Below are 112,540 nucleotides of genomic sequence, written 5' to 3'. Positions count from 1 at the left end.
CCCGCCATCTCTATGAGACCGAAGGCGAGCACCCACGGCCAGTGCTTCCAGGCCGCCGCGAGGGCGCCGCTGCGCAGAGCGAACGGCAGCAGCACGAGCCCGCCGAGCAGGGTGCGGCCGGCCACGACCGCGGGAGGCGAGAACGAGTGCACGGCCTCTTTGATGAACAGGTACGTGATGCCCCAGACGAAGGCCATCACGGCGAACAGGATCCAGCCCTTGCGGGTGAACCCTGCGTGGTGCGCGCTCACAGACGGCGGCGGCCTTCGAAGGCCCGCCCCAACGTCACCTCATCGGCGTATTCGAGGTCGCCGCCGACGGGCAGACCGGATGCCAGTCGCGACACCGTGATCGCCATGCTGGTCAGCAGCCGGCTGAGGTAGCTGGCGGTCGCCTCTCCCTCGAGGTTGGGGTTGGTCGCGAGGATGACCTCCTGCACCGTGCCGTCTGCGAGCCGGGTCATCAGCTGAGCGATGCGCAGGTCGTCGGGGCCGACGCCGGCGATCGGGCTGATCGCGCCGCCGAGCACGTGATAGAGACCGCGGAATTCGCGGGTGCGCTCGATCGCCGCGACGTCCTTCGCGTCCTCCACGACGCAGATGAGCTCGGGGTTGCGGCGCGGATCGCGGCAGATCGCACAGCGGTCGTGCTCGGACACGTTGCCGCAGACCTCGCAGAAGCGCACGCGCGCACGCACCTCGGTGAGCAGCTCGGAGAGCCGGGAGACGTCGAACGACGGCGTCTGAAGGATGTGGAACGCGATGCGCTGCGCGGACTTCGGGCCGATGCCGGGCAGGCGACCGAACTCGTCGATCAGCTCCTGAACGATTCCGTCGTACATCAGGAGAACCTCGATGGGGGCTGGTAGGGCTCTTCGCGGATGAACCTCGCGCCGAGCACCTGGCGGATGACGGCCTCGCCGCGGCGCTCGACGCCGTCGGAGGCCGGGGGGCGGGTGGCTGCGGGCGGCACCTCGCGGAGGGAAGGACGTGCTGCGGCCTGCTGGGGCCTGCCCGCGGGCGCGGCGCTGCGCGCGGCACCTGGTGCGGCGGGCGGTGCGGACGCGGACGCCGTGGGCGGGGTGCTCTGCCGGGGCGGCTCGTCGTACTCGGGGTCGTACGGCGGCTCGTCGTCGTACGGCGGGTACTCGTCGTCAGGTGGTGGCGGCGGGGCGTCGACGTCGCCATCGCGCGGCGGAAGCGGAGCGGATGCCGCGGCTTCGACCTCGGCGGGCTCTTCATCGACCGGGAACTGCGGCTGCGGCGCGATGGTCGCGACGGGTGCGCCCTGCCCCGCCGGGGCGCCGGAGGGAGCCGACGACGGGATAGGCGCGACGGCCCATTCCGTGACGGCGGCCGAGGCCGGTCGCGAGGTGGTCGAGGAAGAGGATCCGGATGCCCGCGCCGCGCCGTTCGCACGTGGCTGCGCCTGCGCAGAGGAGCTCGAACCCCCGTTCGCGGCGCCGAGATCCTGGGGTCCGCTCATCGGATTCGCCCATCCGGCGGCGGGCGCGTCATCGCCCGTCGGCGCGGGCGACGACGGTGCAGGACCGGGGCCGGAGGTCGAGGGCCCGCTCGGCGCAGGGCCGCCGGGCGCGGCAGCGCCCCCCGCTCCCCCAGGCGGCAGCGGCGCGGGCCGGTACTTCACCGTCACGCCCAGCTCCTGCTCGATCGCCGTGCGCAGGTGATCGGAGGTGCCCTTGCCCGGCGTGGTGCCCTTGAACTTCGGAACATCGCTCGGGCTCGAGAAGCCGAGCGTGAGCACATCGGTGGCGCTGTCGAAGGACAGCGGCTGGATGCCCGTGACGACGAGCCACGAGGCGCGGCTGATCGACTCGAGACGGGTGAGCACCGCGGGCCAGGCCGAGGAGATCTGCTCGAAGGTCACGGGTCCGCCCGGCGCCGGTGCGCTCGGCGCCTGCGAGGCCTGGCTTCGCTCCGGCTGGGCGCTTGCGGTCGGGGCCTGCTCGGGCGCCGAAGGCTGAGCGGTTGCAGGCGCACTGGCGGGCGTCGCGGTCGGTGCGGTCGGGCCCGTCGCTGCGGATGCCTCCGGCTGAGGCGGCCGCGCTGCGCTCGCCTCGTCCGCAGGGGCGCCGGAGGCGGACTGCGAGCCGGAGGCGGGCGGCGTCACGGCTGCGTGCGTGAGGTTCTCGACGATCACGGGCGACACCGCCGTGGGCTCGGCGGATGCAGCGGGCTCGGGAGCGGCGGGCTTCGTGGGGTCAGCGGGCGACGGCGTGGAGCCCGGGGCAGCAGCACCGGCGGCAGTGGCCTGGCCTGCAGCGGCCGGAGCGGGGGCGGCAGGAGCCGCTGCAGCAGGGGCCGGTGCAGCAGGGGCCGGTGCAGCAAGGGCCGGTGCCGCCGGAGCCTGTGCCGCCGGAGCCTGTGCGGCCGGGCGCTGCGCGGCTGTGCTCCGCGTCGATGCGCTGTGCGCGGGAGCGCCCTGGGGCGCTGCGGCACCGGCATCCCTCGGCGCCCCGGCGAGCACGCGTGCGACCATCAGCTCGAGGTGCAGGCGGGGCGAGGTCGCGCCGCTCATGTCGTCGAGCGCCTGACTGACCAGGTCGGCCGTGCGCGACAGGCGCACGGCGCCGAAGGCGGCGGCCTGCGCCTGCATGCGCTCCATCTCATCGGCAGGGATGCCGCGCAGCACAGCGGACGCGCCATCGCCGACGGCCTGGATGACGATGAGGTCGCGCAGCCGTTCGAGCAGGTCGTCGACGAACCGGCGCGGATCCTGCCCGGTCTGCACGACCCGGTCGACGGCGGGGAAGGCGGATGCCGCATCGCCCGCGGCGAGCGCGTCGACGATCTCGTCGAGCAGTGCGGCGTGCGTGTAGCCGAGCAGAGCAACGGCGCGCTCGTAGGTCACGTTGCCCTCGTCGGAACCCGCGATCAGCTGGTCGAGCAGCGAGAGCGTGTCGCGCGGCGATCCGCCGCCGGCGCGCACGACGAGAGCCAGCACGCCCTGCTCGACCTGCACGCCCTCTTCGGCGCACAGCTTCTCGACGTACTCGAGCATGGCCGCCGGCGGCACGAGACGGAACGGGTAGTGGTGCGTGCGCGAGCGGATCGTGCCCAGCACCTTCTCGGGCTCGGTCGTGGCGAAGATGAACTTCACGTGCGCTGGTGGCTCTTCGACCAGCTTCAGCAGCGCGTTGAAGCCCTGCGGCGTGACCATGTGCGCCTCATCGAGGATGAAGATCTTGAACCGGTCGCGGCTCGGAGCGAAGGTCGCGCGCTCGCGCAGGTCGCGCGCGTCATCGACGCCGTTGTGGCTCGCCGCGTCGATCTCGACCACGTCGAGCGATCCGCCGCCGGCGCGCGACAGCTCGACGCAGCTGGGGCACACGCCGCACGGGGTGTCTGTCGGCCCCTCGGCGCAGTTCAGGCAGCGCGCGAGAATGCGCGCCGACGTGGTCTTTCCGCAGCCGCGGGGCCCGGAGAACAGATAGGCGTGCCCGACACGGTCGCCGCGCAGCGCGGTCATCAGAGGATCGGTCACCTGGGACTGCCCGATCATCTCGCCGAACGTCTCGGGCCGGTAGCGGCGGTACAGGGCTGTCGTCACCAGAACAGCCTACGGCGTACCGCCGACACCAGCCCTCTCCGGGTCCTCCCCGCCACGGCCGCGCCGAGACGTGGGAGGGCTGCGGGATCAGTCCTCGTAGGCGTCGATGATCGGGATCGTCGTGGTGGTCACCGGCACCGACGCCGACAGGCGCGTGCCGTCGTCGCGACGGGCATCCGCGATGCCGCGCAGGGTCGGGCGGCCCGGGCGCCGCGGCCCCTGACCGGCGAGCAGTACGGCGGCCGGCTCCCCCACCGCCGCGCGATGCGCCGCGCCGCGCACGGTGAACTCCACCGGGTCGCCCTCGCGCACCTCGAGATGCAGGCGATCGCGGGTGATGGTGACCTGCAGCTGCGAGCCCCGCCACTGCAGCGGGTACGACAGCTCGGGCCAGTCGGAGGGCAGACGCGGGTCGAAGCTCAGCTCGCCGTCGTGGTCGCGCATGCCGCCGAAGCCGCTGACCAGTGCGGTCCAGACGCCACCGGTCGACGCCACGTGCACACCGTCGGCCGCGTTGTGGTGCAGGTCGCCCAGGTCGACGTACAGCGCCTGCTCGAAGTACTCGCGGGCGAGGTCCTGATAGCCGACCTCTGCCGCCATGATCGACTGCACGACAGCCGACAGCGTCGAGTCACCCGTCGTCAGCGGGTCGTAGTAGTCGAAGTCGGCCAGCTTCTCCTCGTCGGTGAAGTGGTTGCCCTGCAGGAAGAGTGCCAGCACCACGTCGGCCTGCTTGAGCACCTGGAACCGGTAGATGACCAGCGGGTGGTAGTGCAGCAGCAGCGGGCGCATCTCGGGCGGCGTGCCCTCGAGGTCCCACACCTCGCGCTCGAGGAAGAAGGCGTCCTGCGGGTGGATGCCCAGCGCCTCGCTGTACGGGATGTGGATGGCCTCGGCGGCTCGGGCCCAGGCATCCCGCTCCCCGTCGTCGAGACCCGTGCGGTCGACGAGAGCCGCGTACGCGGCCGGATCGTTCTCTGCCATGTCTCCGACGACCCGCGCCGCGAAGCGCAGGTTGTAGCGGGCCATGACGTTGGTGAACAGGTTGTCGTTCACCACGGTGGTGTACTCGTCGGGGCCCGTCACGCCGTGGATGTGGAAGGTCGAGTCGCCGTTCGTGCCGCGCCAGAAGCCGAGGGTCGCCCAGAGCCGGGCGGTCTCCACGGCGATGTCGGCGCCCTCGCGACGCAGGAAGTCCTCATCGCCGGTGGCGCGCACGTACTTGCCGAGCGCGAAGCTGACGTCGGCGTTGATGTGGTACTGCGCGGTACCGGCGGCGTAGTACGCCGATGCCTCTTCGCCGTTGATCGTGCGCCAGGGGAACAGCGCTCCCGCCTCGTTCAGCTGAGCCGCTCGGCGCCGTGCGGCCGGCAGCATCATGACCCGCGCGCGCAGCGCGTTCTTCGCCCACTGCGGCGACGTGTAGGTGAGGAACGGCAGCACGTAGATCTCGGTGTCCCAGAAGTAGTGCCCGCTGTACCCCGAACCGGTCAGGCCCTTCGCGGCGACACCGTGCCCGTCGGCACGCGAGGCCGCCTGCGCGAGCTGGAAGAGGCACCACCGGGTCGCCTGCTGCAGGTCGTCGTGTCCGGCGATGCGCACATCGGAGCGCTCCCAGAACGCCGCCAGCCAGTCGCGCTGCGCGGTGAACAGGGCATCCACCCCCTCGACCCCGACGCGGTCGAGCGAGCGACGGCAGCGGTCGACGAGCTCGCGCGGAGGCACGCCCCGCGACGTGTGGTAGCTGACCACCTTGCTGATGCGGATCGGCACGCCGGCCTTCGCCTGCACCCGGAACACGTTCTTCGCGATGTCGGGCTCGACGAGCGAACGCGCCGTGTAGTCGTTCTCGGTCTCGATGAGGTGGTCGGCGACGACGGCGACGGTCATGCCCGAGTCGGAGACGCGGTACGACAGCGCCGAGCGCATGCCGTCCTGCCAGTACTCCACCGGCTGCAGCACCCGCTCGGTGATCTTCTCGGCCTTGCGGGGATCGAAGCCCGCCTTGCCCGCTGCCTTGCCCGCCATCGGGTCGCCTGCGTAGATGCCTGCGCCGTCCTGACGGTTGAGCATCTGGCAGCTCACGGTGACCGGGGCGTCGGCGTTCTCGACGGTGAGCTCGAGACGCAGCACGGCGAGGTGGCGCTCCTCGAAGCTCACCATGCGCTCGTCGCGCATGCGCACGCGCTTGCCGGACGGCGTGACCCAGACGACGTTGCGCTCGAGCACGCCGGTGCGCATGTCGAGCGTGCGGGAGTACTGGTGCACCTCCATGTCGTCGAACGACAGCGGCTCGTCGTCGATGTACACGCGCATGACCTTGGCATCCGGCGCGTTCACGATCGTCTGCCCGACCTCGGCGAACCCGTATGCCTGCTCGGCGTGACGGATCGGCCAGGTCTCGTGCAGGCCGTTGATGAAGGTGCCGTGCTCGTGGGCGCCGCGCCCTTCGATGTGGTTGCCGCGCAGACCGAGGTAGCCGTTGCCGACGGTGAAGAAGGTCTCGGAGACCCCCTCTTCGTCGTAACGGGTCTCGATGAGACGCCAGGGGTCGACGGGGTAGCGGTCGCGGTCGAGCATGCTGTCTCCGAAGCGGGTGAGGGGAGGCGTTCGAGGGGTCAGTTCTGCGCGTCGCCGAGCAGGCGCGCAAGATCATCGACGATACCGGTCGCGCCGGCCTCGCGCAGCGCATCGGGCCCGGCGCCGCGATCGACGCCGATGACCGAGCCGTATCCGGCGGCGGCGGCCGAGGCGACGCCCGAGACGGCGTCTTCCACCGCGATGGACTGCGCGGGGTCGACACCCAGCATCCGCGCCCCCTCGAGGAACATGTCCGGGGCCGGCTTCGAGGCGAGGTGGTCGCGCTCGGCGACGAGTCCGTCGACGACGGCGTGGAAGAAGTCGCGGATGCCGGCGCTGCCGAGCACCTCCTCGGCGTTCTTCGAGCTCGACACGACGCCCATGGGCACGCCGGCGTCGCGCAGGCTCTCGATCAGGGCGAGGGACCCGGGGTAGGGCGCGATGCCCTCGCTGCGCAGCACCGAGATGAACGCGTCGTTCTTGCGGTTGCCGACACCGCAGATCGTCTCGGCCTCGGGAGGGTCGGTGACCTCTCCCCAGGGGATCTCGATGTTGCGGCTGCGCAGCAGGCTGGCGACGCCGTCGTAGCGCTTCTTGCCGTCGACGTAGGCGAAGTAATCGGCGTCGGTGTACGGGGGCTGGATGCCCCAGCGCGCGAACACCTCGTCGAACACCTTCTGCCAGGCGCGCATGTGCACCTCTGCAGTCGGGGTGAGCACCCCGTCGAGGTCGAAGAGGACGCCGGGGGCGCTGTGCAGGTCGGGGAGTGCGTCAGACATGGAACCTCCTGGATCGGACGTGCGCATCCAGCCTAGTGAGCGCGGGCGCCACGCGGAGAGGGTTGACGGGCGGGGGCGGGACGGGTCGTCCGACCCGCATCGGGTCAGATGACCGAGAGCGTCTGACGGGCGATCTCGAGCTCCTCGTCGGTGGGCACCACGAGCACCGCGACGGCGGAGCCGTCGGCGGAGATACGGCGGATGCCGGGGCCGCGCACGGCGTTGCGCTCCGGTTCCACCCGCACGCTCGCGAACCCGAGAGTGCTCACCGCGTCGGCGCGGATGTCGGCCACGTTCTCTCCGACCCCCGCGGTGAAGGAGATCACGTCGACTCCTCCGAGCTGCGCGATGTAGGCGCCGACGTAGGCGCGCAGCCGGTGGACGTACACGTCGTAGGCGAGAGCCGAGGCCTCGTCGCCCTTCGCGCGGCCGGCGAGAATGTCGCGCATGTCGTTGCTGCCCGCGAGCCCCTGCAGCCCGCTGCGCTTGTTGAGCAGCGCGTCGAGGTCGTCGATGCCCATGCCCGCCCGCCGCGCAAGATGCAGCAGGACAGCCGGGTCGATGTCGCCGGTGCGGGTGCCCATCACGAGTCCCTCGAGGGGCGTGAATCCCATGGACGTCTCGACCGAGCGGCCTCCCTCGATCGCCGTGATCGAGGCGCCGTTGCCCAGGTGCAGGACGATCTGCCGCAGGTCGGCGAGGTCTCGGCCGATGAACCGCGCCGCGGCCTCCGACACGTACTTGTGGCTCGTGCCGTGGAAGCCGTAGCGCCGGATGCGATGCTCGCCGGCGATGGCCGTGTCGAGCGCGTAGGTGTACGCGGCCGGTGCGAGCGTCTGGTGGAAGGCGGTGTCGAACACCGCGACATGCGGCACGTCGCGGAAGGCGGCCCGTGCCGCCCTGATGCCCGCGACGTTGGCCGGGTTGTGCAGCGGCGCGAGCACCGACAGATCTTCGATGTTGATCTCGACGAGCGGGGTGATGACGGTCGGCTCGAAGAAGCGAGCGCCGCCGTGCACCACGCGGTGCCCGACAGCCGCAGGCGGGTGCTCGTCGAGACTCGGCCCGTGCTCGGCGAACTGCGCGAGCATGACCGAGAACGCCTCGTCGTGATCGGCGACCGGACGCTGCTCCTCGAAGCGCTCGTCGAGCACGGTCGGCGCGGGCACGCTCGGCTCGGTGAGGGCGAACACCCGGTGGCTGACGATGCCGCCCGCGCCGATGCGCTCGATGAGGCCGCTGGCCAGCTCGCGCTCGCGCTCGACCTCGATGAGGCTGTACTTCAGCGACGACGAGCCGCTGTTGATGACCAGGACGACGCTCACGACTGCTCTCCCTGCGCCTGGATCGCCGTGATGGCGACGGTGTTGACGATGTCGTCGACCAGGGCTCCGCGCGACAGGTCGTTGATGGGCTTGCGCAGCCCCTGCAGCACGGGCCCGATGGCCACGGCGCCCGCCGAACGCTGCACGGCCTTGTACGTGTTGTTGCCCGTGTTCAGGTCGGGGAAGACGAACACCGTCGCGCGGCCCGCGACCTCGGAATCCGGCATCTTCGTCTTGGCGACCGCAGCATCCGCGGCTGCGTCGTACTGTATGGGGCCTTCCACGGGCAGCTGCGGCATGCGCTCGCGTACCAGCGCCGTCGCCTCGCGCACCTTCTCGACGTCTGCCCCCGAGCCCGATTCGCCGGTGGAGTACGAGAGCATCGCGACACGCGGCTCGATTCCGAATCGCCGTGCCGTCGCGGCGGAGGAGATCGCGATGTCGGCGAGCTGTGCGCTGGTCGGATCGGGGATGACCGCGCAGTCGCCGTAGACGAGCACGCGATCGGCGAGCGCCATGAGGAAGACGCTCGAGACCACGTCGACGCCCGGATTGGTCTTGATGATCTCGAAGGACGGACGGATGGTGTGCGCCGTGGTGTGCGTGGCTCCCGAGACCATCCCGTCGGCCAGGCCCAGGTGCACCATCATCGTGCCGAAGTACGACACGTCGGTGACCGTGTCGGCCGCCTGCCCGAGGGTGACGCCCTTGTGCGAGCGCAGCCGCGCGTACTCGGCGGCGAACCGCTCCACGAGCTCGGGGTCGGTGGGGCTGATGATCTGCGCCGAGGCGATGTCGAGCCCGAGCGCAGACGCGCGGGCCCGGATCTCGCTCTCGTCGCCGAGGATCGTGAGGTCGGCCACGCCGCGGGCGAGGACGATGGAGGCCGCTCGCAGGATGCGGTCGTCGTCGCCCTCCGGGAGCACGATGCGCTTCCGTGCGCCGCGTGCCCGCTCGATGAGCTGGTACTGGAACATCAGCGGGGTGACGACCGTGGAGCGGGCGAGGCCCATCTCGACCGTCAGCTCGGTGGTGTCGACATGAGCCTGGAACAGCGACAGCGCGGTCTGGTACCGCTGGGTCGACTCTGCGGTCATGCGGCCGCGGGCGCTCATGATGCGCACGGCCGTGTCGAAGGTGCCGAGATCGGTCGCGATGATCGGCACGGGCAGCTCGAAGCCGTCGATGAGCTGCAGCACGGGCTCAGGCAGCTCGAACGGTCCGTTGAGGACGATGCCCGCGAGTTCGGGAAAGGTGCCGGAGCTCGCGGCGAGCAGAGTGGCGAGCAGGGTCTCTGTGCGGTCGGCGGCGATGATGACCACGGCTCCCTCGACGAGACGCGGGAGCACGTTGACCATCGACATCCCGGCGATGACCACGCTGTACGCCTCGCGGTCGAGCAGCCGCTCGGCGCCGCGGACGAGACGGCCGTCGACGGCCCGCATGATCGTGCCCATCGACGGCGCGACCAGCGAGCGCTCCTCGGGGATCGCCCACACCGGCGTGCGGTCGCCGGCGACGCCCTCGACGATCTCCTTCGCGGCTGCGGGGTCGGCGCGGTTGACGATGACCGCGAAGAGCTCGGCCCGCTCGGCCGCGAGCTCGGAGAGCGCGAGGGCGGCGAGCTGCCGCACCTGCGCGGGGGTGCGCGCCGTCGTGGTTCCGAGCTGCTCGGCCTGGTTCTGGCTGTCGCGGCCCGAGAGCACGAGCAGCACCGGCACCCCGAGGTTGGCGGCGATGCGCGCGTTGTACCCCAGCTCGGCGGGACCGGCGACGTCCGTGTAGTCGCTGCCGACCACGACCACGGCGTCGCACTGCGCCTCGACGGCCTTGAAGCGCGCGACGATCGTGCCGAGCGCGCCCTCCGGGTCGCGGCGCACATCGTCGTACGTCACTCCGATGCAGTCGTCGTAGTCGAGGTGCACGCCGTCGTGCGCGAGCAGCAGCTCGAGCACGTGGTCGCGCTCGGATTCGCTGCGCGCGACCGGCCGGAAGACGCCGACCCGCGGCGAGACCCGCATCAGGGCGTCCAGCACGCCCAGCGCGATCGTGGACTTGCCGGTGTGCCCCTCGGCTGAGGTGATGTAGATGCTCTGCGCCACGCGCTCAGCCTAGTGAGCGTCTCCTGCGCCCGGCCTGGACGCCGACGGAGTGGGGCACGGGCCCGAGAGGGCGTCGACGACGGCCGCCGCGTCGTCGGCGAAACGGGCGTAATGCTCGCGGTCGGAATTGATCTGCACGCGGTTGATGGCGTGCGAGGGCTCGAGGCTCCGCCAGTCGGGCACGCGCCTCAGCCGCGTGAAGAACATCGCCGACGCGGTGGCGGGGTCCATGCGCTCGGCGGTGCTCCCCCACCACTCCTGCTGCTGGAACAGGCCGATGCTCGTCGTGCGGCTGCCGTCGGGGTTCGTCACGCCCGAGGTCTCCCAGTCGCCGTGGTCGATGTTGCGCAGCGAGCTCTCGCCCATCGCGGCCATCACGCCGATGATCTGCCCGTCGCGGGCGAACCCGAGCTCTCGGGCGGTGCGCACGATGACGGCCGCGTTCTCGAGCTGCTCGCCCCGCCATCCGCTGATCCCGAACGCGGGGTAGGCCTCGGGCCGGTCGAGGCAGTAGCCCTCGGGTCGGGGCGCGGTGATCAGGGCGAGGACGGCCAGCACACCGGATGCCAGGATCGCGGCCCCGACGGTGACCGCGGCGACCCTGAGTCCCCGCCGGCGGGTGCGGCGGCGCGAGGGACGGCGTCGACGGCGTGCGCTCATGGTCGTACGGGGGCGCGGCTCGCGCGGGGCGGGCGCCTGGCCCCCAGCGCCGCCACGCCGCCGCCGATGGCACCGAACAGATGCGCCTGCCATGAGACGCCGGCCGCGGCTCCGAAGATGCCCGTGAGCACGGTGGTGCCGTACAGGACGATGACGATGAGGGCGATCGCGGCGTACGCGATGCGGTGCGACACCCGCCCGGGTGCGAAGACGCGCAGCACCGTGTAGCCGAAGTACCCGAAGACCAGGACGGACGCGCCGACGGTGAGCGTGCCCGGCGCGTTGAGGAACCAGGTGCCGGCTCCGCCCACGACCGCGATGATCCCCGTCACGGCCCAGAACCGCCTGGCTCCCTCGACGGCGACGAGGCAGCCGAGCACGAGCAGGGGAAAGGAGTTGCTGATCAGATGGGCCCAGTTCGCATGCAGCAGGGGGCCGAGCACGAGCCCGGGAAAGCTGGTGGGGTCCCACGAGCGAAGGCCCCACCCGGTGAACGATCCGGGCAGCAGCGCGTCGAGCAGCTGGATCGCCCACATCAGGGCGAGCAGGGCGACGGGCGCGAGGAAGCGGCCGGCGGAGCGGGAGCGTGCGGCGGGAGCGGTCACGGGTCGATCCTCGCAGGGCATCCGGTGAGCGAGCCGAGATCCGGGTCGCCGCCCGGGAGAGCGCCTCCGCTCGGGAAAGGAAAAGACCCTCCGCGCACCCGACAGAGCCCGGTTACCCTTGCTACGTTTCCGTCCTGGGGGAATTGGCCTGGATGCCGTCACGCGGAGAGCCGTCGATCAGTCTACCCGACCCGGGAGAGCGCTTCGCACGCGACGGGTCGGGCGGGGGTCGCAGCGGGTTACGATCATCAGACGCACCGTCGCGTCGAGGGGACCCGCATGCACGAGAACGCACCGTCGATCACCGCTGAGCAGTTCGCCCAGCACACGTCCCGCATCGTCGCGTCGGTGTCGTCGGTGATCGACGGCAAGCCGGATGCCGTGCGCAGCGCTCTGGTCTGCCTGCTGGCCGAGGGGCATCTGCTCATCGAGGACGTGCCTGGTGTGGGCAAGACGATGCTCGCGCGAGCTCTGGCGGCGAGCGTCGACGCCACGGTGCGCCGCATCCAGTTCACCCCCGACCTGCTGCCGGGCGACGTGACGGGCGTCGCGGTGTACGACCCCGTCGAGCGGGAGTTCGAGTTCAAGCGAGGCGCGATCTTCGCGCACATCGTGATCGCAGACGAGATCAACCGCGCCTCGCCCAAGACCCAGTCCGCCCTGCTCGAGGCGATGGAGGAGCACCAGGTCACGGTCGACGGCTCGAGCCACCCCCTGCCTGAGCCGTTCCTCGTGGTCGCCACCCAGAACCCGCTCGAGATGGAGGGCACCTATCCCCTGCCCGAGGCGCAGCGCGATCGGTTCATGATGCGCATCTCGATGGGGTATCCGGATGCCGCCGCCGAGACGCTCATGCTGCGCCAGCGCGACACCGCCAATCCGCTTGCCGCGATCACTCCCGTCACCGACGCCGCGACCGTGCGCGCGCTGATCGCGTGGGCCCGCCGCGTGCACGTCGCCGAGTCGCTCGAGGAGTACGCCGTCGCCCTCGCGCAGGCCACCAGGCAGGACCCGAGCCTGCACCTCGGCGCGAGCCCGCGCGCCACGCTGCAGCTGGTGCGCGCGGCGAAGGTGATCGCGGCACTCGACGGCCGGGACTACGTGGTACCCGATGACCTGGCCGATCTCGTGATCCCGGTCTTCGCGCACCGCCTTCTCGCGGCCCGGGGCGTGCACCGCGCCGGTGCGCAGCCGGTCGAGGCGGCTCTGCGTCAGATCGTCTCGCGGGTTCCCGTGCCCTTCGCCGCGCGCGTCTGAGCACCATGCGCACGCGACCGCTGACAGCACGGGGAGCCGCCTGCCTGGTGCTCGGCGTGCTGCTGTGCGTGGCCGCGAACGTGCTCTCGGCCCGTCCTCTGCTCTACCTCGGCATGCTGCTGCTGGTGCTGCCGCTGATCTCGCTGCTGGTCGTGCGGGCGCCGCGGCGCCGTGGCGAGGTGTGGCGCCAGATCTCCACCGATCTGCTGTCGGTCGGCGAGACCTCGAAGGTCACGGTGCGCTTCGAGCTCTACGCCCCCGGCATCCCGCACGGGCACTGGCGAGACACCCTGCCCGACGCCGTGCGCGGCGAGGCGGGTGGCGAGTACCCCGGTGAGACGAGGCTGCTCCACTACGACCTCGAGGGCGTGCGCCGCGGCACCGCGACGCTGGGTCCGCTGCTGCTGCGCACGGTCGACCCGTTCGGGCTCGCGCAGCGCGTGCAGGCGTTCGGTGAGACCCGCATGATCACCGTGGTGCCGCAGGTCGTCGCGCTGTCGCCGCTGCCGACCAAGGTCGGAGCCGCCGGCGGTGCGGCGCAGACGAGGTCGACCAGGCTCGGCCAGGGCGCCGACAACCTCATCCCCCGCGCGTACATGTCCGGTGACTCCCGCCGGCGGATCCACTGGCGCGCCACGGCGCACCGCGGCTCGCTGATGGTGCGGCAGGAGGAGGAAGAGGCGAGCCCCGATGCCGTGGTCGTGCTCGACCGCGCGGCCTCCCGCTGGGCGCGCCCCGGCGACGCGCCCGATCCGGCCTTCGAAGCCGCCGTCTCACTGTGCGCCTCAGCCGCGCTGCGCTTCGTGCAGGACGGCTACAGCGTCGACGTGTTCGACAGTGCCGGCTCCCTTCTGGGCGCCCTGCGGGGGCACGAAGACGACCGCGACGGCCTGATGGTCGCGCTGGCGACCGTTATCCCCCGCGGCGAGCCGCGAGACCTCAGGGCGATCGTCGGCGGCACGCCCCCTGGCCCGCTGGTCGTCATCACCGGAGCGATCGACGCGGACGACGCCGCTCGACTCAGCACTGCGGGCGCGTCCGCCCCGATGCTGATCGCGGCCGGTGCGAGCCGGGATGCCCTGGCTCTCGCCTCCGACCACGGGTGGAGCGTGGCGTCGCTGACCGCTGCTTCCGACCCCGCCGAGGTGTGGGAGTCGGCGATGCCGCAGGCGAAGGCACCCCGTGACTGAGCGGCTGCGCACCGAGCGCCGCCCCGGCGTCGTCGGGCCGGCCGTGCTCGCCGCCGTGGCGAGCCTGTTGGCGATGTGGCCGTACACCGGCGTGATCATGCCGGGTCCGTGGACGTTCGTCGTGGTCGCGGTCATCGTCGCGGTGGCGGTCTCGGGGATGGCGGGGCGGATGCTGTTCGCGCGGCTGCGCGAGGGCATCCGGTCTCTGCTCACCCTGCTGGTGCAGCTGATCGCGCTGGCTCTCACCCTCACGAATCTGCTGGCCGGCGAGACGGCCGAGTTCGGTGCCGTGCCGACGTCGGCGAGCATAGAGCTGACCGGCCTGCGACTGCAGCGTGCGGTCGACGAGATCTCGAACGGCGTCGCACCGATCGACCCGACGGTCTCGATGACGACCGCGATGGGACTCGCGTTCACGCTGGTCGCCCTGCTCGTCGACCACCTGATCGCGCAGCGCCTGGTCGTGCTCACGGTGCTGTTCACCTCTGTCGTCGGCGCGGTGCCCATGCTGCTGACGTTCGGGTCGGTGAACCTCGTGTGGTTCGTGCTGCAGGCGATCATGATCCTGGTCGTGCTGCGCTTCGGCGCGCGGCACGATCGCGACGCCACTCGGCACTCCCCCTTCGTCGCCGCCGGCCTCATCGGCGCGGCCGCGATCGTAGCCACCGTGCTCGTGGCTCCGGCCCTGCCCCTCACCGAGCCCAGGGGCGGCGCCGGGCAGGCGATGACCGTGAGCGCCGACCTTCGGCTGGGCGACGATCTGCGCCGCCCGAATGAGACGGAGGCGCTGACCGTCGTCACCTCGGCATCCGCTCCGCCGTACCTGCGCATGGCCACCCTCTCGCGATTCGACGGCGAGATCTGGCGCCCCGACCGCTCCGATCGCAACCCCGTCGAGGAGGGCTTCGGCACCCGGCCGTGGAGCGATCCGATCGACACGGTCGAGCAGGAGGTGTCGATCAGGGTCGTGGGCATCTCGAGCTCGCGTCTGCCCGTGCCGTACGCAGCCGAGGAGATCAGCGGCCTGCCGGAGGGCTGGCAGGCGATGCCGCTCAACCGCACCGTGATCAGCCCGACGCGGGATGCCGCCGGGGCCGACTACACCGTGCAGACCGCGACCCCCGCGCCGAGCCTCGAGCAGATCCGCGCCACCAGCGCAGGAGGGGCGGAGCTCGTCGCCGCCCCCGCCGAGGGCCTCCCCGACATCATCGGCGATCTCGCCCGAGAGGTCACCGCCGACGCCGACACCGACTACGACCGGCTGCTGGCGCTTCAGGACTGGTTCCGCGCCGAGTTCACGTACTCGCTCGACGCGCCCGTCGAAGACGGCTTCGACGGCACGGGAGCCGATGCGGTGGCGACGTTCCTCGAGGTGCGCAGCGGCTACTGCATCCACTTCGCCGGGGCCTTCGCACTCATGGCCCAGTCGCTCGACATGCCGGTGCGGATCGTCGTCGGATACCTGCCCGGCACGTCGACCGACCAGACGCGAGGCGACGACCGGGTCTACTCGGTCACCAGCGACAAGCTGCACTCCTGGCCCGAGGTGTACTTCCGCGGCATCGGCTGGGTGCCGTTCGAGCCCACGGCGACGCTCGGCACGCCCACGGACTTCGTCTCCGAGGCAGGCTCGGGCGAGGGCGACGATCCGGATTCGCCGACGGCCTCGCCATCGCCCACCGCGGCTCCCTCGTCGTCATCGACCTCGGGCCCCGACCGCAGCGATGAGGACGCGGGTGCGGGTGGCGGCGGCGCACTGCCCCGACTCGACCCGACACCCGTGATCCTCGTCACCGTCGGCATCCTGCTGGTGCTGCTGCTGCCCGGGCTCGGCCGGGCACTGCTGCGGATGCGGCGCGTCAGCCGTGCCCGGCACGGCGACGCCATGGCCGCATGGCGTGAGGTGGCCGACACGATGGCCGACCTGCGGCTGCCGCTGCAGGCGTCCGAGACCGCGCGAACGCGTGCGCAGTCGCTCGCCACGGCGCACGGGGTCGACGCCGAGTCGCTGGGGATTCTGGTGGATGCCGTCGAGCGGCGGAGCTATTCGGGTCGCGAGACCGCGGAGCGGGATCTGAGTGCGCCGCTGCGCCCCGTCATCGCACAGCTCGAGGCGAGTGTCAGCGGGCGACGACGACTGGTCGCCTGGCTGCTGCCCGCGTCCCTCATCAGGCGGCGGTGACCCGCCGCTCTCCCGGACTCAGGCGCCGGCTGCGCTGTGGTCGCGGCAGGGCACGGTGCCGCAGTCCGCGCACACGACGAACTGACGACGGCACGACGCGTCGGGGCAGTTCGCCGTGCGGCTCGTCGCCGCGCCGCAGCCGGCGCACGTGCCGATGACCGCAGCGTGGTCGCTGAAATCGACCGATCCGCGCTTGTCGAACACGTACAGCGAGCCCTCCCACAGACCGTCGTCACCGTACTTCTCGCCGTAGCGCACGATGCCGCCGTCGAGCTGGTACACCTCGCCGAAGCCGCGCGACACCATCAGGCTCGACAGCACCTCGCAGCGGATGCCGCCCGTGCAGTAGGTCACGACAGGCTTGCCCTTGAGGTCGTCGTAGACGCCCTCGTCGAGCAGGCGCACGAAGTCGCGCGTGGTGTCGGTGTCTGGCACCACGGCGTTCCTGAACCGACCGATCTCGGCCTCGAGCGCATTGCGCCCGTCGAAGAACACGACGTCGTCGCCGCGTTCCGCGAGCAGGCGGTGCAGCTGCTCGGGGTCGAGACGCGCGCCGCCTCCGACGACTCCGTGCTCATCGACCCGCAGCTCGTCCGGCGCCCCGAACGATACGATCTCGTCACGCACCTTGACGCTCAGCTTCGGGAAGTCGGCGCTGAATCCGTCGGCGTCGATCGCGGTGCCTTCGCTCCACTTGATGTCGGCGTCCGTGAACGCCGGATGCTCGCGGAACCGGCGCAGCCACTTCTTCACCGCGGGCAGGTCGCCTCCGAGCGTGCCGTTGATGCCGTCCTTCGAGATGATGATCCGCCCGCGCAGCTTGAGGGACTCGGCGAGATCCCGCTGCCAGAGCCGGATCGCCTGAGGATCGGCCAGCGGCGCGAATGCGTAGAACAGCACGATCTTCGGAGTGGGCACCAGGAGATTCTACGTCTCACCGTGCTCGGGCCCTCAGGCGTCGCGGGGCCCTGGGGCAGCGACGTGCCACCCGACAGCGGAAACGCCGTGAGCCCCGCACTTCGTGCGGGGCTCACGGCGTTTGGCGGTGACGGCGGGATTCGAACCCGCGGTTGCTTGCACAACACACGCTTTCCAAGCGTGCTCCTTCGGCCGCTCGGACACGTCACCAGGGAACAACCTGTCCATCCTATCCGATCGCGCGCATCGCATCGGACCAGGATCGGGCTCAGTCGAACCGCACTCCGTACATCGTCGTGTCGGGGCCGGAGTCGAGCCGGTGCATGCCGAGGCGCTCGTAGAACGCACCCGCGCCGGTGTTCGTCGGGTTCATGCCCAGGTGCAGACCGCGTACGCCCCGGGCCCTCAACTCGGCGAACAGGGTCTCGATGAGGCGCCGGCCGAGGCCCTGCCCCTGTGTCTCGGGCAGCAGATCGATGTGCAGGTGCGCGGGATACTCGGCCGCGTGCTTCTCGCTGCCGGGCGCGCGGCGGCTGGCATAGCCGATGATGCCGTCCTGGCGGGTCGGCTCGGCCGCACCCGAGAGCGGGTACAGGCCCTGCTTCGAGGGCCACCACTCTTCGCGGAACCACCGCTCGAAGGCATCCGTGTCGTCCGTCGCGACGACGTAGCCGATCGTCCGCCCGTCGGCCGACTCGACCACCCACGCGAGATCCGGATGCCGCACGGCATACGGTGCGGCGAAGACGTCGCCCCACAGCCGGTCGTCGGTGAAGATTCCGGTCGCGTCGCCCCCGGCATCCGCCGTCTTCACGCAGATGTCGTAGAGGGCGTCGCGATCGGCGTCACGATACGGGCGGATCTGCGTCACGAGGGCTCCTCTGTGCGGGTTCGGGGGTCGGCAACCAGCCTAGTGACGCCCACGAGAGCACGAATGCGCCGACGATCAGGGCAGCCGATGCTCCCACGAGCGCACCGCCCAGCGTGTCGGTGATCCAGTGCACGGCGAGCAGAGTGCGCGACAGCGCCATAGCGACCACCCAGAGGACCCCGGCGATCGCCATCCAGACGCGGGGGAACACGAGCCAGAGAACCACGGCGATAGTCGCCGCGTTCGACGTATGCCCTGAGGGGAATGAGCCGAAGTCCGAGGTCACGAGCATGTCATCGGGTCGCGCTCTGGCGAAGATCTCCTTCAGAAGCTGGGTGAGGCCGGCGCTCACCACGAAGGACAGAGCCGCGAACACGGCCCCGCGCCATCGACCCAGCAGCACGAGCAGCAGCACGATCAGCAGCGGCACGAGAGCGATCGCGACCCAGCCTCCGCCGATCCAGTTCAGCGCGTACGCCGCCGACAGCATCCAGTCCTGGCGCACCTGCGACATCAGGTGGTTCCAGAACGCGTCGAGTCCGATGGTCGCACCTCGGGGCAGCAGCACCACGAGCACGCCCAGCAGCGCGGCGAGGGTCAGCATCGCGCTTCCGGCGATCAGCAGCTTCCGTCTCGTCATCGTCCCATTGTGCCCCTGCGACCAGGCAACCCCGGGATATCGGCGTCGGTCCCTGGCGCGCCGACGCCCTCCCGAACCGCGATTCGGGAGGGCGTCGATGGTTCGGGCGGGATCAGCCCTTCGTCGCGCCGGCCAGCAGGCCGCGCACGAAGAAGCGCTGCAGGGCGAAGAACACGATCAGCGGAACGATGATCGAGATGAAGGTTCCCGCCGACTGCAGGAACCAGCGGTTGCCCCAGGTGCCCGACAGCGAGTTGAGGGCCTGGGTGATCGGCAGCGCTCCCGGAGAGGCGAAGATCGTCGCGACCAGCAGGTCGTTCCACACCCAGAGGAACTGGAAGATCGCGAACGAGGCGATCGCCGGCATCGCCAGCGGCAGGATGATCCGGAAGAACACCTGTCCGTGACCGGCGCCGTCGACCCGTGCTGCCTCGACGATGTCGCCAGGGATCTCGGCGATGAAGTTGTGCAGCATGAACGTCGCGAGCGGCAGCGCAAAGATCGCGTGCGCGATCCATACCCTCGCGAAGCTGAACTCGACATCGTTGAGTGTGAGACCGGGGAAGACAGCCACGTCGTTGATCGTGAGGCCCTCCGAGAACAGGCTGAGCAGCGGCACCAGGGCCATCTGCAGCGGCACGATCTGCAGGGCGAACACGAACACGAACAGCATGTTGCGGCCCTTGAAGTCGATCCACGCGAAGGCGTACGCGGCGAGCGCCGCGATCACGATCGGGAAGACCGTGGCCGGGATCGTGATGGCGAGCGAGTTCACGAACGCCGTCGCGAGGGTCGTCGACGTGCCGCCGGCGTTGAGGGCCTCGACGTAGTTCGCGAAGGTGAACTCGGGGTTGGTGAAGGCCGTCCACCAGCCTGTGGACTGGGTGTCGGCACCAGGCCGGAACGACGTGACGAACAGCCCGAAGGTGGGGATGGTCCAGAACACCGCGATGATCGCGGCGGCGATCGTGGCGCCCTTCGAGGTCAGCTTCTTGTGGGCGATGGCCTCGTTGCGCCTAGTGTCGCGGGCGACCTGGCGCTTGGTGCGCGTGTCGCGGACGATGGCTTCGGTGGCGCTCATCAGCGGATCTCCCTCTGCTTCGACAGTGAACGGGCGTTGTAGATGATCAGGGGCAGCACGAACAGGAACAGCACCACGGCGAGCGCCGATGAGTGACCGTAGCTCTGGAAGCGCTGCTGCTGGTTGACCATCTCGAAGCCGAGAACGGTGGTGTCGTCGCGGCCGCCGGTCATCACCGCGACGATGTCGTAGACCTTCAGCGAAGCGATCGTGATCGTCGTCAGGACGACGATCAGCGACGACCGGATGCCCGGCACGGTGACGTTCCAGAACCGCTGCCAGGCGTTCGTGCCGTCGAGCTCCGCCGCCTCGAGCTGCTCGGTGGGCACTGCCTTGATCGCGGCCGAGAGGATGACCATCGCGAAGCCCGTCTGCGTCCAGATGAAGACGATCAGCAGCATGAAGGTGTTGATCAGCGGCTTGACGGCGAGCCAGTTCACCGGGTCGCCGCCGAACATCGTCACCATGGCGTTGAGCAGGCCCAGCTGGTCGCCCTGCCGGTAGTCGTACATGAACTTCCAGATGATGCCGGCGCCGACGAACGAGATCGCGACGGGCATGAACACGAGCACCTTGAGCAGCTTCTCACCGCGCGCGCGGTCGATGAAGACGGCGTAGGCGAGACCGAACGCGACCGAGATCGTGGGGGCGAGCAGCGCCCAGATCAGGGTGTTGATCACCGACCAGGTGCCGACCGGGTTGGTGAAGACCCACACGTAGTTCTCGAGGCCGACGAACTCGTCGCCGGTCTTGTTGAAGAACGACTTGATGAAGGTCGAGATGGCCGGGTAGATCAGGCCTAGCAGGAGCATGATCGCGGCGGGCGCCATGAACAGCACGAGCTGGAAGAGGTAGCCGGCGCCCTGGCGCGAGCGGTAGTCGGCGAAGAAGAGAAGCGCACCCGAGAGAAGCGCGATCGCGACGACGTAGAGCACGGCGTTCGAGTACGGGCGCAGCAGCATGAGCGCCAGCACCGGGATGACGAGGCATGCGACCAGTCGCATGATGAAGTAGCCCCGACCGGGGCGGGGTGCGAACTCGATGAGGACGAGGACGATGCCGACGACCACCCCGAAGACGAGCAGCACGGCGGGGATCTGCGCCAGCGGATGCAGTCCACCCAGCCACAGGAAGAAGTTGTTGAGCGACGCCGGCCCCAGGGCGATGCGCGCGGGGTCTTCGACCGGAGCCGAGATGATGAGCAGGAACAGCATCGCGGCGATGAGGATGAAGCCGGCGGCGACCACGATCTTCGTGACTCGGCGCCCCTTGGCATCCACCCCGTGCGTCGTCTTCGGCAGTTCCGCCGTTTCCTTGTCGTCGACTGTCAGCAGTGACATGGGATCCCCTTCTGAGTACGGATGCGGGGTCGGGCATCGCTGCCCGACCCCGCTTTCACCAGCGGATTGCGCTCAGACTAGCGCCACCGACTAGTTCTCGTAACCTGCCTGGATGTCCTTCAGGACCTGGTCGGTCGCCTTGCCGTCGACCCAGTCGACCATGCCCTTCCAGAACGAGCCGGAGCCCACCGTGGACGGCATGAGGTCGGACGCGTCGAAGCGGAAGACGGTCGAGTCGTCCTGGAGGATGCCCATGGCCTCCTGCAGGAACTCGCTGCCTGCCAGGCTGGCGTCGGCGTTCTTGTTCGCGGAGATCACGCCGCCCAGCTCGACGCGTGCGTCGGCGAACTCGGGCGAGGCCATGAACTCGAGCACCTTCACCGTGGCTGCGTCGTCGTTGAAGCCGGCGACGAACTCGCCGCCACCCTCGACCTGCAGCTCACCCTCGGTCAGGCCGGGGGTGATGAACGCGTACACGTCACCGTCGGGGCCGACCTCCGGGGTCTCGCCATCGGCGTTCTTCACGTCGAGGAAGTTCGCCGAGAGGAACGACGCCTGGTGGGTCAGCGCGCAGCTGCCGTCGGCGACCTTGGCCGCGACGTCGCCGAACGCGGTGGAGTTGATGCTCTTCACGTCACCGAAACCGGCGTTGACGTAGTCGGGGTTGAGGATGATCGAGCCGACCGCGTCGAAGGCGTCCTTGATCTCAGGGTCCGTGAACTTGACGTCACCGGACACCCATTTGTCGTAGACCTCAGGACCGGACTGACGGAGCACGAGGTCCTCGATCCAGTCGGTGCCGGGCCAGCCGGAGGCGTCACCCGAGGCGAATCCGACGCACCAGGGCGCCTGACCCGACTTCTCCTTGATGGTGTCGGTGAGCGTGATCATCTCGTCCCACGTCTTGGGGACCTCGACACCCCACTCCTTGAACTTGGCGGGCGAGTACCAGATGTAGCCCTTCAGGTTCGCGAGCATGGGAGCCGCGTAGAACGTGTCGTCGAACGTGCCGTACTTCTTCCAGTCCTTCGACCAGTTCTCGTCGACGGCCTTCGCGACGCTCTCGGGAGCCTCTGCGACCTTGCCGGTCTCGACGAGGGTCTTGAGCAGACCGGGCTGGGGGACGACCGCGATGTCGGGGGCGTCGCCACCGGTCACCTTGGTGACGATGTTGCCCTCGAAGCTCTTGTCGCCGGTGTACTCGACCTTGATGCCGGTCTCCTTCTCGAAGGCGGCGAAGCTCTCGTTGAGGTCGTCGGCCTCCGTGCCCGTGATGCCTCCGGAGATGCGGACGGTCGCGCCCTTGACGTCGCCGTCGCCGCCTCCTTCTCCGGGGGTGGCCTCCGCGCATCCGGTCAGGGCGATCGCAGTCGCTCCGACCAGGGCGAGGGGAGCAAGCAGGCGGTATCGCTGTGACAGAGCCATGTGTTTTCTCCTCTTCCAGGGTGTTCCGGACCTCTTCGGCGGAGAATTCCGCGACGTTGAGGAACCGATTCCAGGACAACCTACTTGCCCCGGGCGTCCCGGCACAATGCCACGCGGAGACAATCTCACAACCGTTGTGCAGACGTGACCCCGCACGTGGGAGCGCTCCCACAGCGTAACCTGTGGAACCGGTTCCCTTCTACGCGCGATCTCGGTAATCTGACTGCGCCCGATCCGAGGAGCAGCAGCATGAGCACGATCGCCGACGTCGCCGCGAGAGCCGGCGTGTCCAAAGCCACGGCCAGCCGTGCGCTGAGCGGCGGCGGCTACGTCTCCACCGGCACCAGGGAGCGCGTGCGCGCCGCCGCTCGCGAGCTGCACTACGTCGCCCACTCCTCGGCGACCAGCCTCGCCACCGGGCGGTCGCTGTCGGTCGGCGTGATCATGCCCGCCCTGGACCGCTGGTTCTTCGCGGAGCTTCTCGCGGGCATCCAGGAAGGGCTCCTGGCCGCAGGACAGGACCTGGTGCTCTACGGAACCCAGGAGGGTTCGGCCGAACGCGAACGGCTCTTCTCCGACGTCCTCCCCCGCCGCCGACTCGACGGGATCATCGCCATCGGCATCCAGCCGAGCAACCACGAGCTGGAGCGACTCGTGCAGGTCGGATCGCCTCTGGTCAGCATCGGCGCGTACCACGACGAGAACAGCTCGGTCTCGATCGACGACGAGGCGGCGGCCCGCATCGCGACGGAGCATCTGATCGATCTCGGACACCGCGACATCGCCTTCCTCGGTGGACGCGAGGATGCCGCGACGCACGCCTACGGCGACGAGCAGCGACTGCGCGGATACCGCTCTGCTATGTCCGCCGCGTCGCTGCAGCCGGCGATCCGGCATGCGCCGGGTGAGCCGACGACGCCAGGCGGATACGAGGCAGGTGTGCGCATGCTCGGTGATCGGCAGAGCAGACCGACCGCTTTCGTCGCGGTCTGCGACGAGGCGGCGATCGGCGGCATCATCGCCGCGCGGCGCCTGGGGCTGTCCGTGCCGGCCGAGCTCAGCGTGGTCGGGATCGACGATCACGCCCATGCGGAGATGTTCACGCTGACGACCGTGCGTCAGCATCCCCGGGCGCAGGGTCTGGCCGCAGTCGAGCTGCTGCGGTGCCGGATGGATGCCCCCGACGCGCCGCCCGAGCAGCGGGCGCTTCCGCTCGAGCTGGTCGTGCGGGCATCCACCGCGGTTCCGAGGCCCTGACCGCCGAGCGCGCCGCCCACCGGAACGGCAGAAGGCCCCCGGTCGGAACCGGGGGCCTTCGCTACGCAGTGAAGCGTGATTACTTGAGGGTGACCGTGGCGCCGGCGGCCTCGAGGGCCTCCTTCGCCTTCTCGGCGGTCTCCTTGTTGGCGCCCTCGAGGACGGCCTTCGGAGCACCGTCGACGACGGCCTTGGCCTCGCCGAGGCCCAGCGAGGTGAGCTCGCGGACGGTCTTGATGACCTGGATCTTCTTGTCGCCGGCAGCCTCGAGGATGACGTCGAACGAGTCCTTCTCCTCCTCGGCCTCAGCAGCGCCAGCGCCACCGGCAGCGCCGGCAACGGCGACCGGGGCGGCCGCGGTGACGTCGAACTTCTCCTCGAACGCCTTCACGAAATCGCTGAGCTCGACGAGGGTGAGGCCTGCGAACTGCTCCAGCAGCTCCTCAGTGGAAAGCTTCGCCATGATGTATCTCCTAGATAAAGGTGTGGTTGTTGTGAGGGGATCGCCGGTCGCTCACGCGGCCTCGGCGGTCTCCAGCTTTTCGCGAAGCGCGTCGATGGTGGCGGCAGCCTTGCCCATCGTCGCCTTCATCATGCCCGCTGCCTTCGCCAGCAGAACCTCACGGCTCTCGAGCGAGGCGTACTTGTTGACCTCGTCGGCGTCGAGGGCCTTGCCCTCGAAAACGCCGCCCTTGATCACGAGAAGCGGGTTGGCCTTGGCGAAGTCACGCAGAGCCTTGGCAGTGGCGACGAAGTCACCGTGCACGAACGCCACGGCCGAGGGACCCTTGAGGTCCTCGTCGAGCGACGTGATCCCCGCGTTGTTCGCGGCGATCTTGGTCAGCGTGTTCTTCACCACGGCGTACTCCGCGTCCTGACGGATGTTGCCGCGCAGCTCCTTGAGCTGGGCAACCGTCAGACCGCGGTACTCGGTCAGCAGGACGGCGTTCGAGTTCTCGAAAGACTTCGTGAGCTCGGCAACCGTTGCATCCTTCTGCGCCATGGTCACTCCTTACGTGTACGGACGCCACGCGGATGCGGGACGTCGACCTCGACCGCCCCACGACATGAGAAAAGCTCCGGCGCAAGCGCACGGAGCTTCGAGAAGAAATTCGCACACCTGCGCGGGCCCCTGCTGAGCAGTGCTTCGATCGTCACGTTCGCACACGACGATGACCGGCGGTCTTCGGTTATGACCAACTGTACGGCATCCGCTCCCCTCGCCCAAATCCGGGGTCGGCGCGACTCGCTCCCGCCCCTGCACCAGTTGCCGTCGAGTGCACCACTTGGCGACGTCCGTTTCCGGTGCGCTGGACGATATGTGGTGCACTCGGTGCTCACGGCGCCCGCACACTGAACTCGGCCAGCCGAGCGCCGAGGCTGCGCGACGTGCGGATGTGCGCCGATCCCCAGCGCACCAGCCCCCATCGGGTGCGCCCCCGTATCCAGTCCTCTCGTCTCTTCTCCTCGATCAGCACGTCCTCGAGCGACCTGCCCTGACGCATCGCCGCGTCCCGATACTTCGTCTCACCGTCGAACTCGCCGAAGAAGCGCACATCGTCCATGCCGAAGTCCACGAAGTACGGGCGTCCCTGCGGGCCGGCGATCTCGACCTGCAGGCGCGGCGGAGCGAATCCGAGCCGATGCAGTTGAAGCCTGCTGACGCTCTCGCCGGGCAGCTGGGCGCGGCCGTCGGCGAACTCCGAGACCCACCGCGCCTGGCGGATGCCGCGGGCTCCGGGGTGCTCGGCGATCCGCTGCGCCATGCCGAGGCGCCACGACTCGACGGCATCCAGGTCCCACTCCCGCCCTCGCAGCGCCATCTGCCGCTCGGCTGCATCGGCGACGGCGACCGCCGCTTCTCTCGGAAGGGTCCGGATCAGGTCGAAGACGGTTCTCGACAGGCTCGTGCACGGGATGCCGTCGATCACCTCGACGTCGAGCGGGCCGTACGGTTCGATGTGGCGCGTGACATCATCGCCGCTGGAGTTCCGTCTCTCGGGACCGCAGAGGAGGTGCACCGACCTGGGCTGAACGCGGTACAGCGGCAGATCCCACAGCACTGCTGCCGAGGTGCGGCAGACGGGAGCCGCGGTCCACGCGTCGCGCACGACCGCGATGACATGAGCGCGGTGTCTCTCCTCCGGCCACAGCGAGGCCCACTCTTCCGCGTCGATGTACCAGCCGCGCCGGATCACGTGCATCCGTCCGGCCCTCACCGCTCGCTGTACTGAGCGTTCCGTCCATCCGGCCAGCAACAGCATCCGACGGGAGCGGATCTCGACGGCGAGATCGGGAACGGGCTTGCGCATGCGCCAACCTCACCGCATCCCGCCATCCTGTCCGGTTGGACTACCCACGCGCTGTGGGCAACTCGACGGACCGCCGGATTGTGCAGAACAACCGGATGCGCGGCGAGCGCACCACTTCACGCCGAGAGCACCACCTATCCGCGTGGCCACGTGGTGCACTCGGCGACTGATGGTGCGCTCGACATCAGCGCGACGGGGCGCGGCGAAGCGGCGTGGGAGAGAAGGGATGTCCGGAGGTGAGCGTTAGGCTCTTGGGGTGACTCCCGAACTCCAAGCGCGCATCCTCGCGGACTCCCGCGATCGCGTCGCATGGCTTCGGGCGCGAGCACGCGGGATCACCGCGACGGACGTCGCCGGGCTCTCCGGAGAGGCCTCGATCTCGCGGGCGGCGGATGCCAAGCTCGGGGCTGGTCCGCGCTTCGGCGGCAACGCCTACACCGACCACGGGCGGCGGCGCGAGCCGGAGATCGCGGCCTGGGTCGCGGCGACGCACGGCATCCTCCCCTCTTCCGCGCTCTTCCACGCCGAGATCGAGAAGCGCCACCTGGCGACGCCCGACGGCATCTGCGTCGACGGAGAGGGCCGCGTGCTGCTCGCCGAGATCAAGACGACCAACAAGTCGTGGCGCACCATCCCCCGCACCTACCTGCGACAGGTGTGGTGGCAGCAGCACGTGCTCGGCGCCGAGCGCACGCTGTTCGTGTGGGAGGAGCACGACGACTTCAACCCGATCCACGACGAGCCGCGCTCGGTGTGGATCGACCGCGACGAGAAGGAGATCGGCCAGCTCGTGGCCCTCGCGACCCGGCTGATCGACGAGCTCTACCGCCGCACGACCGGTCAGGCCCCTCCTACCCGTGCCCCGCTGGCGCCGAGCCGGCGCAACGCGCTGCGCGAGCGCGACATGTTCCGCGCACTGGCGCTGTCGGAGTAGTCGCTCACATCGGCGCGAGCACGAGCGCGGCTTCGGCGGCGACCTCTTCGGCGATCGCATCGAGCAGCGGCGATCGCAGGTTCCACTGCTGCCAGTAGAGCGGCACACGGATGCGCGGCTCTCCCAGTGACACAAGCGCATCCGAGAGGTGCGGCGCCGGGATCAGTCCCCAGCCGAGCCCCAGGCGCACGGCCTCGGAGAAGTCGTGCGATGCGGGCACGTAATGGCGAGGCACCTGCCACGGGTCCACTCCCCTGGCGCGGAGCCAGCCCTGCTGCAGCGCGTCTCGCCGATCGAAGTCGACGAAGGGCGCGCGTGCGAGCGCCTCTGCGGTGACGCCTTCGGGAAACCAGCGCTGCACAAAATCGGCGGTCGCCATGGCGCGGTACTCGAGCACGCCGAGCGGGGTGACGGCGCTGCCGCCGACCGGATCGGCCTCGCTGGTCACGGCCGCCATCACCTCGCCCGACTCGAGCATGCGGGCGGTGTAGTCCTGGTCGTCGCGGTGCAGGTCGACGTCGATCGGATGCTGCCGCGCGACGCGCGCGAGCGGAGCCAGGAACCACGTGGCCATCGAGTCGGCGTTGACGGCGAGGGGCACACGTACGCGCGGGGCGGCGACCCCGGCGGCGTCGCCGAGCCCGAACGCCGCGACGGTGTCGTGCTCGAGCAGGGCCACCTGGCGCGCGAGGCGCACGAGCGCCTCTCCGGCCTCGGTGGCCCGGACGGGCCGCGAGCGCACGACGACGGCGCGACCGATCTGCTGCTCGAGCGTCTTGATCCTCTGGCTCACGGCCGACTGCGTGACGTGCATCCGCCGGGCGGCAGCCTCGAAGCTGCCCTCATCGACGACCATGGCCACGGTGGCCGCCAGCTGAGCGTCGATCTTCATATAAGTCACGCTAATGCAATGACAGGGATCTTCGCTGGAACTGATCGACCATCGGCTCTAGCGTTGATCCGTGCTCACCTTCCTCTCCGGTCTCGGACTCATGTACTCGCTGATCATCGCCGTCGGCGCCCAGAACGTCTTCGTGCTGCGTCAGGGCCTGCGCCGCGAGCACGTGCTGCCGGTGGTGCTCATCTGCGCCGCATCGGATGCGGCGCTCGTGCTCGTCGGCACGGCGGGCCTGGGCTTCCTCATCGCCGAACTGCCCTGGCTGATCGTCGCCGCCCGATGGCTGGGAGGCATCTCGCTGGTCGTCTACGGCATCCTCGCCGCGCGGCGCGCATGGCGGGCAGAGGGCGAGACCCTCGTGGCGGACGCAGCACAGGCATCCGGATCGGCACAGGCATCCGGATCAGGATCCGCGTCCAGCGGCGGAACAGCGACCCTCTCGCGGTCGCGGCTCGCACCGGTTCTCGCGGCGACCCTCGCGTTCACGTTCCTGAATCCGAACGTCTACCTCGACACCGTGCTGCTGATCGGGTCGATCGCCGCGACGCACGGCGACGCGCGCTGGGTCTTCGCCGGGGGTGCCATCCTCGGCAGCATCACGTGGTTCTTCGCCCTCGGCTTCGGCGCCCGCCACCTGGGCCGCTGGCTGCGGACGCCGCGGGCGTGGCGCATCCTCGACACGGTCATCGCGGCGCTGCTGGTCGTCATGGGCGTGCTGCTCGTGCTGCCCGTCTTCACCGGCTGACCCCGGCGAGCCGCGAGGAGGCCTCGCTCAGGCCCCGTCGAGCGGGCGGAGGATGCGGGTGAGGAACCGCTGCGTGCGCTCCTCGCGGGGCGCGCCGAAGATCTGCGACGGATGCCCCTCCTCCACCACCACGCCGGCATCCATGAACAGCACGTGGTCGGCCGCCTCCCGGGCGAAGCTGAGCTCATGCGTCACGACGACCATGCTCCAGCCCTCATCGGCGAGCTCCTTGATCACCAGCAGCACCTCGCCGACGAGCTCGGGGTCGAGGGCGCTCGTGGGCTCGTCGAAGAGCAGCAGATCGGGGCGCAGGGCCAGCGCGCGCACGATGCCGACCCGCTGCTGCTGACCGCCTGAGAGCTCGTGCGGGCGGGCGTCGGCCCGGTCGCCGAGGCCGACCCTTTCGAGCAGCCCCCGGGCCTCGGCGACCACCTCGGTCTTCGGACGCCCCTGCACACGCCACGGTCCCTCGATCACGTTCTCGAGCACCGTGAAGTGCGGGAACAGGTTGTGATGCTGGAACACCATCGCCGAGCGATCGCGCAGCGCGAGGCGCTGCCGCGGCGTCACCCGCTCGGCGAAGTCGATCTCGGGCCCGCCGTCGACGACGACCGATCCGGCATCCGGCGTCTCCAGGCCGTTCAGCGACCTCAGCACAGTGGTCTTGCCCGAGCCGCTCGGCCCGATCAGCACGACGACCTCGCCGCGGTGCAGGGTCAGGTCGATCCCCCGCAGCACCTCGTTGTCGCCGAAGCGCTTGTGGAGCCCGCTCGCCGTCAGCAGCGGCGGAGACGAATCAGTGCGCGACACGTTGATCGAGCCTCCTCTCGACGGCACTCTGCCCGAACGACAGCACCAGGCAGAACACCCAGTAGACGAGCGCTGCCGCCAGATACAGCACCATGAACTCGTAGGTGGTCGACGCGATCTGCTGGCTGACCTTGAACAACTCGGTCACGAGGATCAGCGAGGTGAGCGAGGTGTCCTTCACGAGCGAGATGAAGGTGTTCGACAGCGGCGGCACCGACACCCGGGCCGCCTGCGGGAGGATGACCCGGGTCAGGGTGCGCGTGCGGTTCATCCCGACCGTGTACGCGGCCTCCCATTGCCCCTTCGGCACCGACAGGATCGCGGCTCGCACGACTTCGGCGCCGTAGCCGCCGACGTTCAGCGAGAGGGCGATGATCGCGCTGGGCCAGGAGTCGATCGTGATGCCGATCGACGGCATCCCGTAGAAGATCACGAACAGCTGCACGAGCAGCGGCGTGCCGCGGATCACCGAGATGTAGAACCGAGCCAGGTTCGACAGCACCGGGTTCACCGAGATGCGCATCAGCGCGATCCCGATGGCGATGAGCAGCCCGAGCGCGAACGACACCAGCGCGAGCGGCACCGTGGCCGTGAGGCCTGCGAGTGCGATCGGGCCCAGTGAGTTCAGGAAGAGCTGCCAGGCATCCATCGACGCGAGCTTACTCGGTGACGTCCTCGCCGAAGTACTTCTCGCTGATCTCCGCGAGCGTCCCGTCGGCCCGCAGCTCGTCGAGCGCACCGTCGACAGCCTTCACGAGCGCGGTCTTGTCCTTGGTGAAGGCGAACGCCTGCTCGCCCGCCTCGTCGGTCTCGGCGGCGATCTTCAGGCCGGTGGGACCGTCGGTGGTCTCGTAGTCGAGGAAGGTGAGCTTGTCGTTGATGGTGGCATCGACGCGTCCCTGACGCAGCAGCGCGACCGCCTGGGCCCAGCCCTCGACGGCCTCGATCTTCGCTCCCGACTCCTTCGCGAGCTCGTTCCAGTTGCTCGTCAGCGACTGCGCGGCGGTCTTGCCCTCGAGGTCGTCGAACGAGCTGATCGAGTCGTCGTCGTCCTTCACGACGATGACGCCGGGCGACACGGTGTACGGCTCGCTGAAGAGGTACTTCTCTTCGCGCTCGTCGTTGATGGTGACCTGGTTCGCGATGACGTCGAAGCGTCCTGCATCGAGGCCCGCGAAGATGGCATCCCACTGCGTCTCCTGGAACTCCACCTCCAGGTCGAGCTTCTCGGCCACTGCCTGGATGATCTCGACGTCGTAGCCGGTCAGGGCGCCCGTGCCGCCGTCTCCGTGGAAGCTGAACGGACGGTACGTGCCCTCCGTCGCCACGGTGAGAGTGCCGTCCTTGACGAGTCCGAGGTCGGCGCCGGCACCGGACTCCGCCGAGCTGCTGGAGGCGGGTGCCGTCGAGCCGCTGCAGGCGGTGAGCGCTGTGGCTGCGATGACGAGTGCGGTGGCGGCGATGAGACGACGGGACATGAGAACCCTCCTGGGGTGTGCGGTGCGGTGACGCGGTGATCTCACACTATGCGCGCGGAGAGGGGCCGGGGCGCGAATGACGCCGTGTGACATGCAGAACGCCCCCGCCGGCGAACCGGCGGGGGCGTTCTCAGTCACTCGGACTCAGATGGCGTTGACGTCCAGCGGGATGCCGGGGCCGAACGTGGTCGACACGGCGCCCTTCTGGATGTAACGGCCCTTCGAGCTCGACGGCTTGAGGCGGACGATCTCCTCGAGAGCTGCGCCGATGTTCTCGTCGAGCTGCTCAGCGGTGAACGAGGACTTGCCGACGATGAAGTGCACGTTGGCGTGCTTGTCGACGCGGAACTCGATCTTTCCGCCCTTGATCTCCTCGACGGCCTTGGCCGGGTTGGGGGTCACGGTGCCGGTCTTGGGGTTGGGCATGAGGCCACGGGGGCCGAGCACCTTACCCAGACGACCGACCTGGCCCATGAGCTCAGGGGTCGAGACGGCTGCGTCGAAATCGGTCCAGCCTGCGGCGACCTTCTCGATGAGCTCGGCTCCACCGACCTCGTCGGCGCCTGCGGCGATGGCGGCCTCAGCGGCAGCGCCGTTCGCGAACACGATGACGCGAGCGGTCTTGCCGGTGCCGTGGGGCAGCATGACGGTGCCGCGCACCATCTGGTCTGCCTTGCGGGGGTCGACCGAGAGCTTCAGCGCGACCTCGACGGTCGAGTCGAACTTCGACGAGCCGGTCTCCTTCGCGAGGGCGACAGCCTCGGTAGGGGTGTAGAAACGGTCTGCCTCGATCTTGGCGAGGGCAGCCTGGTATGCCTTGGACTTGGTAGCCATTGTTATCTCCCTCAGCCCTCGACCGTGATGCCCATCGAGCGCGCAGTGCCCTCGATGATCTTCGATGCGGCGTCGATGTCGTTCGCGTTCAGGTCAGCCTGCTTGGTCTCGGCGATCTGACGGACCTGGTCCTTGGTGATCTTGCCGACCTTGACGGTGTGCGGGGTGGCCGAGGCCTTCGCGACGCCTGCGGCCTTCTTGATCAGCTCTGCAGCCGGCGGGGTCTTCAGGACGAACGTGAAGCTGCGGTCCTCGTAGACGGTGATCTCCACGGGGATGACGTTGCCGCGCTGCGACTCGGTCGCGGCGTTGTACGCCTTGCAGAACTCCATGATGTTCACGCCGTGCTGACCGAGCGCGGGGCCGATCGGCGGCGCCGGGTTGGCTGCACCGGCGTTGATCTGAAGCTTGATCAGGCCGGTCACCTTCTTCTTGGGTGCCATGATTTTCCTTTCATCGAGCGGATGCCGATGGCATCCCTCTCCCGCATTCCCGGCGTCTCCGGGGCGCGGTGCCGTCTGTGCTCGCGCACAAACCACAACAGTCTACCGCATGCAGAACGCCCCGCCGGACGGAGCCGGCGGGGCGTTCTCGTGACGCGGGGCGTCAGATCATCTTGGTGACCTGCTCGAACGACAGCTCGACCGGGGTCTCGCGCTCGAAGAGCGAGACGAGCACGGTGAGCTTGCCGCTGGCGGCGTTGATCTCGCTGATCGTTCCGGGCAGACCCGCGAACGAGCCCTCCTTGATCGTGATGGTCTCGCCGACCTCGAAGTCGACCTCGGCCGCCATCGGACGAGCCACGGCGACGCCGCCCTTGGCCGCGATCGACTTCGCGGTGGGGACGTCCTTGACCTCGACGAGCGACTTCAGCATGTTGAAGGCCTCTTCGAAGCGCAGCGGGGTCGGGTTGTGGGCGTTACCCACGAAGCCCGTGACACCGGGCGTGTGGCGCACGACCGACCAGGTGTCCTCGTTGAGCTCCATGCGCACCAGCACGTAGCCGGGGATGCGCACGCGGTTGACCATCTTGCGCTGGCCGTTCTTGATCTCGACGACGTCCTCCATCGGGACCTCGATCTGGTAGATGTCGTCCTCGACCTCGAGCGTCGACTTGCGCTGCTCGATGTTGGCCTTCACCTTGCGCTCGAAGCCGGCGTAGGAGTGGATGACGTACCACTTGCCGGGCAGCATGCGCAGGTCGGCGCGGAACGCCTCGTACGGGTCCTCCTCGGCGGCGGCCTCGTCGTCTGCGGGCTCGCCGCCGACCTCGGGACCGTCGTACGGGGTGACCTCGTCGGCCGCGGCCGCCTCGGCCTCGGCGGACTCCTCCGCCACTGCGTCGTTGAGGACCTCGGCGGCTGCTTCCGTCTCAGCCGCTTCGTCCAGGTTCAGAGCGTCGTTCACGATCGCGTCCGCCTCCGGGTCTTCGATTTCGATGTCATCGGTGCCGTCGTACTCGACGTCGATCTCAGCGTCGCCCTCGATGTGCAGAGCGTTGTGCTCGGCCGCCGAGGACGACTGCTCCTGCTCGGCGAGGACGTTGCCCTCCTGGGCTTCGTCTTCTTCGCTGGACTGCTCTGCAGCGGTCGCCCAGTCGGCGTCGTCGGAATACTTGTCAGACACTTTGCTTCTTTCCAATCGCTGCGACGGCCCGCCTGGCGGACCGTCGAAGTGGGTGCATCAGCTCAGCGGGACTCCGAAGACGTAGTGCGCTCCGGTTCCGAAGAGCCAGTCGAGTCCGTAGACCAGACCCATGACGATCAGCACGAAGACGAAGACCACGGTGGTGAACTTGGCGAGTTCCTTGCGGGTCGGCGTGACGACCTTGCGCAGTTCGCTGATCACCTGGCGGAAGAACAGGGCGATGCGTCCGAAGAAGCCGAGCTTGCTGTCGCGCAGGGCGTAGGTGCCCGAGGCGGCGATGTCGCCGCGAACGTCGTCCTGGTCCATGCACGTACCTTTCGTGAGTCAGCATGCGCTGACGCGCAGGGCGGACAGGAATCGAACCTGCAACCTGCGGTTTTGGAGACCGCTGCTCTGCCAATTGAGCTACCGCCCTAGAGACCGGATGGCCTCTGGGTCCGCCTCCCGCCGCCGCGCCCTGGGGCACGGTGAAGGATGCAGACAACTGCCCCTCAAGTGTACGGCATCCGGAACCGTCGGCCGAACCGGCGCCGACGCCCGCGTGAGTCGCGCCGATTCGGGCAGACTGGAGCATGCCGGTCCTCACCGGATCGGAGCAGTGTCGAGAGGGGCGCAGTGGGCGCGGATGTGCAGCAGTTCCAGGTGGACCTTCGTGGAGTCGTCGACCTGCTGAGCAGGCACATCTACTCCGGCCCTCGCGTCTACCTCCGCGAGCTGCTGCAGAACGCACGGGATGCCATAGCCGCCCGCTCCGAGGTCGACGGCGGCGGCACTGGCATCCGGATCACACCGCTCACCGACGACGGCGAGTTCGTGCTGCGCGACGACGGCGTCGGCCTCACCGCCGACGAGGTCGCCGATCTGCTCGCGACCGTCGGCCGCAGCTCGAAGCGCGACATCTTCGACCTCCCGCGCAGCGACTACCTCGGCCAGTTCGGCATCGGTCTGCTGAGCTGCTTCATGGTCTCGGATCGCATCGTCATCCGCTCGCGCAGCGCCCGCGGCGGCGCCGGCGTGGAGTGGACGGGCAGCTCGGACGGCACGTTCCAGGTGGCCGAGCCCGCCGGCGAGCTGCCGATCGGCACGAGCGTGCACCTCACCCCGCGTTTCGAGCACGCCGACCTGCTGCGACCGGCGGCGGTCAGGCAGCTCGCGCAGGACTTCGGTGAGTTCCTGCCGGTGCGGGTCACGGTGAGCATGCCGGGCGGCGACGTCGACATCACCCGTGCGGCGCCGTTCCTCGGCGAGGGCGATGCGGATGCCGCCCTCGCCTACGGCCGCGACCTGATCGGCGCGACCCCGATGGACGTCATCGAGATCTCCGAGCCCGCCACCGGCACACGAGGACTCGCGTACGTGCTGCCGTTCGCCCCGCCGCCGAACCTGCGCCAGGCGACGCGCACGTACCTCGGCCGGATGCTGCTCGCCGAGCGCTCGACAGAGGTGCTGCCCGACTGGGCGTTCTTCGTGCGCGCGGTGGTCGACACCACCGGGCTCTCCCCCACCGCCAGCCGCGAATCGCTCGTCGAGGACTCGGCTCTCGAGCATGTTCGGGAGCAGCTCGGCGCAGGCATCCGACGCTGGGTGCTCGAGCTCGGGCTCACCGCCCCGCACCTGCTCACCCAGTTCGTCGCCGTGCACGAGCTCGGCCTCAAGTCGCTCGTGCGCCACGACGAGGAGCTCTCCCGCTTCATCACGCGCTGGCTCACGGTGGAGACGACGCACGGCAGCATCCGGATCGGCGATCTCGTCGAGCGCCACCGGCACATCCGCTACGCGCGCACCGTCGACGAGTTCCGGCAGGTGGCCGGGATCATCCCCGCCACCGAGGTGCTCGTGAACGGTGGCTACCTGTACGACGCCGATCTCGTCGCCGACCTGCCTGCACTGTATCCCGACGTCACGGTCGAGCAGATCGACGTCACAGGCGAGCTCGACCGGCTCGACCCGCCCCCGCTCGACGACCGCGCGGCGGCGATCGCGCTCGAGGCGCGAGCGGGCGAGGTGCTCGCGGCATCCGGATGCGGCGTGATCGTGCGCACGATCGCCCGAGCGGATCTCACCGGGCTGTACGTCGCCGACCCGCGGGTGCTGCGGGCGATCGACCGCGGGCGCACCAAGGGGATCACCGGCGGACTGTGGGGCGGTGTGCTGTCGAAGGTCGACGACACGATCGGCGGAGCGGGCGACGACGACCTGCGGGCGCGGCTGTGCCTGAACTGGTCGAATCGCGTGGTGCGCACGCTCTCGACCGTCGACGACGACGCCGTGTTCTCGCGCACCGTGCAGCTGCTGTACATCCAGGCACTGCTCGCCGGCCACCATCCGCTCACCGACGCCGACCGGGGCCTGATGACGACGGCGCTGAGCGACCTGGTCGCACTGTCGGCCGGCGTGCGCGACGACTTCCCCTTCGCCGGGCACGACCTGCTCGACTCCCCCGACCCGGCCGCCGCCGACCGGCCCGATCCCCGCCCCGAGGAGCACTGATGACCGACCGGAGCCGTTTCCAGCAGCTGCTCGACGAGATCGACGCCACCCCCTGGGGCCCGCACGAGCAGGCGCTCACCGCCGAGGCCGTCGCCCTCGCCCAGGAGCTCGGCGACGAGCAGCTGGAGTACCAGGCCCGCATGCGCCAGACCGCCTCGGCGAACATGGGCGGGCTGACCGACGTCATGCTGAACTCCTTCGCATGGTGCCTCGCGCACCACGACGCCGATCCGCAGCGCTTCCCGCTCGACATCGACAACGGCGCCGCCGACCTGATGTGGCAGTTCAAGTGGATGGCGTCGACGCTGCGGGCCTCGCCCGCGTTCTCGAGCGAGCAGATCGCCGCCGTGCTCGACGACATGGAGGCGCATTACCGTCGCGCCGGTCTCGGCCTGAGCGGCGTGCTGACCGCCCGGTTCGAGGATGCCTGGGCCTCGGGCCGCATCGACGAGGCCGAAGCGCTGCGCGGGCAGCTCGAGACCACTCCGCGAGACGACTACAGCCACTGCGACGCGTGCGGACGCAGTCAGGCCGCAGGGTTCTTCGCCGTCACCGATCGTGACGAGCAGGCGATCCGTCTGGTGGAGGAGATGATCGAGGGCGGATTCTCGTGCGGCGAGGAGCCGGAGCACGCGCTCTCGCGCGTGCTGCTGCCGTACCTGCGCGCGGGACGACCCGACGATGCGCGCGCGGCGCACCTGCGCAGCTACCGGCTCGCGAAGGACAACCCCGACAACCTCGGGATCATCGCGAACAGCATCGTGTTCGCCGCCGCCACCGGCAACGAGGCGAGGGCCCTGTCGATGGTCGAGAGGCACCTGCCCTGGCTCGCGCACGACCCGTTGAACGTCGACGGCCACTTCGCGATGCTCACGGCGATCGCCTTCGCCCTCGATCGGGTGACGGCCGTCGGCCACGGCGACGCCGCCGTCCGCGGCGCCGGCTCTGCGGACCTCGAGCCGTTCTTCGGCGCGCGGGAGGGCGCGTGGACGGCATCCGCCCTCGCCGCGGCGGCGGGCGAGGCCGCCGACCGGATCGGCGCCGAGTTCGACGCCCGCGACGGGTCGGACTGGCACGCGCAGCGCCGTGCGCGCGTGCAGGCGCTCGCGTCCGAGCGCTGGGAGGTTCCGATCCGCTCCGACGCGTTCGCCGTCGAGACGCCGGCTCCCGAACCGCAGGATGCCGACGGCTGGTTCGACCGCGCAGTCGCGCTGGCGAGCTACGGGTCGGAGCGCGACGCCCTGGCCGCCGCGGCCCGCGTCGGCGAGCTGCCCGACGCGGAGCGACGCGCACGACTGCTGGGACTGCGCATCGGCGCGCATGCGTCGCTCGAGGACTGGGACGCCGCCGAGGCGCTGCTGCCGGTGCGCGGCGAGGCGCTGCGCCAGGCGGGGCGGGCCGAGCAGGCCGACCTGGAGACCAGGCGGGGGCTCGCCCTGTACGGACGAAGCGCGGTGGGCGATCACGCCGGGCTCGAGCAGGAGTGGGCGGATGCCGCTCGGCTGCCGGCCTGGTCGCGCGGCGACGTCGCTCTGACTCTGGCCGCCCTGCGGCTGCGCGGCGACGATCCCGCCGGTGCCGCAGAGCTCACCGAGCACGCCGCCGCGTGCTTCGCCGAGGCGGACGACTCCCGGCTGATCGCCGCGAGCATGATGCTGCGTGCGATGGCGCATGTGGCGATGGGCGAGATCGAGCAGGCTCATGAGCTGCTGGCGGCGCTGCTCGCCGACGACGATCTGAACGCCGGCCAGCGGGCCCGGCTTCTCGAGCTGCGCGCGCGACTGCACGGCGGGGCCGGGCGCCTCGACGAGGGCGCGGCCGACGCCGACGTCGCCGCCGGCATCCTGACCCGGCTCGGCGCATCGGTCGCGCTGGCCGAGACGCAGATGCTCGCGGGGGCGCTCTGGGAGGACGCGGGGCACCCCGACCAGGCCCTGTCCCGCTACCGGGCCGGGGTGCGCCTGATGCAGGAGCGTGACGTCGACGTGACCGGTGCGCAGTTCCGGCTCGGCCGGGCGATGCTCGCGGCCGGACACGCCGGCGAGGCCGTCGAGCTGCTCGGCGACGTCCTTCAGCGCGAAGAGCAGAACGGCGCCTCGGCCGCGTCGCGGGCCATGACGGCGAGCGTGCTGGCCCGCGCCCTGGTGGCCGCGGACGAGTACGGGCAGGCCATGGGCGCCTACGGCTATGCGGCGGAGCTGCACGCCGAGGCGGGTGAGCCGGCCGAGCAGGCGATGGTGCTCACCGAGCAGGCGAAGATCCTGGCGCGGTTCGGCGAGCACTCCGACGCGCAGGAGCTGCTCGAGCAGGCAGCGGAGCTCGTGCGGCCGACCGAGGCGGTCGGTGCGATCGTCGAGGTGCTGCACAACCTCGGGCAGGCCTATGGCGGCGCCCGTGACGAGCGCGCCTTCGCCCTGTTCGACGAGGTGCGCGCACTCGCCGTCGAGCACGAGGCCGACTGGCTGGTCGCCGACGTGACCGACTCGCGCGGGCGCGCGCTGATCGAGTTCGACCGCATCGACGAGGCGATCTCGGCGCTGCTGACCGCGGCAGACGGGTTCGCCGCGATCGGGGATGCCGCGTCGGCAGGCGGCTCGGAGCTGTTCGCCGCGCGCACGCTGACCGGCCTCGACCGGCTCGACGACGCCGTTCCCCTGTACCGGAGCGTGCTCGACCGCTCTGCGGACATCCCGCCGCTCAGGCAGGTCGCGGCCCTCGAGCTCGGCGACGTGCTCGAGAAGCTCGACCGTGCGGGCGAGGCCGCGGAGGTGCGCGGGCTGCTGGGCTGAGCCCCGCGCGGTTCGGGTGGCCGCGGCTCGGCATCCGGCCGGGCTCACCGGTCGCAGGACAACACGCGAGAACAGGACCGATCCCGCCGGATTGTCCTGTTTTGGCGTGCTCTCCTGTTCTCGGCGAGTGGGCGGATGCTCAGAACGGCCTGAACCCGGCATCCGGATGGCCGAGAGCAGACGGACATACGAGAACAGGCCGGATGCTGGGCATCCGGCCTGTTCTGTGAAAGCCGATCAGGCCTTGCGGATCAGCTTCTTGTTGACGAACTCGTCGGCGGCCAGCAGACCCAGCTCACGCGACGTGCCGCTGCGCTTCACGCCGCCGAAGGGCAGCTCCGGGCTGTCGGCGAGGGCGATGTTCACGTAGACCATGCCCGCCTCGATGCGGTTCGCGACGCGCTCCGCCTGCTCGGCGTCGGTCGTGAACACGTACGAGCCGAGCCCGAAGGTCGTGTCGTTGGCGAGCTCGACGGCTGCGTCCTCGTCGGCGACGCGGTACACGACGGCGGCGGGGCCGAAGAGCTCCTCGCGGTAGACGTCCATCTCGGGCGTCACATCGGCGAGCACGGTCGGCGCGAAGAACGCGCCGTCGCGGGTGCCTCCGGTCAGCACGGTCGCGCCCTGGGCGACGGCCGTGTCGACCTGCTCCTGCAGCCGCTCGGCGGCGGCCAGCGACGAGAGCGGTCCGAGAACCGTGTCCTCGTCGGTCGGGTCCTCGGCCGAGACGGCGGCGAGAGCCGCGGTGAACTTGGAGGTGAACTCCTCGTACAGGTCGTCGACGACGACGAAGCGCTTCGCGCCGTTGCACGACTGGCCGTTGTTGTCGAGGCGTGCGTCGACGGCGAGCTGCACGACCGAGTCGAGGTCGTCGGTCGAGAGCACGATGAACGGGTCGGATCCGCCGAGCTCGAGCGCGACCTTCTTGAGGTTGCGGCCGGCGACCTCGGCGACGGCGGCGCCGGCACGCTCGGAGCCGGTCACCGAGACGCCGTGCACACGCGCGTCGGCGATGATCGTCGCCGCCTGCTCGTTGGTGGCGTACACGTTGACGTAGGCGCCGTCGGGCAGACCGGCGTCGCGGTAGATGGCCTCGATCGCGGCGGCCGACTCGGGGCACTGCGGGGCGTGCTTGAGGATGATCGTGTTGCCGATCGCGAGGTTCGGGGCGGCGAAGCGCGCGACCTGGTACGCCGGGAAGTTCCACGGCATGATGCCGAGCAGCGCGCCCAGCGGAGCACGTCGCACGACGGCGGTGCCCTCGCCGAGGATCTGCAGCGGCTGGTCGGCCGTGATCACCTCGATGTTGTCGGCGTAGTACTCGATGATGTCGGCGGCGAACTCGACCTCGCCGACGGCGGCGGCGATCGGCTTGCCCATCTCGCGCACGATGATGGCGCCGAGCTCGTCCTTGCGCTCGCGGTGCAGCTCGGCGATGCGGCGGATGACCGCGGCGCGGTCGGCGGGAGCCGTGGCGCCCCAGGTCTTCGCGGCCGAGGCCGCGCGCGCGATCGCGTCTTCGATCTGGGCGTCGGTGGCGGTCTCGTAGCTGGCGACGGTCTCGCCCGTGGCGGGATTGACGACGGCGTAGTCGGTCATGTCGGTTCCTCTCGTGAAGTGCGGATGCTGTGATGGGCCCCCGCGCAGCGCTCGGGAGCCCATCATCGTGGTCAGCTGTTGGGGATCAGCGTGTACTTGGTCGACAGGTACTCGTGGATGCCCTCGGCGCCGCCCTCGCGGCCGATGCCGGACTGCTTGACACCGCCGAAGGGAGCTGCGGCGTTCGAGACGACGCCCACGTTCAGACCCATCATGCCGGTCTCGAGCGCGTCGATCATGCGGTGACCGCGAGCGAGGTCCTCGGTGAAGACGTACGAGACCAGGCCGTACTCGGTGTCGTTGGCGAGGCGCACGGCCTCTGCCTCGTCGGCGAAGGTCGCGATGGCGAGCACCGGTCCGAAGATCTCCTCGCGCAGGATCGCGCTGCCGGCGACCACGTCGGTCAGCACGGTGGGCTCGTAGAAGGTGCCGGTGCCCTCTACGGCCTTGCCGCCGGCGAGCACGCGAGCGCCGCGGTCGACGGCGTCGCCCACGAGCTCCTGCGCCTTGGCGACGGCGTCCTCGTCGATCAGCGGGCCGATGGCCACGCCGTCTTCGGTGCCGCGGCCGATCTTCATCGCCTGCACGCGCTCGGCAACGCGACGGGCGAACTCGTCGGCGACGTCCTGGTGCACGATGAAGCGGTTGGCCGCGGTGCAGGCCTGGCCGATGTTGCGGAACTTCGCGGCCATCGCGCCGTCAACCGCCTTGTCGAGGTCGGCGTCCTCGAAGACGACGAACGGGGCGTTGCCGCCCAGCTCCATCGACACCCGCAGGATGCCGTCGGCCGCCTGCGCGATGAGCTTGCGGCCCACCTCGGTCGAGCCGGTGAACGACAGCTTGCGCAGACGAGGGTCGGCGATGATCGGGCCGGACAGCGCGCCGGAGCGCGAGGTCTGCACGACGTTCACGACGCCGGCGGGCAGGCCGGCCTCTTCCAGCAGCTTCGTGAAGAAGATGGTGGTGAGGGGCGTGAGTGCCGGGGGCTTGATGACCACGGTGCAGCCGGCCGCGAGCGCCGGTGCGATCTTGCGGGTCGCCATCGCGAACGGGAAGTTCCACGGGGTGACGAAGAACGACGGGCCCACCGGGCGCTGCGACACGACCATCTGGCCGGTGCCCTCGGGGTTGCTGCCGTAGCGGCCGCTGATGCGCACGGCCTCCTCGCTGAACCAGCGGAGGAACTCGCCGCCGTAGACGACCTCTCCGCGGGCCTCGGCGAGCGGCTTGCCCATCTCGAGGGTCATCAGCAGGGCGAGGTCCTCCTTGTGCTGCTGCACGAGGTCGAAGGCGCGGCGAAGGATGTCGCTGCGGGTGCGCGGGGCGGTCGCGGCCCACGCATCCTGTGCGGCGACGGCGGCGTCGAGAGCCCGGATGCCGTCAGCCGGCGTCGCATCGGCGATCGACGCGATCACCTCGTTGGTTGCGGGGTCGCGCACGTCGAAGGTGCGCCCCTCTTCGGCATCCGTCCACTGGCCGCCGATGAAGAGTCCGCCGGGGACGCGGGAGAGGAGCTCCTGCTCGTTCGATGCGAGTGTCATGTTCGTCTCGATTCTGTCGGTACGTGGGTCGGTCAGCCGCGGCGGGTGCTGGGCGGGGCGTCCACACCCAGCGTCTCACCGCGGAAGAAGGCGGGGGCGAAGATCCGCTGCACCATCATGAGCACCGCTCCGAAGACGAGCAGGCCGACGCCGATGAAGAACACGATGCCGATGCCGCCCTCCCCGTTCGCGTCGGCGCCGATGGCGATGGATCCGTAGTCGGGCGCGAGGCTGTCGACTGCCGTGATCACGAAGAGCACGAGCAGGATGACGCCGCCGACGAGCGGGCTGGCGAACTTGAAGAAGAAGTCCTTGCCGGAGTCGAACCACTGGCGACGGAAGTACCAGACGCACGACAGCGCCGTGATGCCGTAGTAGAAGCAGATCATCATGCCGAGCGCGAGGATCGTGTCCCACAGCGCGTCCTCGCTGAGGAAGCGCATGATGGCGTAGAAGCCGCCGGCGACCACGGCCGAGGCGATGGTCGCGTAGCCGGGCGTGAAGAAGCGCGGGCTGACACCGGCGAACTTGCGCGGCATGGCGCCGTAGTGGCCCATCGCCAGCAGGGTGCGCGCCGGCGAGATGAAGGTCGACTGCAGCGACGACGCCGACGAGGTGAGCACGGCGAGCGAGAGCAGGAAGGCGAGGCCGCCCATCACCGGGCCCGAGAGCGCGAAGAAGACGTTGCCGCCGATGTCCTCGTTGGTGAGTCCGAGGCCCTTGTCGCCGATGCCCGAGTACATGAGGCTGCTGATCGTGAGCAGCAGGTAGATCGCGATGATCGAGACGACCGTGAGCATGGCGGCGCGGCCGGGGGTGCGCTCGGGGTCCTTCGCCTCCTCGTTCATGGTGAGGGTGACGTCCCACCCCCAGAACATGAAGACCGAGGCCGACAGGCCCATGACGATCATCGAGAGACCGCCCTGGATCTCGAACGGGTTGAACCAGGCGAACTCGGGCAGGTTGGCCTCGAAGGCGCCGCCCTGCACGGTCTCGACGATCGCCATGACCGAGAACAGCACGAGGATGGCGAGCTGGAACGCCACGAGGCCGTACTGCAGCTTCTGCGAGGTCGACACGTCGCGGTACGACACCCACGCGGCGAGAGCGACGAAGATCAGGCACACCGCGACGTTCACGAAGGGGTTGCGGGTGATGTCGGCGATGGTCTCGTCGCCCGAGATCTGCGCGATCAGGAGGAAGAGGAAGTCCACGGCGATGCCGGCGAGGTTGGAGAGCACCAGGATGGTCGCGACGATCAGGCCCCAGCCGGCCATCCAGCCGACGTAGGGGCCGAACGCGCGCGTGGCCCAGGTGAAGCTGGTGCCCGAGTCGGGCATGGCCTTGTTGAGCTCGCGGTAGCCGAACGCGACGAGCAGCATCGGGATGAACCCGAGCAGCAGGATCGCCGGCACCTGGAACCCGACGGCGCCGACGGCGCCGCCGATGCCGGCGGTGTAGGTGTACGCGGGGGCGATGCACGAGATGCCCATCACCAGGGCGCCGAGCACGCCGACGGTGCCCACGCTGAGGCCCTTGCGCGAGATGCCGGTCGTCACTCCGGCTTCGGGCGTCGTTGCCCGGTCGATGCTGGACATCAGTTGTCTCCTGCTTCAGCGCGAGTGCGCGGTACGACGATCATCGGGACGGGGAGTTCATGAAGCATCTTCGCGGCGGTCGAACCGAGGAAGAGGCGGCGGGGCTGGGCGAGGCGGCTCGATCCGACGAGGACGACCTCACCCGGATGCCAGCGCAGGTGCGCCACGGCGTCTTCGACGCTGTCTCCGGCGGCGCGCTCGACCTCGGCCGAGACGCCATCGGGAAGCGCGGCGCGCACCTGGGCGAGCACGTCGTCTCCGTGCGCGTTCTGCACCAGGCTGATCGCCCCGGTGTCGAGACCAGCGGGCACGTCGAACGGCACGAGCGACACGAGACGCAGGGTTCCGCGGGCTGCCGCTGCCAGTCGCACGGCGGCGTCGAGCAGCACGTCAGCCCCCTCACGGGTGCCGACGGCCGCGGTGACGCGCGGGATCGGCGCGTCGGCGTCGGCATTGCGACGCGATCCGGCCGGTGCGAGTGCGACGGGGATCGGCGACGAGTGCACGAGCTCGGATGCCACGGAGCCGAGGCGGTGCCGCCCGAGCGTGCTGCCGTTCGCGGCGCCCACCACGAGCAGACGGGCATCGAACTCCTCGCCGGCGGCGATGATGCCCGCGGCGAACGACTCGTTGAAGCGGACGTGCCCGAGACTGCGGACGTCGGCCGGCACCTCGGCGATCGCGGCGCGCAGCCACTCCTCCGCCTGGCCGCGGACGTGATCCTCGAAGGCGCGCTCGGGCGGCACCACCGAGGCGCTGCGCGTGCCGGCCGGCGGCAGGACGATCACCAGGTCGAGGTGCGCGTCGATGCTGCGGGCGAGGCGGATGCCGAGCGCCAGGGCGTCAGCCCCGGCATCCGTCGCCGTGTAGCCGACGACGATCGAACCGGTCATGCGCGGGCGCCCTCGGCGCCGACCTTCTCGACGATCTGCGAGGCGGCGAGGCGGCCCATGCGGATCGCGCCGTCGACGTGCTGGTAGCCGGCGCCTGCCATGTCGCTGCACGCGAAGTGGATCGGACCGACCGCGGCGCGCAGGTCGGCGCCGTAGCGGTGCAGGCCGCCCATGTCGAAGCTCGCGGCGTACGCGCCGCGGGTCCACTCCTCGGTGCCCCAGTCGCTCTCGTAGTAGACGACCGGGTTCTTCGCCTCGGGGCCGTAGTAGTGCGACAGCGACTCGAGGATGCGCTCCTTGCGCTCCTCGGCGCTCAGCGTGAAGAGGTCATCGGCGTTCTGGTCGCTGACGAAGCCGACGAGGGTGCCTCGTTCGTCGCCGTGGTTGGTGTTGTCGTAGGCCTCGTGCGAGAGCTCGTACGGGCTGAACGCGGTGCCGCTCAGGCCCTGCTCGCGCCAGAACGGGCGGTCGTACACGGCGTGCACCTTGATGACGAAGCCCATCGAGAGGTGCTGGTGCAGCTGGTGCTGGCGGCGCGGCAGCGGCGGCACGAACGAGATGCGGTTGTACAGCACGGGTGCGTGCGCGAGGATCGCGTGCTTCGCGCGCACGGTGACGCCGTCGGCGTGTGCGACGACCCCCTCGTCCGACCACTCGAGGGTGCGCACCGGCTGGCCGAGCATGACGTCGTCGCCGAGGCGCTCGGCGAGCAGCAGGGGCACCTGCTGAAGCCCGCCGACGACGCGCTTGTCGAGGATGAAGTCGGCGTCGACGAGATTCGAGTACGAGCCGGCCGATGCCGCCATGAGCAGCGACTGCAGCAGCGAGAACGCGTGCGTCGGCTTGGTGAGCATCGCGGAGCCCGTGGCGAAGGCCAGGTTGCGCACGGCCTCGTCGTCGTCGGTCTGCTGGCGCAGCCAGGCGTCCCAGGTGACGGAGTCCCACTCGGCCGCGTTCGGGTGCTCCCACGGACGGTCGGGGTCGATCTCGGCGACCATGGCGTCGAGACGCTCGGTGATCTCGGCGATCGTCGCCTCGGTCTCGGCAGACACGGGGAACATCTCGCCCGTGAAGCGGTGCAGGGTGCCGTCGGGGCCGACGTAGACGCTGTCGCCGTCGCGGTAGCGGTCGTAGGTCTCGAGGCCCAGCTCGGCGAGCGTGTCCTTCAGGGCGTCCTGATCGGGCGAGACCCACTGGCCGCCCAGCTCCAGCATGGCACCGTCGACGGTGTCGGTCCACAGACGCCCGCCGACCCGGTCACGCGCCTCGAGCACGACGACCGACAGTCCGGCCTTGCGCAGCTCGTTCGCTGCGGTGGTGCCGGCGGCTCCGGCGCCGACGATGACGACGTCGCGAGTGATCTCGTGCTGTGCCATGGGTGATCTCCTTCGATGCAAGATGTTCGAGTGAATGTGCCGGCCGCGATCCCTGATCCCCCGACCAGGATCGCGGCCGGCCGTCTCAGGCGCGCTCGAGCGCGGCGGCGAGGACGTCGATGCCCTCGTTCAGCAGGTCGTCGCCGATCGACAGCGGCGGCAGGAAGCGGATGACGTTGCCGAACGTCCCGCAGGTGAGGATGATGACGCCCTCGGCGACGCAGGCCTTGGCGACGGCGCTCGTGAGCGCGGCGTCAGGGGCACCGGTCTCGGCGTCGACGAACTCGACCGCGATCATGGCGCCGTGCCCGCGGATGTCGCCCAGGCGCGGGTCGTTCTCGCGGATCGCGCCGAGGCGCTCGGTGAGCAGCGCGCCGATCTGCTGTGCGCGCTCGATGAGGCCGTCGTTCTCGAAGGCGTCGATCGCGGCGAGCGCGGCGGCGCAGGCGATCGGGTTTCCGCCGTAGGTGCCGCCGAGGCCGCCGGCGTGAGCCGCGTCCATGATTTCGGCGCGACCGGTGACGCCCGCGAGCGGGAGGCCGGCGGCGATGCCCTTGGCGGTGGTGATCAGGTCGGGCTCGATGCCGAAGATCTCGCTCGCGAACATCGAGCCGGTGCGGGCGAAGCCGGTCTGCACCTCATCGGCGATGAACACCACGCCGTTGTCGCGGCACCAGGCCACGACGGCGTCGAGGAACCCGTCGGCGGGGACGATGAAGCCGCCCTCGCCCTGGATGGGCTCGATGATGACGGCGGCCAGGCTGTCGGCGCCGATCTGCTTCTCGATGAGGGTGATGGCGCGCTTGGCCGCCTCGGCGCCGGTCAGGCCGTCGCGGTAGGGGTACGAGCCGGGCACGCGGTAGACCTCGGGGGCGAACGGACCGAAGCCGGCCTTGTAGGGCATCGACTTGGCGGTGAGCGCCATGGTGAGGTTGGTGCGTCCGTGATAGCCGTGGTCGAACGCGACGACGGCCTGGCGGCCGGTGTGCTTGCGGGCGATCTTGATGGCGTTCTCGACGGCCTCGGCGCCCGAGTTGAACAGGGCGGTCTTCTTGGCGAAGTCGCCGGGGGTGAGACGGTTGAGGGCCTCGGCGACGTCGACGTACGACTCGTACGGCGACACCATGAAGCAGGTGTGGGTGAACTGCGCGGCCTGCGCGGCGACGGCGGCGGCGACCTTCGGGTGCGCGTTGCCGACGCTGGTCACGGCGATGCCGGAGCCGAGGTCGATGAGCGAGTTGCCGTCTGCGTCGAGGACGACGCCGCCACCGGCGGCGACGACGGAGACGGGCATGGAGTGCGCGACTCCGGCGGCCACCGCGTCGGCCTTGCGGGCGAGGATCGCGGCGGAGCGGGGGCCGGGCAGCTCTGTGACGATGCGACGGACCTGCTCGAGGGTGGGTCCGCCTGCGGGAATCGTGGAGGTCTCGTCGATGAGGGTCATGAGGCGAGGTTACGACCGCCAGGAGACCGGATGCATTCGCCGCGGCGTACACTTCTGATGAACACTTCGCCAGACTGTACAAACCCCGAAAGAGGTCCAGGTGGACATCGCCGCCGCCCCGACGCTGCGCACCCTGCTCGGGCACGCCGAGCTGCGCCTCTCGCTGGTCTCGGAGGAGGCATCGCTGCCGGACGGGGCGCTCGACGTGCCCGTGCGCTGGGTGCACAGCTCCGACCTCGTCGACCCCACCCCGTTCCTCGCCGATGACCTCGCGCTGCTGACGACGGGCAGCCAGTTCGCCGACAGCGACGGGCCCGGTGCCGCCTCCTACGTCGAGCGCCTCGTTCGCCGCGGTGTGCTGGCGCTCGGATTCGGCTCCGGGGTGCACCGCGTCGGCCCGTCCGACGAGCTCGTCGCGGCCTGCGCCGAGGCCGGGCTCGCCCTGTTCGAGGTGCCCTACGACATCCCCTTCCTCGCCATCGCCCGCGCCCACGCCGAGGCGATGGCCGCGCACGCCTACGCCCGGCGCACCTGGGCGCTCGAGGTGCAGCGCGCGCTGGCCGTGGCCGCCCTGCGCCCGCGCGGCCTCGAGGCGACTCTCACCGAGCTCGCCCGCCGCCTCGACTGCTGGGTCGGACTCTTCGACTCGAGCGGGGCGATCGCGCAAGAGCATCCGGCCGCGCTCGACGGCGGCGCTGATGCCGTCGCGGATGCCGTGGCCGAGCTGCTCGCGAGGGGAACGACCGCGAGCCGCTCGCTCTCGGCCGGCGAGCGCACCGTCACCCTGTTCACCTTCGGCCGCACCGGTCAGCTGAAGGGCGTGATCGGGGTCGACCTCAGCCCGATCGACGCCGAGGCGCGCGCGGTCATCACTACCGCGATCGCCATGGCCGGCCTGTCGCTCGAGCAGAGCGAGCAGCTCGCCCGCGGACGACGGCGCATGCACACCCAGCTGCTCGCCTCGCTGCGAGACGACGATCCGGCCCTCGCGCGCCGCACGCTGGGCGCGCTGCCGCCCGCGCCGATGCTCGTCGCGACGGCCGATGCCGCTCCGGTCGACGCCGTGGTCGGCTGGTTCGAGCGGCAGCGGGCGGTGGGCGGCACGGTGTCGTTCGTGGCCGAGGATGCCGACGGGCTGACGATCTGCCTCGGCGCATCGTCGAGGGGCCTGCTCGACCAGGTCGCCGAGCGCTTCGGCATCCGGATCGGGGTCTCGGAGCCGGCCGAGTACGGCGAGTTCTCGCACGCTCACGCGCAGGCGATGACCGCGCTGCAGCGTTCAGGCGGCGACGGCGTCATCGAGTACCACGACGTGGAATCGGGCGGCGTGCTCGACGCGCTCGTCTCGGGCGAGACCCGCACTCTCGCGCGCACCCGCCTCGCCCCGCTGCGCACGCATGACGCGACCACCGGTGCCGAGCTCGAGCGCACCCTGCGGGTCTGGCTCGAGCACGATGCGCATGCCGAGCAGACGGCTGCGGCGCTCGGCATCCATCGACACACGCTGCGCACCCGCATCGCGCAGGCGGCGGGACTGCTCGGAGCCGACCTCACCTCGTTCCCGGCACGCGCCGAGCTCTGGGCGACCCTGCGCGCAGCCGGCTGACGGCCGCGTGCAGAGGCGTCGGCGTACGCTCCGCGCGGAGATGTGCACCTGCCGCGGACCGATCACGCGCATCCGGCCGCGCGAAGCGCACACTCCCGCGCCAGGCGCGCGCGGGGTCCGACGCGATCAGCGTCGGGGTGCCTGCGCTGCCGCGCGGTCGCGGGCGATGAGCACCCGCACGCAGCCCCAGCCCATCGCCGCGACCCCCACCACGACGAGCACCACGCCGGCGAGCCACGCTGCGTCGTCCCACGGGACGTAGCCGTACGACACCGCATTCAGGAACCGCCCCAGGCCCTCGGGGAACTCGACGATGCTGCCGCCGTCTCCGAACACCCACAGGCCGATGCCCAGCGTCGTCGCTCCGAGCCCGACGAACACGAACGCGGTCGCGGACTCGCGACGCCCTGGTTCGACCTTCTCGAGGTGCGATCCCTCGGCCGCGATGCGCGGAGCGCGCAGCGACAGCACGGGCATCACGATGATGAGGATGACCGCGAGCGGTGCGCACACGCCCACGACGTATCCGGCACCGGGCACGAGGGCGAGCTGGGCGCCGATGCCCTCGCTCCACCAGTAGTGGAAGCCGTTGTTCGCCGAGGTGGCATCGTCGATGGTCTGCCGCACGCCGGGGAACGCGACCGCGACCGCCTGCACGACTCCGACCGGCACGGCGACGAACAGCGGGGCGATGAAGCACGCGGTCATGAGCCGCAGCAGCACGGTGCCGACCTGCGAGAGCGGCTTCCAGGCCATCTCGAGCATGCACCAGCCTGCGTACACGGCAGGAGCCGCGATCGACAGGGTGCCCCAGGGCCGGTCGCCACCGGCATCCGCCAGCGAGTCGAACACGCCCCAGACCCCGGCGGCTATCGCGGCGATCAGCACGACGAGGTTCGCCCCGCTGAGCATCGCCCTCAGGTCGGTGCGGAACGGATGCGGATCGTCGATCGCCTCATCGACCACTGTGCTGCGCTCGTCCATGCGGCTCCTCCCCCGACGTCACGCCGCTCACACTACCGCGGAGCACCTGCAGCGCCCCGGATCAGCGGGGAGCGTGCGCCTCGAGGAATTCGTAGACGTCGGTCGTGTCGACACCGGGGAACGACCCGGTCGGCAGGGTCGCGAGCAGGGTGCGCGGGGTGCGCACGTTGGGCCATGCCTGATCGCGCCAGCGCTGCTCGAGCTCGGCCGGCGCACGGCGGCAGCAGGTCTCGACCGAGTGCTTCGACACCGCACGGTTCGGGGTGTCGCGCCCGACGAACCACTTCGTGTCATCGAAGCGCACGCCGACGCTCACCGAGTGCATCCCCTCGCTCGACGGTTCGACGCGGGCCGTGCACCAGTAGGTGCCGTTGCCCGTGTCGGTGTACTGGTAGTACGGGTTGAAGCGGTCGTCGACGTCGAAGACCTCGCGGCTGGTCCAGCGCCGGCAGCACATCTGCCCCTCGATCGAGCCCAGCCGATCGGTCGGGAAGTTCACGTCGTCGTTCTCGTACGCCTTCGTGATGGTGCCCGACTCGTGCACCTTGAGGAAGTGCACCGGGATGCCCAGGTGCCGCGTCGCCAGATTCGTGAACCGGTGCGCCGCGGTCTCGTACGACACCGAGTACGCGTCGCGCAGGTCTTCGATCGAGATCGCGCGGCGCTCCTTCGCGTCCTTCAGCACGGGCACGACGTGCGACTCGGGCACGAGCAGGGCTCCGGTGAGGTAGTTCGTCTCGACTCGCTGCCGCAGGAACTCGGCATAGCTGCGGGGCTCGGAATGCCCGAGGATGCGGCTCGACAGCGCCTGCAGCACGGCCGTGCGCGCATCTCCCTTGGCGGGGATGCTGCTCGAGAGGTACAGCCGGCCGTGCGCGAGATCGGCGACGCTGCGAGTCGACTGCGGCAGGTCGGGCGCGTAGTGCAGCGTGAAGCCGAGGTGCGCGGCGATCTCGGATGCGGTGCGCTGGGTGAGAGGGCCACCAGGGTGGCCGACGGCGTCGAGGATCTCGCTGGCCTGCGCTTCGAGGTCGGAGAAGTAGTTGTCCTGCGTGCGCATCAGGTGGCGCAGTTCGAGGTTGGCGCGACGCGCCTCCTCCGGGGTGGCGGCGCGCTCGTCGCGCAGCCGCTCGATCTCTCCGTGCAGGGCGAGCATCGCGTCGATCGCGTCGTCGGGAAGCGATTTGCCGATGCGGAACGACGGGATGCCGAGGGCACGGAAGGTCTGCCCCTTCATGGCGCGCTCGAGGGCGATCTCGCGCGTCGCGCGCTGGTCGAGCGGCTCGCCCTCCAGCAGGCCGTCGAGGGAGGTGCCGAGCACCTTGGCGATCGTCTGCAGCAGCGTGAGCTTGGGCTCGCGCTTGCCCGTCTCGAACATCGACACCTGGCTGGGAGCGCGGTCGATGCGGCTCGCGAGCTCTTCCAGTGTCATGCCCTGCGCGGTGCGCAGCTGGCGGATGCGCCGGCCGATGATGAGCGCGTCGGAGTCGTCTGTCATGCGAGGAGTCTGTCACAGAAACAGAAATTCGCGCGAACTTCTCTGCGCATTTGGTCATTGCGAACGGTCTTCTTCACACACAGTGGATGTCACAGCCACCGGCCACCGAGGCCGACCGGACATCTCACGGAGGAGACAGATCATGAGCATTCCCACTGCGACCGCACCGACTCGCACCGTCGACGCAGCCGTCTCCGCCGGACTCGGCCCGAGGCTGCACGTCACCGGCCCGCAGCTCGACCGCCAGGGCGAGATCCTCACCAGGGAGGCCATCGCCTTCCTCACCGAGCTGCACCACCGATTCGGCGGCCGCCGCCACGACCGTCTGGCCGACCGGCAGCGCGCGAGGTTCGAGATCGGCAACGGCCGCGACCCGCGCTTCCGTGAGGACACCGCGCACATCCGGGCCGACGCCGACTGGCGCGTCGCCGGCGCAGGCCCCGGCCTGGAGGACCGCCGGGTCGAGATCACCGGGCCCACCGACCCGAAGATGACCATCAACGCTCTGAACTCCGGAGCCAAGGTGTGGCTGGCCGACCTCGAGGACGCGACCAGCCCGACCTGGCGCAACATCATCGGCGGCCAGCTCTCGCTGCGCGACGCGATCCGCGGCGAGCTCTCCCACACTGCGGCCGATGGCAGGGAGTACCGCGTCACCGCCGAGCAGACCCCCACGATCGTGATGCGACCTCGGGGCTGGCACCTGAGCGAGAAGCACATCGAGTTCACCGACCGCACGGGGCGCCGGCTGGCGGCATCCGGGTCGCTGATCGACTTCGGCCTGTACTTCTTCCACAACGCCCAGGCCCTCATCGACGCCGGTCGCGGTCCGTACTTCTACATCCCCAAGCTCGAGTCGAGCGAAGAGGCACGGCTGTGGAACGACGTCTTCTCGTTCAGCGAGGAGTACATCGGCATCCCGCACGGCACCATTCGCGCGACGGTGCTGATCGAGACGCTTCCCGCCGCCTTCGAGATGGACGAGATCCTCTACGAGCTGCGCGACCACTGCGCGGGACTCAACGCCGGGCGCTGGGACTACATCTTCTCGATCATCAAGAACTACCGCGGGCGCGGGGCGCGCTTCGTGCTCCCCGACCGCAGCGAGGTGACGATGACCGTGCCGTTCATGCGGGCGTACACCGAGCTGCTGGTGCAGACCTGTCACAAGCGCGGAGCGCATGCGATCGGCGGTATGAGCGCCTTCATCCCGAACCGCGGCGACGCCGAGACGACCGAGCGCGCCCTCGAGAAGGTCGCCGCAGACAAGCGCCGCGAGGCCGGCGACGGATTCGACGGCACCTGGGTGGCCCACCCCGACCTGATCCCCGCAGCTCAGGCCGAGTTCGACGCCGTGCTCGGCGAGCGCCCGAACCAGCTCGACCGGCGGCGCGACGACGTCGAGGTGACGGCGGCGCAGCTGCTCGACCTGCGCATCGGCCGTCCGGTGACCGACGCCGGCGTGCACGAGAACGTCTCCGTCGCCATCCGCTACCTCGAGGCGTGGCTGCGCGGACAGGGCGCCGTCGCCATCGACGGCCTGATGGAAGACGCCGCCACCGCCGAGATCAGCCGCTCGCAGGTGTGGCAGTGGATCCACCAGGATCGCCGCACCGAAGAGGGCACGGCGATCACCGTCGAGCACATCGAGGGTCTGATCCGGCAGGTGCTGGCCGAGGCCGAGCGGCACGACGGCGACCGCTTCGACGACGCCGCCGCGGTCTTCCGCGAGGTGACGCTGCAGCCCGAGTTCCCCACCTTCCTCACCCTGCCGGCGTACTCCCGGTACCTGACCGACTGACCGACCATCCCCATCGAAGAAGGACATGCCATGACCCGCTACCAGGACGACATCGCCGCCATCCAGCAGCTGAAAGACGAGCAGGGCTCCGGCTGGAGCGCCATCGACCCCGAGTCGGCAGCCCGCATGCGCGCACAGAACCGCTTCCGCACCGGGCTCGAGATCGCGCAGTACACCGCAGACATCATGCGCCGCGACATGCAGGAGTACGACGCCGACTCCTCGGTCTACACCCAGTCGCTCGGCGTCTGGCACGGCTTCATCGGCCAGCAGAAGATGATCTCGATCAAGAAGCACCTGAAGTCGACGAACAAGCGCTACCTCTACCTGTCGGGATGGATGGTCGCCGCCCTCCGCTCGGAGTTCGGCCCGCTCCCCGACCAGTCGATGCACGAGAAGACCGCGGTTCCCGCGCTGATCGAAGAGCTCTACACCTTCCTCCGCCAGGCGGATGCCCGTGAGCTCGACCTCCTGTTCACGCAGCTCGACGCGGCACGCGCGGCCGGCGACACCACAGGCGCCGAGTTCATCCAGTCGCAGATCGACGGCTACGAGACCCACGTCGTGCCGATCATCGCCGACATCGACGCCGGCTTCGGCAACCCCGAGGCGACGTACCTGCTGGCCAAGAAGATGATCGAGGCGGGCGCCTGCGCCATCCAGATCGAGAACCAGGTGTCGGATGAGAAGCAGTGCGGCCACCAGGACGGAAAGGTCACCGTTCCCCACGAGGACTTCCTCGCGAAGATCAACGCGGTGCGCTACGCCTTCCTCGAGCTCGGCATCGACAACGGCATCATCGTCGCGCGCACCGACTCGCTCGGCGCCGGCCTCACCCAGAAGATCGCCGTGTCGCACCAGCCCGGCGACCTGGGCGACCAGTACAACTCGTTCCTCGACGTCGAAGAGGTCTCGTCCGACGGCCTCGGCGACGGCGACGTCGTGATCAAGCGCGACGGCAGGCTGCTGCGCCCGCGGCGACTCGCGAGCAACCTGTACCAGTTCCGGCCGGGCACGGGCGTCGACCGCGTCGTGCTCGACTGCATCACCTCGCTGCAGCACGGCGCCGACCTGCTCTGGATCGAGACCGAGAAGCCGCACGTCGAGCAGATCGCCGGCATGGTCGATCGCATCCGCGAGGTCGTCCCGAACGCGAAGCTCGTCTACAACAACAGCCCGTCGTTCAACTGGACGCTGAACTTCCGCCAGCAGGCCTACGACGCCATGGTCGAGCAGGGCCAGGACGTCTCGGCGTACGACCGCGACAGGCTGATGAGCGTCGAGTACGACGACACCGAGCTCGCGACTCTGGCCGACGAGAAGATCCGCACCTTCCAGCGCGACGGCTCGGCGCGTGCCGGCATCTTCCACCACCTCATCACGCTCCCGACGTACCACACGGCCGCACTGTCGACCGATGACCTCGCGAAGGGCTACTTCGGCGACGAGGGCATGCTGGCCTACGTCAAGGGAGTGCAGCGCCGCGAGATCCGCGGCGGCATCGCCACCGTCAAGCACCAGAACATGGCCGGCTCCGACCTGGGCGACAACCACAAGGAGTACTTCGCCGGCGAGGCGGCCCTCAAGGCCGGCGGTCAGCACAACACGATGAACCAGTTCAGCTGATCCGAGGTGCGCTGAGCGAGAGGCCGGATGCCGCATCCGGCCTCTCCCGCGTCGCCACGCGACCTGATAGGAGTGAGACATGACATCGACCGCTGACCTCTACGACCTGCACGGCGACGACCTGCAGTCGCTGCCGCTGCAGCTGCGCTCCTTCGGCGGGCACGCCTCGTTCGAGGGCCCGATCCGCACCGTTCGCTGCTTTCAGGACAACGCTCTGCTGAAGTCGGTCCTCTCCTCGCCCGGCGAGGGGGCGGTGCTCGTGGTCGACGGCGACGGCTCGTACGGCACGGCGCTGATGGGCGACATGATCGCGCAGCTCGCCGTCGACAACGGCTGGGCCGGCGTCGTCATCAACGGCTGCGTTCGCGACAGCGTCGCGCTCGGCACCATGCCCCTGGGCGTCAAAGCTCTCGGCACCAATCCGCGCAAGAGCGGCAAGCAGGGCACGGGCGAGGCCGACGTCACCCTGGAGTTCGGCGGAGTCTCGTTCCGTCCCGGCGCGCGGCTGTACGCCGACGCGGACGGCGTGCTCGTCGAGCGCTGAGCCTCAGGCATCCGGAGAAGATCCCGCATTTCTTCGGATGCCGGGGTTTCACCGCTTCTCGCCCCTGTCTCAGACCGGTTCGGGGCGTTCGGCCGCGAGTACGATCGAAGGCGTGACCGAACGCGCCCCGCTCTCCCGCAAACTGTCCGCCATCGCCGAGTCCGCCACGCTGAAGGTGGATGCCAAGGCCAAGGCCCTCAAGGCCGAGGGCAAGCCCGTCATCTCGTATGCCGCCGGCGAGCCCGACTTCGCGACCCCGCAGTTCATCGTCGATGCCGCCGCCGAGGCGCTCGCGAACCCGGCGAACTACCGCTACACCCCTGCCGCCGGCCTTCCCGAGCTGCGCGAGGCGATCGCCGCGAAGACGCTGCGCGACTCGGGGCTCGAGGTCTCGCCCAGCCAGGTCATCGTCACCAACGGCGGCAAGCAGTCGGTGTACCAGGCCTTCCAGGCCGTGGTGAACCCCGGCGACGAGGTGCTGCTGCCCGCGCCGTACTGGACCACCTATCCCGAGGCGATCCAGCTGGCCGACGGCGTGCCCGTCGAGGTCTTCGCCGGTGCCGACCAGGAGTACAAGGTCACCGTCGAGCAGCTCGAGGCCGCCCGCACCGAGCGCACCACCGTGCTCGTGTTCGTCTCGCCGTCGAACCCGACCGGCTCGGTGTACACGGCTGACGAGACCAGGGCGATCGCCGAATGGGCCCTCGAGCACGGCATCTGGGTGATCAGCGACGAGATCTACCAGAACCTCACCTACGAGGGAGTCAAGGCGACCTCGATCGTCGAGGCGCTGCCCGCGATCGCGAACCAGACCATCCTCGTCAACGGCGTCGCGAAGACGTACGCCATGACCGGCTGGCGAGTCGGCTGGATGGTCGGCCCCGCCGACGCCATCAAGGTCGCCGCGAACCTGCAGTCGCACCTGTCGAGCAACGTCAACAACGTCGCGCAGCGCGGTGCCATCGCGGCGCTGAACGGCCCGCAGGACGAGGCCGAGCAGATGCGCGAGGCATTCGACCGCCGCCGCCGCCTGATCGTCGACGAGCTGTCGAAGATCGACGGCATGGTCGTTCCGACCCCGAAGGGCGCGTTCTACGTGTACCCCGACGTGCAGGGTCTGCTGAACCGCACCTGGACGCGACGCGACGGCAGCACGGTGACGCCGACCACCTCGCTCGAACTCGCCGACTTCATCCTCGACGAGGCCGAGGTCGCGGTGGTGCCGGGTGAGGCGTTCGGTCCCTCCGGCTACCTGCGCCTGTCGTATGCGCTGGGCGACGACCAGCTGCTCGAGGGCGTGCAGCGCCTGCAGCGCCTGTTCTCGGTCTGAGCATCAGGAGCGAGGTCGCGGTCGTCTCGTCCTCGCCCCCTCCTGTCGCCGTCGCCCCCTCTGGTCCGCGTGGATCAGAGGGGGCGACGACGTTCAGAGGGGCGACGACGCGTGAGACCTGGCAGTCCTGGTGCCCGCGTCAGCCCTGGTGCCCGATCAGCCACGGCACGCCGAAGCGGTCGACGAGCGTTCCGTCGTGGTCTCCCCACGGGCGCTTCTGCAGCGGATCGATGACGCGGCCGCCCTCGGCGAGCGCGTCGAACCACGACGCGAGCGTCGCGGGGTCGGCGGTGCCGAGCAGCGAGAAGAACATGCCGCTCATCTCGAACGTGCCCTCGCCGGTGGCGGCATCCGCCCCCGCGAGCTCGACGGGGCCGTCGACGAGCATCCCGTGCGCAATCGCCTCAGCGGGTCCGTCGTCGCGGCCCGCCTGCTCGTAGGTGAACAGGCGCGGCTCGCCCCCGAACACGGTCGAGTAGAACGACAGGGCCTCGGCGGCGCTGCCGGGGAACAGGAGATAGGGGATCAGTCCGCTCATCCGGCGAGTGTATGCGGCCCGCCGGCATGCCGCTACAGGTCGACGCCGACGAGCACGGGCTCGGGCTGCAGCAGCAGACCGAACTCGGAGTGCACCCGGCTCTGGATGAACCGGGCCAGCTCGCCCAGCTCGGCAGCGGTCGCGCCGCCGCGGTTGGTGAGCGCGAGCGCGTGCTTGGTCGAGACGCCGGCTCGCGACTGCGGCAGGTGGAATCCCTTGCGGATGCCTGCGTTCTCGATCAGCCAGGCGGCGCTGACCTTGACCATTCCCACCGGCTTCTCATCGCGCGGCGCGAGTCCGTAGTACGAGTCGAGCGGGATGACCGTCACCGAGTCGAGGTCGGGCTCCACGGGCCAGCGCGGGCACTCGGGCGGAAGGCTGCGTGCGACGGGCTCGGGCACGATCGCATTCTGGAAGAACGACCCGGCACTCCACGTGTCGGGGTCGTCGGCGTCGAGCAGCATGCCCTTCGCCGCGCGCGTCTCGAGGATGCGCGAGCGCACCCAGGCGAGGGGCACGGCCTCGTAGTCGACGAGGCCCAGGGCCCTGCGCAGCTGCTCGCCGCGCACCACGCGGCCGGCGTCGCCGGTGACCGCGAGATCGAGGGTCACCGAGAGGATCACGGCGCGGCGGCCCTGCGCCTCGCCGTAGTGATGCTTGAGCACAGAGGTGCGGAATCCGAGGCCGAGCTCGGCTGCCGGCAGCACCACAGGGGCGCTCTCGTGCTCGTCGATCAGCTCGACCTCGACGAGCGTCTCCTGGATCTCCTGCCCGTAGGCGCCGACGTTCTGCACGGGTGCGGCACCGACGGTGCCGGGGATGCCGCTCATCGCCTCGATGCCGGCGTAGCCGCGCTCGACGGCGTACGCCACGAGCACATCCCAGTTGTGTCCGGCCTGCACGCGAAGCCTGATCCGGCCCTCGTGGGGCGAGGGCAGCTCTTCGATGCCCTCTGTCAGCACCCGGATGACCGTGCCCTCGAACGGCTCGTCGCCGACGAACAGGTTCGACCCGCCGCCCAGCACGAACCAGTCGTCGCCGGTCGACCAGACGTCCTGCAGCGCGGCGAACAGCTGCTCACGGGTGGCGGCCTCCAGCATCCGCTGCGGTGCCGCGCCGGTGCGCAGGGTGGTCAGCTCCCGCAGGGCGAGGGGTGCGATCTCGGTCGCTCCGGTGGATGCCATGTCAGAGCGCGACCCGCAGCTGGGCCTTCACGAGCACGGTCGTCTCTGCGGCCTTGACGGTGAGGTCGATGCGCGCGGCGGTCTCTTCGACAACACCGACCTTCGCCACGATGTGCACGTCGGCGCCGGCCTCGGCGTCGACGACGACGGGCTTGGTGAACCGGACGCCGTAGTCGACGACCTCGGTGCCGGCCGGAAGCGCGGAGAGCACGACCGACGAGGCGATGCCCATCGTCAGCATCCCGTGCGCGAGCACGCCGGGCAGACCGACGGCGGCCGCGACGTCGTCGCGGTAGTGGATCGGGTTGAAGTCGCCGGATGCGCCTGCGTAGCGCACGAGGGACTCCCGAGTCAGGTGCAGGGTGCGCTCGGCGATCACGTCGCCCACGGTGAACTCGGTCATCACGCGGCCTCGCCTTCGCTGTCGGATCCGACCAGCAGCACGCTGACGGCGGTGACGACGTGGTCTCCTGCCGCGTCGGTGATGGTCGCCTCGCTCGTGATCATCGCGTTGCCACCGAGAGAGCGGATGCCGGTGACCGCGAGCTGGGCGGTCAGCTCGTCGCCCGCGACGATCGGGCGCGTGTACTGGAAGCGCTGCTCGGCGTGGATGGTGCGCGCCAGCGCGATGCCGGAGTCGGGCTCGGAGAGCAGCTGCTGCAGCGTGAGGTCCTGGATCACCATCGGGAAGGTGGGCGGAGCGACGACGTCTGCGTAGCCTGCCGCACGGGCGGCGTCGACGTCGAGATGCTGCGGGGCGTCGGCGAAGACCGCGCGCGCGAACTCGCGCACCTTCTCACGGCCGACGAGGTACGGGGCCGTCGGCGGGAACTCCCGGCCGACCAGTTCACTGTTCACGGGCACCCCTCGATCCTAGCCGCGGGCGCTTCGGCACCCTCCGGCGAGCGCCGGAAGAACTCTTGACCGAGAGAATCCGATCTGCTTGCATGTGATTGATTCTCATCCCCAATTGCAGAATCAATCACAGAGGAGACGATGAAGTTGAACTCACCCACCTGCCGTCGGCGCTTCACCGCGCTGGGCCTGGCCGTCGCACTGGGGGTGACCGGGGTCGGCGTGACCTCGGTCGGCGCCGCCGTCGCGGCGCCCGCTTCCCAGACCGCTGCGTCCTCGCCCTTCACCCCGATCAACCCGGACCCCGCCTCGCCTGAGGTCGCCGTCGACGCCGACGGCACCACCCTGGGCGCCATCACCGCCGTCGAGAAGGACGGCGCCGCCGTCACCCTCGCCGCCGAGAACGGCGCGATGCGCGTCACCTTCCTCGAGAACGGCACCTTCCGGCTCGAAGCAGACCCCAGCGGCTCGTTCACCGACCCCGCGAACACCCCGCAGGATGACCCTGCGCGCACCGCTGACATCGTCGTCGGCGCAGACAGCTTCGACGGGGCCGACATCACCGTCACCGAGGGCGAGCGGATCCGCATCGCCTCGAAGACCATGACGGTCGAGGTCGATCGCGCGACCGGTACCGTCTCGGCCGTACGCGCAGACGGCACGGCCATCTTCACCGAATCGGCGCCCATCAGCTTCGGCGCAAAGACCGCCACCCAGCACCTGACCGACGTCGACGGCGAGCAGATCCTCGGCGGCGGCATGCAGAACGGCCGCTCGATCCACACCGAATCGGTGATCAACGTCGCCCGCAGCTACGACTGGGACGACGACGGCTACCCCAACGCGGTGCCGTACTACATGTCGTCGAAGGGGTACGGCGTGCTGCGCAACACGTTCGCGCGCGGCACCTACGACTTCAAGAAGAACACGACCACGCACGAGGAGCGCCGGTTCGACGCCTACTACTTCGTCGGCGACTACAGCCAGTCCCTCGAGTCGTACACCCAGCTCACCGGGCGCCCCATGATGCCACCGGTGTACGCGCTCGAGTACGGCGACGCGGACTGCTACAACCGCTCGAGCCCTACCTACTCCGGCACGAGGACGCCGTCGAAGCTGCGCACTCCCCAGTCGCTCGACGTCGCGAAGGACTTCGTCGAGCACGACATGCCGGCCGGCTGGATGCTGGTCAACGACGGCTACGGGTGCGAGTACCAGGAGCTGCCCGAGACCGTGCAGGCCATCGAAGACGAGACGGCCCTCAAGACCGGCCTGTGGACCCAGCGCTCGCTGACGAACCAGGAGTACGAGGTGGGCGAGGCGGGCATCCGGCTGCGCAAGCTCGACGTCGCCTGGGTGGGCAGCGGCTATCGCCTCGCCCTCACCGGCTGCGAGGCCGCGCACAGCGGCATCGAGAAGTACTCCGACGCCCGAGGCACCTCTCTGATGGTGGAGGGCTGGGCGGGATCCCAGCGATGCGGGATGCAGTGGACCGGCGACCACACGGGCAACCTCGACGCCGTGCGCTGGCAGGTCTCGGCTCTCACCGGAGCCGGCAACTCGGGCCTCGCCTTCAGCACTGGTGACGTCGACGGCATCTTCGGCGGCTCGGCCGAGAGCTACGTGCGCGACCTGCAGTGGAAGGCGTTCGCCCCCGCGCTCTACTCGATGAGCGGATGGGCATCGGTCGACAAGCGGCCGTGGCTGTACGGCGACCAGGCGACCGCCATCAACCGCAGCTACCTGCAGCTTCGCCAGCAGCTGATGCCGTACATCTACACGCTCGCTGCTGAGTCTCACCGCAGCGGCCTGCCGATGATGCGCTCGCTCGCCCTCGAATACCCGAACGATCCCGGCTCCTACAGCGCCGAGGCCAACAACCAGTTCCTGCTGGGCAGCGACTACCTCGTCGCTCCCGTCTTCACCAAGAGCACCGTGCGCAACGGGATCTACCTTCCCCAGGGCTCGCAGTGGGTCGACTACTGGACGGGCACGCTGCACGAAGGCGGGCAGGTGCTCAACGGGCACCCGGCTCCTCTCGACAAGCTGCCGATCTTCGTCCGTGCCGGCGCGCTGGTGCCGCAGGGCATCGTGGCCCGCAACGCGTCGCTCGTGGCAGAGGACTCCCCCATCACCCTCTCGCTCTTCCCGCAGGGCACGAGCACGTTCTCGCTGTACGAGGACGACGAGGTCACCCGCGCCTACAAGGACGGCGCGTCGAGCACGCAGAAGTTCACCGTCGCCGCACCCGAGGCGGGCAAGAAGGGCAGCGTCACGATCGGCATCGGCAAGCGCTCCGGTTCGTACGACGGCATGGCCGATGCCCGTCCGTACCTCATCGAGGCGCACACCGGCTCCGCACCGAAGAACGTCTCGGTCGACGGCAAGGGTCTGAAGCAGGCGGCCTCGCTCGACGCACTGTCGACGCAGACGACCGGCTGGTTCTTCGACGCGTCCGACGCGGGCGGTGTCATCCACGTGAAGACCGCGCCCCTGGCATCCGGCAGCAGCTCCGAGGTCGTGCTGTCGGCGACCAGCGCGGTCGGCGGCCGTGACGCCGACCTGACGGCGGCGGCGGTCTCGGTCGACCTCGAGGAGCGCGTCTTCCAGGGCGACGCCACGACGATCACCGCCACCTTCCGCAACACCGGTTCGAAGAAGAAGGAGAACGTCACCCTCGCGCCGCAGCTGCCCGACGGCTGGGAGGTCGTGTCGGCGGAGGGCGAGCGCGCTGCAGTCGTCGAACCGGGGGCGTCGTTCACCGCGACGTTCGAGGTGAAGGTCACCGACGCGGCCGAGGCGGATCTGCAGACCGTGACGGTCACGGCCGCCTACACGGCGCAGAAGACCTCGCAGAAGGTCAGCGGAGCGAATCAGATCTACGTCGCGTACGGTTCGCTGGCCGGCGCCTACAACGCCGATTCGATCACCACGATCGAGACCGCGAAGGAGGGGAACTTCGACGGCGGCGGTGCAAGCTTCTCGTCCGAGTCGCTGGCACGGGCCGGGGTCACCCCTGGATCGACGGTGACCGTCGGCACGGGCGACGCCGCGATCGCGTACACCTGGCCCGCACCGTCCGGTGCCGCCGACTCCGTCTCGCCGGCAGGGCAGACGATCGCCCTCACCGGCAAGGGCACGCACCTCGCGATCCTCGCCTCCGCCGCGTCGGGTGGCGGGGTGAACCCGGCGATCGAGCTGCACTACGCCGATGGAACCGTGTCGACGCAGAACGTCTTCTTCCCGAACTGGCTGCAGCAGGCATCCGGCCTCGGCGGGGCGAGTGTCGCGGTCGTCTCGATGGGGCGCAACAGCGCCACCAATCCGGCCGTCTACGAGTACCCGACGTACAAGTACCAGGTGTACTCGAACCTCGTGCGCCTGAACCCGTCGAAGGAGCTGGCGTACGTCGTGCTGCCGACCGAGAGCCGGCTGAAGATGTTCGACTGGAAGATCGTCGACCAGCCGCTGCCGCCCGCACCCGACGCGACCGCGTTCGCGTCGGATCTGCAGTGGATCAGCGCGACCAACGGCTGGGGAGTGATCGGCAAGGACGTGGCGAACAAGGACTCCGCGTCGTCGCCCGACATGCCGCTCGCGATCGACTACGTCGACCCGGCCACGGGTGAGAACCCGACGTACGCGAAGGGACTCGGCGTGCACGCCCTGTCGAAGATCACCTACTACGTCGGAGGCGAGTGCAGCGCGTTCACGGCGGACGTCGGTCTCGAGGCCGGCTTCGCAGGCAACGTGGTCTTCAAGGTCGACATCGACGGCGCGAACGCCTACCAGTCGCGCACCTTCACTCCCGGGTTCGCGCCCGAGAGCGTGAAGGTCGACCTGAAGGGCGCTCAGTACGTCGACCTCATCGTCGAGGCGCCGGGCAGCATCAACGGCGCCCACGGCGTGTGGGGAGACGCGAAGTTCAGCTGCGACTGATCCGGATGCCCTGATCGGGGACTTCCCCTCAGGCCCGACACGAAGCGCCCCTCGGAGATCCTCCGAGGGGCGCTTCTCGTGGGGTCGCCGGCTCAGCGCCCGCGCGCACGCAACGCCTTCAGAGCCATCTGCACGGCGATGAAGGCGAGGTACAGGGCGAAGAGGATGTTGCCGGTGAGCGGATCGATCAGGGTCGCCAGCCACGCGCCGAGCGCGGTCGTGGTGCAGGCGGAGACGCCGATCAGGCCCGCGGCGACGAGGTCGACGTTGTGATGGCGCAGGTTGCCGATCGTTCCCGAGACGGCCGTGGGGATCATCATCAGCAGCGACGTGCCCTTCGCGACGAGGTCGCTGGTGCCGAAGGCGAGCATGAGCACGGGGACGACGACCACTCCCCCGCCGACCCCGATGAGCCCGGCGATGATGCCCGTGACGACGCCGACTCCCACGAGGGCGATGCCGTTGAGCCAGCCGAGCTCGAACTCCGCTGCGCGCGAGGGGATCACCAGGAACAGGCTCACGATGACCACGACGAGGAAGGCGACGAAGCCCCAGCGCAGGGCCGTCTGCGAGACCCGCGGCAGCAGGCGCGACCCGATCTGAGCGCCGACGACGGCCCCCGCGGCCAGGATCAGCGCCGGGATCCAGGCCACCGCGCCCGACAGCGCGTACGAGATGACCCCGACACTCGCGGTCGGCACGATCGCCGCGAGCGAGGTGCCCGCCGAGATGCGCTGGTCGAAGGTGAGCAGCAGCACGAGCAGCGGCACGATCACCGTGCCGCCGCCGACGCCGAAGAGCCCTGACAGCAGTCCGGCGATCAGGCCGATGACGATGAAGGACAGGTAGGCGCGAGGCCCCCGGGAGATGGCCTGGTGCTCTGCGTTCACGCAGTTCAGACTATCGCCGGGGGCCTCGCGACCCTCACCGCGCCCTGAGCGGTCAGACCTCCTGATCGGCCTTGATGGGCACGGCGATCGACTCGGTGAGCTGCTGCTCGTACCGCGTCTGGCGGCGGCGCAGCCACAGGCCGCCCGCGACGAGCAGGGCCAGCACGATGTACGCGGCCGCCGCGAACGGCTGCGTGACGAGAGTCGACAGGTCTCCCTGACTCAGCTGCAGCGCCTTTCGCAGGTACTCCTCGCCCATCGGGCCGAGGATCATGCCCACGACCAGCGGCGCCACCGGGTAGCCGAAGCGCCGCATGAAGTAGCCGAGCACGCCGATGATCACGAGGATCAGGATGTCGACGACCGCGAAGTTCAGCGCATAGGCGCCGAACGCGGCGAACAGCAGGATCCCCGCGTACAGATACGGCCGCGGGATCTGCAGCAGCTTCACCCACATGCCCACCAGCGGCAGGTTGAGCACGATGAGGATGACATTGCCGAGGTACAGGCTCGCGACCAGGGCCCACACCAGCGCCGGCTGGTTCTGGAACAGCTGCGGACCCGGCTGCAGGCCGTAGGCCTGGAACGCGACGAGGATGATCGCCGCGGTCGCCGTCGTCGGCAGGCCGAGGGTCAGCAGCGGCACGAGCACGCCCGCCGCGGCCGCGTTGTTCGCCGACTCGGGGCCGGCGACTCCCTCGATCGCCCCGCGGCCGAACTCCTTCTTGTGCTTCGAGAGCTTGCGCTCCGTCGCGTACGAGAGGAAGGTCGCGACGTCGGCGCCGCCCGCGGGGATCGTGCCGATCGGGAAGCCGATCGCGGTGCCGCGCAGCCACGGCTTCCACGAGCGCTTCCAGTCGTCCTTCGTCATCCAGCTGCGCCATCCGCCCGTCACGGGGATCACGTCGATGCCGCCGTGGCGCAGCCGCGCGGCGATGTAGAGCGTCTCGCCCACCGCGAACAGCCCGACTGCGACGAGCACGATGTCGATGCCGTCCGAGAGGGGCAGCAGACCCAGCGTGTAGCGCTGCTGGGCCGTCAGGGTGTCGGTGCCGACCAGACCGAGGAAGAGCCCGACGCCGAGCGAGGTCATGCCCCGAGGAACCGAGCTGCCGATCAGCGCGCCGACGGTCACGAATGCGATGACGATCAGGGCGACGTAGTCGGCCGGGCCGAGGTTCACCGCGAACTGAGCCAGCACGGGTGCGAGCAGCGTGAGGCCGACCGTCGCGATCGTACCGGCGATGAACGAGCCGATCGCCGCCGTCGCGAGTGCGGCGGCCCCGCGGCCGAGCTTGGCCATCTTGTTCCCCTCGATCGCTGTCACGATCGAGGCGGATTCGCCGGGGGTGTTCAGCAGGATGCTGGTGGTCGAGCCCCCGTACATGCCGCCGTAGTAGATGCCGGCGAAGGTGATGAGCGCCGCGGTCGGGTCGAGCGTGTAGGTCAGGGGCAGCAGCAGGGCCACCGTCATGGCGGGGCCGATGCCGGGCAGCACGCCGACCGCCGTGCCGATCAGCACGCCGAAGAACGCGAAGATGAGGTACTGCGGCTGCAGAGCGGTCGCGAAGCCCTCGAGAAGCAGGGTCCAGCTGTCCATCAGAACATCCCTCCCAGCCAGCCGAGCGCCGGTCCCCAGGGCAGCGAGAGACCCATCAGGCCTCCGAACACCACCTGAACGACGAGCCCGAGCACGAGACCGATGACGAATGCGAGCCACCAGCGCTTCGCGCCCAGCGACCACGCGACGACGCCGAACAGCACGGCTGCGGCCGGAGCCCAGCCGACGACGTCGATGAGCAGCAGGTGAGCGACCACCGCACCCACGATCTTGGCGAGGGTGAGCCAGTCGGTCTTGGCATCGGGGTCGATGTCCTCGCCCTCCTCGACCTCTGCGCGATCGCCGCGCAGCACCGAGACGAGCACGGCGGCGGCCGAGCCGAGCAGCACGATCGACACGAAGATCGGGAAGATCGTCGGACCGACCTTCACGCCGACGGGGACGTGGATCGAGAAGGCGCCGACGAGGGCGAAGACGCCGAGAGCGAGCATGAGCAGGGCGAAGACGAGTTCACCGAGGGGAACCCGTGGGGCGGGCCGAGTCGCCTCGGCCCGCCCGCTCGCCCCGAGGATCGGGGCGTCCATGTCAGATCAGCCCGATGTTCTTCAGGGTTCCGGTGACGTCTGCGATGTTCTCGTCGAGGAAGGCGTCGAACTCGTCGCCCGTGAGGAAGGCGTCCGTCCACCCCTTGGTCTCGAGCTCCGAGGCCCACGCGTCGGAGTCGTGCATCTCGGTGACGATGCGCTCGAGCTCGTCTCGGTCGGCGTCGGAGATGCTGCCCGGCGCGACGACCCCGCGCCAGTTGGTCAGCACGACGTCGTAGCCCGCGTCGGTGATCGTGGGGACGTCGGCGAGTGACTCGACCGGTTCGGCCGACGACACGGCGAGCGCACGCATCGACCCGTCCTCGATGTACTGCAGGAACTCGCCGACGCCCGAGATGCCCGCGGCCACCTTGTTGCCGACGAGCAGCGAGACCGCCTCGCCGCCACCGGAGTTCGGCGTGTAGTTCAGCTTCGACGGGATGTCGGCGCCGTCGACGCCCGCCTCCTCGAGCAGGAGGCCGGCGAGGATGTGGTCGGCGCCACCGGCCGAGCCGCCGGTGACGGTCACCTCCTGGCCCTTGTCGACGATGTCCTCGACCAGGTCCTCGAGGGTGTCGTACTTCGACTTCTCGGGCACGACGACGACGAGCGGCTCATCGGTCAGGCGCGCGATCGGGGTGGTGTCCTCGAGGCGCACGGCCGAGGCGTTCGTCTCGATCGCGCCGACCATCACCAGGCCCATGACCATCAGCGTGGCCGGGTCCTTCTCGTTGGCGAGCTGGGCGAGGCCGACCGTTCCACCTGCGCCGCCGACGTTGGTGACGGCTGCGGCGCCGGTGATCTTGTCGTCGGTGAGCACCTTCGACATCGAGCGGCCGGTCTGGTCCCATCCGCCACCGGGGTCTGCGGGAACGATCAGCGAGACGTCGTCGAACGACGAGGCCTCGCCCTTGCCGTCGGCGCCGGGAGCCGGGGATGCGTTCTGCGACGAGCATCCGGCGAGTGCGAGTGCGGCCATCGCCGCGACGGCGACGAGGGCGGTGCGTGACTTCTTCATGCGCTCCTCCTTGAGCGTGTAGGGATGCTGGAAACCGTATGCACCCGGAAGGCGCCGGATCTGCTTCTGAAATCATTGGTCGGGCTTTCGAAAGTATTGGTCTCGGATGCCCTGCCTGGGGCTGTTCCGCTCCTCGCGTGCGCGGGGAGAATGGCTGTGTGGCCTCGAAGATGATGCGCGCGTCGCAGATGACGCACGGCGGTATGTCGCTGCGGGTGCAGCTGATCCTGCTGCAGGCGCTGATCGTCGCGGTCGTCACCCTGATCGCCGGTGTCACCGCCGGGGTCATCCAGGCGCACACCGTGCGCGACGCGTACGAAGATCGCATGCTCGCGGTGGCGCAGTCCATCGCATCCATGCCGGCGGTGCTCGACGCGTTCGACGACGCCGACCCCTCGGCGACGATGCAGCCCCTCGCCGAGACCATCCGCCGGGCGTCCGACCTGACGTACGTCGTGATCGCCGACGCCGACGGCATCCGCTTCTCCCACCCCAACCCCGACCTGATCGGGAAGAAGGTGTCGACCTCGGCCGCCGTGCCGCTCTCCGGCGAGATCTACATGGGCACGCAGACCGGAACCCTGGGTCCGTCGTGGCGAGTCAAGGTTCCCGTCTTCGACGGCTCGGACGTCATCGGCACGGTGTCGGTCGGAATCCTCGAGTCGCAGGGCACGGGCGAGTTCGTCGGAAACCTCGCCTGGATCATCGGCGCCATGCTGGCTGCGGTCGTGCTGGGCATCTTCGGCTCGGCCTGGGTCACCGCGGTCATCCGCCGCCGCATCCAGCTGCTCGAGCCGCACGAGATCGCCGCCCTCGTGCGCAATCAGGAGACGACTCTGCACGGCCTCAGCGAGGGGGTCATCACCGTCGACGCCGAGGGGACGATCACCCTCGCGAACGATGCCGCAGCTCGCCTGCTCGGGGCGGATGCCGGCGAGCTGACCGGTGCCGCGGCGGCCGACGTGCTCGATGAGGAGCTGCTCGCCGTGCTGCGCGACGGCGAGGACGCCGGGCGCCCGGTGATCGTCGGCAGCCATGTGCTGGTCGCGCGCGGCACCGGATCTCGGGTGGACGGCGAACCCGTGGATGCCACCCTGCTGCTGCGCGACCACACCGAGCTGCACGATGTCGTCCGGCGGGTGGAGGCCGCAGACGCGATCATCGCCTTCCGCCGGCGCGCGGGTCTGCCCAAGGGGCTCAGCGCCGAGACGCTCGACCGCACGGCGACGGCGCTGGCACAGCATCCGGATTCGTCCGCGGCCGAGCTGGCCGAGGTGCTGGGCATGTCGCGGGTGAGCGCCAGACGCTACCTCGAGCATCTCGCGTCCACGGGCCGCGCCGCGCGCTCTCTGGACTACTCGACCAAAGGCCGGCCGGGCACCCGCTACCGGACTATTGAGACTGTGTCTCAGGGCGTGCGAGACTGACTCCCAGAAGCCGCCCGCTCTGATCGAAGGAGATCACATGCTTCGCAGCCCGCTTCCCGACGTCGAGATCCCTGACGTCTCGATCTACGAGTACCTGTTCTCCGACCTCGACGACAGCGCGCTCGACTCGGTCGCCATCGTCGACGGCATGACCGGCGCAGAGACGACCTACCGCCAGCTCGTGGCGCAGATCGGCCTGTTCGCGGGCGCGCTCGCGGCCCGAGGCATCGGCATCGGCGACCGCATCGGCGTCCTCTGCCCGAACGTCCCGGCGTTCGCGACGGTGTTCCACGGCATCCTGCGGGCCGGAGCCACCGCCACCACGATCAACTCGCTCTACACGGCGGGCGAGATCGCCGACCAGCTCGAGGATGCGGGTGCGGCGTGGCTCGTCACCGTCTCCCCCCTGCTCGCGGGCGCGAAGGCGGCCGCCGAGCGACGCGGCATCCCGGACGACCACCTGATCGTCCTCGACGGCGCCGATGGGCACCCCAGCCTGCGCGACCTGCTCGGCGAGGGGCACGCGGCCCCTGATGTGACGTTCGATCCCCGCACGCACCTCGCCGTGCTGCCCTACTCGTCGGGCACCACCGGGCGCCCGAAGGGCGTGATGCTCACCCATCGCAACCTCATCGCGAACGTCGCCCAGTGCCGCCCCGTTCTCGACGTCGACCACACCGACCGCGTGCTCGCCGTGCTTCCCTTCTTCCACATCTACGGCATGACCGTGCTTCTCAACTTCGCGCTCCGGCAGCGCGCCGGGCTGGTCACCATGCCGAAGTTCGACCTGCTCGAGTTCCTGCGCATCATCGCCGAGCACCGCACGACGTGGGTGTTCGTCGCCCCGCCGATCGCCGTCGCGCTCGCCAAGCATCCCGTCGTCGACGACTACGACCTGTCGGCCGTCAAAGTGATCTTCTCGGGCGCCGCACCCCTCGACGGCGCACTCGCCGCGGCTGTCGCCGCGCGCCTCGACTGCGAGGTCGTGCAGGGCTACGGCATGACCGAGACGAGCCCCGCGGTCAATCTGATTCCCGCAGGCCACCCCGAGATCGACAAGGCGTCGATCGGCCCGCTGGTGCCGAACACCGAAGCGCGGCTCGTCGACCCCGAGACCGGCTCCGAAATAGAGGTGCCCGCAGATGGTGTGAGCGCGGCCGGTGAGCTGTGGGTGCGAGGACCGCAGGTCATGGTCGGGTACCTGAACCGGCCCGAGGCCACCGCCGACATCCTCGACGACGACGGCTGGCTGCACACGGGCGACATCGCCACAGCGTCGTCCGACGGCATCTTCCGCATCGTCGACCGTCTGAAGGAGCTCATCAAGTACAAGGGCTACCAGGTCGCGCCCGCCGTGCTCGAAGCGGTTCTGCTCGAGCACCCTCTGATCGCGGACGCCGCGGTGATCGGCGCGAACGACGACGACGGCCAGGAGGTGCCCAGGGCCTACGTCGTGCGTCAGGCCGGCGCAGAGCTCTCGGCGGAAGACGTCATGGAGTTCGTGGCCTCGAGGGTCGCGCCGCACGAGAAGGTGCGACAGGTCGAGTTCATCGACGGCATCCCGAAGTCGGCGTCGGGAAAGATCCTTCGCAGAGACCTGCGCGCCCGCGTCTGATCCGGCGGGGTTGCCGACCGCAGAGCCGGAAACGATCCCCGAGCAGACACGAAGAAGCCCGCCACCGGTGAACGGTGACGGGCTTCTTCGACGCGGGGAAGGTCTTACTCGGCCTTCTCCTCGGCGGGAGCCTCGGTGGCCTCGACCGGAGCCTCGGTGGTCTCCTCGACGGGAGCCTCCTCGGTCTTCTCGGCCTTGGGCGCCTCAGCCTTGGCAGCCGGCTTCGCAGCCTTCTTCTTCGGGGTGACGGGCTCGAGAACGAGCTCGATCACGGCCATGGGCGCGTTGTCACCCTTGCGGTTGCCGACCTTGACGATGCGGGTGTAGCCACCCTCACGGTCAGCGACCAGCGGCGCGATGTCGTTGAACAGCGCGTGAGCGGCGTCCTTGTTCGAGCGCAGCACCGTCAGAGCACGACGACGCGCGTGCAGGTCGCCGCGCTTGCCGAGCGTGATCAGGCGCTCGGCGAGCGGACGCAGGCGCTTCGCCTTGGTCTCGGTCGTCTTGATCGACTTGTGGGTGAAGAGCTGTGCAGCGAGGTTGGCAAGCAGCAGGCGCTCGTGTGCGGGGCCGCCTCCGAGGCGGGGACCCTTGGTGGGCTTGGGCATAATCGTCTAACTCCTGGTCAGAAAGAGGTCGGGTTTCAGAAGGATTCGTCTTCGCCTGCGCTGTAGAAGTGGGCGCCGTCGAAACCGGGCACCGAATCCTTCAGCGACAGACCGAGCGAGACGAGCTTGTCGCGCACCTCGTCGACCGACTTCTGTCCGAAATTGCGGATGTTCATCAGCTGCGTCTCAGAAAGGGCCACCAGCTCCGAGACGGTGTTGATGCCCTCGCGCTTGAGGCAGTTGTACGAGCGCACCGACAGATCGAGGTCCTCGATCGGCATGGAGAGCTCGCTGGAGAGCACAGCCTCGACCGGCGCGGGGCCGATCTCGATGCCCTCGGCCTCGACGTTCAGCTCGCGGGCGAGGCCGAACAGCTCGGTGAGGGTCTTGGCTGCGGATGCGACGGCGTCGCGCGGGAGGATCGACGACTTGGTCTCGACGTCCAGCACGAGCTTGTCGAAGTCGGTGCGCTCACCGGCACGGGTGGCGTCGACGCGGTAGCTGACCTTGAGCACCGGCGAGTAGATCGAGTCGACCGGGATCTGACCGGCCTCTGCGTACTCGTTGCGGTTCTGAGCTGCCGAGACGTAGCCGCGGCCGCGCTCGATGGTCAGCTCGAGCTCGAAGCGAGCGGTGTCGTTGAGCGTCGCGATGACCAGGTCGGGGTTGTGCACCTCGACACCCGCCGGAGCGGAGATGTCGGCTGCGGTGACCTCGCCGGAGCCCGTCTTGCGCAGGTACGCGGTGATGGGCTCGTCGCGCTCGCTGGAGACGACCAGCTGCTTGATGTTGAGGATGATCTCGGTGACGTCCTCCTTCACACCGGGGATCGTGCTGAACTCGTGCAGCACGCCGTCGATGCGAATGGTGGTGACCGATGCGCCGGGGATCGACGACAGCAGGCTGCGACGCAGCGCGTTGCCGATCGTGTATCCGAATCCGGGCTCCAGCGGCTCGATGACGAACCGGCTGCGGTTCTCGGAGATCTTCTCCTCGGTGAGAGTGGGACGCTGTGCGATGAGCACTATGTGTTCCTTTCGATCACATGCCCGCTATATGACATGTGTGGGGTGAGGTCTGAAGTTGTGGAAAATCTGGGGGCGGGTCTGCCCTTCCCGCGCCCGCGAGGGCTCAGGAAGGGCAGACTGCGAGATCAGACGCGGCGGCGCTTCGGCGGGCGGCAGCCGTTGTGCGCCTGAGGCGTGACGTCCTGGATGGACCCCACCTCGAGGCCGGCGGCCTGCAGCGAGCGGATCGCGGTCTCGCGGCCCGAACCCGGACCCTTCACGAAGACGTCGACCTTCTTGACGCCGTGCTCCGCAGCCTGGCGGGCAGCGGACTCCGCTGCCATGCCTGCGGCGTAGGGCGTCGACTTGCGCGAGCCCTTGAAGCCCACGCCACCCGACGATGCCCAGCTGATGACAGCGCCGGACGGGTCGGTGATCGAGACGATGGTGTTGTTGAACGTCGACTTGATGTGGGCCTGGCCCAGCGCGATGTTCTTCTTTTCCTTGCGGCGCGGCTTGCGCGCGGCGGCCTTGGGTGCAGCCATGAAAGTGTTCTCCTATTCCCTGGCCGCTTAGCGGGCCTTCTTCTTACCGGCGACCGTGCGCTTCGGTCCCTTGCGGGTACGAGCGTTGGTCTTGGTGCGCTGACCGCGGACCGGAAGGCCACGACGGTGACGAAGACCCTCGTAGGAGCCGATCTCGACCTTGCGGCGGATGTCGGCGGCGACCTCGCGGCGCAGGTCACCCTCCACCTTGTAGTTGCCTTCGATGTGGTCGCGCAGGGCGACGAGCTGCTCGTCGCTGAGGTCCTTGACGCGGATCGACTCGTCGATCTCGGTCGCCTTGAGGATCTCGACGGAGCGGGTACGGCCGATGCCGTAGATGTAGGTGAGGGCGATCACCACGCGCTTGTCGCGCGGGATGTCAACGCCGGCAAGACGTGCCATGCGGTTCTCCTGGAGTGTTGTGGAGGTGTGGAGCAGCATCCGGTCCCGGGCCTCCGCCCCGAGGTGTCCCCCGCTTGCGCGGGTTCCGATGCTGCCTTGTTTTCGATATTGAGTTGTTCAGATGCCGGGCCGGATGCCGGAGCACACGGCCCGACCCCTGCTCAGCCCTGGCGCTGCTTGTGACGCGGGTTCGACTTGCAGATCACCATGACGCGACCGTGACGACGGATCACGCGGCAGTGGTCGCAGATGGGCTTGACGCTGGGGTTGACCTTCATGATGTTTCCTGTTCGCTGTCTTCACCGGGCAGGCGTGATCGCCTGAGGTGTTACTTCTCGACCGATCAGCGGTAGCGGTAGACGATGCGCCCGCGGGTCAGGTCGTAGGGCGAGAGCTCCACGACCACGCGGTCCTCAGGGATGATGCGGATGTAGTTCTGCCGCATCTTTCCGGAGATCGTTGCAAGAACCTTGTGTCCGTTGCTGAGCTCAACACGGAACATCGCGTTGGGAAGAGCCTCGGAGATCACGCCCTCGATCTCGATGACACCGTCTTTCTTAGCCATAGCCTCGCTGACGCTTCTGCAGACCGGTCGATCTGCGGTGGATGGGTGATGAGTGTGATGCCGCCCGTTCGGACACGCCAGAACAAGGCGCAAGGCACCAAAGATCTATGATAGACCCTCGGTGCCCGTGCGGCAAATGCTGCGGGCCTGGATCAGGGCAGCACCTTCGGCAGCTCGGTGTTGATGTCCTTGATGTCGAGACGCTTGCCGTTGATCTCGACGGTCGGGGTGCCCTTGATCTCGTGGGCCTTGGCCTGCGCGGCGCCGTACTTGAGGTAGGTGCCGTCGTCGATGCAGCTCGCGGCCTTGTCGGCACCCACCTGCTCGGCGATCTGCTTCAGCTGGTCGTCGGTCAGGCCGGTCGACCCTTCTGCGGGCTGATTGGCGAACAGGGTGTTGAGGAACTCGAGCGCCTTGTCGGAATCGCTCTCGGCGACGCAGTACATGGCCGCTGCGGCGCGGGACGAGTAGTTCGTGCCCTGCGAGAGGTGGTCGAGGATCGCGATCGGGTGGATCTCGAGAGTGATGTCGTCGGATGCCGCGGCTTCCTGCAGCTGCTGTCCGTACGCCTGCTCGAACGCGTTGCACGCCGGGCACATGAAGTCGATGTAGGTCGAGACGACGTCTTCGCCCTCGCCGAAGGTGATCGCGCCGGTCTCAGAGTTGACGATGTCGCCCTTCGGCGCCGGACCCGCATCGGTGGCCTGGTTGTTCAGCCAGACGACGACCGCACCGAGCGCGACGAGCACGACGACGACGGCGATGGAGATTCCGATGGCAAACCAGTTGGGCTTGCTCTGGGCGTGGGCCATGACAGTCCGATCTTCAGCACTAAATTGTCGGAACCATTCTGCCCCGCGCACGCTATGCCTGCCATGTGAACCCCCGCTCCCCGCCCCGCCCCGCCCCCCGCCCCCCGCCCCCGGCGAGAAACCACTTTCTGCACCAGACGCATGTGGACACGTGGTTTCTGACGTGGAACGCGGTTTCTCAGCGCAGACCAGTCGTCCTGCACAGATGGCTGGCGGGGTGAGTTCTCCGCAGATGGCCGGTCCAGCGCCGCGGCGACACCCGTTGACCCGGCAGTCTCGGGCGATGATCTCGAATCACGCACCGGGCGTGGGCACAGTGTCGCCTCTACCGCTGATCACGTCCAAGGAGGGCCGGATGCTGGGCATCCGCCTTCCCTCACCCGCGTACGCGCGTGTGCGCCCCGGTGTCTACGTCGACCGCGTTGCATTCTCGGCCCTGCCGAGCTGGCAGCGCTACGCGTTGAGGGTCCATGCCCTGCTGCGCGTCCGCCCCGATGCCATTCTGTGTCTGGAATCGGCCGCCGTCGTGCTGGGTCTGCCGCTGTTCGAGGAGCCGCGCGATCTCCATGTCTACGACCCCGATCGCAGCGCGTCGCGCAGATTCGGAGACATCGTCGTGCACACGAGCGTCGACCCGCGCCACGTGGGGACCATCGCCGGCATCGCGACGACATCCCCGATCGACACGGTGATCGACCTGGTCCGCGTGCTTCCGCTTGCTCAAGGACTCGCGGTGACAGACGCCGCCGTCTCGTCGTCGCAGCGCGGGTTCACGCAGGTGCGCACCCTGCGCGAGCGCCAGCAGCTTCAGCAAAACCGCAGGGGGCGCGCCCGCGCTCGCTGGGTGTGGGCGCACGCAGACCCGCGAGCCGAATCACCCGGAGAGAGCGTGAGCCGGGCGGTCATCGGGTGGTGCGGATTCGAGCATCCCGAATCGCAGCGCGTGTTCCGCTACGAGGGCCATGAGGATCGCACCGACTTCTTCTTCCCGAGCGTCGGCGCGGTCGGCGAATCAGACGGCTGGGGAAAGTACGAGCTCGAGGATCCGGAGCGATCCGCCGAGCGCCTGCGCGATGAGAAGCGCCGCGAAGACCGACTGCGCCGCAACGGGCATCCGGTCGCCCGCTGGGACCTGAGCGACGCATGGCGCGTCGAACCGCTGGTCCGCTCTCTGCGCTCGGTAGGCCTCAGGCCGGTGCGCCCGCGCGAATCGGCAATGCTCGCTGCGATGGCTCACCGCCCCAGATCGACACGTCGGTCTGCTCGTGCCGATCGCGAGAAACCCCTTTCTGCATGACGCACGCGTGGGGACATGGCGTCTCGCGCAGAACGTGGTTTCTCAGCGAAACGCCGATCCCGGGACCGACGAAGGGCGTCAGGCGAAGGGGACGGGAGTGATGCCGAACGGCGCAAGGCCGGCGGCGCCGCCGTCGGCCGCGGTCAGGACCCAGATGCCGCCCTCGTGGCGGGCGACGCTGTGCTCCCAGTGCGAGCCGTCGCTGCCGTCGATCGTCGAGACCGTCCAGTCGTCGTCCTCGACGAACGTCGCCTCTCCCCCGGCGGTGACCATCGGCTCGATCGCCAGCACCAGACCCGGGCGGATCTCAGCCCCGGCATCCGGCGTGCGGTAGTTGAACACGCTGGGCGCCTCGTGCATCTTGCGTCCGATGCCGTGGCCCACGTACTCCCGCAGGATGCCGTAGGGCTCACCCGAGACCTCTGACGGCCCCTGCGCCTCGATGTACTGCTGGATGGCCGCACCGAGATCGCCGATGTGGGAGGCGGATGCCATCGCCGCGATGCCGGCCCACATCGAGCCCTCGGTCACGCGCGAGAGCTCCTCGCGGCGCGCCACCAGATCGGGCCTGGTCGGGTCGGGCACCACGAACGTCACGGCGCTGTCGCCGTTCCATCCCTTGAACTGCGCTCCGCAGTCGATCGAGACGATGTCGCCCGGCTCGAGCACCCGATCACCCGGGATGCCGTGCACGACCTGCTCGTTCACCGAGATGCAGGTCGTGTGGCGGTAACCGCGCACGAGCTGGAAGTTCGACTCGGCGCCCCGGTCGACGATCGTGCGCTCGGCCACGGCATCCAGTTCCGCCGTCGTCACGCCGGCGCGCACCAGCGGCCGCACGGCGTCGAGAGCCGCGGCGGTGATCATCCCCGGCTCGAGCATCGAGCGGAGCTGGGCCGGGGTCTTGTAGATCGACTTGCGGAACATCGACAGATCAGACCAGCTGACCGATGCCGCGCGCCGCGAGGGCGCCCGAGATGCGCTCGGTGATCTCGTCGAGCGAGCCGACGCCGTCGATGCGGTCGACGATGCCGCGCTCCTCGAACACCGAGATGATCGGAGCGGTCTCGTGCTCGTAGATGTCGAGACGGTGCGCGATGGCCTCGTCGGTGTCATCGGAGCGCCCCTGCTCCACCGCACGGAGGCTGAGGCGGGCGATGCTCTCCTCGCGCGGCACGTCGAGCAGGATCACGGCGTCGAGCGCCGCGCCGTGCTCGGTGAGGAACGCGTCGAGGTGGTGCACCTGAGTGGTGTTGCGCGGGTAGCCGTCGAGCAGGAAGCCGCCCTGGGCGTCGTCCTGCGACAGACGATCGCGCACGATCTCGCTGGTCAGCTCATCGGGCACCAGGTCGCCTGCATCGAGGATCGCGGTGACCTTCTGCCCCAGCTCGGTGCCCTCCTTGATGTTCGCGCGGAACATGTCGCCGGTGGAGACCACGGGGATCTGCAGCGCCTCGGCGATGCGGATGCCCTGGGTGCCCTTGCCGGAGCCCTGCGGGCCGACGATCAGAAGACGAGCGGAAGCGGTCATCGGAGGAGCCCTTCGTAGTGGCGCTGCTGCAGCTGCGCGTCGATCTGCTTCACCGTCTCGAGTCCGACACCCACGATGATCAGGATCGAGGCGCCGCCGAACGGGAAGTTCTGGTTGGCCTGAACCGTGGCCAGCGCGACCAGCGGGATGAGCGCGACGAGACCGAGGTAGAGCGAACCGGGGAATGTGATGCGGGTGATCACGTAGTCGAGGTACTCGGCGGTGGGACGGCCGGCACGGATGCCGGGGACGAACCCGCCGTACTTCTTCATGTTGTCGGCGACCTCGACCGGGTTGAACGTGATCGCGACGTAGAAGTAGGTGAACCCGATGATCAGCAGGAAGTACACCAGCATGTACAGCGGCTGGTCGCCCGTGGCCATGTTCGCGAGGATCCATGCCACCCAGGCCGGCGGCTCGCTGCCGTCGGTGGGCGTGTTGAACTGCGCGATGAGCATCGGCACGTACAGCAGCGATGAGGCGAAGATGATCGGGATCACGCCCGCCATGTTGACCTTGATCGGGATGTACGTGTTGGTGCCGCCGTAGGTGCGACGGCCCACCATGCGCTTGGCGTACTGCACGGGCACGCGTCGCTGCGACTGCTCGACGTACACGATGAGCGTCATGACGACGATGCCGATGAGCATCACCAGCAGGAAGGTCTCGAAGCCCTTCGCCTCCCAGATGGCCCACATCGAACCGGGGAAGGTGGCGGCGATCGAGGTGAAGATCAGCAGCGACATGCCGTTGCCGATGCCGCGCTCGGTCACGAGCTCGGCCATCCACATGATGAGGCCGGTTCCTGCGGTCATCGCGATGATGATGAGCGCCTGTGCCCACCACACGTCGTTGGTCAGAAGCGTGTTGCAGGCGGCGACGTCGGTCTGGCCGAACAGCTGGCCGCTGCGCGCGACGGTCACCACGGTCGCGGACTGCAGCAGTGCGAGTGCGATCGTGAGGTAGCGCGTGTACTGGGTGAGCTTGCTCTGACCGGCCTGGCCCTCCTGGTGGAGGGTCTCGAAGTGCGGGATCACGACGCGCAGGAGCTGCGTGATGATCGTCGCGGTGATGTACGGCATGACGCCGAGGGCGAAGATCGACAGCTGCAGCAGTGCACCGCCGGAGAAGAGGTTGACCAGGCCGAGCAGACCGTCGGTGCCGGCGTTGGCAGCGAGGCACTGCTCGACGTTCGGGAAGTTCACGAACGGAGCCGGCACGTTCGAACCCAGACGGTACAGAGCGATGATGCCGATGGTGAAAAGGATCTTCTGCCGCAGGTCGGGCGTGCGGAAGATTCGCGCGATGGCGCTAAACAAGGGCGTTCCTCCTGAAGGGATTGCCGAACGTCGAAGGACGGCCGAAAGTCCAGGGTAACGCACAGGAGGGGCCGGAGAATCTCCGACCCCTCCCAGCGTTCACAGCGGCTGGCTCAGTTGACCGAACCGCCGGCGGCGACGATCTTCTGCTCGGCGCTGCCCGAGACCTTGTCGACCGACACGGTCAGCTTGACCGAGATGTCGCCGTCACCGAGGACCTTGACCTTCTCGTTCTTGCGCACGGCACCCTTGGCGACCAGGTCGCTGACGGTGACGTCTCCACCCTTGGGGTAGAGCTCCGCGAGCTTGGCCAGGTTCACGACCTGGTACTCGACGCGGAACGGGTTCTTGAACCCGCGCAGCTTCGGGGTGCGCATGTGCAGCGGCATCTGCCCACCCTCGAAGCCGGCGCGCACGGTGTTGCGCGCCTTGGTGCCCTTGGTTCCACGACCGGCGGTCTTGCCCTTCGAGCCCTCACCGCGACCCACGCGGGTCTTGGCGGTGTGAGCACCCGGGACGGGACGCAGGTGGTGCACCTTCAGGACGGCGGGACGAGCGGCCGGAGCCTCAGCGTCCTTCTTGGCCGGAGCCTTCTTCTCGGCGGCCTTGGCCGGAGCGGCCTTGGTGGCAGCCGGCTTCTTGGCGGCGGTCTTCTTCGGGGCCTTCTCGGCCTCGACGGCTTCGTTCTTCTCAGCCATTAGTCGATCTCCTCAACCTTGACGAGGTGCGCGACGGCGCGGACGTAGCCGCGGGTCTGAGCGTCGTCGGGACGAACGACAGAGTCGCCGATCCGCTTGAGACCGAGCGAACGCAGCGTGTCGCGCTGGTTCTGCTTCTCGCTCACCTTGGACTTGATCTGCGTGACCTTGAGGCGCTCAGCCATCAGGCACCTACCTTCTGCGCGGCGGCGGCAGCAGCGGCCTTCGCCTCGTTGCGGATGATGATCTCCGGCACGACGGCGTCGTAGTCGAGACCACGACGAGCAGCGACGGCGCGCGGCTCCTCGAGACCCTGCAGGGCCTCGACCGTCGCGTGCACGATGTTGATCGTGTTCGACGAGCCGAGCGACTTCGACAGGACGTCGTGGATGCCGGCGCACTCGAGCACGGCGCGAACCGGGCCACCGGCGATGACACCGGTACCGGCAGCGGCCGGACGAAGCAGCACGACACCTGCGGCGGCCTCACCCTGCACGGGGTGCGGGATGGTCGAGCCGACGCGGGGGACGCGGAAGAAGTTGCGCTTGGCCTCTTCGACACCCTTCGAGATCGCCAGGGGGACCTCTCGGGCCTTGCCGTAGCCGACGCCGACCAGACCGTTGCCGTCGCCGACGACCACGAGAGCGGTGAAGCTGAAGCGACGACCGCCCTTCACGACCTTCGAGACGCGGTTGATGGTGACGACGCGCTCGAGGAACTGGTTGTCACCACGGTCGCGCGAGTTGCGGTCGCGGCTCTGGCCGCGGTCGCGGCCGCCACGGCGGCCATCGCGCTGCTCGCGCTGCGGCTCAGCCTGAGCCTCGGCAGGAGCGGTTTCGGTCACTTCGTTCTCCTTGATGTCACTCACAGTGCCAGCCCCCCTTCACGGGCGCCATCGGCGATGGCTGCGACACGACCGGCGTAGCGGTTGCCGCCACGGTCGAACACTGCCTCGGAAACGCCGGCGGCCTTCGCGCGCTCAGCGACGAGCTCGCCGACCTTGCGGGCCTTGGCGGTCTTGTCACCGTCGAAGGAGCGCAGCTCGGTCTCGAGCGTGGAAGCGGATGCCACAGTGTGGCCCTTGGCGTCGTCGACGAGCTGCACGAACACGTGGCGCGCGGAGCGGTTGACGACGAGACGCGGGCGGGCGTCGGTGCCGACGATCTTCTTGCGAAGACGTGCGTGACGACGCGCGCGGGCGGCGGACTTGGACTTGACAGCCATGGTTACTTACCAGCCTTTCCGGCCTTGCGACGCACGACCTCGCCGGCGTAGCGCACACCCTTGCCCTTGTACGGCTCGGGCTTGCGGATCTTGCGGATGTTGGCAGCGGCCTCGCCGACCGCCTGCTTGTCGATGCCGCTCACGGTCACCTTGTTGGTGCCCTCGACCGTCAGGGTGATGCCTGCGGGCGGGTCGATGAGGACCGGGTGCGAGAAGCCGAGGGCGAACTCGATCGAGTTGCCCTTCTGCTGCACGCGGTAACCGGTGCCGACGACCTCGAGGCCCTTGGAGTAGCCCTGGGTGACGCCGATGATGTTGTTGTTGATGAGGGTGCGGGTCAGGCCGTGCAGCGAGCGCGATTCGCGCTCGTCGTCCGGGCGGGTGACCAGAACCTGGTTCTCCTCGACCGAGACCTCGATCGGGTTGGCCAGGGTGAGCGACAGCTCGCCCTTGGGGCCCTTGACCGCGACCTCACGGCCGTCGACCGAAACGGTCACGCCCGCGGGGATGTCGATGGGAAGTCGTCCGATTCGCGACATGTCAGATCACCACACGTAGGCGAGAACTTCTCCGCCCACGCCCTTCTGCTCAGCCTGACGGTCGGTGAGAAGACCGGAGGAGGTGGACAGGATGGCAACGCCGAGGCCACCGAGGACCTTGGGCAGCTCGGTCGACTTCGCGTAGACGCGGAGACCGGGCTTCGACACGCGCTTGATGCCGGCGATGGAGCGCTCACGGTTGGGACCGTACTTGAGCGAGAGGGTGAGGTTGCTGCCGACGCGTGCGTCGGTGACCTCGAAGCCTGCGATGTAGCCCTCCTGCTGGAGGATCGAGGCGATGTTCGTCTTGAGCTTGCTCGACGGCATGGTCACGGAGTCGTGGTGCGCCGAGTTCGCGTTGCGCAGACGGGTCAGCATGTCTGCGACCGGGTCTGTCATTGTCATATTCGGGTTCCTTCGATCATGAGGTTCCGGCTGCCGTTACACGACAGACGGCCTTCGATGAGAGTCGCGTCCGAGCGGACGCACAATCTTCAATTGTACGGGATGCGGGGAGGGATGCTGTGCAGCATCCCTCCCCGCACTCTCCGCTTACGCCGGGGCGTCTGCGGTCTTGAACGGGAAGCCGAGCGCGCGCAGGAGTGCGCGACCCTCGTCGTCCGTCTTGGCCGTGGTGACCACGGTGATGTCGAATCCGCGGACGCGGTCGATCTTGTCCTGGTCGATCTCGTGGAACACGCTCTGCTCCTGGAGACCGAAGGTGTAGTTGCCGTTGCCGTCGAACTGGTCGGCCGACAGACCGCGGAAGTCGCGGATGCGCGGCAGCGCCAGGTTGACGAGGCGGTCGACGAACTCCCACGCACGGTCGCCACGGAGGGTGACGTGCGCACCGATGGCCTGGCCCTCGCGCAGCTTGAACTGCGCGATGGACTTGCGGGCCTTGGTGACGATCGGCTTCTGACCGGTGATCTTGGTGAGGTCGGCGATTGCGCCCTCGATCACCTTGGAGTCACGAGCCGCCTCACCGACACCGGTGTTGACGACGACCTTGACCAGGCCGGGGATCTGCATGACGTTCGCGTAGCCGAACTGCTCCTGCAGAGCCTTCTTGATCTCGGTGTTGTACTTCTGCTTCAGGCGAGGCTGGGTCTTGCCAGTCTCAGCAGCAGTTGCCGTAGCCATCAGAGGTCCTTACCTGACTTCTTCGCGTAGCGCACGCGGACCGTGCGCTTCACGCCGTCCTTGACCTGCTCCTCGACGCGGTGGCCGACGCGGGTCGGCTTCTTGCTCGAGGGGTCGACGAGAGCGACGTTGGAGATGTGGATCGGGGCCTCGACGGTCTCGATGCCACCGGTCTTGGTGCCGCGCTGGGTCTGGCCGACACGGCTGTGGCGGGTGACGTAGTTCACGCCCTCCACGACGACGCGGTTCTGCTCGACGAGGATCTCGAGGACCTTGCCCTGCTTGCCGCGGTCGCCGCCCTTGTCCTGCTTGCGGCCGCTGATGACCTGAACCAGGTCACCCTTCTTGATTTTCGCCATGATCAGATGACCTCCGGGGCGAGCGAGACGATCTTCATGAACTTCTTGTCGCGAAGCTCACGACCGACCGGTCCGAAGATACGGGTGCCGCGGGGCTCCCCGTCGTTCTTCAGGATGACGGCGGCGTTCTCGTCGAACTTGATGTACGAGCCGTCTGCACGACGGGTCGACTTGACGGTGCGGACGATGACGGCCTTGACCACGTCGCCCTTCTTGACGTTCCCACCGGGGATCGCGTCCTTGACGGTCGCGACGATGGTGTCGCCCAGGCCGGCGTAGCGGCGGCTGGAGCCACCGAGGACGCGGATCGTGAGCAGCTCCTTGGCGCCGGTGTTGTCGGCGACCTTGACGCGGGACTCGGTCTGGATCACTTTGCCTTCTCCAGGATCTCCACCAGACGCCAGCGCTTGGTGGCGCTCAGCGGGCGGGTCTCGTTGATGAGAACGAGGTCGCCGATGCCGGCGGTGTTGTTCTCGTCGTGCGCCTTGACCTTCGAGGTCACGCGGATGACCTTGCCGTAAAGCGGGTGCTTCACGCGGTCCTCGACCTCGACGACGATGGTCTTGTCCATCTTGTCGCTGACGACGTAGCCGCGGCGGGCCTTGCGGTAACCGCGTGCGTCCGCGTCGCGGACGTCGTGCTCGCCGTGCTCGACGGCGGCAGCAGCCTTCTTCTCAGCCATTACTCGGCCTCCTCCTTCGGCGCCTCAGCCTCATCGGCCTTCTTCGCCTTCGCCTTGGACGCCTTCTTCGCCGGAGCCTCGACCGGAGCGGGCGTCGCACGGATGCCCAGCTCGCGCTCGCGGATCACGGTGTAGAGGCGCGCGATGTCGCGCTTGACGGCGCGGATGCGGCCGTGGCTCTCCAGCTGGCCGGTGGCCGACTGGAAACGGAGGTTGAACAGCTCCTCCTTGGCCTTGCGCAGCTCCTCAACGAGGCGCTGGTCTTCGAACGTGTCGAGCTCTGCCGGAGCGAGCTCCTTGGTGCCGATCGCCATTACGCGTCGCCCTCCTCGCGCTTGATGATGCGTGCCTTGAGCGGCAGCTTGTGAATGGCCCGGGTGAGCGCCTCGCGTGCGAGCTGCTCGTTCACGCCCGCGACCTCGAAGAGGACACGGCCCGGCTTGACGTTGGCGACCCACCACTCGGGCGAGCCCTTACCCGAACCCATGCGGGTCTCAGCGGGCTTCTTGGTGAGCGGGCGGTCGGGGTAGATGTTGATCCACACCTTTCCACCACGCTTGATGTGACGGGTCATCGCGATACGAGCGGACTCGATCTGACGGTTCGTCACGTACGCGGGGGTCAGCGCCTGGATGCCGAACTCACCGAACGACACCTTGGTGCCACCGGTGGCCTGGCCCGAACGCTTCGGGTGGTGCTGCTTGCGGTACTTGACCTTGCGAGGGATAAGCATCAGGCAGACGCTCCTTCTGCGACGGGAGCCTCGTTGCGACGGTCACCGCGGTCGCCACGGGGGCCACGACGGTCGCCACGCTCGCGCGAAGGCTTCTGGTTGGCCTGCTCGCGAGCAAGCTCCTTGTTGGTGAGGTCGCCCTTGTAGATCCAGACCTTCACGCCGATGCGGCCGAAGGTGGTCTTCGCCTCGTAGAAGCCGTAGTCGATGTTCGCGCGCAGCGTGTGCAGCGGCACACGACCCTCGCGGTAGAACTCCGAGCGGCTCATCTCCGCGCCGCCGAGGCGGCCGGAGACCTGGATGCGGATGCCCTTGGCGCCGGCGCGCTGAGCGCCCTGCAGACCCTTGCGCATCGCGCGACGGAACGCCACACGAGCAGAGAGCTGCTCGGCGATGCCCTGCGCGACGAGCTGAGCGTCGGCCTCGGGGTTCTTGACCTCGAGGATGTTCAGCTGGATCTGCTTGCCGGTGAGCTTCTCGAGGTCGCCGCGGATGCGCTCGGCCTCGGCGCCGCGGCGGCCGATGACGATGCCCGGACGTGCGGTGTGGATGTCCACACGCACGCGGTCGCGGGTGCGCTCGATCTCGATGTTCGAGACGCCGGCGCGGTCGAGCTGCGTCTGCAGCAGACGACGGATCTTGATGTCCTCGGCGACGTAGTCGGCGTAACGCTGGCCCGGCTTCGTCGAGTCCGAGAACCAACGCGACACGTGGTCCGTGGTGATGCCGAGGCGGAAGCCGTACGGGTTGACCTTCTGGCCCATTACTTGCTCGCCTTCTTCGTCTTGGCCGCCGGTGCAGCCGCCTCAGCGACCTCCGGGGTGGCCAGCACGACCGTGATGTGGCTCGTGCGCTTCTTGATCTGCGAGGCACGACCCTGAGCACGGGGGCGGAAACGCTTGAGCGTCGTGCCCTCGTCGACGTACGCGTTCTTCACGTACAGGTCCTGCTCGTCCAGGAACTCGCCGTCGCGGTCGGCCTTGACCGATGCGTTGGCGATGGCAGAGTGCACGAGCTTGTAGATCGGCTCGCTGGCACCCTGCGGTGCGAACTTCAGAATGGCCAGTGCTTCCTGCGCCTGCTTGCCCTTGATGAGCGCGACGACACGACGAGCCTTCTGAGGGGTCACGCGGATGTGCTTGACGCGTGCGATGGATTCCACCATTGTTCTCCTCCTCTGTTTCTGTCCAGAGCGTCACCGCGTCAGCGGCGACGGCCCTTCTTGTCGTCCTTCTCGTGGCCGCGGAAGGTGCGGGTGGGCGCGAACTCGCCCAGCTTGTGGCCGACCATGGTCTCGGTCACGAACACAGGGATGTGCTTGCGACCGTCGTGCACGGCGATGGTGTGTCCCAGCATTGCGGGGATGATCATCGAGCGACGCGACCAGGTCTTGATGACGTTCTTCGTACCGGACTCGTTCTGTCCGACCACCTTGCGAAGCAGGTGCTCGTCGACGAAGGGGCCCTTCTTGAGACTGCGTGGCATCTTCCTCTACTCCTACTTGCGCTTCTTGCCGGCGTTGCGGCGGCGGACGATGTACTTGTCACTTTCCTTGTTGGCGTGACGGGTACGACCCTCAGCCTGGCCCCACGGGGAGACGGGGTGACGTCCACCGGACGTCTTGCCCTCACCACCACCGTGCGGGTGGTCGACCGGGTTCATGGCGACACCGCGGACGGTCGGGCGGACGCCCTTCCAGCGCTTGCGGCCGGCCTTGCCCCAGTTGATGTTCGACTGCTCGGCGTTGCCGACCTCGCCGATGGTCGCGCGGCAGCGCGCATCGACGTTGCGGATCTCGCCCGAGGGCAGACGCAGCTGTGCGTAGGGGCCGTCCTTCGCGACCAGACGCACCGAGGCGCCGGCCGAACGGGCCATCTTCGCTCCGCCGCCGGGACGCAGCTCGATCGCGTGGATCACGGTACCGGTGGGGATGTTCTTCAGCGGCAGGTTGTTGCCCGGCTTGATGTCAGCGCCGGCACCCGACTCGACGACGTCGCCCTGCTTCAGCTTGTTCGGGGCGAGGATGTAGCGCTTCTCACCGTCGAAGTAGTGCAGCAGCGCGATGCGCGCGGTGCGGTTGGGGTCGTACTCGATGTGAGCGACCTTGGCGTTGATGCCGTCCTTGTCATTGCGACGGAAGTCGATGACACGGTACTGGCGCTTGTGGCCACCACCGATGTGACGGGTCGTGATGCGGCCCTGGTTGTTGCGACCACCGGTCTTCGAGAGCGGGCGCAGCAGCGACTTCTCAGGCGTCGATCGGGTGATCTCGGCGAAGTCGGCCACCGACGAACCGCGGCGACCCGGGGTCGTGGGCTTGTACTTGCGAATAGCCATTATTAGTCCTTATCCCCCGGTCAGCCGACTGCCGTGAAGATGTCGATGGAACCCGACTTCAGAGCCACGATCGCGCGCTTGGTGTCCTTGCGCTTGCCGGTGCCGAAGCGGGTGCGGCGGGCCTTGCCGACGCGGTTGATCGTGTTGACCGAGGCCACCTTGACGCCGAAGATCTTCTCGATGGCGAGCTTGATCTCGGTCTTCGAGGCGCGCGGGTCGACGAGGAAGGTGTACTTGCCCTCGTCGATCAGGCCGTAGCTCTTCTCGGACACGACCGGTCCGAGGATGATGTCGCGCGGGTCCTTGTTCAGGGCCGTGGCGAGAACGTTCTGCTCGGTCATGCCGAGACCTCCTCTGCGGTCGCACCGGTCTTGGAGGCGATGAAGCCCTCGAGTGCGGCCTTGGTGAAGACGATGTCGTCGGAGACGACGACGTCGTAGGCGTTCAGCTGGTCGAAGCTGATCAGGTGAACGTTCGCGAGGTTGCGGACGCTCTTCGTGGTCAGCTCGTCGGTGCGCTCGATGACGACCAGCACGTTCTTCGACGGGGCGACGGTGGCCAGCAGGCCGGCCGCAGCCTTGGTCGAGGGGGTGCTGTCGGCGACGAAGGCCTCGACGGCGTGCAGACGCTCGCCGCGCAGACGGTCGCTCAGCGCGCCACGGAGGGCGGCGGCGATCATCTTCTTGGGGGTGCGCTGCGAGTAGTCGCGCGGCTGCGGGCCGTGGACAGTGCCACCACCGCGGTGCTGCGGCATGCGGATCGAGCCCTGACGGGCGTTACCCGTGCCCTTCTGCTTGAAGGGCTTGCTGCCGGAGCCGGACACGTCGCCACGAGTCTTCGTGGCGTGGGTGCCCTGACGCGCTGCTGCGAGCTGCGCGACGACGACCTGGTGGATCAGCGGGACGTTGGTCTCGACGTCGAAGATCGCGGCGGGCAGCTCGACCGAGCCAGCCTTCTTGCCGTCGACCGACAGGACGTCGATTGCCAGAGTGGAGTCAGCCATGAGATCAGGCACCCTTCACTGCGTTGCGGACGTACACGATACGACCACGAGCACCGGGGACGGCGCCCTTGACGAGCATGAGTCCCTTCTCGGCGTCGATGGCGTGCACCGTGAGGTTGAGGACGGTCACGCGCTCGCCACCCATGCGGCCGGCCATGCGCATGCCCTTGAACACGCGGCTCGGGGTCGACGACGCGCCGATCGAGCCGGGCTTGCGGTGGTTGCGGTGCGCACCGTGGGAGGCCGAGACGCCGGCGAAGTTGTGACGCTTCATGACACCGGCGGTGCCCTTGCCCTTGCTGGTGCCGACGACGTCGACCAGCTGGCCTGCCTCGAACACGCCATCGAGAGTGAGCTCCTGGCCGAGCGAGTAGTCAGCGGCGTCCGCGGTGCGGATCTCGGTGACGTGGCGACGGGGGGTCACGCCTGCTGCCTCGAAGTGAGCGGTCAGCGGCTTGTTGACCTTGCGGGGGTCGATCTGGCCGTAGGCGATCTGAACGGCGTTGTAGCCGTCCTTCTCGGGGGTGCGAACCTGGGTGACCACGTTCGGAGCCAGCTCGATGACGGTAACGGGGATGAGCTTCCCGTTCTCGTTCCAGACCTGGGTCATGCCGAGCTTGGTGCCGAGCATGCCCTTGGAAATCTTTGCGTTGATGTCAACCATGGCGGACCTCAGAGCTTGATCTCGATGTTGACATCGGCGGGCAGGTCGAGACGCATCAGCGAGTCGACGGCCTTCGGCGTCGGGTCGACGATGTCGATCAGACGCTTGTGGGTCCGCATCTCGAAGTGCTCGCGGCTGTCCTTGTACTTGTGGGGCGACCGGATGACGCACACGACGTTCTTCTCGGTCGGAAGCGGCACGGGGCCGACGACGGTCGCGCCCGCACGGGTCACGGTGTCGACGATCTTACGTGCCGACGTGTCGATGACCTCGTGGTCATACGACTTCAGGCGAATGCGGATCTTCTGTCCCGCCATTGTCTGCTCTCTCTCTTCAGGCGTCGTACCGTCCGGAGCCGGGTGGCCCTGGGGCATTGGACGCACGATGGCGCTGTTGCGCCCTCGGCACTTGCGCACCGCTGTTCTGTTTTCACCATGAAGACGCCAGCAACGTGTGCTCGCGTCTTCGAGTGGGGCTTGTTCTGCTGTCCGCGGCCTAGAACCCTGCTGCGCCCTTCGGGAGGGGCTGCCGCCTATGCACGTTCGTAACAGTGATTCCGCGCATCACGGAGAGCGCAGAAATGTGGAACCTGACTATTCTGCCACGCGGATTCGGGCACCGCAAACCCGGGCGTGTCGCGCATGATCCGGCGGGGTCGGACGCGGGCATCCGGACGGCCGAAGGGGTGGTGCGCCCCAGGCGCACCACCCCTCCTCGTCGCGCGGCGAACCGCGTCTGTCACTGGTTGCCGACGGCTCCGTCGGCCTTGTCGCGGATGTCGTCGATCTGGTCGGCGGCACCAGGAGCGACCTTCTTCGCGAAGTCGGCGATCTCGTCGAGAACGCGGTCGCTGATGTCCTCAGCCTGCTCGCTCTTGACCGCTTCGGCGATCTTGTCCTTGTTCTGCTCGAAAGCATCCTTGCCCTGGTTCACGAGATCCTCGATGCCCATAGCTGTCCTCCCCTGTCGATGCGGCGCAGCGTTCCTGCGCCCCCCTCATTTCTACGCGATGCGGACGACTCCTGTCGAGAACCGCATGAGACGAGAGAAGAGGGGCCGGACCCGAAGGTCCGACCCCTCTTTCGAGAAGCAGATGCTTACGCGAGCACCTTGGTCACCGTGCCGGCGCCGACGGTGCGGCCACCCTCACGGATCGCGAAGCCGAGGCCCTCTTCCATGGCGATGGGCTGGATGAGGTCCACCTTCATGTCGGTGGTGTCACCGGGCATGACCATCTCGGTGCCCTCGGGCAGCGTGATGACGCCGGTCACGTCGGTGGTGCGGAAGTAGAACTGCGGACGGTAGTTCGTGTAGAAGGGGTTGTGGCGGCCACCCTCGTCCTTCGACAGGATGTACGCGGTGCCCTCGAACTCCGTGTGCGGGGTGATCGAGCCCGGCTTCACGACGACCTGGCCGCGCTCGACGTCCTCGCGCTTGGTTCCGCGGAGCAGCAGACCACAGTTCTCGCCGGCCCATGCCTCGTCGAGCTGCTTGTGGAACATCTCGATACCGGTGACCGTGGTCTTCTGGGTCGGGCGGATGCCGACGATCTCGACCTCGGAGTTGATGGCCAGGGTGCCACGCTCGGCGCGGCCCGTGACGACCGTTCCACGACCGGTGATCGTGAAGACGTCCTCGATCGGCATGAGGAACGGCTTGTCGCGGTCACGCTCGGGGTCCGGGATGGCGTCGTCAGCGGCCTGCATGAGCTCGACGATCGACTCGACCCACTTCTCTTCGCCGTTGAGGGCGCCGAGAGCCGAGACCTTGATGACGGGAGCGTCGTCGCCGGGGAAGCCCTGCGACGAGAGCAGCTCGCGGACCTCGAGCTCGACGAGCTCCAGGATCTCCTCGTCGTCGACCATGTCCGACTTGTTGAGGGCGACCATCAGGTACGGCACGCCGACCTGCTTGGCGAGCAGCACGTGCTCACGGGTCTGAGCCATCGGGCCGTCGGTGGCGGCGACCACGAGGATGGCGCCGTCCATCTGAGCAGCACCGGTGATCATGTTCTTGACGTAGTCGGCGTGGCCGGGGGCGTCGACGTGCGCGTAGTGGCGCTTCGGGGTCTCGTACTCGATGTGCGAGATGTTGATGGTGATACCGCGCTGACGCTCCTCGGGAGCCGAGTCGATCGAGGCGAAGTCACGCTGGACGTTGGTGTCCGACGGGTACTTGTCGGCGAGCACCTTCGAGATCGCGGCAGACAGGGTGGTCTTGCCGTGGTCGACGTGACCGATCGTTCCGATGTTGACGTGCGGCTTGGTCCGCTCGAACTTGGCCTTGGCCACTGGGTCCTCCTCAGGACGTTCGTGTAGAGATCGCCGGGCACTGGATTGTGACCGGCTCCCTACGGGTTTCGGTTTCTCAGTTTAGTAGAGAGTGAATGTGAAGTTGTGGGGTGTGGGGATGCCGTGCGGGCACGGCATCCCCAGGAAGGGCTTACTCGCCCTTGGCCTTCTGGATGATCTCATCCGCAACTGCGCGCGGGACCTCAGAGTAGCTGTCGAACTCCATGGAGTACACAGCACGGCCCGAGGTCTTCGAGCGCAGGTCGCCGATGTAGCCGAACATCTCGGACAGCGGCACCGAAGCGCGCACCACCTTGACGCCCTGCGCGTCCTCCATCGACTGGATCTGTCCGCGACGCGAGTTCAGGTCGCCGATGACGTCGCCCATGTACTCCTCGGGAGTACGCACCTCGACCGCCATGAGCGGCTCGAGCAGCACGGGGTTGGCACGGCGAGCGGCCTCCTTGAAGCCCATGGAGCCCGCGATCTTGAACGCCATCTCCGAGGAGTCGACGTCGTGGGCGGCACCGTCGACGATGGTCGCCTTGACGCCCACCATCGGGTAGCCGGCGAGCACGCCGACGTTCATCGCGTCCTGGAAACCGGCGTCGATCGAGCCGATGTACTCACGCGGGATGCGTCCACCGGTGACCGAGTTGACGAACTCGTACGTCTTCTCGCCGTCGAGGTCGAGCGGCTCGATGTTGAACTGGATCTTCGCGAACTGACCCGATCCACCGGTCTGCTTCTTGTGCGTGTAGTCGTGCTTCTCGACGGCCTTGCGGATCGTCTCGCGGTAGGCCACCTGGGGCTTTCCGACGTTCGCCTCGACGCGGAACTCGCGCTTCATGCGGTCGACGAGGATGTCGAGGTGCAGCTCGCCCATGCCCTTGATGGTCGTCTGACCGGTCTCGGGGTTGAGCTCGGTGCGGAAGGTCGGGTCCTCTTCAGCGAGCTTCTGGATCGCGAGACCCAGCTTCTCCTGATCGGCCTTGGTCTTCGGCTCGATGGCGACCTCGATCACCGGCTCGGGGAACGTCATCGACTCCAGCACGACGGGGGCAGCCGGGTCGGCGAGGGTGTCACCGGTGGTGGTGTCCTTCAGGCCGATGACGGCGTAGATGTTGCCCGCGGTGAGCTCGTCGACCGGGTTCTCCTTGTTGGCGTGCATCTGGAAGATCTTTCCGATGCGCTCCTTCTTGCCCTTGGTCGAGTTGACCACGGCGGAGCCCGAGTCGAGGTGACCCGAGTACACGCGGACGTAGGTCAGACGACCGAAGAACGGGTGCACGGCGACCTTGAAGGCGAGAGCCGAGAACGGGTCGTTGGCGTCGGGGTGACGCTCGATGACCTTCTCCTCGTCCTTCGGGTCGTGGGCCTCGATGGCGCCGACGTCGAGGGGGTTGGGGAGGAAGTCGATGACTGCGTCGAGCATCGGCTGCACGCCGCGGTTCTTGAACGCCGAGCCGCAGAGGACCGGGTAGATCTCGTTGGCGACGACCATCTTGCGGATGGCGCCCTTGATCTCGGCGATCGTGAGCTCTTCGCCGCCGAAGAACTTCTCGAGCAGAGCGTCATCGGTCTCGGCGACGGTCTCGAGCAGCTGCTGGCGGTACTCCTCGGCCTTCTCCTGAAGGTCGGCGGGGATCTCCTGCACCTCGTACGAGGCGCCCATGGTCACGTCACCCTTTGCGTCGCCGGGCCAGACCAGCGCGCGCATCTCGATGAGGTCCACGACGCCGATGAAGTCGCTCTCGGCGCCGATCGGGAGCTGCAGCACGAGCGGCTTGGCACCCAGGCGGTTCACGATGGTGTCGACGGTGTAGTAGAAGTCGGCGCCCAGCTTGTCCATCTTGTTGACGAAGCAGATGCGGGGAACGCCGTACTTGTCGGCCTGACGCCACACGGTCTCGGACTGGGGCTCGACGCCCTCCTTGCCGTCGAAGACGGCGACAGCGCCGTCGAGCACGCGCAGCGAGCGCTCGACCTCGACGGTGAAGTCCACGTGACCGGGGGTGTCGATGATGTTGATCTGGTTCTTGTTCCAGAAGCAGGTCACGGCGGCCGACGTGATCGTGATGCCGCGCTCCTTCTCCTGCTCCATCCAGTCCGTCGTCGACGCGCCGTCGTGGGTCTCGCCGAGCTTGTGGTTGACACCCGTGTAGAACAGGATGCGCTCGGTGGTGGTGGTCTTGCCGGCATCGATGTGGGCCATGATGCCGATGTTGCGGACCTTGCTCAGGTCGGTGAGCACTTCTTGTGCCACGGGGGTTCCTCCGGGATGGTTCAGGAACGAACAGAGAGTGGGAGCGGATGCCGCGGCAGCGGCATCCGCTCAGCCCTTTACCAGCGGTAGTGGGCGAAGGCGCGGTTCGACTCGGCCATCTTGTGGGTGTCCTCGCGGCGCTTGACCGCGGCTCCCAGGCCGTTCGACGCGTCGAGGATCTCGTTCTGCAGGCGCTCGGTCATCGTCTTCTCACGACGACCCTTCGCGTAGCTGACCAGCCAGCGCAGCGCGAGGGTGTTCGCGCGGTGCGGCTTGACCTCGACGGGAACCTGGTAGGTCGAGCCGCCGACGCGGCGGCTGCGGACCTCGAGGGTCGGGCGCACGTTGTCGAGCGCCTTCTTGAGGGTGGCGACGGCGTCCTGGCCGTTCTTCGCCTCGACACCGCGGAGGGCGCCGTAGACGATGGACTCGGCGAGCGACTTCTTGCCGTCGACGAGGATCTTGTTCACCAGCGAGGTGACGATCGGAGCGCCGTAGACCGGGTCGTTGACGACGGGGCGCTTGGGTGCGGGTCCCTTACGAGGCATCTGACTCAGCCCTTCTTCGCGCCGTAGCGGGAACGAGCCTGCTTACGGTTCTTCACTGCCTGGGTGTCGAGCGCACCACGGACGATCTTGTAGCGGACACCGGGGAGGTCCTTCACACGACCACCGCGGACGAGCACGAGCGAGTGCTCCTGCAGGTTGTGGCCCTCACCGGGGATGTAGGCGGTCACCTCGGTGCCGTTGCGGAGCTTCACACGAGCGACCTTGCGCATCGCCGAGTTCGGCTTCTTCGGGGTGGTGGTGTACACACGGGTGCACACGCCGGCCTGCTGCGGGTTCGCCTTCAGGGCGGGCGCCTTGGTCTTCGAGACCTTGGGCGAGCGTCCCTTGCGAACCAACTGCTGAATAGTTGGCACGTTCTCTCCTCATAGTGCTGCACGGTGACAGCGTGATGGGTTTCACATCATGACCCACCGGCTCGACAGAGGAGTCGGGCTTTTGGTGTGATGGGTATGCCGTGGGGGCGAACCGACGGTGCCGGCGCCCTGCGTGCGCGCACAGTCGTGCACACACCCGATCAAGTGTAAGGGCGCGGGGCCGTGGCGGTCAAATGAGCAGAGCGGATGCTGTGCTACGGAGTGTCGGGGTCGAACGGCGAGTCCAGCGCCTCGCTCAGCTCGGCCAGCATGGCCTCGATCTGCGGCTCGACGTACTGCGAGATCGCCGCCTGCACGTTCAGCCGGTGGCGCAGCAGCAGACCGCAGATCTCGCGCCCGATCATGTTCGCGTAGTCGTCGGCCAGCGCCACCTCCTGACGCAGAGCGGCTTTGGCGTCCTCAGACAGCGGGGGCAGGGGCGGCAGCTCCGCCGCCGCCTCATCCGCCATGCCCGCGACAGTGAAGAGGAACGGCGCCCCCGGCAGGGGGTCGGGGTCGAGGGGCATCCCCTCGTACTCCGGATCGAGCCCCTCCCCCGGACGGTACGCGCGCGACCGATTGCGGTCGGCCTGATGGTCGAGCTCGGCCTGGAGCATCGGCAGGTTGCGCGCCGTGTACTCGGCCACGGCCTGATCGACGATCGCCTTGATACGGGTGGACAGCCCGTGCTGCACGCCGTGCGGCACGTTGCCCCCGATGCCGACGGCCGACAGAATCGGAGAGCCGAGGCAGCGGCGGCACGGTGCCACCCGCCCGCGATGCGTGGCCGGCGCCCAGCGCGGCACCCAGCGCAGCCAGGCCTCGACGGCCTGGTCGACCTGCGACTCCAGCGACCTCTCCACGAATACAGAGTAGGGCCGTCATCGCCGCAGTCGGCGCTTTCCCCGCGGCGGCGCGTCCGTCACTCCGCGTCGTCGCGCTCCCACGGCCATCGAGGGGTGCCCGATCGTGCGCGGCGGAGGGCGACCGCGATCCAGCCGGCGACCAGCGCGGCGACGATGACCACCGCGCTCGACCCGCGGACGACGATCTGCGAGGCCGCAGCGGCGGCGTGCGCGATGCCGGCACCGCCGACGAGCGCCGAGAGCCAGACAGCACCGAGATGGGCGAGGGCCGTGGCGACGGCGATCAGCACGACCGCCCCGAACGAGGGCAGGGCGCGGCGCAGCAGCGGGGCCGACAGCGCGGCGAAGACCAGGATCGCCACCGCCATCCCCACCACTCCTGGCCAGAGGGTGAGACCTTCGACGGAGATGATGTCGGTGTCGGCGAAGTACGACAGCATCCCGAGGCCGAGGATCGAGAAGGCGGCGAAGCAGACCCCGCCGACCACCCCTGCCAGAAAAGCAGAGACCCCCTCCGGCGCGGGGCCGTGGGGGTCTCTGGTGGTCATGCCGTCACCTTACGCTCATCGAAGAGCGGCGGGGCCGGCCTCGAGCGTGCGCTCGTACTCGGCCTGCGCCTCGGCGTTGAGAGCCTTCTTCTTGGCCCCGCTGCGGGCGACCCACGCGCCGAACCAGATCGTGAGCTCGCGGGCGAAGATGAACGATGCGATCGCGAGCGGGGCGAGCAGCGACTCGTTCACCACCTCGACCGACTCGGTGGCGGTGATGCGCCAGAACGGCTCCTGGAAGAGCTGCCCGAGGATGTATCCGCCGTAGGTCGCGATCGCCACGAACAGGCCGAGGGTGACCCACTTGCCCCAGCGGGCGCGGTTGATGAACGCGCCCAGCAGCCAGAACGCGAGGAAGAAGACCACGACGGGCACCCAGAACGACCAGGTGGTGAGCGGTGCGAGGGCCGCGGTGCCGACGTTCTCGGTCGTGACGTCGCCGCTCAGCGCGCCGAAGCCGAGGATCGCGCCGAGGTAGAGGATCGCGAACGCGAGGGCCGCCAGCAGTCCGATGGCACCCGCGGTTCCGCGGTTGCCGAGCTCGCGAGGCGGCTCGGGCGCCTGCACGAAGATCGGCTGCGGGGCGGCCGGGGGCGCGACGGGCTCGGCGGGAACGACCCGCGTCTCGGCCGAGTGGTCGGCGGGCGCGGCGTAGGCGGTGTCGGCGACCGTCGGGTGGTGCTCGCGGTCGGTGTCGATCACCCGGGTCGCGTCGGCGTCGGTGTCGACGGTCGAGGCGGATGCCGTGCTGTCGAGCGCGTCGTGATGCGCTCCGTCGCGGTGGGCGTCGAGACGGTCGGCGTCCGCGCGGTGCGCGTCGCCACGGTCGGCGTCGAGACGGTCTGCGTCGACGGACGCGGCGTCAGCACGGTCGATGTCGGCACGGTCGGCGTCGGCGGGGTCGCGGGTCACGGCGGGCTCGGACGAGCCGAAGGTGCCGGGGTGGTCGCGCTCGGCCGCCTCGAAGGCCGCCAGGTCGGGATCGACGGGACCTGCCGCAGCATCCGTCCGCGGCACGTCAGCGCGGGCTGCGGCGGCGGCGTCGAGTCCCTCGTTGGCGCGGCCGACGACGTCGTCCACGTCGTGGTGCTGCTCGTTCTTGGGAACCTCGGGGTCGCTCATGTGATCGCCTCTCGTGATAGGTGCACACCGAGGCTAGCGCCGCGGGCGATCCGCACCGCGCAGGCGTGCCGATGTGTCCGGGATATCGGCATCCGTCAGGGTCAGCGTCAGCGGGGCACGGTGCCGTCGAGCAGATGCCCGACCATGAAGAGCAGCCCGGGACCGGCCGGCAGCGAGAGCCACATCAGGGCGCCGACGACGGCGGCGCACAGCAGACCCACGATCCAGCTGATCGCCAGGTTCCGTCCTCCGACTCGGGCCGCCATGCGCTCACCGTACGCCCTGCCAGGGCCCCGTGGGGGCATCCGATCACCGTGTCTCGGTGCTGACCCACGATGGCCGAACAGCGGACCGCGGATGCTACTTGACCGCTCCCGCGGTGAGACCGCCGACGATGTACTTCTGCAGGAAGAGGAACAGGATCATCACCGGCACCGCCGCCATGACCGCACCGGCCGAGAACGCCGACCAGTCGGCGTAGCGGGGGTTCGCCACGAGCTTGGTGAGCCCGACGACCAGGGTCTGCTTCTCGGGGTCGATGAGGATGACGCTGGCGATCACGTACTCGTTCACGATGCCGATGAACGACAGCAGTCCGACCACCGCGAGGATGGGCGCGACCAGCCGCAGGATGATCGTGAAGAAGATGCGCGCGTGACCTGCGCCGTCGATGCGGGCGGCCTCGTCGATCTCCTTGGGGATCGTGTTGAAGAAGCCGTACATCAGATAGGTGTTCACGCCCAGCGCGCCGCCCAGGTACACGAGGATCAGGCCCGTGTGGGTGTTCAGCCCGATCGCGGGGAACCAGTCGCCGAGGGTCGACATGAGCATGAACAGCGCGACGACCGCGAGGAGCTGCGGGAACATCTGCACGACAACGACGGTGATCAGGCCGATCCGGCGGCCGGCGAACCTCATGCGCGAGAACGCGTAGGCGGCGCACGCGCCGATGAACACGGTCAGAAGACCGGTCACCGCGGCGATCACGAGGGTGTTCAGGAACCACAGCCCGTACGGGTTCTGCGGATCCGACAGGATGCGCACGTAGCTGTCGACGCCGATGGCCGAGAAGAGCTGGTTCGATCCCGTCAGGGTGCCCTTGGGGTTCAGCGACGCCGAGAGCACGTACATCAGCGGGAAGAGCGCGAACACGCTCACCACGATCGCGACGAGGTGCCGCCACCCGGTGTCGGCGAACCACGCGCCGAACGAGCGCTTGCGCGGAGTGAGGGTCTGGGTGCTCATCAGTTCAGCTCCTCGAGTGCCTTGGTCTTGCGGAAGCTGATGATCGAGATCGTCGCCACCACGATGAAGATGAGGATCGTGAAGGCCGAGGCGAGACCGTAGTCGCGCGTCTGCCCGGTGAACGCCACCTTGTAGACCATCGAGATCAGGATGTCGGTGTGCCCGACCGGGATCGAGACGTCGGTGAACCGGGGCCCGCCCTTGGTGAGCATGTAGATCAGGTTGAAGTTGTTGAAGTTGAACGCGAACGACGAGATCAGCAGCGGCGCCACCGTCACGAGCAGCAGCGGCAGCTTGATGCGGCGGAAGATCTGCCAGGGGTTCGCGCCGTCCATCACGGCGGCCTCGTTGACGTCTTCCGGGATGCCCTGCAGAGCCCCCATGCAGACGAGGAACATGTACGGGAAGCCCAGCCACAGGTTGACGATGAGGATCGACACCTTGGCGAGGGTCGGGTCGGTCAGCCACGGGACCTCGGCGCCGCCGAGCAGCACCTGGTTGATGAAGCCGAAGCTCTCGTTCATCATCCCCGCCCACACCAGCGCCGACAGGAAGGCGGGGAAGGCGTAGGGAAGGATCATGATGATCCGGTAGGCGTTGCGGAACCGCATCCGGGTGTTGTTGAACACCAGCGCCATCAGCAGGCCCAGGAAGAACGTCGACGCCACGGAGATGACCGCGAAGACGAAGGTCCAGACCGTGACCGAGATCAGCGGGCCGCGGATGGACGCGTCGGTGACGGCGCGCACGAAGTTGTCGAACCCGACGTTGACCTGCCAGCCGGGCATGAGCTGCTCGCCGCCGTCGGCGGTGAAGGCGCCGGTGCCGATGTCGGAGTAGACGATGCCGCTGCGGGTGTCGGTGATCGTGTCGGCCGACGCGTCGTACTCGAGCTGCGAGATGTACAGATAGCCGCTCTGCCCGTCGGGAGTGCGCAGGCTGCCGTCGTTGGGGTCGTCGCTGAACGGGACCGACAGCTTCTCGAGCTCGGATGAGAGTCCGAACACCTCGGCGAGCGGGAGCGAGTTCCAGCCGTCGGTCGCGGTGGCGCGGTCGCCGTCGAACTGCGCGTCGACCTCGTGCAGCGGCTCGTCGTTGGTTCCGAGCAGCGCGTCGCCGGTGTCGGGGTCGGTGACGAGCAGTCCGTAGACCCCTGCCTGCTCGACGATCTGCACGGGGTATGCCGGGGAGTCCTCGACCCGCTCCTGAGCGGAGGCGAGCAGGGCCGAGATGGCCTGCGGCTTCGACCCGTTGTGCCCCGTGCCGTAGTTGGTGAAGCCGATGTAGCCGGTGTAGATGAGCGCGAAGACCTGGAAGAGGACCAGGAAGATGATGCCGGGCGTGAGGTATTTGGCCGGCACACGGCGACGCGAGAAGTAGATGTAGTTCACGGCGGCCGTGACCGCCACGACGATGGCCAGAACGAGCCATTCCTGGTGCGTGAAGAGCACGAACGCGGCATAGAGCGCGACCGCGTCGACGATGCCCAGCAGCAGGATCTTCAGCAGCATCCATCCGATGGGCGTGCCGGCCGCCTCGGCGATCTGGGCCGCCTGCCGCTGGCGCCTGGTCGGAGGCGCCGTCTGCTCGGTGGTGTCTGTCATCTCTGTCCCCGTCGTCTCGAAGGCTCGATGGCGCGGGCGCATCCGGGGCGCGGCGATGCCGCAGGCCCCGGATGCGCCCGGGCGATCACTTGATGGCTGCGGACACGTCGTCCGCGAGCTTCTGCCAGGTGGCCTTCGGGTCGGCGCCGTTGATCACGGCCGCCTCTGCGATGCCCCAGTACTGCCAGACCGATCCCATGGCGGGGATGGCGGGCATCGGGACGGCGTCGGCACCGACGGCCTGGAAGCCGGCGATGATCGGGTCGGATGCCGCGGTGTCGGCGGCGGCGGTCAGCGCAGGCAGCACGTTGCCGGCCTTGAACAGCTCGAGCTGCACGTCTTCGGTGCCGATGTAGTTCACCAGGAAGTCGTTCGCGGCGACCTTGTTCTTCGACTCGGAGCTGACGAAGAAGCCCTTGACGCCGGCGAACGGCGACGCGGGCTCGGCCGTGGGGCTGGGGATCGGGTCGATGGCGACGTCGATGCCGGCGTCGACGGCCGTGCCGACGTTCCACGGGCCGGTCAGCCAGAAGGCGGCCTTGCCGTCGAGGAACTGCTGCTTGGCGATCTCGCCGTCGATGTCGGTGTTCAGGGTTCCCGCCTCGCCCTGGGCGGCGAGCCAGTCAGCGAAGGCGAAGCCGCCCTCGCTGCCGAGCTGCAGGTCGGCGGCGTCGTAGCTGCCCGAGGCGTCGGTGCCGAAGACGGGTGCGCCGAAGGCGGTCTGGAACGGGTAGAGGTGGTACGGGTTGCCCTCGGCACCCTGCTCGACCACGAAGGTGCCCTTGGAGACCATGTCGTCGAAGTTCTTGGGCGCCTCGGGAACGAGCTTCGTGTTGCGCAGCACCGCGATGTTCTCGACGGCGTACGGGAGCATGTACACCGTGCCGTCGTAGGTGGCGGCCTGGGTCGCGACGGGCAGGTACCCCTCGGCCGAGTCGCCGAGCTCGATCGGGGCGACGACGCCGTTGGTCGACAGCTCGCCGAGCCAGTCGTGGGCGCCCATGACCACGTCGGGGCCCTTGCCCGTCGGCGCCTGCTGGATGAAGTCGTCCTTGATGTCGTCGACCGACTTGCCGACGAGGTCGACCGTGACGCCGGTCTTCTCCTCGTACGCCTCGGCCGCGCCCTTGAGCGCGTCGACGCGCTCGGCGTCGAGCCAGACGGTGAGCTTGCTGGACTCGCCCTTGGCCGGCTTGTCGCCGTCGGCGGAGGGTGCGGACGATGCGCAGCCGCTCAGGGCGATTGCGGACGTGACGGCGAGTGCGCCGAAAGCGAGGATGCTCCTCTTGGTCACCTTCATTGGTGCGTGCCTCTCTGGATGCGGGTGGCCTGCGGAAACTGCAAGCGCTTACAGTATGCATCCCTCTCTCGATCACGCGCAATGATCGAGAGCACCGATACCAACCTGTGACTCGTTCAGGAGCCGCACCAGGCCGTGGAAGCGCTTCCACGATCGATGCTCCTTGCACGTTCCCTGCCCGCCGTCAAGGCACAAGACGACCCCCGGGCGTGCACCTACCGTGAGGAGGGTCACGGCGCCCGAGCCGTGCGGGATCCCGGAGCTCCGATGGACACGATCGACGACGAGGCCACAGCTCCCCTCCTCGACGGGCGGTATCGACTCGACGCCTGCGTGGGCAGGGGCGGAACGTGCATGGTCTACCGCGCCCACGACACCCTGCTCCGGCGCACCGTCGCGATCAAGCTGCTTCGCGCCGATGACGAGATGGCACTCGAGTCCGAGCGCATCCACAGCGAGACGGCTCTGCTGGCATCCCTCTCGCACCCCTCGCTCGTGGCGCTGTACGACGCCAGCCTCGACCTGCCGCACCCCCGCTACCTCGTCATGGAGTACGTCGACGGGCCCACCCTCGCGACGCACCTCACCCACGGCCCGATCAGCCGACGCGAAGCCGCGGCGATCGGCCGCGACCTCGCCGATGCGCTGCGCGTCGTGCATGCGCGCGGCATCGTGCACCGTGACGTTAAGCCCTCCAACGTGCTTCTCGCCAGAGCCGAAGACGATGCCGGCTGGATCGCGAAGCTGACCGACTTCGGCATCGCCTTCCACCCCGACGAGGCGCGCCGCACATCGCCCGGGATCGCGATCGGCACCGCCGCGTACATGGCGCCGGAGCAGGTGAAGGCCGATCCCATCACCCCGGCCGCCGACATCTACTCGCTCGGGCTCGTGCTGCTCGAGTCGCTCACCGGCGAGCCCGCCTTCCCGCGCACCCGTGACGTGCAGACGGCCCTCGCGCGGCTCGTGAGCCCTCCGACCATCCCTGACGAGCTCGGTATCGAGTGGGTGCACCTCCTGAGGCGCATGACGAGCAGCGAGCCGGGCGAGCGGCCGACGGCGGCCCAGGTCGTCACCGAGGTGACGGCCATGTCGGCGGATGCCCGCGACGACACGACCGGTGTCACCACGGCTCTTCCGGCCGTCGAGATCGCCACCCCCGTCGCGCCGCTGGTCGCGGCGGCCACCACCCCGGAGACGCGTCCCAAGCGCCTCGGACGTCGGAGGACGATGGGCGTGTTCGCGGGCGCAGCCGCTGCCGCCACCGTGCTCGCCGGCGCCTGGATGGCATGGCCCGCCGGCCCCTCGCCCGTGCCGAGCGAGTCGCCCGCGCAGGTCATCGAGACTCCCTCTGCGCCGGAAGCCGTGCAGCCGGCGCCCGTGCAGACCCCCGTCGCCGAGCAGCCGGCCGAACCCGCGACTCAGACGGCCAGCACGCCGTCGGAGAAGACCGCGGCCGAGACGGTGAAGAACGACAACGCGGGGCCGGGGAAGAACTCGGGCAGCTCGTCGGACACCAACTCCGGCAAGGGGTCGGACAAGAGCGGAAGCCCGCAGGGCAAGGGCAAGGGCGGCAAGTGACGGACGCCTCCCGGCGTTCGGCGCAGACGCTCTATGGTGGTAGGCATGGCTGATTCTTCGTTCGACATCGTCTCCAAGGTCGACCACCAGGAGGCGGACAACGCTCTCAACCAGGCGCGCAAGGAGATCGAGCAGCGCTACGACTTCAAGGGCACCGGCGCCTCGATCTCGTGGAGCGGCGAGCAGATCGTCATCGTCGCCAACTCCGAGGAGCGCGTCAATGCCGTCCTCGATGTGTTCCAGACGAAGCTGATCAAGCGCGGCATCTCGCTGAAGAGCCTCGAGTCGGGTGAGCCCGTAGCGAGCGGCAAGGAGTACCGTCTGACGTCGACCCTCAAGGACGGCATCTCGAGCGAGAACGCGAAGAAGATCGGCAAGATCATCCGCGACGAGGGCCCGAAGGGCGTGAAGAGCCAGATCCAGGGCGACGAGCTGCGCGTGCAGTCGAAGAGCCGCGACGACCTCCAGGCCGTGATCGCCCTGCTCAAGGGCAGCGACCTCGACATCGACCTGCAGTTCATCAACTACCGCTGACCCCGATCGGCCTCGGCGCCGCGCTCATTCCGCGAGCGCGGCGATCAGGGCATCCACCACCTTCTGCCGGTCGACCCGACCGATCTCGGCCGCGAGACCGCCGAAGGTCGACGGGTCCCAGTCGAGGCCGAGCGCCGCGTTCGCGGCGTTCAGCACCGGCAGCAGGTGGTCGACCGCGCCGAGCGCGATCACCCCGCTCAGCAGGCGTGCCCCGCGCACCGCGCGCTGCGAGGTGCCGATCAGCTTGATCGCACCGCGGGCGTTGATGCTGTACTCGCCGGGGCAGTACTCCCCCGCCACGGCGCCGACGTGCGCATCCACGCCCATGTCTGCGAGCTCGCCCGCGAGACGCGCCGAGGTGGACGCGAACAGCGGCTGCGGATCGATTCCCTCGTCTTCGCGCACGACGAGGTCGAACACCAGGCAGGTCTCGTCGTAGGCGGCGGCTCGTCCGCCGGTGGGCCTGATCGCCGGGGCGAACCCCAGCCGGCGCGCAGCATCGGACGCTGCCGCGAACCCGGGCTGACGGCTCTCCCACCGGCTCATGGCGAGGGTCGGCAGCGGCGTGTGGATGCGCAGTGCGCGTTCGCAGGCGAGCTCGCGGGAGCCGACGGAGCGCAGCAGCGCCACGCTGTCATCGAAGGCCTTCTCAGCGACGAGAGGGGCTTCAGGGAGGTCGATTGCGGTCACAGCACCGACGATATCGAGAGGTCCGCGAATCTCCACCACTGGAAATAGCCGATCACGCGGGTAGAATCCTGGTGTTACAGGCTGTATGGGGCAGCCGGGGGACGCCGCGAGGCGTATGGGGAGTGACACATGATCGACGTCGAACGACCGGCTCGAGCAGAGATCGCGACGAAGAAGCATCTGCTGGCCGAGGGACTTTTCCAACTGATCGGCGAGCGCATCGTCAGCGGGGATCTCGCGCCGGGCGCGCGGATCCGCGACAACGAGCTGGCCGCCGAGCTCTCGGTCTCGCGAACGCCCGTGCGCGAGGCGCTGCAGCGCCTCGAGCGCATAGGGCTCGTGACGATGTACCCGAGCAGATACACCGAGGTCACGTCGGTGACGCCCGAGCAGGTCGAGACGGCGCACGTCTTCGCGGCCCTGCAGGCGGGCATCATCGCCCGTCTCGCGTGCCCGCGGCTGAGCGCCGACGAGGTCGAGGTGGTGTGCGGCCTGATCCGCGCCGTACCCGCCGATCTCGCCGACGCCGCTGCGACCTCGCGCGCGCGTCACTCGGTCGTCGGATTCCTCGCCGCGCGGTCAGGCAACGCTCTGCAGCAATCGCTCGTGGGCGAGGCCAGCCTCGCGCTCTCGCGCGCGCTGAAGACTCATGAGGTGCCGGCCGAGAGGCATCCATCGGTCGCCGCCGCGTGCGCCGACCTCGAGGACGCGCTGCGGCTGGGCGATGCGGATGCCGCCGAGCAGGCCTGCCGGCGCATGTACGACGTCATCTGAGGCGCGCGCCCAGCGCCCAGCCGCGCACCCAGCGGTCGAGCCGGGCGTACGCCTCGTTGCGCGCCTCCCGTCGCGAGAGGAAGACGTCGTGCAGCGCGCCGTCGATGCGCTCGACGGTCACCGAGCTGCCCACTTTCAGCGCCGCGCGGGCGATGTCGTCGACGACGAGCACGCTGTCGGCGCTCGTGAGCTCTTCCGACCACCGAGTGGGCACGGCCGTGCGTGCCGAGAGCAGCACGCACACGGGCGCCAGGATGTGCAGACCGGCCGCGACCGCCGCATGGCCCTCGAAGATCGCGTGCAGCCATGCCGCGTGCACCGTCATCGTCTGCTCGGGGCGCCAGGCGAGATTGACCTCCATGGGGTCGTCGGGGTCGGCCACCTCGTTCTGGGCGCGGGTGTAGAAGCCCAGGTCGACCTGCGGCGCGACGTCCTTGGGCCAGAGTCGCGCCTGAAGGCCCACCATGGGAGCGATCGCGGCCCGCACGGGGCCCAGCTGGAACTCCAGCCACGGCGCGTTGAGGACGATGGCGTCGACCTGACGCGGATGCCGTGACGCCCACAGGCTGAGGATCAGGCCCCCGGTCGAATGACCGAGCAGCACGAGCCGGCGCCCATCGGTCTCGCCTCGCGCCCCCAGGGCCGCCTCGATGTCGGCGTCGTACTCGGCGAGATCCGTCACGAAGCCCGGCGTCTGCCACGACCGCAGGCTGCGGCCGTACTTCCGCAGATCGAGGGCGAAGAACCGGGCTCCCCTGTCGGTCCAGAACCGGGCGAGACGCTTCTGGAAGAAGTAGTCCGACCAGCCGTGCACGTACAGCACGTCGACGCCGGTCAGCGGGCGCGGATCGCCGCCCAGCCGCCACCAGGGCGCGGGTTCGGGCAGCGCGCGCACCACGGTCGCGAAGACCTCGCCCTCGGCATCCTCGCCCAGCGGCAGCGTGAGCTGTTCGAACCCCTCCCCGAGGATGTCGGGGATCCACTCGCCCATGCGTCGTCTCGCTCCGCTCGCTCAGCAACCCGGAAGAGGCCGGCTCACTCTCCGCGCGAGACGCGCACCATCTCGTCGCGCGGCACGAGCTTGACGCGGGCGCGCTCATGGGGCGCTCCGAGCTCGATCTCGTGCGCATCGAGACGGTGCCAGCCGTCGAGGTCGGTCCAGTGCACTCCGCGCTCGGCGAGCAGCGCCGGGATCGCGTCGTCGGACGGGTCTTCGGGCTGCCACCACGAGCCCTGGTCGTTGATCAGGTGACGCACGGTCTCCATGGCATCCGACTTGGTGTGGCCGATCAGGCCGACCGGCCCTCGCTTGATCCAGCCCGTGGCGTAGATGCCGGGCACGCGCTGGTTCGACTTGGTCTCGAGCACCTGCCCCTCGCGGTTCGGGATCACGCCGTGCTTCTTGTCGAACGGCACGCCGGGCAGCGGCGAGCCGAAGTAGCCGATCGCGCGATAGAGGGCCTGCATGGGAACCTCGCGCAGCTCGCCGGTGCCGATCGCGCCGCCGGCGCCGTCGGACTTCGTGCGCTCGTAGACGAGGGCGGCGACACGGCCGTTCTCGTCTTTCCTCACCTCGACGGGACGCGCCCAGAAGTGCAGGTGCAGACGGCGCGATGCGGTGCCGCCGGCGTTGTTGACCGAGTCGAGCTTGCGCCACGACTGCATGATGCGGTCCATCACCATCACCTGCTTGTTGCTGGTGACGGCCTGGCGCGAGGCCTCGTCGTAGTCGAAGTCCTCGTCGTAGACGACCATGTCGACGTCGCGCAGCTCGCCCAGCTCGCGGAGCTCGAGAGGCGTGAACTTGACCTGCGCTGGTCCGCGTCGGCCGAACACGTGCACGTCGGTGATGCGGCTGGCCTTGAGCCCCTGGTACACGTTCTCGGGAACCTCGGTGACGAGCAGGTCATCGGCGTGCTTGGCCAGCATGCGCGCGACGTCGAGGGCGACGTTGCCGTTGCCGATGACGCCGACGGACTCGGCGTCGAGGCTCCACTCGCGCGGGACATCCGGATGCCCGTCGAACCAGCTCACGTACTCCGCCGCGCCGAACGAGTGGTCGGCGTCGATGCCGGGGATGTCGAGCGCCGAGTCGCGCACGGCGCCGGTCGCGAAGATCACCGCGTTGTAGTGCTTCTTGAGATCGTCGAGCGTGATGTCGGTGCCGAAGCGCACGTTGCCGAACAGGCGGATGTCGCCGCGGTCGAGCACGTCGCGCAGCGCCGTGATGATGCCCTTGATTCGCGGGTGATCGGGGGCGACGCCGTAGCGGACCAGACCGTAGGGAGCGGGCAGCTGCTCGAACAGGTCGATCGAGACGTCGAACTTGCGCTCGGCCTTGAGCAGGAGGTCGGCGGCGTAGATGCCTGCCGGTCCCGCCCCGACGATGGCCAGCTTGAGCTTCGTCATGGGGTTCCTTCCGTCAGCTGCTGCGGTCAGCGAGAGTCTCCGCGAACCGGGTGAGCGCATCGCGCACCGTGCCCTTGGGCAGCGGTTCGAGCGCGGCGATCGCGTCAGCGGTCCAGGTGCGGGCGAGAGTCATGGTCTGCGCCGTGGCGTCGTTGTCGCGCAGCTCGGCGAGCGGGCCGTCGAGCACGGCGGGGTCGGCTCCCTCGGCGATGCGCGCGACGCCGTCGTCGATCCGGCGCGCGAGATCGACGTCTTCTGGGGCGGTGCTCGTCTTCAGCAGCAGCGAGGGCATGGTCGGCACGCCGGCGCGCAGGTCGGTGCCGGGCACCTTGCCCGTCTCCTCGGCGTCGGCCGACAGGTCGATCACGTCGTCGAGCAGCTGGAAGGCGACGCCCACCTTCTCGCCGTACACGCGCAGCGGCTCTTCGTACTCGGCCGGGGCGTTCGAGAAGATCGCGCCGCCCTGGGTGGCCGCGGCGATCAGCGAGCCCGTCTTGTCGGCGAGCACCTGGATGTAGAACTCGATGGGATCGTCGCCCGCCTGCGCGCCGACCGTCTCGTGCAGCTGGCCGAGCACGAGGCGCTCGAACGTGTCGGCCTGCAGCCGCATCGCCCGGTCGCCGTAGCGCGACATGATCTGGCTGGCCCGCGAGAAGAGGATGTCTCCGGTGAGGATCGCGACGTTGTTGCCCCACACCGCGTGGGCGGCGGGAACCCCGCGCCGGGTGTCGGCGCCGTCCATGACGTCATCGTGATAGAGCGAGCCGAGGTGGGTGAGCTCGAGCGCCTTGGCGACGTCGATCACGGCCTCGGTGCTGCCGTCGCCGAGCTGGGCGGTGAGCAGGGTCAGTACGGGCCGGATGCGCTTGCCGCCGGCCTCGTAGAGGTAGCGGGCGGCGGCATCGGCGATCGAGTCGGCGATCTTGACCTCTTCGGCGATGCCCGCCTCGACGAGGTCGAGACCCGCCTCGATGCGCGACGCCACGCGACGGGCGGCGGGGCCGAGGAAGATGCGGTCGCTGAAGCCGAGTCGGCTCGCCAGTCGCGTGCCCGGGGTCGCGGGGCTCGAAGTCACGTGATCAAGCCTACCCGCGTGCGGAGACCCGACGGCACGGCCGCCGCGCAGGTTCGGCCCGACCGCGCGCGGAAGCCAGGCGGCAGGGCGTCGACTCCGAGCCGGCTCATGCGAGCGCGTCGACGAGCGGCCGGAACTTCACGCGCGTCTCGAGCAGCTCGGACTCGGGTTCGCTGCCCGAGACGATGCCGGCCCCGGCGTAGGCCGTGACGCGGCGCGCTCCGGATGCCCCGTCCGGGGCGTCGCCGAACTGCGCGCAGCGCAGCGCGATCGCCCATTCGCCATCGCCGGCGGCATCGATCCAGCCGACCGGACCGGCGTATCGCCCGCGATCGAAGGGCTCGATGCGGCGAATGGCGGCGATCGCGGCATCCGTGGGCGTGCCGGCGACGGCCGCCGTCGGGTGCATCGCCCCGACGAGGTCGAGCGACGAGGCGCCGTCGCTCAGCCGGCCGGCGACATCGGTCGCGAGGTGGAAGAGATTGGGCAGCTCGAGCACGAAGGGCTCGGCGTCGGCGTCGAGCGCGCTGGTGTGCGGTCGGAGCGAGGCGAGCACGCTCTGCACGGCGTAGCGGTGCTCGTCGAGGTCCTTGCTGCTCGCTGCGAGCGCCGCGGAGGCCGCCTGGTCTTCGGCCGGGTCGGCGCCGCGCGCCGCGGTGCCCGCGAGCACCCGCGCCGTGACGGCGCGCTCGTGCGAGGTGACGAGGGTCTCGGGGCTGGCGCCGATCAGGCCGTCGACGGCGAACGTCCAGGTGTCGGGGTAGCCCGTCGAGAGGGCGCGCACGAGGCGGCGCAGGTCGGCGTCGCCCGGCACGGTGCCGGTGAGGTCGCGGGCGAGCACGACCTTGCTGTACGCGCCGTCGCCGATCTCGTCGAGGGCTCGGCGCACGGCATCCTGATATCCCTGTGGCGTCTGGGCGCCCGGTCCGACACGTCCGGCCCAGTGGGGGCCGTTCGCGGCCGGCTCGGGCACGGGGGCGAAGTCGGCGGCGTCGATCGCGCGGATGCGCGTGATCCAGCTGCGTCCGTCGCGCAGGCCGATGACGGTCTGCGGCACGATCAGCACGCTGGCGGCGGCGGATCGCTCGTCGAACGTCAACGCACCGAAGCCAACCAGGCCGGTGCCGGGGATGCCGACCTGGTCATCGACCTCCGCATGGGCCGCGAGCTCTCGCCAGGCGGCGGCGAGCTGTGCGCTGCGCAGACCGCCGTCGCCGGAGTCGACGCCGATCTCGGCGGCGATCCCGTCGCCTGCGGCCACGATCCCCTCGCCGCGGCGCAGCCAGGCCAGCGGCCGGAGGGCGGAGGTGTGTGCCAGCAGATCGTCGACGGGTGGGATCTCGCGGGTCTGCGCGACCAGGCGGATGCTGCTCACGCGTCCAGCCTACGGGTTCGCGGCGACGCGCGGACGCCCCTGACCGACCTCAGCGGTCGAGCCCGAGGGCGATGAGACGGTCGAGCCACGGGTCGGCGGTGGCGTCGTCGAACGGCCCGCTCTGCGCGCGCACCCGCTCTTCGAGCTCGAGTGCGCGCGCCTCGAGGTGGGACATCACGTCGGCCGGATACCCGTAGCGGATGCTGTGCTCGGCCCACTCGTCGCGGTCGTCGACGTAGGTGCCCTGCTCGTTGAGCCGGCGCACGACATCGAGGTCCATGTCGATCGCGGTCGACAGCAGCGGATCGTCGGTCCAGCGCACGTCCCACGCGAGGTCGATGTAGATGCGCAGCCCGCGCGGATGTCCGCGGTGCACGGTGAGCGCGTAGTCCTCGTCATCGCGCGGGATCAGCGTGACGTTCGGCGACTCGGCGACGAAGTCCGCGCCGGGGCGGTGGCTGCGCCATCCGACGGGCTGCCCGACCCAGTCGCCCCATACATCCGCGCCGAGGTAGACGATGTCGCTGACCCAGTGCGGCGAGCCGTCCCACTTCCGCCACTTCATCACCATCGGAGTGCCGGGTTCGGGTCGATTCGCATTCACCCGGCGAGTCTATGCGGCACCGCCGCGCGACACCTGGCGCGGAGATGTGCGCTTCGCGCGGGCCGAATCCCCGCATCCGTCCGCGCGAAGCGCACATTCCCGCGCGAAGCGCACAGCATCCCACCGCTTTAGGATCGAAGCATGGAGCCGAACCGCGCCGATCTCGGCAAGAACCCCTCGCACGTCAGCGGCATGTTCGACCAGGTCGCGAAGGGCTACGACCGCACGAACACCGTCATGACCCTCGGCAACGACGCGCTGTGGCGCGCAGCCACGACCCGCGCGGTCGCGCCGAAGCGGGGCGAGCGGATCCTCGATCTGGCCGCGGGCACGGCATCCTCCTCCGCGTCTCTCGCCGCGAGCGGAGCGCAGGTCGTCGCCGCCGACTTCTCTCCCGGGATGCTGGCCGAGGGCCGCCGCAGGCACGGGCACCTCCCCAACATCACCTTCGTCGAGGCGGACGCCACGGATCTGCCCTTCTCGGATGACGAGTTCGACGCGGTCACGATGTCGTACGGACTGCGCAACGTGCAGGATCCCAAGAAGGCGCTGCGCGAGCTGCTGCGCGTCACCAAGCCCGGCGGACGCGTCGTGATCAACGAGTTCTCGACCCCGCCGGGGCGCTTCTTCCGCGGGTTCTACAACTTCTACAACGCCCAGGTGCTGCCGCGCGTCGCCCGTCTGGCCGGCACGAACGGCGACGCCTACGACTACCTCAACGAGTCGATCCGCGACTGGCCCGACCAGCGCACGCTCTCCGCGTGGCTGCGCGAGGCGGGCTGGACCGACGTCGAGTACCGCAACCTGTCGTTCGGCATCGTCGCGCTGCACCGCGCCCGCAAGCCCCTCTGATCCCGACCGCCGGCGCTCAGCTGGCGGCGAGGCGCTTCTTCTCGGCCTCGACGTCGAAGTCGGCGGCCGGCCACTGCGGGTCGATGTCCTCCAGCGCGTCGATGAGCAGCTCCTGCACCGCCAGCCGCGCGTACCACTTGCGGTTCGCCGGCACGACGTACCACGGCGCCTCGGGCGTGGAGGTGCGCTCGAACACGGTCTGATATGCGCCCATGTAGTCGTCCCAGCGCATGCGCTCGTCGACGTCGCCCGGGTTGTACTTCCAGTGCTTGTCCGGCCGCTCGAGGCGCTCGGCCAGGCGATCCTTCTGCTCGTCGCGCGAGATGTGCAGCATGACCTTGACGATGCGGGTTCCGGATGCCGCGATGCGGCGCTCGAAGTCGACGATGGCGTCATAGCGGCGCTCGATCTCGGCCTCGTCGGCGAGGCCGCGCACGCGCCCGATCAGCACGTCCTCGTAGTGCGAGCGGTCGAAGACGCCGATCATCCCGGGGCCGGGGAGGCGCTTCTCGACGCGCCAGAGGAAGTCGTGCGCCAGCTCCTCCTCCGTGGGGGCCTTGAATGCCGCGAAGTCGACGCCCTGCGGATCGACGCCGCCCACCACGTGCCGCACGATGCCGCCCTTGCCCGCGGTGTCCATCGCCTGCAGCACGAGCAGCACGGCATCGTGGCCGTCGCCGATGCGGCTGGCGGCGAACAGGCGCTCCTGCAGCTCGTCGAGCCGCTGCTCGCGGGCGTCGAGCAGGGCGGTTCCGGTGGTCTTGTCTCCGTCGAAACCGGGATGCGAGCCCGCGTCGACGTCGGAGAGCGAGAAGCCCTCGCCCACCCTGAGCAGCTCTGCCGGTTCGGTCGTCCATGCGTGCGTCGCCATGCAGACATCATGCCCGCCTGCGGGCCGAGGGGCGAGTGCCGTGCGCCGAGCGCGCGTCGGCGAGACGCAGTGTCGGTGGTCTCCCCCACAATCGGATTCATGGACACCATCGTTCTGGTCATCGTCGTCGCCGTCATCGCCGCGGCGCTCGGGTTCGTGCTCGGCGCGCAGCGCGGTCGGTCGGCCGATGCCGCGAAGCTGGCCGAGGCGACGGCCGCCCGCCTTCGGGCCGATGCGCTCGAACGGGATGCCGAGGCGCTGCGCGCCGACACGGCCGCCCGGCTGCAGGAGGAACGGGCTCTGGGCGATCGGCGAGTCGCCGAGGCACGACAGCAGGGCGAGGCGGCGGTGGCAGATGTCAGGCGCGAGGCGCGCGAGCGGCTCGAGCACGAGCGCGCCGAGCATGTGCGGCGGCTGGCCGAGGTGCGCGACGAGGCGGATGCCGATGTGCGGGCCGAACGGCAGCGTGCCGCCGAGCGTCTCGACGAGCTGAAGGCCGACCAGAAGCGCCTCGCAGACGAGTTCGATGCGCTGAGCAGGCGGGCGCTCGAGGCGAACACGAAGGCGTTCCTGCAGCAGGCGGAGGAGCGCCTCAAGCGCAGTCAGAGCGAGGGCGCGGCCGAGCTGCAGAAGCGGCAGGATGCCGTGCAGCAGCTCATAGATCCGATCCAGAAGACCCTCGACACGGTGAAGTCCGAGATGACGACGGCCGAGAGGTCTCGGCTCGAGGCGCATGCCGCGCTGGCCGAGCAGCTGCAGATCATGCGCCAGTCGTCTGAGACGCTCGGCTCCGAGACCCGCAACCTCGTGAACGCGCTGCGCGCGCCGCAGGTGCGCGGGCGGTGGGGCGAGCTTCAGCTGCGCCGCGTGGTCGAGGCGTCGGGCATGGTCAATCACGTCGACTTCGACGAGCAGCTGCACCACGCCACCGATGACGGCGCCCTGCGCCCCGACCTGGTCGTGCATCTGGCCGGCGACAAGCGCGTGGTCGTCGACTCGAAGGTCGCGTTCAGCGGCTACCTCGAGGCCATGGAGGCCACCGACGACACCGTGCGCACCCAGCGCCTGGCAGCGCACGCGCGCCATCTGAAGAAGCACATCGACGAGCTCGGCGCCAAGGAGTACTGGGACGTGGTGGCGGGTTCGCCCGAGTTCGTGGTGATGTTCGTGCCGGCCGAGCCCTTCCTGGCGGCCGCCCTCGATCAGGACGCCACGCTGTACGAGTATGCGTTCGAGCGCAATGTGGTGATCGCGACGCCGTCGACGCTCATCGCGCTGCTGCGCACCGTGGGGCACGCCTGGCGGCAGGATCAGCTCGCCCAGGAGGCGCAGCAGATCTTCACCGTCGGCAAAGAGCTGCACAAGCGTCTCGGCACGCTGGGCCAGCACCTCGCGAAGCTCGGTCGAAGCCTCAACTCGACCGTCGACGCCTACAACCGGTTCGCGGGGTCGCTCGATCGCAATGTCGTCACTCAGGCGCGCCGATTCAGCGCCCTGCAGGGCCTCGACGACGTGCTCACCGAGACCCAGCCGGTCGAGGCGCAGGCCGTCGCTCCCCAGAAGAGCGACCTGTACGAGCTCGAGGTCGGCGCCTCGGAGGTCTCGGCGTCCGACGAGCGCTACGCCAGCGCAGACCTCGGCGAGATCACCAGCCGGCTCGACTGAACCAGGCCCCGGGGCGTTCAGCGGTCGAGCGGAACCTCGATGAGCTGCGGGCCGGCGATCGCAGACGTCAGCGCCTGATCGAGCGCTGACCGGGTGCTCACCCGCAGGAACTCCCAGCCGTAGGCGGTGGCGAGCTCTGACAGCTGCACTCCCTGCGGCGTGTAGAACGCCCGATCGAGGTCTTCGCGCTCGGCGGAGGACGCGACCTCGAGACCGTCGAAGATCGTGCCGCCACCGTCGTTGCCGACGATCACCTGGATGCGCGGCCTCGACTCATCGGCGGGCAGCAGCAGCGCCCCGACGTCATG

At 69.0% G+C, this 112,540-nt stretch carries 114 protein-coding genes, 2 tRNA genes and 1 other RNA gene (2 of these 117 only partly in view); 22 read left to right on the top strand and 95 right to left on the bottom strand.

What is annotated here, in order from left to right; translation table 11 throughout:
* The 10 genes from AB0N59_RS07470 to ffs form a co-directional block, all read right to left on the bottom strand.
* Positions 1–251 carry the beginning of a DMT family transporter gene (locus AB0N59_RS07470; protein ID WP_363480876.1) on the bottom strand. It extends 667 nt beyond the left edge of the window, so 251 of the gene's 918 nt are visible here — the first part of the coding sequence; it begins with the start codon at positions 249–251; the stop codon falls past the left edge of the window.
* Positions 248–841 carry a recombination mediator RecR gene (recR, locus tag AB0N59_RS07465; RefSeq protein WP_363480873.1) on the bottom strand — a complete coding sequence of 198 codons (594 nt, stop codon included), beginning with the start codon at positions 839–841 and terminating at the stop codon, positions 248–250. Before recR ends, AB0N59_RS07470 begins: the two co-directional genes overlap by 4 nt.
* Positions 841–3,570 (bottom strand): DNA polymerase III subunit gamma and tau, encoded by a 2,730-nt coding sequence (locus AB0N59_RS07460; protein WP_363480870.1) that lies wholly within the window; start codon positions 3,568–3,570, stop codon positions 841–843. Before AB0N59_RS07460 ends, recR begins: the two co-directional genes overlap by 1 nt.
* A gap of 87 nt (positions 3,571–3,657) precedes the next feature.
* Positions 3,658–6,150 carry a glycosyl hydrolase family 65 protein gene (locus AB0N59_RS07455; RefSeq protein WP_363480867.1) on the bottom strand — a complete coding sequence of 831 codons (2,493 nt, stop codon included), beginning with the start codon at positions 6,148–6,150 and terminating at the stop codon, positions 3,658–3,660.
* A 38-nt stretch (positions 6,151–6,188) separates the two neighbouring features.
* Positions 6,189–6,929 carry a beta-phosphoglucomutase family hydrolase gene (locus tag AB0N59_RS07450; protein WP_363480864.1) on the bottom strand — a complete coding sequence of 247 codons (741 nt, stop codon included), beginning with the start codon at positions 6,927–6,929 and terminating at the stop codon, positions 6,189–6,191.
* 104 nt (positions 6,930–7,033) lie between these two features.
* Positions 7,034–8,254 (bottom strand): acetate kinase, encoded by a 1,221-nt coding sequence (locus tag AB0N59_RS07445; protein ID WP_363480861.1) that lies wholly within the window; start codon positions 8,252–8,254, stop codon positions 7,034–7,036.
* A complete protein-coding gene (gene pta / locus AB0N59_RS07440; RefSeq protein ID WP_363480858.1) occupies positions 8,251–10,356 on the bottom strand; it encodes a phosphate acetyltransferase in 2,106 nt (701 codons plus the stop codon). Before pta ends, AB0N59_RS07445 begins: the two co-directional genes overlap by 4 nt.
* 9 nt (positions 10,357–10,365) lie before the next feature.
* Entirely contained in the window at positions 10,366–11,016 is a 651-nt protein-coding gene (locus tag AB0N59_RS07435) for a hypothetical protein (protein ID WP_363480855.1), read from the bottom strand.
* On the bottom strand, positions 11,013–11,621 hold the full coding sequence (locus AB0N59_RS07430) for a rhomboid family intramembrane serine protease (protein WP_363480852.1): 609 nt from the start codon (positions 11,619–11,621) through the stop codon (positions 11,013–11,015). Before AB0N59_RS07430 ends, AB0N59_RS07435 begins: the two co-directional genes overlap by 4 nt.
* A gap of 78 nt (positions 11,622–11,699) precedes the next feature.
* Positions 11,700–11,796: signal recognition particle sRNA small type (gene ffs, locus AB0N59_RS07425), an RNA gene on the bottom strand.
* A 104-nt stretch (positions 11,797–11,900) separates the two neighbouring features.
* On the opposite strand from ffs, the gene AB0N59_RS07420 reads away from it, so the two are divergent.
* From AB0N59_RS07420 to AB0N59_RS07410, 3 genes are read left to right on the top strand one after another with little or no spacing between them, the layout of a single operon-like run.
* Positions 11,901–12,878, top strand: a complete 978-nt coding sequence (locus tag AB0N59_RS07420) for a MoxR family ATPase (RefSeq protein ID WP_363480850.1) — start codon at positions 11,901–11,903, stop codon at positions 12,876–12,878.
* A gap of 5 nt (positions 12,879–12,883) precedes the next feature.
* On the top strand, positions 12,884–14,068 hold the full coding sequence (locus AB0N59_RS07415) for a DUF58 domain-containing protein (RefSeq protein ID WP_363480847.1): 1,185 nt from the start codon (positions 12,884–12,886) through the stop codon (positions 14,066–14,068).
* Positions 14,061–16,250 carry a DUF3488 and transglutaminase-like domain-containing protein gene (locus AB0N59_RS07410; RefSeq protein ID WP_363480844.1) on the top strand — a complete coding sequence of 730 codons (2,190 nt, stop codon included), beginning with the start codon at positions 14,061–14,063 and terminating at the stop codon, positions 16,248–16,250. Before AB0N59_RS07415 ends, AB0N59_RS07410 begins: the two co-directional genes overlap by 8 nt.
* An 18-nt stretch (positions 16,251–16,268) precedes the next feature.
* On the opposite strand, the gene AB0N59_RS07405 is transcribed toward AB0N59_RS07410, so the two are convergent.
* The 7 genes from AB0N59_RS07405 to AB0N59_RS07375 form a co-directional block, all read right to left on the bottom strand.
* A complete protein-coding gene (locus tag AB0N59_RS07405) occupies positions 16,269–17,168 on the bottom strand; it encodes a rhodanese-related sulfurtransferase (protein ID WP_363480841.1) in 900 nt (299 codons plus the stop codon).
* 122 nt (positions 17,169–17,290) lie between these two features.
* A tRNA-Ser gene (locus AB0N59_RS07400) sits at positions 17,291–17,378 on the bottom strand.
* A 58-nt stretch (positions 17,379–17,436) separates the two neighbouring features.
* Positions 17,437–18,039, bottom strand: coding sequence for a GNAT family N-acetyltransferase (locus tag AB0N59_RS07395; RefSeq protein WP_363480838.1), 603 nt, complete (start codon positions 18,037–18,039; stop codon positions 17,437–17,439).
* Positions 18,014–18,679, bottom strand: a complete 666-nt coding sequence (locus AB0N59_RS07390; protein ID WP_363480835.1) for a phosphatase PAP2 family protein — start codon at positions 18,677–18,679, stop codon at positions 18,014–18,016. The genes AB0N59_RS07395 and AB0N59_RS07390 overlap by 26 nt, the downstream gene beginning before the upstream one ends.
* Before the next feature lie 112 nt (positions 18,680–18,791).
* A complete protein-coding gene (locus AB0N59_RS07385) occupies positions 18,792–19,760 on the bottom strand; it encodes a carbohydrate ABC transporter permease (RefSeq protein ID WP_363480832.1) in 969 nt (322 codons plus the stop codon).
* A complete protein-coding gene (locus AB0N59_RS07380) occupies positions 19,760–21,100 on the bottom strand; it encodes a sugar ABC transporter permease (RefSeq protein ID WP_363480830.1) in 1,341 nt (446 codons plus the stop codon). The genes AB0N59_RS07385 and AB0N59_RS07380 overlap by 1 nt, the downstream gene beginning before the upstream one ends.
* A gap of 90 nt (positions 21,101–21,190) precedes the next feature.
* Complete coding sequence (locus AB0N59_RS07375; RefSeq protein ID WP_363480827.1) at positions 21,191–22,525, bottom strand: extracellular solute-binding protein; 1,335 nt, start codon at positions 22,523–22,525, stop codon at positions 21,191–21,193.
* Positions 22,526–22,774: 249 nt separating this feature from the next.
* Here AB0N59_RS07375 and AB0N59_RS07370 point away from each other — a divergent pair, with 249 nt between their 5' ends.
* The gene (locus tag AB0N59_RS07370; protein ID WP_363480824.1) at positions 22,775–23,782 is read left to right on the top strand and encodes a LacI family DNA-binding transcriptional regulator; all 1,008 of its coding nucleotides are present in this window, start codon (positions 22,775–22,777) and stop codon (positions 23,780–23,782) included.
* A gap of 79 nt (positions 23,783–23,861) precedes the next feature.
* Here AB0N59_RS07370 and rplL read toward each other — a convergent pair whose 3' ends face one another.
* From rplL to AB0N59_RS07355, 3 genes are all read right to left on the bottom strand, one after another.
* Positions 23,862–24,245, bottom strand: coding sequence for a 50S ribosomal protein L7/L12 (rplL, locus tag AB0N59_RS07365; protein ID WP_204974404.1), 384 nt, complete (start codon positions 24,243–24,245; stop codon positions 23,862–23,864).
* A gap of 51 nt (positions 24,246–24,296) precedes the next feature.
* Positions 24,297–24,785: a 50S ribosomal protein L10 gene (rplJ, locus tag AB0N59_RS07360; RefSeq protein ID WP_204974405.1), complete on the bottom strand. Its 489-nt coding sequence runs from the start codon at positions 24,783–24,785 to the stop codon at positions 24,297–24,299.
* Positions 24,786–25,119: 334 nt separating this feature from the next.
* The gene (locus tag AB0N59_RS07355; protein WP_363480820.1) at positions 25,120–26,094 is read right to left on the bottom strand and encodes a hypothetical protein; all 975 of its coding nucleotides are present in this window, start codon (positions 26,092–26,094) and stop codon (positions 25,120–25,122) included.
* Between the two features lie 256 nt (positions 26,095–26,350).
* On the opposite strand from AB0N59_RS07355, the gene AB0N59_RS07350 reads away from it, so the two are divergent.
* A complete protein-coding gene (locus AB0N59_RS07350) occupies positions 26,351–27,028 on the top strand; it encodes a YqaJ viral recombinase family protein (protein ID WP_204974407.1) in 678 nt (225 codons plus the stop codon).
* Positions 27,029–27,032: 4 nt separating this feature from the next.
* On the opposite strand, the gene AB0N59_RS07345 is transcribed toward AB0N59_RS07350, so the two are convergent.
* A complete protein-coding gene (locus AB0N59_RS07345; RefSeq protein ID WP_363480817.1) occupies positions 27,033–27,920 on the bottom strand; it encodes a LysR family transcriptional regulator ArgP in 888 nt (295 codons plus the stop codon).
* Positions 27,921–27,990: 70 nt separating this feature from the next.
* On the opposite strand from AB0N59_RS07345, the gene AB0N59_RS07340 reads away from it, so the two are divergent.
* Positions 27,991–28,671 (top strand): LysE/ArgO family amino acid transporter, encoded by a 681-nt coding sequence (locus AB0N59_RS07340; RefSeq protein ID WP_363480815.1) that lies wholly within the window; start codon positions 27,991–27,993, stop codon positions 28,669–28,671.
* A gap of 27 nt (positions 28,672–28,698) precedes the next feature.
* On the opposite strand, the gene AB0N59_RS07335 is transcribed toward AB0N59_RS07340, so the two are convergent.
* From AB0N59_RS07335 to AB0N59_RS07300, 8 genes are all read right to left on the bottom strand, one after another.
* On the bottom strand, positions 28,699–29,481 hold the full coding sequence (locus AB0N59_RS07335; RefSeq protein ID WP_363480812.1) for an amino acid ABC transporter ATP-binding protein: 783 nt from the start codon (positions 29,479–29,481) through the stop codon (positions 28,699–28,701).
* A complete protein-coding gene (locus AB0N59_RS07330; protein ID WP_363480809.1) occupies positions 29,468–30,130 on the bottom strand; it encodes an amino acid ABC transporter permease in 663 nt (220 codons plus the stop codon). The genes AB0N59_RS07335 and AB0N59_RS07330 overlap by 14 nt, the downstream gene beginning before the upstream one ends.
* Positions 30,131–30,140: 10 nt before the next feature.
* Positions 30,141–30,959, bottom strand: a complete 819-nt coding sequence (locus tag AB0N59_RS07325) for an amino acid ABC transporter substrate-binding protein (protein WP_363480806.1) — start codon at positions 30,957–30,959, stop codon at positions 30,141–30,143.
* A 144-nt stretch (positions 30,960–31,103) separates the two neighbouring features.
* Positions 31,104–31,793, bottom strand: coding sequence for a 50S ribosomal protein L1 (gene rplA, locus AB0N59_RS07320; protein WP_363480803.1), 690 nt, complete (start codon positions 31,791–31,793; stop codon positions 31,104–31,106).
* An 11-nt stretch (positions 31,794–31,804) separates the two neighbouring features.
* A complete protein-coding gene (rplK, locus tag AB0N59_RS07315) occupies positions 31,805–32,236 on the bottom strand; it encodes a 50S ribosomal protein L11 (RefSeq protein ID WP_099195392.1) in 432 nt (143 codons plus the stop codon).
* Between the two features lie 163 nt (positions 32,237–32,399).
* On the bottom strand, positions 32,400–33,419 hold the full coding sequence (gene nusG, locus AB0N59_RS07310; RefSeq protein WP_363480800.1) for a transcription termination/antitermination protein NusG: 1,020 nt from the start codon (positions 33,417–33,419) through the stop codon (positions 32,400–32,402).
* Positions 33,420–33,476: 57 nt separating this feature from the next.
* Positions 33,477–33,746 (bottom strand): preprotein translocase subunit SecE, encoded by a 270-nt coding sequence (gene secE / locus AB0N59_RS07305; protein ID WP_204974413.1) that lies wholly within the window; start codon positions 33,744–33,746, stop codon positions 33,477–33,479.
* Positions 33,747–33,782: 36 nt separating this feature from the next.
* Positions 33,783–33,855 (bottom strand) — tRNA-Trp (locus tag AB0N59_RS07300).
* A gap of 227 nt (positions 33,856–34,082) precedes the next feature.
* Here AB0N59_RS07300 and AB0N59_RS07295 point away from each other — a divergent pair.
* Together AB0N59_RS07295 and AB0N59_RS07290 are read left to right on the top strand one after the other, a co-directional pair.
* Positions 34,083–35,930, top strand: coding sequence for an HSP90 family protein (locus tag AB0N59_RS07295; RefSeq protein ID WP_363480797.1), 1,848 nt, complete (start codon positions 34,083–34,085; stop codon positions 35,928–35,930).
* Positions 35,930–38,719 carry a hypothetical protein gene (locus tag AB0N59_RS07290; RefSeq protein WP_363480795.1) on the top strand — a complete coding sequence of 930 codons (2,790 nt, stop codon included), beginning with the start codon at positions 35,930–35,932 and terminating at the stop codon, positions 38,717–38,719. The genes AB0N59_RS07295 and AB0N59_RS07290 overlap by 1 nt, the downstream gene beginning before the upstream one ends.
* A 237-nt stretch (positions 38,720–38,956) precedes the next feature.
* Here AB0N59_RS07290 and AB0N59_RS07285 read toward each other — a convergent pair whose 3' ends face one another.
* The 6 genes from AB0N59_RS07285 to gabT all read right to left on the bottom strand — a co-directional run bounded on the left by AB0N59_RS07285 (position 38,957) and on the right by gabT (position 47,170).
* Positions 38,957–40,318: an NAD-dependent succinate-semialdehyde dehydrogenase gene (locus AB0N59_RS07285; protein ID WP_363480792.1), complete on the bottom strand. Its 1,362-nt coding sequence runs from the start codon at positions 40,316–40,318 to the stop codon at positions 38,957–38,959.
* A 71-nt stretch (positions 40,319–40,389) separates the two neighbouring features.
* Positions 40,390–41,859 (bottom strand): NAD-dependent succinate-semialdehyde dehydrogenase, encoded by a 1,470-nt coding sequence (locus tag AB0N59_RS07280; RefSeq protein ID WP_363480789.1) that lies wholly within the window; start codon positions 41,857–41,859, stop codon positions 40,390–40,392.
* Between the two features lie 32 nt (positions 41,860–41,891).
* The gene (locus tag AB0N59_RS07275; RefSeq protein ID WP_363480786.1) at positions 41,892–43,457 is read right to left on the bottom strand and encodes an APC family permease; all 1,566 of its coding nucleotides are present in this window, start codon (positions 43,455–43,457) and stop codon (positions 41,892–41,894) included.
* Positions 43,457–44,350 carry a universal stress protein gene (locus AB0N59_RS07270; protein WP_363480784.1) on the bottom strand — a complete coding sequence of 298 codons (894 nt, stop codon included), beginning with the start codon at positions 44,348–44,350 and terminating at the stop codon, positions 43,457–43,459. The genes AB0N59_RS07275 and AB0N59_RS07270 overlap by 1 nt, the downstream gene beginning before the upstream one ends.
* On the bottom strand, positions 44,347–45,726 hold the full coding sequence (locus tag AB0N59_RS07265) for an NAD(P)/FAD-dependent oxidoreductase (RefSeq protein WP_363480781.1): 1,380 nt from the start codon (positions 45,724–45,726) through the stop codon (positions 44,347–44,349). The genes AB0N59_RS07270 and AB0N59_RS07265 overlap by 4 nt, the downstream gene beginning before the upstream one ends.
* Before the next feature lie 85 nt (positions 45,727–45,811).
* Positions 45,812–47,170: a 4-aminobutyrate--2-oxoglutarate transaminase gene (gene gabT, locus AB0N59_RS07260; protein ID WP_363480778.1), complete on the bottom strand. Its 1,359-nt coding sequence runs from the start codon at positions 47,168–47,170 to the stop codon at positions 45,812–45,814.
* Positions 47,171–47,270: 100 nt separating this feature from the next.
* Between gabT and AB0N59_RS07255 the strand changes: the two genes are divergently transcribed.
* Positions 47,271–48,776 carry a PucR family transcriptional regulator gene (locus AB0N59_RS07255; protein ID WP_363480775.1) on the top strand — a complete coding sequence of 502 codons (1,506 nt, stop codon included), beginning with the start codon at positions 47,271–47,273 and terminating at the stop codon, positions 48,774–48,776.
* 126 nt (positions 48,777–48,902) lie between these two features.
* Here the strand turns inward: AB0N59_RS07255 and AB0N59_RS07250 are convergent, their stop codons facing one another.
* Positions 48,903–49,760 carry a hypothetical protein gene (locus tag AB0N59_RS07250; RefSeq protein ID WP_363480772.1) on the bottom strand — a complete coding sequence of 286 codons (858 nt, stop codon included), beginning with the start codon at positions 49,758–49,760 and terminating at the stop codon, positions 48,903–48,905.
* Positions 49,761–49,821: 61 nt separating this feature from the next.
* A complete protein-coding gene (locus AB0N59_RS07245; RefSeq protein WP_363480769.1) occupies positions 49,822–51,258 on the bottom strand; it encodes a helix-turn-helix domain-containing protein in 1,437 nt (478 codons plus the stop codon).
* 142 nt (positions 51,259–51,400) lie between these two features.
* Between AB0N59_RS07245 and aceB the strand changes: the two genes are divergently transcribed.
* From aceB to AB0N59_RS07225, 4 genes are all read left to right on the top strand, one after another.
* The gene (aceB, locus tag AB0N59_RS07240) at positions 51,401–53,059 is read left to right on the top strand and encodes a malate synthase A (protein WP_363480766.1); all 1,659 of its coding nucleotides are present in this window, start codon (positions 51,401–51,403) and stop codon (positions 53,057–53,059) included.
* 30 nt (positions 53,060–53,089) lie between these two features.
* Positions 53,090–54,685: an isocitrate lyase gene (locus tag AB0N59_RS07235; protein ID WP_363480763.1), complete on the top strand. Its 1,596-nt coding sequence runs from the start codon at positions 53,090–53,092 to the stop codon at positions 54,683–54,685.
* 79 nt (positions 54,686–54,764) lie between these two features.
* A complete protein-coding gene (rraA, locus tag AB0N59_RS07230) occupies positions 54,765–55,229 on the top strand; it encodes a ribonuclease E activity regulator RraA (RefSeq protein ID WP_363480760.1) in 465 nt (154 codons plus the stop codon).
* A gap of 112 nt (positions 55,230–55,341) precedes the next feature.
* Complete coding sequence (locus AB0N59_RS07225) at positions 55,342–56,559, top strand: pyridoxal phosphate-dependent aminotransferase (RefSeq protein WP_363480757.1); 1,218 nt, start codon at positions 55,342–55,344, stop codon at positions 56,557–56,559.
* Positions 56,560–56,698: 139 nt separating this feature from the next.
* On the opposite strand, the gene AB0N59_RS07220 is transcribed toward AB0N59_RS07225, so the two are convergent.
* The 4 genes from AB0N59_RS07220 to AB0N59_RS07205 are packed head-to-tail and all read right to left on the bottom strand — an operon-like array spanning position 56,699 to position 59,145.
* A complete protein-coding gene (locus AB0N59_RS07220; protein WP_363480754.1) occupies positions 56,699–57,097 on the bottom strand; it encodes a VOC family protein in 399 nt (132 codons plus the stop codon).
* A gap of 32 nt (positions 57,098–57,129) precedes the next feature.
* Entirely contained in the window at positions 57,130–58,281 is a 1,152-nt protein-coding gene (locus AB0N59_RS07215; protein ID WP_363480751.1) for a UDP-N-acetylmuramate dehydrogenase, read from the bottom strand.
* Position 58,282: 1 nt separating this feature from the next.
* Complete coding sequence (locus tag AB0N59_RS07210) at positions 58,283–58,684, bottom strand: MaoC/PaaZ C-terminal domain-containing protein (protein WP_363480748.1); 402 nt, start codon at positions 58,682–58,684, stop codon at positions 58,283–58,285.
* Positions 58,684–59,145, bottom strand: coding sequence for a MaoC family dehydratase N-terminal domain-containing protein (locus AB0N59_RS07205; RefSeq protein WP_363480745.1), 462 nt, complete (start codon positions 59,143–59,145; stop codon positions 58,684–58,686). Before AB0N59_RS07205 ends, AB0N59_RS07210 begins: the two co-directional genes overlap by 1 nt.
* 132 nt (positions 59,146–59,277) lie before the next feature.
* Between AB0N59_RS07205 and AB0N59_RS07200 the strand changes: the two genes are divergently transcribed.
* Positions 59,278–63,075, top strand: coding sequence for an NPCBM/NEW2 domain-containing protein (locus tag AB0N59_RS07200; protein ID WP_363480742.1), 3,798 nt, complete (start codon positions 59,278–59,280; stop codon positions 63,073–63,075).
* 92 nt (positions 63,076–63,167) lie between these two features.
* Here AB0N59_RS07200 and AB0N59_RS07195 read toward each other — a convergent pair whose 3' ends face one another.
* The 4 genes from AB0N59_RS07195 to AB0N59_RS07180 are packed head-to-tail and all read right to left on the bottom strand — an operon-like array spanning position 63,168 to position 67,128.
* Positions 63,168–63,965, bottom strand: coding sequence for a sulfite exporter TauE/SafE family protein (locus tag AB0N59_RS07195; RefSeq protein WP_363480739.1), 798 nt, complete (start codon positions 63,963–63,965; stop codon positions 63,168–63,170).
* Between the two features lie 52 nt (positions 63,966–64,017).
* On the bottom strand, positions 64,018–65,565 hold the full coding sequence (locus AB0N59_RS07190) for a tripartite tricarboxylate transporter permease (RefSeq protein ID WP_204974432.1): 1,548 nt from the start codon (positions 65,563–65,565) through the stop codon (positions 64,018–64,020).
* Positions 65,565–66,110, bottom strand: a complete 546-nt coding sequence (locus tag AB0N59_RS07185) for a tripartite tricarboxylate transporter TctB family protein (protein ID WP_363480735.1) — start codon at positions 66,108–66,110, stop codon at positions 65,565–65,567. Before AB0N59_RS07185 ends, AB0N59_RS07190 begins: the two co-directional genes overlap by 1 nt.
* Before the next feature lies 1 nt (position 66,111).
* Positions 66,112–67,128 carry a tripartite tricarboxylate transporter substrate binding protein gene (locus tag AB0N59_RS07180; RefSeq protein WP_363480732.1) on the bottom strand — a complete coding sequence of 339 codons (1,017 nt, stop codon included), beginning with the start codon at positions 67,126–67,128 and terminating at the stop codon, positions 66,112–66,114.
* 158 nt (positions 67,129–67,286) lie between these two features.
* On the opposite strand from AB0N59_RS07180, the gene AB0N59_RS07175 reads away from it, so the two are divergent.
* Positions 67,287–68,555, top strand: coding sequence for a PAS domain-containing protein (locus tag AB0N59_RS07175; RefSeq protein WP_363480729.1), 1,269 nt, complete (start codon positions 67,287–67,289; stop codon positions 68,553–68,555).
* Between the two features lie 37 nt (positions 68,556–68,592).
* Positions 68,593–70,170, top strand: coding sequence for an AMP-binding protein (locus AB0N59_RS07170; protein WP_363480726.1), 1,578 nt, complete (start codon positions 68,593–68,595; stop codon positions 70,168–70,170).
* A gap of 104 nt (positions 70,171–70,274) precedes the next feature.
* On the opposite strand, the gene rplQ is transcribed toward AB0N59_RS07170, so the two are convergent.
* The 7 genes from rplQ to AB0N59_RS07135 form a co-directional block, all read right to left on the bottom strand.
* Positions 70,275–70,778, bottom strand: coding sequence for a 50S ribosomal protein L17 (gene rplQ, locus AB0N59_RS07165; protein ID WP_363480723.1), 504 nt, complete (start codon positions 70,776–70,778; stop codon positions 70,275–70,277).
* 35 nt (positions 70,779–70,813) lie between these two features.
* Complete coding sequence (locus AB0N59_RS07160) at positions 70,814–71,803, bottom strand: DNA-directed RNA polymerase subunit alpha (protein WP_101188505.1); 990 nt, start codon at positions 71,801–71,803, stop codon at positions 70,814–70,816.
* Positions 71,804–71,931: 128 nt separating this feature from the next.
* Entirely contained in the window at positions 71,932–72,330 is a 399-nt protein-coding gene (rpsK, locus tag AB0N59_RS07155) for a 30S ribosomal protein S11 (protein WP_071644012.1), read from the bottom strand.
* Positions 72,331–72,357: 27 nt separating this feature from the next.
* A complete protein-coding gene (rpsM, locus tag AB0N59_RS07150; protein ID WP_182254213.1) occupies positions 72,358–72,732 on the bottom strand; it encodes a 30S ribosomal protein S13 in 375 nt (124 codons plus the stop codon).
* Between the two features lie 161 nt (positions 72,733–72,893).
* Complete coding sequence (gene rpmJ / locus AB0N59_RS07145) at positions 72,894–73,010, bottom strand: 50S ribosomal protein L36 (RefSeq protein ID WP_071644008.1); 117 nt, start codon at positions 73,008–73,010, stop codon at positions 72,894–72,896.
* 65 nt (positions 73,011–73,075) lie between these two features.
* Positions 73,076–73,297, bottom strand: coding sequence for a translation initiation factor IF-1 (gene infA / locus AB0N59_RS07140; protein ID WP_017201569.1), 222 nt, complete (start codon positions 73,295–73,297; stop codon positions 73,076–73,078).
* A gap of 152 nt (positions 73,298–73,449) precedes the next feature.
* The gene (locus AB0N59_RS07135; protein WP_363480719.1) at positions 73,450–74,109 is read right to left on the bottom strand and encodes a thioredoxin domain-containing protein; all 660 of its coding nucleotides are present in this window, start codon (positions 74,107–74,109) and stop codon (positions 73,450–73,452) included.
* A 355-nt stretch (positions 74,110–74,464) separates the two neighbouring features.
* Between AB0N59_RS07135 and AB0N59_RS07130 the strand changes: the two genes are divergently transcribed.
* Positions 74,465–75,406, top strand: a complete 942-nt coding sequence (locus AB0N59_RS07130; RefSeq protein ID WP_363480717.1) for a hypothetical protein — start codon at positions 74,465–74,467, stop codon at positions 75,404–75,406.
* A 78-nt stretch (positions 75,407–75,484) separates the two neighbouring features.
* Here AB0N59_RS07130 and map read toward each other — a convergent pair whose 3' ends face one another.
* The 35 genes from map to AB0N59_RS06955 form a co-directional block, all read right to left on the bottom strand.
* Entirely contained in the window at positions 75,485–76,333 is an 849-nt protein-coding gene (gene map, locus AB0N59_RS07125; protein WP_363480714.1) for a type I methionyl aminopeptidase, read from the bottom strand.
* Between the two features lie 7 nt (positions 76,334–76,340).
* Positions 76,341–76,937: an adenylate kinase gene (locus tag AB0N59_RS07120; RefSeq protein WP_363480711.1), complete on the bottom strand. Its 597-nt coding sequence runs from the start codon at positions 76,935–76,937 to the stop codon at positions 76,341–76,343.
* Entirely contained in the window at positions 76,934–78,256 is a 1,323-nt protein-coding gene (gene secY, locus AB0N59_RS07115) for a preprotein translocase subunit SecY (RefSeq protein WP_204974440.1), read from the bottom strand. The genes AB0N59_RS07120 and secY overlap by 4 nt, the downstream gene beginning before the upstream one ends.
* Before the next feature lie 113 nt (positions 78,257–78,369).
* The gene (gene rplO / locus AB0N59_RS07110; RefSeq protein WP_363480708.1) at positions 78,370–78,954 is read right to left on the bottom strand and encodes a 50S ribosomal protein L15; all 585 of its coding nucleotides are present in this window, start codon (positions 78,952–78,954) and stop codon (positions 78,370–78,372) included.
* On the bottom strand, positions 78,954–79,139 hold the full coding sequence (gene rpmD, locus AB0N59_RS07105; RefSeq protein ID WP_071640253.1) for a 50S ribosomal protein L30: 186 nt from the start codon (positions 79,137–79,139) through the stop codon (positions 78,954–78,956). The genes rplO and rpmD overlap by 1 nt, the downstream gene beginning before the upstream one ends.
* Positions 79,139–79,798, bottom strand: coding sequence for a 30S ribosomal protein S5 (rpsE, locus tag AB0N59_RS07100; RefSeq protein WP_224818681.1), 660 nt, complete (start codon positions 79,796–79,798; stop codon positions 79,139–79,141). Before rpsE ends, rpmD begins: the two co-directional genes overlap by 1 nt.
* A gap of 20 nt (positions 79,799–79,818) precedes the next feature.
* Positions 79,819–80,178: a 50S ribosomal protein L18 gene (rplR, locus tag AB0N59_RS07095; RefSeq protein WP_182254230.1), complete on the bottom strand. Its 360-nt coding sequence runs from the start codon at positions 80,176–80,178 to the stop codon at positions 79,819–79,821.
* A 2-nt stretch (positions 80,179–80,180) separates the two neighbouring features.
* Positions 80,181–80,717 (bottom strand): 50S ribosomal protein L6, encoded by a 537-nt coding sequence (gene rplF / locus AB0N59_RS07090; protein WP_204974442.1) that lies wholly within the window; start codon positions 80,715–80,717, stop codon positions 80,181–80,183.
* Positions 80,718–80,723: 6 nt separating this feature from the next.
* Positions 80,724–81,122, bottom strand: coding sequence for a 30S ribosomal protein S8 (gene rpsH / locus AB0N59_RS07085; protein WP_204974443.1), 399 nt, complete (start codon positions 81,120–81,122; stop codon positions 80,724–80,726).
* Positions 81,123–81,269: 147 nt separating this feature from the next.
* Positions 81,270–81,860: a 50S ribosomal protein L5 gene (gene rplE, locus AB0N59_RS07080; protein WP_363480703.1), complete on the bottom strand. Its 591-nt coding sequence runs from the start codon at positions 81,858–81,860 to the stop codon at positions 81,270–81,272.
* Positions 81,860–82,219 (bottom strand): 50S ribosomal protein L24, encoded by a 360-nt coding sequence (rplX, locus tag AB0N59_RS07075; RefSeq protein ID WP_363480700.1) that lies wholly within the window; start codon positions 82,217–82,219, stop codon positions 81,860–81,862. Before rplX ends, rplE begins: the two co-directional genes overlap by 1 nt.
* Positions 82,220–82,221: 2 nt before the next feature.
* Positions 82,222–82,590, bottom strand: coding sequence for a 50S ribosomal protein L14 (gene rplN, locus AB0N59_RS07070; RefSeq protein ID WP_099194602.1), 369 nt, complete (start codon positions 82,588–82,590; stop codon positions 82,222–82,224).
* Positions 82,587–82,901 (bottom strand): 30S ribosomal protein S17, encoded by a 315-nt coding sequence (gene rpsQ / locus AB0N59_RS07065; protein WP_363480697.1) that lies wholly within the window; start codon positions 82,899–82,901, stop codon positions 82,587–82,589. The genes rplN and rpsQ overlap by 4 nt, the downstream gene beginning before the upstream one ends.
* On the bottom strand, positions 82,901–83,215 hold the full coding sequence (rpmC, locus tag AB0N59_RS07060) for a 50S ribosomal protein L29 (RefSeq protein WP_204974446.1): 315 nt from the start codon (positions 83,213–83,215) through the stop codon (positions 82,901–82,903). The genes rpsQ and rpmC overlap by 1 nt, the downstream gene beginning before the upstream one ends.
* A complete protein-coding gene (gene rplP, locus AB0N59_RS07055; RefSeq protein WP_099194600.1) occupies positions 83,215–83,634 on the bottom strand; it encodes a 50S ribosomal protein L16 in 420 nt (139 codons plus the stop codon). The genes rpmC and rplP overlap by 1 nt, the downstream gene beginning before the upstream one ends.
* On the bottom strand, positions 83,634–84,398 hold the full coding sequence (gene rpsC / locus AB0N59_RS07050; protein ID WP_071640276.1) for a 30S ribosomal protein S3: 765 nt from the start codon (positions 84,396–84,398) through the stop codon (positions 83,634–83,636). Before rpsC ends, rplP begins: the two co-directional genes overlap by 1 nt.
* Entirely contained in the window at positions 84,398–84,799 is a 402-nt protein-coding gene (gene rplV, locus AB0N59_RS07045) for a 50S ribosomal protein L22 (protein ID WP_182254257.1), read from the bottom strand. The genes rpsC and rplV overlap by 1 nt, the downstream gene beginning before the upstream one ends.
* A 38-nt stretch (positions 84,800–84,837) precedes the next feature.
* A complete protein-coding gene (rpsS, locus tag AB0N59_RS07040; protein ID WP_071640280.1) occupies positions 84,838–85,119 on the bottom strand; it encodes a 30S ribosomal protein S19 in 282 nt (93 codons plus the stop codon).
* A gap of 12 nt (positions 85,120–85,131) precedes the next feature.
* Positions 85,132–85,971 (bottom strand): 50S ribosomal protein L2, encoded by an 840-nt coding sequence (rplB, locus tag AB0N59_RS07035; protein ID WP_071640282.1) that lies wholly within the window; start codon positions 85,969–85,971, stop codon positions 85,132–85,134.
* Between the two features lie 20 nt (positions 85,972–85,991).
* On the bottom strand, positions 85,992–86,312 hold the full coding sequence (gene rplW / locus AB0N59_RS07030; protein ID WP_182254259.1) for a 50S ribosomal protein L23: 321 nt from the start codon (positions 86,310–86,312) through the stop codon (positions 85,992–85,994).
* On the bottom strand, positions 86,309–86,974 hold the full coding sequence (gene rplD, locus AB0N59_RS07025; RefSeq protein ID WP_363480693.1) for a 50S ribosomal protein L4: 666 nt from the start codon (positions 86,972–86,974) through the stop codon (positions 86,309–86,311). Before rplD ends, rplW begins: the two co-directional genes overlap by 4 nt.
* A gap of 4 nt (positions 86,975–86,978) precedes the next feature.
* The gene (gene rplC, locus AB0N59_RS07020) at positions 86,979–87,638 is read right to left on the bottom strand and encodes a 50S ribosomal protein L3 (protein WP_099194596.1); all 660 of its coding nucleotides are present in this window, start codon (positions 87,636–87,638) and stop codon (positions 86,979–86,981) included.
* An 8-nt stretch (positions 87,639–87,646) separates the two neighbouring features.
* Entirely contained in the window at positions 87,647–87,955 is a 309-nt protein-coding gene (gene rpsJ, locus AB0N59_RS07015; RefSeq protein ID WP_017201594.1) for a 30S ribosomal protein S10, read from the bottom strand.
* 421 nt (positions 87,956–88,376) lie between these two features.
* The gene (locus AB0N59_RS07010) at positions 88,377–88,589 is read right to left on the bottom strand and encodes a hypothetical protein (protein WP_204974450.1); all 213 of its coding nucleotides are present in this window, start codon (positions 88,587–88,589) and stop codon (positions 88,377–88,379) included.
* A 146-nt stretch (positions 88,590–88,735) separates the two neighbouring features.
* Positions 88,736–89,929: an elongation factor Tu gene (gene tuf, locus AB0N59_RS07005; protein WP_204974451.1), complete on the bottom strand. Its 1,194-nt coding sequence runs from the start codon at positions 89,927–89,929 to the stop codon at positions 88,736–88,738.
* A 151-nt stretch (positions 89,930–90,080) separates the two neighbouring features.
* Positions 90,081–92,195 (bottom strand): elongation factor G, encoded by a 2,115-nt coding sequence (gene fusA / locus AB0N59_RS07000; protein WP_363480688.1) that lies wholly within the window; start codon positions 92,193–92,195, stop codon positions 90,081–90,083.
* A 77-nt stretch (positions 92,196–92,272) separates the two neighbouring features.
* Positions 92,273–92,743 (bottom strand): 30S ribosomal protein S7, encoded by a 471-nt coding sequence (gene rpsG / locus AB0N59_RS06995; protein WP_017201608.1) that lies wholly within the window; start codon positions 92,741–92,743, stop codon positions 92,273–92,275.
* Between the two features lie 5 nt (positions 92,744–92,748).
* Entirely contained in the window at positions 92,749–93,117 is a 369-nt protein-coding gene (gene rpsL / locus AB0N59_RS06990) for a 30S ribosomal protein S12 (RefSeq protein WP_018171438.1), read from the bottom strand.
* A gap of 215 nt (positions 93,118–93,332) precedes the next feature.
* On the bottom strand, positions 93,333–93,980 hold the full coding sequence (locus AB0N59_RS06985; protein WP_363480685.1) for a spermidine/putrescine ABC transporter substrate-binding protein: 648 nt from the start codon (positions 93,978–93,980) through the stop codon (positions 93,333–93,335).
* A gap of 59 nt (positions 93,981–94,039) precedes the next feature.
* Positions 94,040–94,531: a hypothetical protein gene (locus tag AB0N59_RS06980; protein WP_363480682.1), complete on the bottom strand. Its 492-nt coding sequence runs from the start codon at positions 94,529–94,531 to the stop codon at positions 94,040–94,042.
* A gap of 15 nt (positions 94,532–94,546) precedes the next feature.
* Positions 94,547–95,653: an ABC transporter gene (locus tag AB0N59_RS06975; protein ID WP_363480679.1), complete on the bottom strand. Its 1,107-nt coding sequence runs from the start codon at positions 95,651–95,653 to the stop codon at positions 94,547–94,549.
* 107 nt (positions 95,654–95,760) lie between these two features.
* The gene (locus tag AB0N59_RS06970) at positions 95,761–95,919 is read right to left on the bottom strand and encodes a hypothetical protein (RefSeq protein ID WP_204974456.1); all 159 of its coding nucleotides are present in this window, start codon (positions 95,917–95,919) and stop codon (positions 95,761–95,763) included.
* Between the two features lie 94 nt (positions 95,920–96,013).
* Complete coding sequence (locus tag AB0N59_RS06965; RefSeq protein WP_363480676.1) at positions 96,014–96,898, bottom strand: sugar ABC transporter permease; 885 nt, start codon at positions 96,896–96,898, stop codon at positions 96,014–96,016.
* A complete protein-coding gene (gene malF, locus AB0N59_RS06960; protein ID WP_363480673.1) occupies positions 96,898–98,502 on the bottom strand; it encodes a maltose ABC transporter permease MalF in 1,605 nt (534 codons plus the stop codon). Before malF ends, AB0N59_RS06965 begins: the two co-directional genes overlap by 1 nt.
* Before the next feature lie 85 nt (positions 98,503–98,587).
* Positions 98,588–99,802 (bottom strand): maltose ABC transporter substrate-binding protein, encoded by a 1,215-nt coding sequence (locus tag AB0N59_RS06955; protein ID WP_363480670.1) that lies wholly within the window; start codon positions 99,800–99,802, stop codon positions 98,588–98,590.
* Positions 99,803–100,069: 267 nt separating this feature from the next.
* Here AB0N59_RS06955 and AB0N59_RS06950 point away from each other — a divergent pair, with 267 nt between their 5' ends.
* Complete coding sequence (locus AB0N59_RS06950; protein WP_363480668.1) at positions 100,070–101,383, top strand: protein kinase; 1,314 nt, start codon at positions 100,070–100,072, stop codon at positions 101,381–101,383.
* A gap of 45 nt (positions 101,384–101,428) precedes the next feature.
* Complete coding sequence (locus AB0N59_RS06945; protein ID WP_204974461.1) at positions 101,429–101,917, top strand: YajQ family cyclic di-GMP-binding protein; 489 nt, start codon at positions 101,429–101,431, stop codon at positions 101,915–101,917.
* Between the two features lie 24 nt (positions 101,918–101,941).
* On the opposite strand, the gene AB0N59_RS06940 is transcribed toward AB0N59_RS06945, so the two are convergent.
* The gene (locus AB0N59_RS06940) at positions 101,942–102,607 is read right to left on the bottom strand and encodes a lipoate--protein ligase family protein (protein WP_363480665.1); all 666 of its coding nucleotides are present in this window, start codon (positions 102,605–102,607) and stop codon (positions 101,942–101,944) included.
* Between the two features lie 129 nt (positions 102,608–102,736).
* On the opposite strand from AB0N59_RS06940, the gene AB0N59_RS06935 reads away from it, so the two are divergent.
* Positions 102,737–103,381 carry a GntR family transcriptional regulator gene (locus AB0N59_RS06935; RefSeq protein ID WP_363480663.1) on the top strand — a complete coding sequence of 215 codons (645 nt, stop codon included), beginning with the start codon at positions 102,737–102,739 and terminating at the stop codon, positions 103,379–103,381.
* Here AB0N59_RS06935 and AB0N59_RS06930 read toward each other — a convergent pair.
* The 5 genes from AB0N59_RS06930 to AB0N59_RS06910 all read right to left on the bottom strand — a co-directional run bounded on the left by AB0N59_RS06930 (position 103,374) and on the right by AB0N59_RS06910 (position 108,844).
* A complete protein-coding gene (locus AB0N59_RS06930; RefSeq protein ID WP_363480660.1) occupies positions 103,374–104,372 on the bottom strand; it encodes an alpha/beta hydrolase in 999 nt (332 codons plus the stop codon). The two genes, AB0N59_RS06935 and AB0N59_RS06930, sit on opposite strands and share 8 nt — an antisense overlap.
* 44 nt (positions 104,373–104,416) lie before the next feature.
* Entirely contained in the window at positions 104,417–105,790 is a 1,374-nt protein-coding gene (locus AB0N59_RS06925) for an FAD-dependent oxidoreductase (protein ID WP_363480657.1), read from the bottom strand.
* Between the two features lie 13 nt (positions 105,791–105,803).
* Positions 105,804–106,865 carry a polyprenyl synthetase family protein gene (locus AB0N59_RS06920; protein WP_363480654.1) on the bottom strand — a complete coding sequence of 354 codons (1,062 nt, stop codon included), beginning with the start codon at positions 106,863–106,865 and terminating at the stop codon, positions 105,804–105,806.
* A 106-nt stretch (positions 106,866–106,971) separates the two neighbouring features.
* Complete coding sequence (locus tag AB0N59_RS06915; RefSeq protein ID WP_363480651.1) at positions 106,972–108,240, bottom strand: isochorismate synthase; 1,269 nt, start codon at positions 108,238–108,240, stop codon at positions 106,972–106,974.
* 49 nt (positions 108,241–108,289) lie between these two features.
* The gene (locus tag AB0N59_RS06910; RefSeq protein ID WP_363480648.1) at positions 108,290–108,844 is read right to left on the bottom strand and encodes a DUF402 domain-containing protein; all 555 of its coding nucleotides are present in this window, start codon (positions 108,842–108,844) and stop codon (positions 108,290–108,292) included.
* A gap of 141 nt (positions 108,845–108,985) precedes the next feature.
* On the opposite strand from AB0N59_RS06910, the gene ubiE reads away from it, so the two are divergent.
* Positions 108,986–109,696 carry a bifunctional demethylmenaquinone methyltransferase/2-methoxy-6-polyprenyl-1,4-benzoquinol methylase UbiE gene (gene ubiE / locus AB0N59_RS06905; protein WP_363480645.1) on the top strand — a complete coding sequence of 237 codons (711 nt, stop codon included), beginning with the start codon at positions 108,986–108,988 and terminating at the stop codon, positions 109,694–109,696.
* 16 nt (positions 109,697–109,712) lie between these two features.
* Here the strand turns inward: ubiE and AB0N59_RS06900 are convergent, their stop codons facing one another.
* Positions 109,713–110,567: a polyphosphate kinase 2 family protein gene (locus AB0N59_RS06900; protein WP_363480642.1), complete on the bottom strand. Its 855-nt coding sequence runs from the start codon at positions 110,565–110,567 to the stop codon at positions 109,713–109,715.
* Between the two features lie 99 nt (positions 110,568–110,666).
* On the opposite strand from AB0N59_RS06900, the gene rmuC reads away from it, so the two are divergent.
* Positions 110,667–112,232 (top strand): DNA recombination protein RmuC, encoded by a 1,566-nt coding sequence (rmuC, locus tag AB0N59_RS06895; RefSeq protein WP_363480639.1) that lies wholly within the window; start codon positions 110,667–110,669, stop codon positions 112,230–112,232.
* A 17-nt stretch (positions 112,233–112,249) separates the two neighbouring features.
* Here rmuC and AB0N59_RS06890 read toward each other — a convergent pair whose 3' ends face one another.
* Positions 112,250–112,540, bottom strand: partial view of a thiamine pyrophosphate-binding protein gene (locus AB0N59_RS06890; protein ID WP_363480636.1) — the end only. 1,461 nt of this gene lie beyond the right edge of the window; only the last 291 of its 1,752 coding nucleotides appear in the window; the start codon falls outside the window, past its right edge — the gene reads right to left on this strand; its stop codon occupies positions 112,250–112,252.

Origin of the sequence: Microbacterium sp. NPDC089321 (genome assembly GCF_040684935.1) — a bacterium.
In the GTDB taxonomy this organism is placed as follows: domain Bacteria; phylum Actinomycetota; class Actinomycetes; order Actinomycetales; family Microbacteriaceae; genus Microbacterium.
This window is presented reverse-complemented; position numbering and strand designations above follow the sequence as displayed.

Coding starts and splice junctions, on each gene's coding strand:
- recR (WP_363480873.1), bottom strand. CDS start 841: ATGTACGACGGAATCGTTCAGGAGCTGATCGACGAGTTCGGTCGCCTG.
- AB0N59_RS07455 (WP_363480867.1), bottom strand. CDS start 6,150: ATGCTCGACCGCGACCGCTACCCCGTCGACCCCTGGCGTCTCATCGAG.
- AB0N59_RS07450 (WP_363480864.1), bottom strand. CDS start 6,929: ATGTCTGACGCACTCCCCGACCTGCACAGCGCCCCCGGCGTCCTCTTC.
- AB0N59_RS07435 (WP_363480855.1), bottom strand. CDS start 11,016: ATGAGCGCACGCCGTCGACGCCGTCCCTCGCGCCGCCGCACCCGCCGG.
- AB0N59_RS07420 (WP_363480850.1), top strand. CDS start 11,901: ATGCACGAGAACGCACCGTCGATCACCGCTGAGCAGTTCGCCCAGCAC.
- AB0N59_RS07415 (WP_363480847.1), top strand. CDS start 12,884: ATGCGCACGCGACCGCTGACAGCACGGGGAGCCGCCTGCCTGGTGCTC.
- AB0N59_RS07390 (WP_363480835.1), bottom strand. CDS start 18,679: ATGACGAGACGGAAGCTGCTGATCGCCGGAAGCGCGATGCTGACCCTC.
- AB0N59_RS07385 (WP_363480832.1), bottom strand. CDS start 19,760: ATGAGCGCCACCGAAGCCATCGTCCGCGACACGCGCACCAAGCGCCAG.
- AB0N59_RS07380 (WP_363480830.1), bottom strand. CDS start 21,100: ATGTCACTGCTGACAGTCGACGACAAGGAAACGGCGGAACTGCCGAAG.
- AB0N59_RS07375 (WP_363480827.1), bottom strand. CDS start 22,525: ATGGCTCTGTCACAGCGATACCGCCTGCTTGCTCCCCTCGCCCTGGTC.
- AB0N59_RS07370 (WP_363480824.1), top strand. CDS start 22,775: ATGAGCACGATCGCCGACGTCGCCGCGAGAGCCGGCGTGTCCAAAGCC.
- rplL (WP_204974404.1), bottom strand. CDS start 24,245: ATGGCGAAGCTTTCCACTGAGGAGCTGCTGGAGCAGTTCGCAGGCCTC.
- rplJ (WP_204974405.1), bottom strand. CDS start 24,785: ATGGCGCAGAAGGATGCAACGGTTGCCGAGCTCACGAAGTCTTTCGAG.
- AB0N59_RS07355 (WP_363480820.1), bottom strand. CDS start 26,094: ATGCGCAAGCCCGTTCCCGATCTCGCCGTCGAGATCCGCTCCCGTCGG.
- AB0N59_RS07345 (WP_363480817.1), bottom strand. CDS start 27,920: ATGAAGATCGACGCTCAGCTGGCGGCCACCGTGGCCATGGTCGTCGAT.
- AB0N59_RS07330 (WP_363480809.1), bottom strand. CDS start 30,130: ATGGATGCCTGGCAGCTCTTCCTGAACTCACTGGGCCCGATCGCACTC.
- AB0N59_RS07325 (WP_363480806.1), bottom strand. CDS start 30,959: ATGTCCCGTCGTCTCATCGCCGCCACCGCACTCGTCATCGCAGCCACA.
- rplA (WP_363480803.1), bottom strand. CDS start 31,793: ATGGCTACCAAGTCCAAGGCATACCAGGCTGCCCTCGCCAAGATCGAG.
- rplK (WP_099195392.1), bottom strand. CDS start 32,236: ATGGCACCCAAGAAGAAGGTGACCGGCCTGATCAAGCTTCAGATCAAC.
- secE (WP_204974413.1), bottom strand. CDS start 33,746: ATGGACCAGGACGACGTTCGCGGCGACATCGCCGCCTCGGGCACCTAC.
- AB0N59_RS07290 (WP_363480795.1), top strand. CDS start 35,930: ATGACCGACCGGAGCCGTTTCCAGCAGCTGCTCGACGAGATCGACGCC.
- AB0N59_RS07285 (WP_363480792.1), bottom strand. CDS start 40,318: ATGACCGACTACGCCGTCGTCAATCCCGCCACGGGCGAGACCGTCGCC.
- AB0N59_RS07280 (WP_363480789.1), bottom strand. CDS start 41,859: ATGACACTCGCATCGAACGAGCAGGAGCTCCTCTCCCGCGTCCCCGGC.
- AB0N59_RS07275 (WP_363480786.1), bottom strand. CDS start 43,457: ATGTCCAGCATCGACCGGGCAACGACGCCCGAAGCCGGAGTGACGACC.
- AB0N59_RS07270 (WP_363480784.1), bottom strand. CDS start 44,350: ATGACCGGTTCGATCGTCGTCGGCTACACGGCGACGGATGCCGGGGCT.
- AB0N59_RS07265 (WP_363480781.1), bottom strand. CDS start 45,726: ATGGCACAGCACGAGATCACTCGCGACGTCGTCATCGTCGGCGCCGGA.
- gabT (WP_363480778.1), bottom strand. CDS start 47,170: ATGACCCTCATCGACGAGACCTCCACGATTCCCGCAGGCGGACCCACC.
- AB0N59_RS07250 (WP_363480772.1), bottom strand. CDS start 49,760: ATGGACGAGCGCAGCACAGTGGTCGATGAGGCGATCGACGATCCGCAT.
- AB0N59_RS07245 (WP_363480769.1), bottom strand. CDS start 51,258: ATGACAGACGACTCCGACGCGCTCATCATCGGCCGGCGCATCCGCCAG.
- aceB (WP_363480766.1), top strand. CDS start 51,401: ATGAGCATTCCCACTGCGACCGCACCGACTCGCACCGTCGACGCAGCC.
- AB0N59_RS07235 (WP_363480763.1), top strand. CDS start 53,090: ATGACCCGCTACCAGGACGACATCGCCGCCATCCAGCAGCTGAAAGAC.
- rraA (WP_363480760.1), top strand. CDS start 54,765: ATGACATCGACCGCTGACCTCTACGACCTGCACGGCGACGACCTGCAG.
- AB0N59_RS07220 (WP_363480754.1), bottom strand. CDS start 57,097: ATGAGCGGACTGATCCCCTATCTCCTGTTCCCCGGCAGCGCCGCCGAG.
- AB0N59_RS07215 (WP_363480751.1), bottom strand. CDS start 58,281: ATGGCATCCACCGGAGCGACCGAGATCGCACCCCTCGCCCTGCGGGAG.
- AB0N59_RS07210 (WP_363480748.1), bottom strand. CDS start 58,684: ATGACCGAGTTCACCGTGGGCGACGTGATCGCCGAGCGCACCCTGCAC.
- AB0N59_RS07200 (WP_363480742.1), top strand. CDS start 59,278: ATGAAGTTGAACTCACCCACCTGCCGTCGGCGCTTCACCGCGCTGGGC.
- AB0N59_RS07190 (WP_204974432.1), bottom strand. CDS start 65,565: ATGGACAGCTGGACCCTGCTTCTCGAGGGCTTCGCGACCGCTCTGCAG.
- AB0N59_RS07185 (WP_363480735.1), bottom strand. CDS start 66,110: ATGGACGCCCCGATCCTCGGGGCGAGCGGGCGGGCCGAGGCGACTCGG.
- AB0N59_RS07180 (WP_363480732.1), bottom strand. CDS start 67,128: ATGAAGAAGTCACGCACCGCCCTCGTCGCCGTCGCGGCGATGGCCGCA.
- AB0N59_RS07170 (WP_363480726.1), top strand. CDS start 68,593: ATGCTTCGCAGCCCGCTTCCCGACGTCGAGATCCCTGACGTCTCGATC.
- rplQ (WP_363480723.1), bottom strand. CDS start 70,778: ATGCCCAAGCCCACCAAGGGTCCCCGCCTCGGAGGCGGCCCCGCACAC.
- rpsK (WP_071644012.1), bottom strand. CDS start 72,330: ATGGCTGCACCCAAGGCCGCCGCGCGCAAGCCGCGCCGCAAGGAAAAG.
- rpsM (WP_182254213.1), bottom strand. CDS start 72,732: ATGGCACGTCTTGCCGGCGTTGACATCCCGCGCGACAAGCGCGTGGTG.
- rpmJ (WP_071644008.1), bottom strand. CDS start 73,010: ATGAAGGTCAACCCCAGCGTCAAGCCCATCTGCGACCACTGCCGCGTG.
- infA (WP_017201569.1), bottom strand. CDS start 73,297: ATGGCTAAGAAAGACGGTGTCATCGAGATCGAGGGCGTGATCTCCGAG.
- AB0N59_RS07135 (WP_363480719.1), bottom strand. CDS start 74,109: ATGGCCCACGCCCAGAGCAAGCCCAACTGGTTTGCCATCGGAATCTCC.
- AB0N59_RS07130 (WP_363480717.1), top strand. CDS start 74,465: ATGCTGGGCATCCGCCTTCCCTCACCCGCGTACGCGCGTGTGCGCCCC.
- map (WP_363480714.1), bottom strand. CDS start 76,333: ATGTTCCGCAAGTCGATCTACAAGACCCCGGCCCAGCTCCGCTCGATG.
- AB0N59_RS07120 (WP_363480711.1), bottom strand. CDS start 76,937: ATGACCGCTTCCGCTCGTCTTCTGATCGTCGGCCCGCAGGGCTCCGGC.
- rplO (WP_363480708.1), bottom strand. CDS start 78,954: ATGGCTGAGAAGAACGAAGCCGTCGAGGCCGAGAAGGCCCCGAAGAAG.
- rpmD (WP_071640253.1), bottom strand. CDS start 79,139: ATGGCTGAGCGCCTCAAGGTCACGCAGATCAAGTCCAAGGTGAGCGAG.
- rplR (WP_182254230.1), bottom strand. CDS start 80,178: ATGGCTGTCAAGTCCAAGTCCGCCGCCCGCGCGCGTCGTCACGCACGT.
- rplF (WP_204974442.1), bottom strand. CDS start 80,717: ATGTCGCGAATCGGACGACTTCCCATCGACATCCCCGCGGGCGTGACC.
- rpsH (WP_204974443.1), bottom strand. CDS start 81,122: ATGACAATGACAGACCCGGTCGCAGACATGCTGACCCGTCTGCGCAAC.
- rplE (WP_363480703.1), bottom strand. CDS start 81,860: ATGGCTACGGCAACTGCTGCTGAGACTGGCAAGACCCAGCCTCGCCTG.
- rplX (WP_363480700.1), bottom strand. CDS start 82,219: ATGGCGAAAATCAAGAAGGGTGACCTGGTTCAGGTCATCAGCGGCCGC.
- rpsQ (WP_363480697.1), bottom strand. CDS start 82,901: ATGGCTGAGAAGAAGGCTGCTGCCGCCGTCGAGCACGGCGAGCACGAC.
- rpmC (WP_204974446.1), bottom strand. CDS start 83,215: ATGGCGATCGGCACCAAGGAGCTCGCTCCGGCAGAGCTCGACACGTTC.
- rplP (WP_099194600.1), bottom strand. CDS start 83,634: ATGCTTATCCCTCGCAAGGTCAAGTACCGCAAGCAGCACCACCCGAAG.
- rpsC (WP_071640276.1), bottom strand. CDS start 84,398: ATGGGCCAGAAGGTCAACCCGTACGGCTTCCGCCTCGGCATCACCACG.
- rplV (WP_182254257.1), bottom strand. CDS start 84,799: ATGGTGGAATCCATCGCACGCGTCAAGCACATCCGCGTGACCCCTCAG.
- rpsS (WP_071640280.1), bottom strand. CDS start 85,119: ATGCCACGCAGTCTCAAGAAGGGCCCCTTCGTCGACGAGCACCTGCTT.
- rplB (WP_071640282.1), bottom strand. CDS start 85,971: ATGGCTATTCGCAAGTACAAGCCCACGACCCCGGGTCGCCGCGGTTCG.
- rplW (WP_182254259.1), bottom strand. CDS start 86,312: ATGACCGAGCAGAACGTTCTCGCCACGGCCCTGAACAAGGACCCGCGC.
- rplD (WP_363480693.1), bottom strand. CDS start 86,974: ATGGCTGACTCCACTCTGGCAATCGACGTCCTGTCGGTCGACGGCAAG.
- rplC (WP_099194596.1), bottom strand. CDS start 87,638: ATGGTTGACATCAACGCAAAGATTTCCAAGGGCATGCTCGGCACCAAG.
- rpsJ (WP_017201594.1), bottom strand. CDS start 87,955: ATGGCGGGACAGAAGATCCGCATTCGCCTGAAGTCGTATGACCACGAG.
- AB0N59_RS07010 (WP_204974450.1), bottom strand. CDS start 88,589: ATGGGCATCGAGGATCTCGTGAACCAGGGCAAGGATGCTTTCGAGCAG.
- rpsG (WP_017201608.1), bottom strand. CDS start 92,743: ATGCCTCGTAAGGGACCCGCACCCAAGCGCCCCGTCGTCAACGACCCG.
- AB0N59_RS06980 (WP_363480682.1), bottom strand. CDS start 94,531: ATGACCACCAGAGACCCCCACGGCCCCGCGCCGGAGGGGGTCTCTGCT.
- AB0N59_RS06975 (WP_363480679.1), bottom strand. CDS start 95,653: ATGAGCGACCCCGAGGTTCCCAAGAACGAGCAGCACCACGACGTGGAC.
- AB0N59_RS06970 (WP_204974456.1), bottom strand. CDS start 95,919: ATGGCGGCCCGAGTCGGAGGACGGAACCTGGCGATCAGCTGGATCGTG.
- AB0N59_RS06965 (WP_363480676.1), bottom strand. CDS start 96,898: ATGAGCACCCAGACCCTCACTCCGCGCAAGCGCTCGTTCGGCGCGTGG.
- malF (WP_363480673.1), bottom strand. CDS start 98,502: ATGACAGACACCACCGAGCAGACGGCGCCTCCGACCAGGCGCCAGCGG.
- AB0N59_RS06955 (WP_363480670.1), bottom strand. CDS start 99,802: ATGAAGGTGACCAAGAGGAGCATCCTCGCTTTCGGCGCACTCGCCGTC.
- AB0N59_RS06950 (WP_363480668.1), top strand. CDS start 100,070: ATGGACACGATCGACGACGAGGCCACAGCTCCCCTCCTCGACGGGCGG.
- AB0N59_RS06945 (WP_204974461.1), top strand. CDS start 101,429: ATGGCTGATTCTTCGTTCGACATCGTCTCCAAGGTCGACCACCAGGAG.
- AB0N59_RS06935 (WP_363480663.1), top strand. CDS start 102,737: ATGATCGACGTCGAACGACCGGCTCGAGCAGAGATCGCGACGAAGAAG.
- AB0N59_RS06930 (WP_363480660.1), bottom strand. CDS start 104,372: ATGGGCGAGTGGATCCCCGACATCCTCGGGGAGGGGTTCGAACAGCTC.
- AB0N59_RS06925 (WP_363480657.1), bottom strand. CDS start 105,790: ATGACGAAGCTCAAGCTGGCCATCGTCGGGGCGGGACCGGCAGGCATC.
- ubiE (WP_363480645.1), top strand. CDS start 108,986: ATGGAGCCGAACCGCGCCGATCTCGGCAAGAACCCCTCGCACGTCAGC.
- AB0N59_RS06900 (WP_363480642.1), bottom strand. CDS start 110,567: ATGGCGACGCACGCATGGACGACCGAACCGGCAGAGCTGCTCAGGGTG.
- rmuC (WP_363480639.1), top strand. CDS start 110,667: ATGGACACCATCGTTCTGGTCATCGTCGTCGCCGTCATCGCCGCGGCG.